Here is a 115013-nt window from a genome sequence, read left to right as displayed (position 1 = left end):
TAACACCACGCTCAACAACGTGACCGTCACGGACGCGCTAAGCGGGGTCGCCGCCGATCCGGCTGGGTCGTTCACCATCGGCACGATGGCACCGGGTGCGACGACGACCGTTTATGCCAATTATCCCGTAAAGCAGGGCGATATCGACGCCGGTTCGGTCAGTAACAGTGCGACGGCCGGCGCAGTGCATGGCCCCGGCAATACGCCGATCACCACGCCGCCCAGCTCGGTCAACGTGCCGCTGTATCGCGAGCCGGGCCTGACGGTGACCAAGTCGCTGACCAGCACCATTCCGGCCGTGCCACGGCAGGGGACGCCAATCACGTGGACCGTGAAGGCGACCAATACCGGCAACGTGACCCTGACCAACCTTGTCGTCACTGACCCCTATCCGGGTGCGGTCGTCACTCCGGCCTCGCATGCGAGCCTGGCGCCAGGTGCGAGCTATAGCTTCACCGTCAACGCGCCTCTGGATCAGGCGAGCATCAACAGCGGCTCGCTCGATAACACGGCGACGATCAACTTTTCCGATCCGGTGGGTCCGCAGCCGCCCAGGACGGCCAGCTACCACGAGCCGCTGCCGGCCCATAGTCCGGCCATCGCGCTGAAGAAGACCGGTAACGTCTCTGGCCTGTCGAACCCACCGAAGGTCGGCGACACGATCGCTTATACAATCGTGATCCGGAACACCGGCAACGTCGCCCTGAATTCGATCACGCTGGTCGACCTTTTGGCAGGCGTGGTGCTCGATTCGGCTGACGTTATTGCGATGCAGGCCGCTGTGCTCAAGCCGCAGAACGCGGCAGGCACCGTGCCGGCCAGCGAGAACGAGATCACGGTTCGCGCCACCTATGCGCTCAAGGTCGCCGATATCGATCGCGGTTCGGTGATCAACACGGCTGTCACCACTGGCAAGTCGGTTCCCGTTCCGGGCACCACGGTCACCGATCGTGGCGGCACGACTTTTGAAACCGATGACCCGACGGATACGCCGCTGGCTCAGTCGCCTTCCATCGGCCTGGTCAAATCCATCACGTCGGCTGCGCTCAGCACGCCGCCAAAGGTTGGCGATGTCATTACCTATGGTTTTGTCGTCACCAATACCGGCAACGTGACGCTCAATAATATTGCCTTGACCGATGCGGTCGCGGGAGTGGTCATCAGCAACCCAACCAACTGGACGGGTCCGCTGGTTCCAGCCGCTACCAATTCGACGGCCTTCACTGCAACCTATGCGCTGACGCAGGCCGACATCAACGCTGGCACGTTTGTGAATACTGCACGGGTAGAAGGCACTGGCCCGGGTGTCGGCGGCGTGCCCACCACGGTGAACGCCACCTCGACCGCCACCCAGCCCGTAGCCCGCACGTCGTCGTTGACGGTGGTCAAGTCGGCGACCCCGACCCTGACCACGCCACCGGCGGCCGGGGACGTGATCGACTACACGTTTGTCGTGACCAATACGGGCAATACGACGCTGACCAATGTCGTGCTGACCGATCCGCTGGTTGATCTGGTGATGAACTCGCCGACCACGATCGCGACCCTGCTGCCGGGCGCCGCCAATGCGGTGACAATCGACGCGACCTACGTGGTGAAGCAATCCGACATCCACACCGGCAAAGTTACCAACCAGGCATCGGTTAGCTTCAACGACCCGGTTGGTCCGCAGCCGATCGTTCCATCCAACCGTGTCGACGTGCCGCTGACGCAGTCCCCTTCAATCGCCATCGTCAAGTCGTCGGCGTCGGGGCTCAGCGATCCGGCAGTTGTGGGCCAGGTGATCACCTATAGCTTCACCGTCACCAATACCGGCAACATGGATCTTACCGGCGTTGTCATCAACGATCCGCTGGCGCGCCTGACGCCAGGCTCCTTCACGGTGCCGGGCACACTTGCCCCCGGCCAGACCTCGTCTGTCTTCACCGCCACCTATGCCATTGATGCCAATGACATCGCGGCGGGCGAGGTGCGCAACCAGGCCACTGCCACGGGCACCTATGACGACGGCTCCGGCCCCAAGACGGTCACCGACCTGTCGGGCCCGACCATCACCACCGACGCGCCGGAGATCGTTCCGGTGCTGCCCGAAGCCCCGAGCATGACGATCGTCAAGACTGGCAGCTTCGCCAGGACCGGTGCCTATGTCTATGTCGGCGACGTCATCGACTACCAGTTCGTCGTGACCAATACCGGCAACGTGCCGCTCAGCAATGTGCTGCCGCGCGAACTCGGCATCACCTTCGGTGGCCGCCCGGCAACGGGTGTGGTCGAGCCGATCCTGCCCGGTCCGCAGACGATCGCGGTGGGTGGCAATGCCACCTACACGACGCGCTACGTGCTGACGCAGGACGACATCAACAACGCTGCGGGCCTTGCCAACGGTGTTGCCAACCGGGCCGATGCCACGGGCGACTACAATGGCACGCCGGTCACGGCGACGCCGGACGATGCGATATTGAGCATTCCGACGCAGGAACCGGCCGATATCACCATCGTCAAGCGCGCTCTGGTCTCGTCCATCCGCCGGGGTGAAACTGCTGGTTTCGTCATCAGCGTCACCAACAATTCGCTCGCCGATGTTGGTCTGGTGACGATCACCGATCGCCTGCCGAACGGGTTCACCTTCGTCGAGGGTAGCGCCACGGTAAACGCCGTTGCAGTGACGCCTGTCGTGGTGGGTCCGGTCGTGACCTTCCCGCCCACGCGCCTGGGTCCGAAGGGGAGCATCGAGATTCGTCTCGTGCTCCGCGCGCTGCCGACAACGCCGCCCGGCACCTATCGCAACATCGCCGAGGGTACCGATGCCATCGGCACGCCGCTGGCCCCGCCAGCCCATGCTGATATCCGCATCGATGCCGAGGCGGTGTTCGATTGCAGTGACGTGATTGGCACGGTCTATGACGACCGCAATCGCAACGGCTATCAGGACCAGGACGAGCCGGGCATTCCGGGCGTGCGTCTCAGCACCGTGCGCGGCACGCTGATCACCACCGATGCCTATGGGCGCTATTCGGTGCCCTGCGCGGCGCTGCCGAATGGCAATACCGGCTCGAACTTCGTGCTCAAGATCGACGAGCGCACGCTGCCGACCGGCTTCTCGCTGACCACTGAAAACCCGGGCATGGTTCGCCTGACCCCGGGCAAGATGGTCGAGCTGAACTTCGGGGCCTCGATTGGCCGCGAAATCCGCCTCAAGCTCGATGCCTCCGCCTTTGTCGGCGGCAGCACGGCTCCCGTGGCGGCGCTCGATGGCGGGCTCGATCAGGTGATTACCCTGCTCGAACCGGAGCGCTCGACGCTGTTCATCTCCTACCAGCCCAGCACCGACGGTGCGCTGGCGCGCCAGCGTGTCGATCACATTGTGACGCTGATCCGTGAGCGGTGGGACCGCGCGGGCGAGCCCTATCGCCTCGTCATCAACACCGCCATCGGGGAGAACTGATCATGAAGGGCATTTTCAGGACCCTCCGCCATTCCGCACTCGCGGCCACCTCGATGTTGACGCTGGGGCTGGCGACGCCGGCCCTGGCCCAGGTGGGCTTTTCGATCTCGGTCGACGGCACCCATGTTGCCGGCGATCCCGTGCCGCGCGATACCAAGCGCGAGACCGACCGCGCGCTGGCCCTGACCGACATTCAGGTGACCTTTGATGGCCTGGGCGCCAAGCCCAGCCTCAATGTGCTGCCGGTCAATCGGCGCAGCGTCTATCGCGTCGGCGAGGTGGTGAACTTCGTCATCGACACCAATTACGCGCCATGGATCGCGCGTTCGGAAGTGCGCATCTATGAAGCGGGCACCGACAAGTCGGTTGCCGTGCTACCAGCCCAGGCGGGCAAGCCGGTCGACTGGCAGGTGCCGGCCGATCGCAGCGGCGAATTCTACTATGTCGCCCGCGTCTACGACCGGAATGGACGGTTCGACGAAACGCTGGCGCTCAAGCTGACCCGTAGCGAGGAGATCGCCACCGAGGCGACCGACCTGCCGGTCTGGGGCGATGACCGCACCGGCGTGCGCAACATCACCGTCGAAGGTGGCATGGTCACGGTGCACGGCACCAACCTACCGGCAGGCGGCACCGCCCATATCCTGGGCGAAAGCGTTCCGGTGGATGCCACCGGCGCCTTCGTCACCCAGCGCATCCTGCCGAGCGGCGACCACAGCATTGAAGTGGCCGTCGATGCGCCCAATGGCGCGGGCATGGTGTTCACCCGCGACATCAACATCCCGACGCAGGACTGGTTCTATGTCGGCATGGCCGACCTGACCTTGGGCAAGCGCTGGGGCGACGGGAAGATCATCGACGCCAATCCCGGCGAGTTTGACGGCGTCTATGCCAAGGGCAGGGCGGCGTTCTATCTCAAGGGCAAGATCAAGGGTGAATACCTGCTGACCGCGTCGGCCGATACCGGGGAGGGCCCGCTGTCGGAGATGTTCAACGGCGTGTTGTCCAGCGATCCGCAGGCCGTGCTGCGCCGCATCGATCCCAACCAGTACTATCCGGTCTATGGCGATGACTCGGTGATGGTCGATGACGCCCCGACGCGCGGCAAGTTCTATGTCCGGCTCGAGCGTGGCCCGAGCAGCGTGATGTGGGGCAATTTCCGCACCGTGGTGGGCAACAGCCAGCTGCTGCGCAGCGAGCGCGTGCTCTATGGCGCCGCCGCCCGCGTCGAATCCGATGCCGTGACCGCCAATGGCAAGCCGGTCTTCGAGGCCAATGGCTATGCCGCCCAGCCGGGCACCTTGCCGGCGCGCGACGTGCTGCGGGGCACGGGCGGCTCGGCCTATGTGCTGCGCCGTCAGGACGTGGTGGCCGGTTCGGAAACCATCAGCATCGAGCGCCGCAACGCCACGACCGGCATGGTCGTCTCCACCACGCGCCTGCGCGCCGGTGTCGACTACACCATTAATTACATGCAGGGCCTCGTTATCCTGGCGCGTCCGCTGGCCTCCACCGAACGCGCAACGGGCGCCGTACAATCGAGCAGCGACGACGTCGTCAATCTCGTGGCCCAGTATGAGTTCAGCCCGCCCAATGCCGATATTGGCGAATATGCCTTTGGCGGCGCCGGCACGGTGCGTTTCGGCGATGTCGTCAGCGTCGGCGTGGTCGGCATGAGCGAGACGGTCGAGAGCAATCGCGACGTCCGCGTCTATGGCGCCAATGTCAAAGTCGCACCGACCGAGCGCTCGTTCCTTGAAGCCGAAATCCTGCGCAGCGAGGGGTCGTCCCTCTCCAACTGGCTCTCCACCGATGGCGGCATGACCTATGTGCAGCAGCCGGTGTCGGGCACGGTCGCACCCGCCCATGCCTATCGCCTGCATGGCCAGGTCGCGCTCGACGATTTCATGGAAGGCACGTTCGATGCCGTCGCCGGCTTCACGCTGGAAGGCCGCCAGGCCGGGTTCTCCACCATCGACCAGCAGGCCGCCCATGACACGCTGGCCTTCAACGGCTTCATCGACGCGCAGATCACCGCTGATCTGGCGCTGGCGCTGAATTATGACCACATCGACAATGCCACGGGCGCGCGCCGCGACGAGTTGGGTGCCGAGGTCCGCTATCGCCTGAGCGAAGCCTGGGCGGTCAGCCTTGGCCTGCTGCATCGGGACGAAGTGCGCCCCGGCGGCGCGGCAAGCGCCAATGGTTCGCGCACCGATCTAGGCCTGCGGCTGGCCTATAACCCCGATGACGATCTGACACTCTATGGCTTCGGCCAGGCGACGCTGGCGCATAGCGAAGGCTTTGGCCGCAATGATCGCGTCGGGTTTGGTGCTGATATCCGCATCGCCGAAGACTGGACGCTGTCGGGCGAAGGCTCGGTCGGCACCACCGGTCCGCAGGCCATGGCCACGGTCAGCCACGAATCCGAGCCGGGCAAGCGCACCTATGCCGGTGTCCGCGTCAGTCCTTCGGCTCAGGACGACTTCTTCGTCCAGAACAAGGCGCTGAGCGGTGTCGTACTGGGCTCCGAACAGCGCATCAACGAAGCGGTTTCCGTTCGTGCCGAAAATACCTTCGGCCTGTTCTCCGATGCCGGTTCGGCCACGGCGCTCTATGGCGTCGACTTCACCCATGACGCGCACTGGACCAGCTGGGGTCTCTACGAAACCGGTCGCATCGTTGACCAGAGTGCAAGCGACTTCGATCGCCATGCTCTCTCGCTGGGCTTCGGCTACAAGGACGATGCCATCGACTGGACCAACCGTGGCGAGCTGCGCTTCGAGAACTCCGCCGACCACAAGCGCGACCGGACCACGGCCCTGCTGCAGTCGGGCCTGTCGGTCAAGACCGACGAGAGCTGGCGCGTGCTGGCCGGGTTCAACAGCCTGCTCAGCCGCTCCGACCAGAGCGCCATTCTCGATGGAGATTATGTCGAAGCCAGTGTCGGCGCGGCCTATCGCCCGATCGACAATGACCGGCTCAATGCCCTGTTCCGCTACACCTATCTCTATGACCTGCCGGGTCCCGATCAGGTGTCACGCGGCACCGCGACGGTACTGGGTCCGGCGCAGCGCAGCCACATCCTCAGCGTCGACGCCAATTACGACATCACGCCCTACCTGACCGTTGGCGCCAAATATGGCCTGCGCGTGGGCGAGGTCTCGGCCAGCCGTGACCCCAAGGACTTCGCCAAGTCGACGGTCCATCTGGGCGTACTGCGTGCCGATATTGCCGTGCTCGAAGACTGGAGCGTCCTGCTCGAAGCGCGGGCGCTCTACAATCCGCAGACCACCATCGCCGATTTCGGCGCCCTGGCGGCCATCTCCTATGACTTCACGGACCAGTTCCGCGTGGGCGTGGGCTACAACTTCGGCAAGTTCTCCGACGACCTGCGTGATCTCACCTATGACGATCACGGCGTGTTCCTCAACATGACGGCCAAGTTCTAGCGCCAGCCGGTTTTGACCTCAAAAGAAGCCCTCCGGGGCTTCTTTTTTTTGGGCGCGCCCCGGATTTTAGATTGAACGTGCCGCGTGCGCGCCTCTGGCCAGTGGATGGCCTGCTTTCCTCACTTGCCAAGGCCCCCCCATTCCCGCCTAGATGGGCGGCAGGGAAGCTTGGCGTTTTTTGGACAAAACGAGGTCGCAAATGACTGACAAAACTAAGATTGCACGTCGTACAGTAGTGGCTGGCCTCGCGCTGGGCGCGGCGCTGGTCATGGGTGTTCCGGCCTGGGCGCAGGACCTCACCAAGGTCGCAGCGGTCTGGACCGTTCCGGTCGAGCAGCAGTGGGCGAGCCGCCTGCACAATGCGCTCATCGCTGCCAAGGATCGCGGCGAGATCGAATATGTCTATTCCGAGAACGTGTCGAACACCGACTACGAGCGCGTGATGCGCGAATATGCCGAGCAGGGCGTCGCCCTGATGGTCGGCGAGGCGTTTGGCGTCGAGCAGCCGGCGCGTGCCGTTGGCGCCGAATATCCCGAAATCAAGTTCCTGATGGGCTCGTCGCTCGCACCGGTTGAGCCGAACTTCGCCACCTTCGACAATTTCATCCATGAGCCGAGCTACCTCACGGGCATGATTGCCGGTGCCAAGACCGCAACCGACAAGATCGGCATGGTCGGCGGCTACGCCATTCCCGAAGTGAACCGCCTGATGAACGCGTTCATGGCCGGTGCGCTGTCGGTCAATCCCGACGTGAAGTTCTCGGTCAGCTTCATCAACTCCTGGTACGATCCCCCGAAGGCCAAGGAAGCCGCTTTCGCCATGATCGATGCCGGCGCCGATATCCTCTATGCCGAGCGCTTCGGCGTTTCGGACGCGGCCAAGGAACGCGGTGTTCTGGCCATCGGCAACGTGATCGATACCGCCGCCGATTATCCCGGCACCATCCTCGCCAGCGCGCTTTGGCATGGTGAGCCGATGATCGACAAGGCCATTGCCGATGTGAAGGCCGGTACCTTCACCGCGTCGGATTACGGCATCTACGCCTTCATGGCCCATGGTGGTTCGAGCATGGTTGTCGATGAGGCGCTGGCCGGTCCGGAAGCGGTTGCTGCGGCAAAGGCCAAGGAAGCCGAAATCCTCGCAGGCACGTTCACCGTCGAAATCAACGACGCCGAGCCGACCTCGAGCATGTAATTCTTCCAGCCGGGCGCCGCTTCAGGGTGCCCGGCGCATCTTGCCGGGGCACACATGCAGGATAAGCAAGGCGATGTCGTGCTCTCGCTGGAGGGCATTACCAAGCGTTTCGGCGCACTCGTAGCCAATGACGGATTGGATCTCACCCTGCATCGGGGCGAGATCCTGGCGCTGTTGGGCGAAAACGGTGCCGGCAAGACGACGCTGATGAATATCCTCTTCGGCCATTACGTGCAGGACGAGGGTGTTGTCCGCGTCGCTGGCGACAATGGCCTCGTCGTGCTGCCGCCGGGCTCGCCTGGCGCTGCCCTGGCCGCCGGCATCGGCATGGTGCACCAGCACTTTGCCCTCGCCGAAAATCTCTCCGGCCTCGACAATATCAGGCTCGGCACCGAGCCCCTGCTGCGCCCCGCCAGCGGCCGCGCCGCCCGGCGCCGCGTCGAGCAGATCATCGCCGAAAGCGGGCTCGAGGTGGACCTCGACCGCAAGGTGGCCGCGCTGACCGTTGGCGAAAAGCAGCGGGTCGAAATTCTCAAGGCACTCTATCGCGACGTGCGGGTGCTGATCCTCGACGAACCCACGGCCGTTTTGACGCCGCAGGAATCCGAAGGCCTGTTCGGCGTGCTGCGCCGTCTCGCGGCGCGCGGGCTGGGCGTCATCTTCATTTCCCACAAGCTGGGCGAAGTGCTCTCGGTCTCCCATCGCATCGCCGTGCTGCGCGCCGGTCGCAAGGCCGGTGAGCTGGTGACCGCGCAGGCCGACCGCCGCGCCATCGCCGACCTGATGGTCGGCAAGGCCGTGGCCGAGGTGCATCGCACCCAGCCCGCCCCCGGCGCGGCGCTGGTCGAGTTCAAAAACGTGACGCTCAAGCGCGCACCGGCCCGCTCGCCGCTCACCGATGCGAGTTTCTCGCTCCGTGCCGGCGAGATTGTCGGCGTCGCCGGGGTGTCGGGCAATGGGCAGGCGGCGATCGCCGCCTTGCTCTCCGGTCTGGCCGTTCCCGATGGGGGCGAGGTGCTGCTTTATGGCAAGGCGATCAAATCTGCTGATCCGCGCGCGCTAGTCGCGGCCGGAGTCGCAAGAATGCCAGAAGATCGTCAGCATGATGGAAGCATTGGCGTGATGTCGGTGGCCGACAATATCGCCATCGAGGACGTCAGAAGCCCGGATTTCCAGCGGTTTGGCCTGCTCAATCGCAAAGCGATGCAGCAACGGGCAGTTGCAGCCATTGCTGCATACGATATTCGCTGCCCGGGACCCGATGCAGAGGCGCGGCTGCTGTCGGGCGGCAATGTGCAAAAACTCATCCTCGCGCGGGTTCTTGAGCGTTCTCCGAGGGTTATCCTGGCCAACCAGCCGACGCGTGGCCTCGATGTCGGCGCGCAGGCCGAGGTGCACCGCCGCATTATCGCCGCCCGCGACGGCGGCGCCGCCGTCATGGTGATTTCAGAGGATCTTGACGAATTGTTCGCCCTTGCTGACCGTTTTCTTGTGGTTCACGCCGGGGAAGTCACCGACGCCGGAGCCTCGGACGTGCTCGATCGCAGCACTGTTGGCCTGCTGATGGCCGGGCAAGTGGTCACGGCAGCTGAGGTAACGCCATGAGTTTCCGTATAGAACCGCGCGCCGAAGCCTCGGTTGGCCTGCGCATCGGCGTCTCGCTGCTGGCGGCCCTGGCGGCGCTATTGCTGGTCGCCATCCCCGTGCTATTTGCCGGCGGGTCACCGCTGACGGCCTATGAACTGATCTTCAAGGGCGCCTTCGGGTCGATGTTCGCCCTGTCCGAAACGCTCAACCGCGCCACTCCGCTGATCCTCACTGGTCTGGCGGCCGTCGTGGCATTCCGGGCCAAGCTCTGGAATATCGGTGCCGAAGGCCAGCTTTATATCGGTGCGCTCGCCGCCGTCGTGGTGGGCAGCGGTATAGTGCAATTGCCGCCAGCCCTGATGATCCCGGCCATCATGCTGGCCGGTTTCCTGGCCGGTGGCCTGATGATGGTGGTCCCCGCCGTGTTGAAGCAGCGCTTCGGTGCTGACGAAGTGGTCATCACCCTGCTGCTCAACTTCGTGGTCATCCTGTTCATCCAGATGCTGGTGGAAGGCGTGCTGAAGGACCCGATGGCGCTCGGCTGGCCGCAGTCGGTGCCGCTCATCGACGCCGCGGATTATCCCAAGCTGATGCCGCGCATGCGCATGCATTTCGGGCTGATCGTGGGTGTCGTCGCGGCGCTGGTGCTGTGGGTGCTGGTGCGCAAGACGGTTCTGGGCTTCGAAATCCGCGCTGTGGGTGAGAACAAGGCGGCAGCGCGCTTTGCCGGTATTCCGGTTGACGCCACCATGCTCAAGGTCGCGTTGATTTCGGGTGGCCTGGCTGGTCTCGCCGGCGTTGGCGAAGTGGCTGGCGTCAAAGGATATTTGTCGGCCGACCTGTCACCGGGCTTTGGCTATACCGGCATCGTGGTTGCGATGCTGGCGGGACTATCGCCCATCGGCGCCGTGATCGCGGCGGTGTTCGTGGCCGCGGTCTTTGTAGGCGCGGATTCGATGAGCCGGGCGACCGGGATTTCAAGCTATCTGGCGGATCTGGTGGTGGCGCTGTCGCTGCTATGCGTGCTGGTTGGCAGCTTCTTCCTGCGTTGCCGCGTGCGCTACGAGCGCCCGGTGCAGAAGCTGGCGGGAGAGTAACATGGAAGTTATCGATATCCTCCTCTCGGCCAATTTCTGGGCGGCTGCCTTGCGCATCGCCACGCCGCTGATTTTCGGCGTGCTGGGCGCGCTGATCTGCGAGCGGGCAGGGGTGCTCAATCTGGGCATTGAAGGCATTTTCGTCGCCGGAGCCATGGCCGGCTGGCTGGCCGTCTATCTCGGGGCTGGTCTGTGGACAGGTGTGCTCGTCGCGGCGCTCGCCGGGGGGCTGTTCGGCCTGCTGCATGCCGTGCTGACGGTGATCCTTGGCCTGTCCCAGCACGTCTCGGGCATCGGCATAACGCTGCTGGCGACCAGCGCCAGCTACTTCACCTATCGCACCGCGCTGCCGAACGTGTCGTCGCCGCCGCGCATTACGCCATTCCAGCCGATTTCGATCCCCGGCCTCAGCGATCTGCCGTTTATCGGTCCCGCGCTGTTCCAGCAGACGCCGATGACCATGCTGGCGCTGCTGCTGGTGGCGGTGGTGGCTTTCGTGCTCTACCGCACCCCGCTTGGCCTCGCCATCCGGGCTGTGGGCGACAACCCCGCCTCGGTCGAGGCGCAGGGGCTTTCGGTGCGCGGGCTGCGTATCGGCGCGGTGGTTGCAGGTTCGGCGCTGATGGCGCTGGGCGGGGCCTTCCTCACCATGTCGGCCTTCGATGCGTTCTTCTTCGGCATGGTCAATGGCCGTGGCTGGATCTGCATCGCGCTGGTGGTGTTTGCCTCCTGGCAGCCGGGCAAGGCTCTGCTGGGGGCGCTGCTTTTCGGAGCGTTCGATGCGTTCCAGATCCGCCTGCAGGCGCAGATCGGACAGGTGGTGCCCGGCCAGGTGTTCCTGATGCTGCCCTATCTGTTGTCCATTGTGGCGTTGGTCATAGTGGCGCGTCGCGCCGACTATCCGCGCGCCCTGCTGCAGCCGTGGTTCAAAGGCCAGCGGCACTAGTTTTCCAAGGAGTATCCCCGTGTTCGACCTCAAGATTACCAATGCAACTCTCCCCGATGGCCGCACCGGCGTCGATATCGGGGTGCGCGAAGGGCGTATTGCAGCGGTCGAAACCAACCTTGCGGGTGAAACCGGCGAAACGATCGACGCGGACGGGCAGCTGGTGTCGCCGCCCTTCGTGGATTGCCACTTCCACATGGATGCCACCCTGTCGCTCGGCCTGCCGCGCCATAATGAAAGCGGGCGGCTGCTTGAGGGCATCCAGATCTGGGGCGAGCTCAAGCCACTGCTGACCCATGAAGCGGTGATCGAGCGTGCGCTGCGTTATTGCGACCTTGCTGTTTCGCAGGGGCTACTGGCCATCCGCACCCATGTCGACGTCTGCGATGACCGCCTGCTCGGGGTCGAGGCGCTGCTCGAGGTCAAGCGCCTCGTTGCGCCCTATATCGACCTGCAGCTCGTGGCCTTCCCGCAGGATGGCTATTACCGCTATCCCGGTGCGGTCGACCTGCTGAACCGCGCCCTCGACATGGGCGTTGACGTGGTCGGCGGCATTCCCCACTTCGAACGCACGATGAGCGACGGCGCGGCCAGCGTGACCGCGCTGTGCGAGATCGCGGCCGAGCGCGGGCTGCTGGTGGACATCCATTGCGACGAGACCGACGATCCGCTGAGCCGCCACATCGAGACGCTGACCTATGAGACCCATCGCCTGGGTCTGGGCGGGCGCGTTGCGGGATCGCACCTCACTTCGATGCATTCGATGGATAACTATTACGTGAGCAAGCTGCTGCCGATGATGGCTGAAGCGGGCGTTGCGGCCATCGCCAATCCCAATATCAACATTGTCATCCAGGGCCGCCACGACACCTATCCCAAGCGCCGCGGCATGAACCGGTTCCCCGAAATGCTGGCTTATGACATCACCTGCGCCTTCGGCCAGGACTGCATGATGGACCCCTGGTATTCGCTGGGTCAGGCCGACATGCTCGAAGTGGCCAATATGGGCCTGCACGTCGCGCAGATGACCAGCCGTGACGCGATGCGCCAGTGTTTTGCGGCGGTTACCAGCGGTCCCGCGCGGATTCTCAACCTTGAAGGCTACGGGCTCGATGTCGGTTGCAAGGCCGATATGGTGCTGCTGCAGGCGGCCGATCCGATCGAGGCGATCCGCCTCAAGGCCACCCGCCTTGCCGTCATCAAGGGGGGCAAGGTGATCGCCCGCACGGCACCACGGCAGGCGCAACTCGCCCTGGCTGGCCGGCCCGCGACGCTCGACCCCTCACGCGTTCGCGCTCAGTAAGCATTCGATTCAAGTTCATGCGGCAAGCTTAGGCTTGTCGCATGGCGGATCTGCGAACCTCGCAGCCGTCACAGGCCGCAGGCTAACCCGCTGTTAAGGTAAACCGACCGATAATGTCGCCCTGGGAACGATGTCCCTCTCAGGGTGAGTTTTAGGTCTTATGCGTCTGATTATCGGCATCGTCATTGTGGTGGGTAGCGTCGTCGGAGGCTATCTCGGGGTCGGCGGACACTTCCAGGTCCTTTGGCAGCCGTTTGAATTCGTGATCATCTTGGGCGCAGCCATCGGCGCGTTCGTCATCGGCAATACCGGCCCGATCATCAAGGGCACGCTGGGTGCGTTCGGCACGCTGTTCAAGGGCCCGAAATACAACAAGGCGGCCTATGTCGAGCTGCTGGGCATGCAGTTCAGCCTCTACAAACTGGTGCAGTCCAAGGGCATTCTGGCGCTGGAACAGCACATCGAAAACCCGCATGAATCGACCCTGTTCAACCGGTTTCCCACCTTCGCCAACAATCACCACGCCGTGGAATTCGTCTGCGACTATCTGCGCATGGTGACGCTGGGCTCCAACAACGTTCATGAGATGGAAGCGTTGATGGACGAGGAGCTGGAAACCCACCACCAGGAAAACGAGCGCATCGTGGGTGCCGTGCAGGCGCTGGCCGACGGCACGCCCGCACTGGGAATCGTGGCCGCCGTGCTTGGTGTTATTCACACCATGGGCGCCATCAGCGAGCCGCCGGAAGTGCTGGGCCACATGATCGGCGGCGCGCTTGTGGGTACGTTCTTCGGCGTGTTCGTGGCCTACGGGTTCTTCGCGCCCTTCGCGCAGGGCCTCAAGAACATCTACGAGGCGGAATCGAAGTACTTCCTGTCGCTCAAGGTGGGGTTGCTGGCGCACATTTCCGGCCAGGTTCCCGTCATGGCGATCGAGTTTGCCCGCAAGGCGCTGCTGTCGGAAGACCGCCCGACCTTTGCTGAAATCGACGAAGCCACCTCGAACCTGCCCGCTTCGACCTAAGACCAAAACGGAAAGCCAGAATGGCGGATTTCGACCGGCCGATCATCATCAAGAAGGTCAAGAAGAACAAGCACGCCCACCACGGTGGCGCGTGGAAGATCGCCTATGCCGACTTCGTGACCGCCATGATGGCCTTTTTCCTGCTGCTCTGGCTGATCAGCATGACGACGCCGGAACAGAAGGAAGGTCTGGCGACCTATTTCGCGCCACCCAATATCGCGCCGACCACCAGCGGTTCCGGCGGGCTGATGGGCGGCACGGCACTCGACGATTCCGCGTCGCTGATGGCGGGCTCGACGCCCGACGTGACCATCGACGCTTCGGTTACCCCCAAGGGCATGGAATTCGGCACCAAGGAAGGCGCCCTGTCCGGGCGCGCCGAGGGCGAGGGGAGCCTCTACGACCCGGCCAAGGCCTCCCAGTATGATCTGAAGGCCGAAGACGATCAGGCCTTCCACAGCGCCGCCGCCAGTATCCGGCAGGCCTGGCAGGCCATGCCTGATATTACCGAGATTGCCGACAACCTCTTGGTCGAGGAGACCAAGGAAGGGCTCAATATCCGCATTGTCGATCAGGAGGGCCGGCCGATGTTCCCTGAAGGCTCGAAGTACCCGACTGAGACGACGCGACGCGCCATCGCGGCTATTGCCCCCATCCTGCAAAAGCTGTCGGCTCCGGTGCGGATCGCGGGTCATACAGCGGCCGGTGGCACCTATGCCAATCCGCGCTACAGCTCGTGGGAATTGTCGTCGGACCGCGCCAATACGGTTCGCCAGATCCTGGGCGAGTTCGGGCTTAGAGATGACCGCATCTATTCGGTGGTTGGCCGTTCGACGGCAGATCCGTTCTTCCCCAATGACCCCTATATGGCGGCCAATGAGCGGATCGAGATCACGCTCCTGCACGAGATTCCGCCGGTTCCGGCTGGGCTCAAACCCTGATCTGAAACCGCCGCCCCGACCTCCGGGCGGTGGTTTTGTTTTGCTGTGACCAAACGGTCGGTGCGGCTGGCATGGCATGCAGAGGCGGTGCATGGTCGGGCACGACATGACCTGAGGAGACGTTCTGCCGTGCCCTTTCCCGACCTGATCCAACCCGAACTTGGCGCCTATCAGAGCGCGGTGCAGACGCCCGCAGACTTCAAGGCATTCTGGGAAGCCACGATTGCCGAGGCGCGCGCTATTGGCGGGACGGTCAGCATCGTGCCGGCCGCGACGACGCTCAAGGCCGTCGAGGTCTTCGATGTGACCTTCCCCGGCTTCGGCGGGCACCCGATCAAGGGTTGGCTGGTGCTGCCGGCGCAGCGCCGCGGGCGCCTGCCGCTGGTGGTGCAATATGTCGGCTATGGCGGCGGGCGCGGCTTTCCGCACGAACTGCTGCACTGGGCGGCATCGGGCTACGCCTATTTCCGCATGGATACGCGCGGGCAGGGCAGCGGCTGGAGCACGGGCGCTTCGCCGGACCCGGTGGGCACCACACCCTCGATCCCCGGCATGATGACTAAGGGCGTGCTCGACAAGCATGACTACTACTACCGCCGCGTCTTCACCGACGCCGTGCGGGCCATCGATATGCTGGTGGCGCAGGATTTTGTCGATGGCGAGCGTATCGCCGTTTGCGGCGGCAGTCAGGGGGGCGGCATTTCGCTGGCCGTGGCGGGCATCGACCCGCGCGTCAAGGCGGTGATGGCCGACGTGGCCTTTCTCTGCGACTACCCGCGTGCGCTGCAGAAGGCCGGGCGCGATCCCTATCTGGAACTCGTGCGGTTCCTGGCGCAGCACCGCGAGAAAAAGGCGGCGGTTTATGAGACGCTCAACTATTTCGACGGCGTCAACTTCGCCCGCCAGTCCAGCGCGGCTGCGCTGTTCTCGGTCGCGGTGATGGACGATGTCTGCCCGCCGTCAACGGTCTACGGCGCGTTCAACGCCTATGCCGGGGCGGACAAGGTGATGGTGGAATACGAGTTCAACAATCACGAGGGCGGGGGGCCATTCCAGGACCGCGAGCAGATGGCCTGGCTGGCCAAGCGCTTCCTCTAGCCGGTCACGTTTTCGCATGGCCGGAACCGGCGGGCGGGGCAGGCCGTTGGCCGTTGAGCGTCCAGTCACAAACCGTACCGGCGCGTGACACCCATTCCTGGTTAGGGCGATGCGAAAGAACTCAGAGGTGGCCGAGAGCATTCGGCAGACGGCGTATTTTTTGTGGGAGCAGGACGGGCGCCCGGAAGGGCGCGCGTTTGAATACTGGCTCAGGGCCAAGCAGATGCTGGTGCGCCAGATGGCCTATGACCGTTGGCTCGCTGAAGGCACGCCGGTCGATCGCGCCGAGGAGAACTGGCGCGATGCCACGCGCCAGATCGAGAACAAATAAAAACGGGCCCGCGAGGGCCCGTTTCATATCGTGGCGTCGGCCAAGCGATCAGTCCTTGGCGCGCTCGACGTAGGAATTGTCTTCGGTGAGAATCACGATGCGGGTGCCGACGCCGATATGGGGCGGGACCATGACCTTGAGGCCGTTGTTCAGCACGGCGGGCTTGTAGGACGAAGAGGCCGTCTGGCCCTTCACCACAGGCTCGGTCTCGACGATCTCGAAGGTGAGGCGCTGCGGCAGTTCCATCGAGATGGCGTTGCCTTCAAAGGTCTTGAGATAAACCTTCATGCCGTCGGTGAGATAGGCCTTCTGGTCGCCGATGACGTCATCGGGAACAGTGATCTGCTCGTAGCTGACGGGCTCCATGAAGTGGTGGCCTTCGCCGTCCGAGTAGAGGTAGTCGTATTCGCGCTCATCAACGTCGGCCTTCTCGACCATCTCGACAGTGCGCCAGCGGCCAACGACCTTCACGCCATCGGAGATGCGGCGCATGTTGACGTTGGTGATGGAGTTGCCCTTGCCGGGGTGAACGTTTTCGGCCGTCAGGATGACGTGCAGATTGCCGTCCTGCTCGACGACATTGCCCTTGCGCAGCGAGGAGGCGATGACCTTGACCATTAATTCTTCCTTGTTCGATCTGTGGGCGCGTCGTAGAGGCTTGACCACCGAGCGCCAAAATTTCGGTATCGGTGCGCCAACTACCCTATATCCACAAAAATCGCCAGCCCGGCCGTCACAAAGGTCACATGAGCAGACAAGACGCGCATGCCGCATCCCCATGGTGGACCCCTTCGGTCCATGCCGACCGGCGTCCCATCCTGTTGGGACGCAACCGGATCGAAGCCGCCGTGCGCAACTACCTGGCGGCCAATGACTTTCTGATGGTCGACCCGCCGGGCCTGCAGCGATCGCCGGGCAATGAGACGCACCTGCATGCCTTCGGCACGACGATGGTCGGCAATGACGGGGTAGGGCAGGCGATGTATCTGCACACCTCGCCCGAATTCACCATGAAGAAGCTCCTGAGCGCCGGTGAACAGCGGATCGCCAGTTTGCAGCATGTGTGGCGCAATCGTGAGCGCAGCGCACTGCACCACCCCGAGTTTACCATGCTGGAATGGTACCGGGCGGGTGAGCCCTATGACGCCATCATCGAGGATTGCCTGGCCATCCTGCGGGTTGCGGCCGAGGTGACGGGCGCCAAGACGCTCCGTTATCGCGACCGGGAGGCCGATCCGTTTGCGCCCGCAGAGCGGTTGGGCGTGGTCGAGGCCTTCAGGACCTATGCCGGCATCGACCTGCTGGCGACCATGAATGACGCTGGTAAAACCGATGGCGATGCGCTGGCCGCGCAAATGCTGGCCGCTGGGCTCGATGTGCCCGATGATCGCAGCTGGAGCTATCTGTTCAGCCGCATTCTCAATGAAAGGGTCGAGCCGCAGCTGGGCAATGGGCGGGTGACGGTGCTCGACCGCTACCCCGCCGCCGAAGCGGCGCTGGCACGGCGGTTGCCGGGCGACAGTCGGCTCAGCGAGCGGTTCGAGCTCTATGCCTGCGGCGTGGAACTGGCCAATGGCTTTGGTGAGCTGACCGACCCCGATGAACAGCGCCGCAGATTTGCCGCGGAGATGGACGAGAAGCAGCGTCTCTATGATGAGCGCTATCCCATCGACGAGGATTTTCTCGCTGCCCTTCGGTTGATGCCGGAGGCCAGCGGTGTGGCGATGGGGTTTGACCGGCTGGTGATGCTGGCGACCGGCGCGCCCCGGATCGAGGCGGTGCTGTGGGCACCGGTGGCCGAATGAGCAAGCAGCGAGCGATCAAGAGCGTCAGCGAGTTAAGCGCGGCAGGCCTGGCTACCGATACGGCCGGGCTTGAGGCGGTTGCCGCCAAATACGCCATTGCCATCACGCCGGCAGTTGCTGCGCTGATCGATCCGAATGATCCCAATGATCCGATGGCGCGCCAGTTCGTGCCGACGGCTGCCGAACTGGTGACGACGCCCGATGAGCGCGCCGATCCGATCGGAGATCTTAGCCACTCCCCAGTCGAGGGGATCGTGCACCGCTATCCCGACCGCGTGCTGCTCAAAGCCGTGCATGTGTGCCCGGTCTATTGCCGTTTCTGCTTCCGCCGCGAAATGGTGGGGCCGCAGGGGCTGGGTACGCTAACGCCGAGCGAGCTGGATGCCGCTATCGGCTACATAGCGGCACATGACGAAATCTGGGAAGTCATTCTCACCGGCGGGGACCCGCTCGTGCTGTCGCCGCGCCGGCTGCGTGAAATCATGGCGCGGCTCGCAGGCATCGCCCACGTCAAGGTGGTCCGCTTCCACACGCGCGTGCCGGTGGTGGAGCCGGAGCGGGTTGATGCTGAAATGGTTGCGGCGCTGAAGGCGAGCGGCAAGACGACCTATCTCGCCATCCACGCCAATCACCCGCGCGAATTCACCGATGGGGCTCGCGCGGCCATGCAGCGGCTGGCGGATGGCGGCATTGCGCTGATCAGCCAGTCAGTGCTGCTTCGTGGCGTCAATGACGACGTGAAGACGCTTGCGGCGCTGATGCGGGCTTTTGTCGAGAATCGCGTGAAGCCCTACTATCTGCATCACCCGGACCTGGCGCCGGGCACCAGCCATTTCCGACTCAGCATCGAAGAGGGACAAGCGCTGGTCACCGCCTTGCGCGGTCAGATCTCTGGGCTTTGTCAACCGACCTATGTGCTCGACATTCCCGGTGGTCACGGCAAGGCCGATATCGGGGCCAGCACGATCACTGGTGGCGATGGGTGCTTCACCGTGCGTGACTGGCAGGGCGGGGACCATCTCTATCCCCCGCGCTGATCAGCGGCGCTCGAACGTGCTGAACTGGAACTTCTGCACCGATCCCCATGGCGTCGTGTGCTCCTCGCGCTGTTCGGCGAGCAGCGCGAAACGTGGGCCTAGCACTGTGGCCAGCGTTGCCGCGTCATAGCGGGCCACCGGCAGGCCGCTGCACTTTTCCGGGCCATCGGGCGCGAAGGTCCCGATGACGGCCCTGCCGCCCGCCGAAAGGGCGCTGTGGAGGATATCGGCATAGGCCTGCTGGTCGGCAGGATCGGTCAGAAAATGGAAGGCCGCCCGGTCGTGCCAGAGGTCGTAGACCCGGTCCGGGGTCCATTTGGTAATGTCCGAGACAATCCAGGAGACATTGGCAGGGTCGTTGAGGCGGGTGCGTGCGGCCGAGAGCGCGGCCGACGACAGATCGAGCACCGAGACGTGTTGCTGGTCCTGCGCCAGCAGCGTATCGACCAGCCGCGAGGTGCCGCCACCGATATCGATGACGGCCATGTCTGGCGTGAGCCCTGCCGCGCGCAGCAGGGTCAGGGAGACCTCGGGCGTGTCCTCGAACCAGCTGACTTCGGTGTCCTGCTTGGTCGTGTAGACGCGTTCCCAGTGAGCTCTCCGGTCTTCGGTCATGGCGTCGTTTCTAGCGCCCGGCCGGCCGGGAAAATGCCGGACATGACCATGAAGCCGGGAACGCGGCGGACGCGGTCGGTCCAGCGGCGCAGGGCCGGATAGTCCTGCCGCGAAACGCCGCCTTCCTCGCTCAGCATCACATAGGGGAAGCAGGCGATATCGGCGGTGGTGGGATGGGCGGGTGAACAGAGCCAGTCGCGACCCTCACGCTCGCCGAACCACAGATGCTCGTCCATCAGGCGGAAGATGCGGTGGGCGCCCTGCTGGGACTTGGCGATATCGAAGTCATAGCCATAACCCAGCGCCAGGCGCGCGGCCGAGGAGGTCGAGGTGATGTCATCGGCGACCGAGTGCCAGCGCAGGATCTCGGCGGTGATGGCCGGATCATCGGGGAACCACAGGCCGCTCTCGTCATACTTCTTGGCGAGGTAGGCCAGGATCGCACCGGAATCGGAGAGGACCAGACCGTCGTCCTTGAGCACGGGCAGTTGGCCGAACGGATTGAGCCGCAGGAACCAGTCGGCCTTATGCTGGCGGCCGGGGAAGAAATCCACCGGCACGATGTCGTAGCGCACCTTCAGGATGTTCATCAGGAGGCGCAGCTTGTAGCAATTGCCGGAGAGTTCGAAGTCGTAAAGGGTGATGGCCATGGGTCAGATATCCAGCACGAGACGAGCGGACTTGGCGCGAGAAACACAGGTCATCATGCAGTTGTTGGAGCGCTTTTCGCTCTCGTTGAGGTAAACGTCCTGGTGGTCGACTTCGCCTTCCATGACGGTGGTGAGGCAGGTGCCGCAGGCGCCCTGTTCGCAGGAGCTCGGCACGGTCAGGCCAGCTTCACGCATGACTTCGAGAATGGTCTTGCCCGAGGGCACGTGCAGCGTCATGGCCGAACGGGCCAGCTCGATCTCGAAGGCCGAGCTGTCGTCGATCACCTTGTCGTTCTTGAAGTATTCGAAGTGGATCGCCTCGTCGGGCCAGCCCAGGGTGGCGGCCTCGCGGCGCACGGTTTCGAGCATGGGGCCGGGGCCGCAGACATAGACGTGCTGGGCCATGCTGTGCGGGCCCAGAAGACCGGCAATGGTCGGCGCCACATCGGGAACCGCAACGCCGGTGTGATAGATCACCTTGCCCTTGAGGGCGCCCAACTGGTCGCGGAAGGCCACCTGCTGGTCGTCACGAATGAAATAGTGCAGCTCGTAGTTGAGGCTCGACTTGTCGAGGAAGCGGGCCATCGACAGCAGCGGCGTGATGCCGATGCCGCCGGCAATCAACACGGTACGGGTGGCGTCGCGGCGTAGTGGGAAGTTGTTGCGCGGCTCGGAAATGGTGAGCAGGTCGCCCTCGCGGACGGTTTCGACCAGCACCTTGGAGCCGCCCTTGGACGCGGATTCCTGCTTGACGCCGATGACGTAGCTCATCAGCTCGCCCGGGCCATTGGTGATCGAATATTGCCGGATCAGGCCATTGGGCAGGTGCACGTCGATATGCGCGCCGGGCTGGAAGGTGGGCAGATGCCCATCGCGCGCGGCCAGTTCGAAGCCAACGACGCCGTCGGCGGTCTGCCACTTGCGCTTGACCACGACGGTGAGGGTGTTGCCGCGCGGAATGGCGATATCGGGCATGGTGGCCAGATCCACCGACACTTTGTCGAAGGCGGGTTGCTGCGGCTCTGGGGCCGGCTTCTTTGCCGCGGCGCGCTCAAGGCGATTGCGCAGCTTGCTCAGCGTTTCGTTGTAGGTGCGCAGCGTTGCGACCGGGTCTTCCGGCTGGCCGGACAGCAGGCCGCGGATCACGGCGCGGCCGGCATCGATCGGCTGGACGAAGAAGATCGCCTGGTCGAGACGCACGGCAAGGCCGGGCAGCACGTCGGCGGGCTGGTCGTCGGGCGCAAGGCTGGCGAGCCCTGCGACCACGTCTTCTGGCGCGGCATTGAGCGGGATCGGGCGCAGCGCGAACCAGTCGCCATTGTCGGCGCCGGGGAAGGGCACGAAGGGCTGGTCCTCATTGGCGGCGGACCAGATCAGCCCATAGGCCTCGCGGACCGGATAGGTCTTGTTCTGGATGCGGCGGGCCGGAGCGTCGGCGGGGTGCGCCGGAATATAGGTGCAGCCGGCCGAGCGGTTGGCATAGCGCCAGCCATGATACTGGCACTTGAGCTCGCCACCTTCATTGATGCCGATCGAAAGGCGGACGCCGCGGTGCAGGCAGCGGTTTTCCCAGACGTTGACGTTGCCGTCATCAGCGCGCCAGACGGCAAATTCACGGCCCAGGAGCTGGCCCTGATAGACGTGGCGGAATGGCAGGTCGTCGCTTGAGGCGATCGGATACCAGGTGGGATCGGAGAGAGTGAGGGTCATTCGGTCATCCGAGGAACTGATCGCGCCACGATCGGATGAGGTCTGCATAGGCCGCCCTGGCGTACGGGGCAGCATGGTGTCGTGCGTTGCGGCTAGGAAGCCATCGGGATCACGCCATAGGTGATGCCCTTCTGGCCGAGCCAGCGACGGTAAGCGATGGCCGACTTGTCAGCGCGGATGGGGGTTTCGGCGCGCGGATCAAGCGGCAGGCGCTTGGGGAACTGGTTTTCGAGGATCGGCTTGTCCTGACCGAAAATGGTCTGCTGGAAGCGGCGCAGATCGGTGATGGTCGAGGTGGAATCGATCATCGACTGCAGTAGGTGGGCGCGGCAGCGCTCTTCGGTCATGGGCTGGAGGAAGATGGCGATGACGTCCTGGCGCGTTTCGTCCTCAGGGCACGACTTGTAGAGCACCGAGCAGAACGGGTGCGGCACGCGGTAGACATATTCCACTTCCATCGCGCCAACCGCCGACTTGGCAGCCATGGGCTGGATGAACTTGCAGCGGGTAGCCAGAACCTCGTCGCGCTCCTCAGAGACCTCGACGTCGTATTCCTTGACCTCGGTATGGGGCTCGGCGCCCAGGATATCGGTGTGCACATAGGGGAAGTGCCCCATGTCGAGGAAGTTCTCGACGGCGCGCGGTGCCGAAACGTGCAGGCCGATCGAGCCGCAGCTCATGTTCTTGCGGTCATGCTCGGCATATTCCGGAATCGGGAACAGCTCCTTGGGCGGGTTGCCCAGGCTGGTCCAGATGAAGCCATAGGCCGTGATGGCGGGCAGGCGATCAAGAATGGCCTCGGCATCGACCTCGTCGCCCTGCTCTTCATCGCTACGGCGCCACACAACGGGATTGCCGTCGCGGTCGCGCGTCATGGCGATGGGTGTGTCGAGCAGAAGCGTGGTTTCAACCAGGCCGGCGGGGATTTCATCGGTCGCTGCGATGACGTGCCAAAGGTCGGCGGTGATAGGATCAATGGAAGACATGGGCGGCCTCAAAGTTTGGCTCAAGCATAATCTGGTGCGCCGGGAGTGGAAGCGGAAAGTTGCTGTGGAGGTTATCTGCCGCATGTTAGCTTGTATGGTAGGGCGTTACCCATGTGGGAGGAGGATCCCGTGAAAACCGATAAAGCCCAGGTGTTTGCTCCTGCAGTCCTCGAACAGAAGGTCGCCGCGGCCCTGCGTTCTGCCGGGGCGAGCGAGGCGTCATTGCAGGCGGCGACCCGCGCCATGCTGCATGCGTCCCTGGTGGGCGTGGATAGTCACGGGGTGCGCCTAACCGGGCATTATTGCGCCATGCTGACGAGCGGGCGGCTCAACAAGAACCCGCAACTCACGGTGGATATTCGGGCGGCCTCCAGCGCGATGGTCAATGCCGATGACGGGCTAGGGCACTATGCGGCATATCGGGCCGTGGAAATGGGGATCGAGCTGGCCCGGCAGACCGGCGTCGGCGCGGTAGGGGTGAGCCACTCTTCCCACCATGGCGCAGCGGGAGCCTATGCCGTGGCGGGCGCCGAGCAGGGCTATGTGACCTTTGCGACTACCAACACCGATTCCCTGGTCGCGCTGTTCGATGGTGCCGCCCCATTCCATGGCACCAATCCGCTGGCCTTTGCCGCGCCGGTGCCAAACAGCCGGCCGTGGCTGCTCGACATGGCAACCTCGTCCATCCCGATGAACCGGGTAATGCTGCACCGCTCCCTTGGGCTGGAACTGCCACCGGGTGTGGCTGCCGATGGGGAAGGTCACGCGACCACCGATCCCAATGCCGTTGAAATGCTGCTGCCGTTGGGAGGGGCGGAATATGGCTACAAGGGAGCGGCGCTGGCGGGGGTTGCCACGCTGTTTTCATCGCTGCTGACCGGCACGACGCTCGATACCGATTTGATTCCGATGTATGGCGGCACGGATCAAACGACGCCCCGCAATCTGGGGCATTTCGTGCTGGTGATCGATCCTGCGAAATTTGTTGGGCGGGACATGTTCGGGGCGATGATTACCGCCTATCTGACGAGCTTGCGCGCCGCGCCGGTGCGCCCAGGCGCCGAACGGGTGATGGCGCCGGGCGATCGCGAATGGGAGGAAGCGGCACGCCGCCAGGCTGAGGGCGTGCCGGTCGATCCCGATACCGTGCGCTTTCTGGGCCTCTAGCCTATTTGGCCTTTTCTGGCGGGGTATAATCTACCTTGGTCGCGACCAGGGCGTTGTCGACGATTTCGAGGGTGATCACGGCGCTGCCGCCGGTTGGGCAGCAATTGGCGTCGTCCTCGCTCCACAGCGAGGTGCTGGCCGCGTATCCTGACCAGGCAGCGGCGAAGTCGTAGCGGACGCCTTTCCAGATTTCGAGGCCCGCAGGAAGCATGTCGGAGATGTTGCTCAGCCAGGTGTCCATGTCGATCTGCTGCCAGCCGCCATCGGTGGTTTGGAACAGCAGGTCGGCGTTGAACGAGCCGGTGCCGCTGGAATAGCCCGCCACATGCAGAACGCCCTCTTCGTTCAGCGTTGGCAGTTCGTAGCGATAGGCCTCGAAACCGCTACCAAAGCTGGTCCAGCCGACGTCCGCATGCTGGAACAGGACCACGCCACCTACCGTACCCGCCTCGACGCTGACGCCGGCCTGAGTTTGCCAGGCGAGCAGGGGGCTACCCGTGCGCGCCTCGTCGTTCATGTCGTCGACATTGAGGTAGCCGGCGCTCAACACCTTGCAGTCGGAGAGCGAGGTATCGAGGCAGGTGACGCCGAAATCGTCGAGCGCAACAGGGCCGGCAGCAGTTGCGCCGATGGGTGCAAACAGGGTCAGTGCGGTCAGGGCGAGAATGGGTCGGATGATCATGGCAGCTCCATTGCGGTGTCCGCAGCGTGGCAGGAGTGCTCGAATTTATACATGACTGGTGGGGCGCGCCAGTCGGCACGCCCCGCAGGAAACGGTTTCAGGGCTCGCGGAAGATGTCGAAGGGGCCCCAGGCCTGGGTGGTGGCCATCATCTGGATGCGGTTGATATTGACGTGAGCCGGCAGGGAGGTGGCCCAGAAGATCGACTCCGCGATGTCATCGGCGTTCATCGGCGTGGTGCCTTCGTAAGGCTTGGCGGCCTTGCTGTCGTCGCCCTTGAAGCGGACCAGCGAGAACTCGGTTTCGGCCAGGCCCGGCTCTATATTGGTGACGCGGACATTCTTGCCCTGGACGTCCGAGCGGATATTGAGCGCGAACTGCTTCACGAAGGCCTTGGTCGCGCCATAGACGGACGCACCGGGATAGGAATAGTCGCCGGCCACCGAGCCGAGCGTCACCACATGCCCGCCGCCGCGCTCGATCAGCCCCGGCAGCAGCGCCCGCACGGTATAGGCGAGACCAGTGACGTTGGTCGCGATCATGGTTTCCCAGTCGGTGATGTCGGTTTCGGCCGCTGGCTGCAGGCCAAGCGCCAGCCCGGCATTGGCGAGCACGATATTGATGCCGGCAAAGGCAGGCGGCAGGGCGGCAATCGCGGCGTCGATTGCAGCGCGGTCGCGCACGTCCAGCTCGACGATGTGGCAGTTTTCGGCGCCCAGCTCGGCCTGCAGCTCTTCCAGCCGATCCTTGCGGCGGCCGGTCGCGATCACCTTGCCACCCGCGGCGACATAGCGGCGTGCGGCCGCGGCGCCGAAGCCCGAAGTGGCGCCGGTGATGAAAACGATGAAGCGGCTGGGGTCGAGCAACTGATACATGGCAGATGTCCTGAAGCGTGTAGTCTGAGGCGGTGGCAGGGTGGACCGGACGAGGGCGGCCGGTCAAATCCATTTGATTGGCGGTACTCTTGCCAACCTTACCAAGTGCTAACGTGAATAGTGGCGGCAGCCGTACTATTCAAAAGCGGATGAGGAATCGGAGACGTTCAGCTTGAAGACGTTGGCAAAGGTGTTGGTCGCGCTGGTGGTGCTTGTTGGCGCCGGAGCTGGTGCGTGGTGGTATTTTCTCGCTGCGCCCAAGGCGGCGACAATTCCCACCACGGTTGCGGCAGGCCGAGGGACCATCGAGCAGACCGTGCTCGCCTCGGGCGTGCTGCAGGCCAATTCGCTGGTCAGTGTCGGCGCCGAGGTCTCGGGCCGCATCGACGCCGTGCATGTCGTGCTCGGCCAGGACGTCAAGAAGGGCGATCTGATCGCCGAGATCGATAGCCTCGACCAGGAAAACGCCGTGAAGGCCGCGCAGGCGGCCCTAGCCGGGATTGAGGCCCAGAAGCGCAACCAGCAGGCCATGCTGGCAAAATCGGAAGCCGCATTCGAGCGGAGCCGCCAGCTCAGCGCCAATAGCCTTGTGTCGCAGACCGACCTGGAGACGGCGCAGGCTGCGGTGGATTCGGCAAAGGCGCAGATCGATCAGCTCGATGCCCAGATCGCCCAGAGCCAGCTGAGTGTGGAAGCGGCCGAACTCAATCTGGCCCGGACCAAGATCGTGGCGCCCAGCGATGGGACCATCGTGGCGCTGCTGGTCGATGAAGGGCAGACCGTCAATGCCAACTCAACGATCCCTACCATCGTCAAGATCGCCGATCTCGATACGATGGTGATCAAGGCCGAGATTTCTGAGGCCGACGTGGTCAAGGTCAAGCCGGGGCAGCGGGTCTATTTCACCATTCTCGGCGCGCCGACCAAGCGTATCAACGCCACCTTGCGCGAAATCGAGCCCGCGCCGACGTCGATCGCCTCCGACACCGCCTCGACCGACAGCGCCGTCTATTACAACGGCCTGTTTGACGTGCCGAATGACGACCACATGCTGCGCATCTCGATGACGGCGCAGGTCACGATCGTACTGGCAGAGGCCCAGGATGCGGTGACCCTGTCGTCGGGGCTGCTGACGCGCCCAGGTCCGGATGGCGAATATACGCTGCAGGTCTATGATCCAAACACCCAGCAGATCACGCCGCGCCGGGTGCGCGTGGGCCTCAACAACAATATCGACGCCCAGATCACCGAAGGCCTCAATGCCGGCGAGCTGGTGGTGAGCGGTGGTTTTGCGCCTGGCGGTGGCCAGCCTGGCGGGCAGGGCGCCCGAGGCGGCGCCGGTGGCCTCGCCGGCGGTGGCCCAGGCGCGTTTGGCGGCGTCCGGCGATGATCGACCCCATCATTTCGGTCCGTAATCTCGTCCGCCAGTTTCAGGCGGGCGGAGAGGCGGTGAGCGTCCTCAAGGGGATCGACCTCGATATCCATGCCGGTGAACTGGTGGCCATTATCGGCCAGTCGGGCTCGGGCAAGTCGACGCTGATGAACATTCTGGGCTGCCTTGACCGGGCGACCTCGGGCACGTTCAAATTCAACGGGCGCGATGTCAGCGGGCTAGCGCCCGACGAATTGGCCGAGCTGCGCCGCGAGCATTTCGGCTTTATTTTCCAGCGCTATCAGCTGCTGCCCGACCTCGATGCCGTGGGCAATGTGGAAGTGCCAGCCATCTATGCGGGCGCCGATGCCGGTGCGCGCCGGCAGCGCGCCAAGGACTTGTTGACCCGCCTGGGGCTGGGCGACCGGCTGGACCATCGGCCCAACGCGCTTTCAGGCGGCCAGCAGCAGCGCGTCAGCGTGGCGCGGGCACTGATGAATGGCGGCGAGGTCATCCTTGCCGACGAACCCACAGGCGCGCTCGACAGCCGCAGCGGCAAGGAATTGCTGGCGCTGCTGCATGAATTGCATGGCGAAGGCCACACCATCATCATTGTGACGCACGATCCGGCAATTGCCGCCCAGGCCGAGCGCGTGATCGAGATCTCCGACGGCGAGATTATCGCCGACCGGCGCAATGACGACGCCAGGACCGGCGCCACCAGCAAGCAGACGATGAAGAAGACCGCGCGCTGGCGCGAAGGTTTCGATCGTGGGGCCGAGGCGCTCAAGATCGCGCTCAAGGCCATGGTGGCGCACAAGCTGCGCACGTTCCTGACCATGCTCGGCATCATCATTGGTATCGCATCGGTGGTGGCGGTTGTTGCGCTGGGGCAGGGCAGCCAGCAGCAGGTGCTCGACAATATCGCCTCGATCGGCACCAACACGATCAACATCAATCCCGGCACCGGGTTTGGCGACAGGCGGGCGGCGCGGGTGCAATCGCTCAAGGCAACCGATGTCGAAGCGCTGTCCACCCAGCCCTATGCAGATAGCGTCACCCCGCAGGTCAGCGCCAATGCGACGGTGCTCTACGGCAATATCTCAGCCAATGCTTCGGTTACCGGGGTGGGGGAGAGCTATTTTCGCGTCAATGGCCGCAACTTCATGTCCGGCAATGGCTTCAATACTACCAGTATGGACGAGCGGGCGCAGGAGGCGGTGATCGACGCCAACGCGGTCACGGCCTTCTTCCCGAACGGGGGAAATCCGATCGGCGAAGTGATCATGCTAGGCAAGGTTCCGGCCCGCATCATCGGCGTGGTGGCCAACCAGCAGAGCTTCGGGCCCGGTGGCAGCAATGCCAATGTCTACATGCCCTATACGACCGTGATGGATCGCATCCTGGGCACATCCTATCTCGGCTCGATCTCGGTTCGCATTGCCGACGATTACGACATTGCCCAGGCCGAGGACGAAATCACCGCGCTGATGACGCGGCTGCACGGTAAGGTCGACTTCTTCCTGATGAATACCGACACGATCCGTGAGACCATTCAGAGCACCAGCCAGACCCTGACGCTGTTGATCTCGACCATTGCCATCATCTCGCTGGTGGTGGGCGGCATCGGGGTGATGAACATCATGCTGGTCTCGGTCAGCGAGCGCACCAAGGAGATCGGCATTCGTATGGCCGTGGGTGCCCGGCGAGGCGATATTCTCCAGCAATTCCTCATCGAGGCGGTGCTGGTGTGCCTGGTGGGCGGGATTGCGGGCATCGCCTTGTCGTTCGGGTTTGGGGCCATGCTGACGACGCTAGTGAATGGAGCGACGCTCAAATACTCGCCCGAAACGATCCTGCTGGCATTCCTGTCATCGAGTCTGATCGGCGTGGTGTTCGGGTTCATGCCGGCGCGCTCGGCCGCCCAGCTCGATCCGGTGGAAGCGCTGGCGCGGGAATAGTCCCGCGCCGCGTTGCGCATCGGCCACGCTGCGCCGCGGAATCTCATCCCATTTCTGCAGCGCAGTTGTTCGCGTCTGGTTGCCGCCCTAAACTAGCCATGAAATCGACGCCTGTTGGACGGGCGTACAATTTCGGCACTCAGGGGCGAACGGTGCTTAACGGAATCTTTTCGTCCCGCGGGCAATTATCGGCTTCTGCCTATCTGGTTGAAGCGTAACGGGCGGGAATTAGTCCACTGCATATCGCGCGCATAGTATCGAGTTTTGGCGCATTGTGCGTTGCCGCAGCCGGTTTCGGCATTGCGGCCGCTCCTGTTGCTGCATTTGAATTGTTCGGCATCAAATTCTTCGAAGATCAAAGTGAGATCGACGCAGAATCGGTGATCCTGGACCCACAGCCCTATTCGGTGACCCTTGTGGTCAATACGACGGCCCCGGTGGAGAACGTGGTGCGCAACGCATCCGCGCTCGTTGCCGATCAGGGCGAGCCCGCCTCTGGCGCCGCCGGCCTGCTCGCCATGGCGCGGGGCGACTACAGGCGCATCGTCGCCGCCCTCTATAATGAAGGCTATTACGGTGGCGTCGCGAGCATTCGCGTCGGCGGCGTCGAGGCGGCCAATATGGCGCCGGATGTCAACCTGCCCGATCCGGTGGATGTGGCGATTGTCGTCGATCCCGGCCCGCTTTTCCGTTTCAACAGCGTCAACCTCATCAACCAGGCCCTGCCGACCTCCGATCCCGATGATCAGGTCGAATTGCCGTCCCATATCGGTTTCGGCACCGGTGAGATCGCCAAGTCGTCCGTCATCCTGCGGGCCGAGCAATTGGCGCTGGAAGCCTGGCGGCAGCAGGGGCATCCCAAGGCCGTGGTGGTCAGCCGCGATGTTGTGGCCGACCATGCGACCAACACGGTCGACGTGACCGTTACCGTCAATCCGGGCCCGCTTGCAGCGTTCGGCGAGGTGACCGTCACCGGCACCGAGGCGATGGATCCTGAATTCGTGCGGCGCCAGACCGGCCTCGTCGTTGGCGAAGAGTATGACCCGGACGATCTGACCTTGGCGCAAAAGCGCCTCGACCGGCTTGAGGTGTTCCGTGCGGCGCGGCTCGAGGCGGCCGAGGCCGTCGGGGCTGATGGTCTTTTGCCCTACAACCTGATGGTTCAGGAGCTTCCTGGCCGGCGCTTTGGCGTTGGTGCGACCTATTCCACGGTCGACGGGCTGGGGCTCGAGGCCTATCACCTGTGGCGCAACCTGTTTGGCCAGGCCGAGCGCCTGCGGCTCGATGCGCGCGTTGCCAGCATTGCCTGGCCGATCGATACGGCCAATTTCGATTACATGTTCGGTGGCACCTTCACCAAGCCGGGCATTTTCACGCCCGACACCGACCTTGTCGCCGCCATCTCGGCCGAGCGCACGATCTATCCCAAGTTCACCCAGACTTCGGCAAATGGGCGGGTGGGGCTGAGCCACATCCTCTCCGATGAGATCACCCTTGAGGGTGGCGCCAAATTCTCGATCAGCCGGTTTGACGACACGTTCGGCACGCGCGACTTCAAGACGGTCGGCCTTTACGGCACGGCGACGCTCGATTTCCGCAACGACAAGGTGAACCCCACGGGCGGCTGGTATGCCCAGGCCAATGTGGAGCCCTTCTACGAGCTCAACTACGGCAATCTGGGTGGCCGCATCGAGGTCGAGGGCCGCACCTATTTCGGCTTCGGTGAAGATGATCCCTTCGTGCTTGCCGGCCGGGTCAAGGCCGGTGTTCTCGTTGGGCCGGAGCTGTCGGAGATTTCGCCGGACAAGCTGTTCTTTGCCGGCGGCGGTGGATCGGTGCGCGGTTATGCGTTCAAATCCATCGGCGTTGATGACGGCAGCGGCAATATCACCGGCGGACGCTACCTGCTCGAAGGCTCGGTCGAGGCGCGCGCCAAGGTCACCAACGACATTGGCGTGGTGGGCTTCGTCGACGGTGGCTACGTGGCCGCCGACGTGTTCCCGGCGCTTAGCGACATGCGGATCGGGGCGGGCATCGGCGTCCGCTACTTCACCCCGCTGGGGCCGTTGCGGCTTGATGCGGCCATGCCGCTCAACAAGAAGGCGGGCGACCCCGACTATGCAATCTATATCGGTATAGGGCAGGCATTCTGATGGCCGCGCGTATCCTGTCGATGCCGCGCCGCATGCTGGCGCTGATCGTTCTGCTTTTCACGCTTGGTATGGGCGTGCCGGCATTCCTCGTCGCGCAGGACGTGCTGACGATGAGCGACAACGAGCAGAAGGACTGGCTCACCACCTTTGTCGAAGACCGTCTCTCGACCCCAGAGCGGCAGATCCGGCTGTCCAATATCGACGGCATTCTGGGGTCCGACGTGTCGGTGCGCCAGATCACCATTTCCGATGCCGAAGGCGTCTGGCTGGCGGTCAACAATGCGACGCTGAACTGGAACCAGGCAGCCTTGTTCATGGGACGCCTTGAAGTGCGCTCGCTCAAGGCCGACTCCATCCAGTATCTGCGCAATGCCGTGCCGGCCGAAGGCGCGGTCGACCTGCCATCGGCTGAGGCGGGTGGCTTCCAGGTTCCGCAGTTCCCGGTCGCGATCATCCTCGACGAACTGACGGTCCCGTCGGTGACCTTTGGTCAAAGCGTATTCGGGCTCAGCTCCGAGGTCTCGCTGGCAGGCTCGATGCGCCTCGATGGCGGCAATCTCGATACCAGCCTTGATATCGTGCGTCTCGACGGCCCCGGTGGCACGCTGGACCTCGACGTAAAGTACCAGAACGCCAGCAATACCATTGATCTGGGCCTTGCGCTGGTGGAGCCGGAGAACGGTGTCATCGCCAACCTGCTCAATATCGAAAACCGTCCGGCGGTGACGCTGACGCTCAAGGGCAGCGGCCCGGTGACCGAGTTGCGCACCGATCTCGTGCTGCAGGCTAATGGGCAGACGGCGCTTTCCGGCGTCGCGACGGTCAACCAGCAGGCTGAGGGTATTGCCGTGGCCGCAGATCTGCGCGGGCCGCTGGCGGTGCTGATTGCTGAACCCTATCGCCCCTTCTTTGGCGCTGAAACGGCGCTTACCACCAACGCGATGATCCATAGCGGCGGCGGCGTATCCATCGATGGCCTACGCCTCACCGGCGGACAGCTCTCGCTTGAGGCCTCCGCGGAAACGGCTCCGGACAATTTCCTCAAGGCTCTCAATGTCGACGCCGTCATCGCCGATGCCACTGGTGGGCAGGTCATCTTGCCCGTTCCCGGCAGCGCCACCCGCGTGGGTAGTGCGCAGGTGAAGGTGGATTTCGGCCGCGATGGCTCGGAAAACTGGTCGTCCTCGGTCGTGGTCTCGGGCTTTGAAAGTCCCGGCTTTGCCGCCCAGTCGCTCGATTTCGACATTGGCGGCGTGGCGGTAAATCTCTCGGACCCGGTCAATCGCCGGTTGACCTTCAATGGCGATGGCGTGCTTTCGGGCATCAGCGCAAGCGATGAAGTCGAAGCGGCTTTGGGCGATAGCATAGGACTCGGCGTTGCCGGGCTGTGGAATGCGGGTGCGCCCATTGAGCTGGCGCAGTTCCGTGTTGCCGGTGGCGTACTCTCGGCCGCCCTGAGCGGGCAGATCGACGGTCTCGATTTCAACGGCGATATCGACGTGCAGACCGCCAGCATTGCGCCATTCTCGGCGCTGGCTGGTCGCGACCTGGAAGGTCAGCTGGCGCTCAAGGCCAGCGGACGCATCATGCCGCTGAGCGGTGGGTTCGACCTGACGCTCGATGGCACCGGCACCGACCTGGCGATCGACGACGAGGTGGTTGATCGCCTGCTGACCGGTGTGGTGGACCTGTCGGGCCGCCTCGCGCGGACCGAAGAGGGGCTGACCGCCGATGCCTTCCGCATCGCCAACGATCAGGTTCAGCTCAACGCCAACGGCACCTATTCCAACGCGCTGGCCGATTTCGCCTTCAACGTCGATCTCGCCGATCTTGCGCTGCTCTCCGATGCTGCCACCGGCAAGCTGTCGGTGGCGGGTACGGCCAAAGGGGCGGAAAACGTCATTGACCTCAAGCTCGACGCGACTGTTCCGTCCGGCAAGCTCGCCGAACGCAATCTGCGCAATGCAAATGTCGGTTTTGCCGGTCGATACAATGTGGATCGCCTGGATGGCCGCATTATCGGCGGCGCTGAACTCGACGGCCATCGCGCCACGCTTAGCGGCGATGTGACCGCGGATGCGGCCCTGCAGGCGTTGACCAATCTCGATTTTGCCGTGGCGGGAACCCGTATCAGCGGTGGCGTCAGCCGCACTGCGGAAACGGGCCTTTTCGACGGCGGGCTGAGCGTTGTTTCTCCTGACGTTGCCGTGGCCGCCTCGCTTGCGCTGCTCGAGGCGCGTGGTGCGATCAATGCCGAGGTCGTGCTGACCGGTGCCGATGGGAAACAGGGTGCGACCGTCCGGGCCGATGTGTCCGGGCTCGTCGTCAACAACGACATTCGCGTCGGTTCGGCCGATATCAATGCTGTCGTGGGTGACCTGTTTGGCGTTCCGGTCGTCGATGGTACCGCCAATGCCCGCAATGTTGCGGCGGCGGGCGTAGAAATCTCGACCCTTGCAGCCAAGGCGAACCAGAGCGGCGCTACGACGTCGTTTGACGCCCAGGCTGCGCTTACGGCAGGAACCAATGTTGATCTGGCCGGCTCGCTGACGCCGATCGCCGATGGCTATCAGCTCGCCCTTGATCGGGCCCAGTTGCAGCAGGGCCAGCTCTCCGCGCGTCTGGCGCAGCCGACCGTGCTGCAGGTTGCCGGCGACAATGTCGCCATCGACAACGTGCGCTTTGACGTGGGGTCGGGTTCGATCACTGCATCTGGTTCGGCTGGCGAGGCGCTCAACATCGCGCTCGATATTCGCGCGCTGCCGCTCAATATCGCCAACACGATCATGCCCGAGCTTGGTCTGGCCGGTACACTCAGTGGCAGCGCCACGGTCACCGGCACGGGCAGCGATCCGCGCGTGGCCTTTGAAACCAGCGCATCCGGCGTCAATGCGGCGGCGATTGGCGAGTTCGGCATTGCACCGATTTCCGCGACGGCCAGCGGTTCCTTCCGCAATAATGCCGTGACGCTCTCGGCCCTGAGTGCCAATGGTGCGGGCGGCCTGACCTTGAGCGGGTCCGGCACGGTGCCGCTCAGCGGCGGCGGGCTCAATGTTGCGGTCAAGGGTTCGGCGCCTCTGGTGCTGGCCAACCGCTTTGTTGCAGATCGTGGCGGCCAGTTCAGCGGTGTTGCCAATCTCGACGCGCGGGTGACGGGCAGCATTGCCAGCCCACAATTTGCGGGCAGTGTTTCGACCAGCGGCTCGGGTTACGCCGATCCGGAACTCAATCTGCGTCTGCAGAACATCAATGGGTCGGCAAGCCTGAATGGCACCAACCTGGTGATCAACAATCTGACGGCAGGTCTCTCGACCGGCGGCAGCGTCTCGGCCTCGGGCAGCGTTGGCCTGCAGGGTGGTTTCCCGGCCAATGTGCGCGTGGACCTCAATTCCGCCCGCTATGCTGATGGCACGATGTTCGTGGCAACCATATCGGGTGGCCTCGCGCTGACCGGCAATCTCACCGGCACGCCGCTGCTTGCCGGCACGCTCAATGTCGAAAAGGCCGATATCACCATCCCCGACAGTCTGGGTGGCGGTGCGGAACTGGTCGACGTGCGCCACAAGAACACCCCGCCGGCCGTGAACCAGACCCTGGCACGCGCCAAGGTCAACGAGGTCACCAAGGCCCCCAATCCGCAAACGCGGCCCGCAGGCCTGCTGCTCGATGTGACGGTCAATGCGCCCAACCAGATCTTCATCCGCGGCAAGGGTCTTGATGCGGAAGTGGGCGGGTCGGTCGTGCTCAAGGGCCCGATCAACAACATCCAGCCGGTCGGCGGGTTCTCGTTGAACCGTGGCCGCCTGTCGATCCTTGGACAGCGCATCAACTTCCAGTCGGGCACGGTGACGTTGGTGGGTGACCTCGATCCGTTCCTCGATTTCCTGGCCACCACCGAGGGGCAGGACATAACGGTCAACGTGGCCGTGAAGGGGCGCGTGTCGGATCTCAGCATCGATTTCAGCTCGAGCCCGCAACTGCCGCAGGACGAAGTTCTGGCGCGGCTGCTGTTCAATCGCTCGATGGGCGAACTGTCGCCGCTGCAGCTGGCCAAGCTGGCCGGCGCTGCCGCCGAGCTCGTTGGCGGCGGGGGCAATTCATCGCTGATGGATAGCCTGCGTGGCGCAGCCGGTCTTGCCGATCTGGATCTCGTCACCGACGAGCAGGGCAATGCGGCCGTGCGCGCCGGAGCGTATCTGGATGACAATCTCTATCTGGGTGTCACGGCCGGGGCCAACGGGCAGAGCAAGGTCACCATCAATCTCGACGTGACCAACGATCTCAAGGTGACCGGCTCGGCGGCGCAGGATGGCAATTCCAGCCTCGGCGTCTTCTACGAGCGCGACTACTAAGTCAGAACCGTCGAAGAATTAGACAGATGCCCCGCCCGGAATGGACGGGGCATCTGCGTTTCTATTGGGCCGCGCCGCCTGTCTTGGCGGCCTTTTCGGCATCCCACCACCAGATGGTTGGGAAGCCCGACGAGAAGTCCGGCAGCGTTTCAGGATGGCTGAAGCGGTCCCAACGCGCGATGCGGGAATTGCGCAGGGAGTAGGATGGCACCATGTAGTGATTGGCCAGCAGCACGCGGTCGAGCGCCTTGGTGACGGCGATTTGGGTGTCGCGGTCATCGGCAACAACCAGCTTGTCGATCAGCGTGTCGATGGCAGGGTTGGCGATGCCGGCATAGTTCTGCGAGCCTTCCTTGTCGGCGGTCGATGAACCGAAGAAGAAGCGCTGTTCATTGCCGGGCGAGTAGGACTGCGCCCAGCCGCTGTAGATCATGTCATAGTCGAATGAGCGGGCGCGGTTGATGAATTGCGGGCTGTCGACGGTGCGGATGGTGGCGGCAACGCCGATCTGGGCGAGATTGGTGACAAGGTTGGACGCGACCGGCTCGATGGTGGGACCGTTGAGCAGGATTTCGAAGCCGAACTGATTGCCGTTGGCGTCGACCAGCCGGTTGCCATCAAGCGTGTATCCTGCAGCGTTGAACAGCTGGAGCGCCGTACGCAGATTGGCGCGCAGCTTGGCCGGATCGCCGCTGACCGGGTTGGTATAGGGTTTGGTGAAGACGGTTTCGGGCACCTGATCCTTGATGGTGTTGAGGATTTCCAGCTCCTCGCCTTCCGGCAGGCCGCTCGACTTGAACGGCAGGCCAAAGAAGTAGCTGTCGACGCGCTCATACTGACCATAGAACAGCGTCTTGCTGAGTTCCTCGAAGTCGAAGGCGTAGTTCAGCGCCTCGCGGACGCGTTCGTCCTGGAACTTCTCGCGGCGCAGATTGGTAATGAAGCCGATCCCGATGCCAGAACCGGCATAGTCCTGCGGGAAGGTCTCCTTGATGATGCGGCCGTCGGTGACGGCGGGGAAGTCATAGGCCGTTGCCCAGCGCCGGGCCTGGTTCTCGGTCCACCAGTCGAACTGGTCGCCCTTGAAGGCTTCAAATTCCACAGTCAGGTCGAGGAAATACTCGATGCGATACTCGTCGAAATTGTCCTGCCCGACCTGGGTTGGATGGTTGATGCCCCAGTAATCGGGAACGCGCTTGTAGGTGATCGTCCGTCCGGCGTCGAAGCTGGCCAGCTCGTAGGGCCCCGAGCCCATCGGGGGCTCCAGCGTGGATTCGGCGATGTTGCGCGTCTTGCCGGAGGCATCCTTGCCCTCCCACCAATGCTGCGGCAGCACCAGCAGCTGCCCCAGAATGAGCGGCAATTCGCGATTGCCGGTCTGGTTGAAGGTGAAGGTCACCTCGCCCGGTGCGGTCACCTCGGCCTTAGTGATGTTGACGTAGTATTGCTGCCGGTCGGGATTGACCTCGATGAGCTTGTTGAAAGTCCAGACCACATCCTCGGCGGTCACCGGCTCACCGTCGCGCCAGCGGGCGTCGGGATCCATGCGGAAGGTCACGGCGCCATAGTCGGGCGCGATCTTGAGGGCCTCGGCGAGATGCCCGTAATAGACGCTTTGCTCATCCAGCGAGGGCGTCATCAGCGTCTCATAGAGCAATCCGCTGCCGCCCGCCGCTTCGCCCTTGGGAAGGATTGGATTGAAGGTGTCGAACCCGCCCAGGTCGCCCATCCGCACAGTGCCGCCCTTGGGGGCGTCGGGATTGACGTAGTCGAAATGGGTGAAGTCCGGCCCGTATTTGGGTTCGCCCTCCATGGCGAAGGCGTGGACCCACACGTCAGTCTGGGTCTGGGCCACGGCTGGAATGGCGAAGCCGGTCAGCGCGAGGCCGGCGGCGAGCAGGGGTGCGAATTTCATCGGAGGGCTCCGGAATTGCATCGGGCTGGAACAACACTAGGCGGAATGATCACGGCGTTACAGGGGGCGCGGCTGTGCCGAAGGCGGCGGCCATCAGTGTTCGGGTGTAATCGGACTGCGGCGCGGCAAAGATATCTTCGGCCCGCCCGTGTTCGACAATCTTGCCATCGCGCATGACGATGAGCTGATTGGCCAGCGCCCGCACCACTTTCAGGTCATGAGAGATGAACATGTAGGTCAGCCCGTGCCGCTGCTGGAGTTCACGCAGCAGGTCGACGACCTGCGCCTGGATGGAAACGTCGAGCGCCGAGGTCGGCTCATCGAGCACGACGAATTTGGGCTCGAGCACCATGGCCCGGGCAATGGCGATACGCTGGCGCTGGCCGCCCGAGAACTCGTGCGGATAACGGAAGCGGGTTTCGGGCGCGAGGCCGACTTCGGCAAGGGCTTTCACCACCCGCGCGTCGCGTTCTTCGGCACTGAGCCGGGGCGCATGAACGGCCAGCCCCTCGCCAATGATCTGATCGACCGAAAGGCGCGGGCTCAGCGAGCCATAAGGATCTTGGAACACGATCTGCATGTCGGCGCGCAGGGGCCGCATGGCCTTCCACGAGCGGCCATCGAGCGCATTGCCCAACACCACGATACGTCCGGATGAAGGGAGCAGGCGCAGCAGGGCATAGCCCAGGGTCGACTTGCCGGAGCCGCTTTCGCCGACGACGCCCAGCGTTTCGCCGCGCCGGATGGAGAGATCCACCCCGTCGACGGCCTTGATGTGCCCCACCACCTTGCGGAACACGCCGCGCTTGATCGGGAACCACACCTTGAGCGAACTGACGTCGACGATGGTGGGGGCGTCAGAGTCCGATTTTGGTGGGGTGCCGGCCGGCTCTGCCGCCAGCAGGTGCTTTGTGTAGGCATGCTGCGGGTTGGCGAAGAGCGGTGCGACGGGGCCGGTTTCCACGATCTGGCCATCGGTCATCACGCAGACGCGGTCCGCGATGGTTTTGACGATGTTCAGGTCGTGGGTGATGAACAGCATAGCCATGCCCAGGCGCTGCTGAAGGTCCTTGAGCAGGGCGAGGATCTGCGCCTGCACCGTTACGTCGAGGGCCGTTGTCGGCTCGTCTGCGATCAGAAGGTCCGGCTCGTTTGCGAGTGCCATGGCGATCATCACGCGCTGGCGCTGGCCGCCCGAAAGCTGGTGCGGATAAGAGCCGAGGCGCGAGACAGGATCGGGAATACCGACGGCGTCGAGCAGTTCGATCGTGCGGGCGCGGGCGGCGTTGGGGCGCAGACCGCGATGGATGGCCAGCACCTCGCCAATCTGCCGTTCCACCGTGTGAACCGGATTGAGCGAGCTCATCGGCTCCTGAAAAATCATCGAAATGTCGTTGCCCCGCACCGCGCGCAATTCGGCCGGCGGGGCCGATACCAGATCCTTGCCTTTGAACAGGATCTGCCCGGTGAGCGTCGCGCTGGGTGGCAGCAGCTTGAGCACGGATAGGGCCGTCACCGATTTCCCGGAGCCGCTTTCGCCGACCAGGGCGACGGTCTCTCCCGGTGCGATATCGAAGGATATGCCGCGTGTCGCCTCGTGGGCCCCAAAGGTTACCGTCAGGTCGCGGACGGACAGCAGGGGCGCGCTCATGTCATGGACTTTCGCGGGTCAAAGGCATCGCGCACGGCTTCGCCGACAAACACCAGCAGGGTCATCATGATGGCGATGGTGAAAAAGCCGGTTAGGCCGAGCCAGGGCGCCTGAGGGTTGTTCTTGCCCTGCGCCAGCAGCTCACCCAGTGACGGCGAGCCGGGCGGCAAGCCGAAGCCCAGCAGGTCGAGCGATGTCAGGGTGACCACCGATCCGGAGAGGATGAAGGGCATGAAGGTGAGCGTCGCCACCATGGCGTTGGGCAGCAGGTGGCGGAACATGATGGTAAGGTTGGAGACGCCCAGCGCCCGCGCGGCGGCGATGTACTCAAAATTGCGGCCGCGCAGAAATTCGGCCCGGACGATACCCACCAGCGAGACCCAGGAGAACAGCAGCAAAATGCCCAGCAATACCCAGAAATTGGGTGCGATCACCGACGAGATGATCAGCAGCAGATAGAGCGCTGGAATGGAGGTCCAGATTTCGATGAAACGCTGGAAGATCAGGTCCACCCAGCCGCCGAAATAGCCCTGGACGGCACCGGCGACGACCCCGATTACCGATGAGAAGATCGTGAGGGTCAGCCCGAACAGAATGGAAATGCGGAAGCCGTAAAGCAGCCGGGCCAACACGTCGCGGCCGCGATCATCGGTGCCCAGCCAGTGATAGTTCCCCCAGTGGCAATCGGGGTCGGCTTCCTGCTGGGGATAGCCCGCGCAGTTCTCGGCCCTGGTCATGGTCCAGCTCGGGGCGACGGCGCCCGAATAGGGCAGGAAGCCGTCGACCGTCTGGTAGTTGAAGCGGATGGGCGGCCAGATCGTCCAGCCATTGGCAGCGATCTCGTCGGCGATGAAATCGTCGCGATAATTGGTGATGGCAAAGAAGCCGCCGAATTTCGATTCGGGATAATCGACAAAGGCCGGGAATAGCAGCTCGCCCTTGTAGGATGCGATGATCGGACGGTCGTTGGCGATGAATTCCGAACCCAGCGTGGCCACGAACAGCACGAGGAAAATCCACAGTGACCAGTAGCCGCGACCGTTCTTGCGGAAATTGGCCAGTCGGCGCTGGTTGAGGGGAGACAGCCGGCGTCTGGCGGGGAGGGTTGAGGCAATCTCGTTCATACTTCGCGGCTTTCAAAGTCCAGCCGCGGGTCGACCCACATATAGGCTAGGTCAGAGATCAGGGCGACGACCAGTCCGAGCAGCGAGAAGATGTAGAGCGTGGCGAAGACGACCGGGTAGTCGCGATTGGACACAGACTGGAAACCGAGCAGGCCCAGCCCGTCGAGCGAGAAGATGGTTTCAATCAGCAGCGAGCCGCCGAAAAAGGCGCCGATAAAGGCGGCGGGGAAGCTGGCGATGATCAGCATCATGGCGTTGCGGAACACGTGGCGGTAGAGCACCTGGTTTTCCGTCAGCCCCTTGGCGCGGGCGGTTGTCACATATTGCTTGCCGATTTCGTCGATAAACGAGTTCTTGGTCAGCAGCGTCGTCGTGGCAAAGGCGCCAAGGCCCATCGAAATGATGGGCAGCACCAGATGCCAGAAATAGTCGAGTACCTGTTGATACCAGGGGAAGTTGGCAAAGCCCGGTGAGGTCAGTCCACGCAGCGGGAAGATCGACCAGAAACTGCCTCCCGCAAACAGGATGATCAGCACGATGGCGATCAGGAAGCCGGGAATGGCGTAGCCGATGATGACGATGGTCGAGGTCCAGACGTCAAAGCGCGAGCCGTCGGAAACGGCCTTCTTGATGCCGAGCGGTATCGAAACCCCATAGGCGATCAGTGTCATCCAGAGTCCCAGGGAGATGGAAACCGGCATCTTTTCGAGGATCAGATCGATCACCGAGATGTCGCGGTAGTAGCTGTCGCCAAAATCGAACCGCAAGTAGTTCCAGAGCATCTGCCCAAAACGCTCGAGTGGCGGCTTGTCGAAGCCGAACTGCTTTTCGATGCGGCTGACCAGCTCGGGCGAAAGGCCCTGGCTGCCGCGATAACCGCTGCCGCCGTCTTGCGGTCGCGCGCCGGGCTGGGCGGCAAAGTCGCCGCCTGCGCTGCCGGAAATGCGTTCCGCCATCGACACATTCTGCCCGGAGAGGTTGGCAAGCGCCTGCTCGACAGGGCCGCCGGGGGCGAATTGGGTGATGATGAACGAAATCGCCATGATCCCGAAAACCGTGGGGATCATCAAAAGTAGCCGGCGGATGATGTACGCGCCCATCGGGTCTCCGGGCAGGTTATGCGTAGAGCCAGCGCCGGACCAATTCCGACCGCAAATCACCATATGGCAAAACGGCTTACGGGTCAGTGCATCATTTTGATGAAGGCTTGGCAAGCCGATCGCTCTCGCGGTGGGCGCGCTGCGTTTTTGCTTGCCCGTCTTCCAGAGGACGTTCAGGATCGGGCTTTGTTGCGGAGTTCCTCATGGCCTACCAGATCATTGCCGAAGTGAAGGATCCCTCACAGGCGCGGGCGCTCGTTGTGGCGTTGCGCGGCTACGGTTTTCACCCGCTCGAGCAGGGCGATGGTGGGCTGCCGGGCGTGCCAAACCTGTTTGCGTCTTCGGGCGTGCCGGTTCAGGTGCCCGAGGAGGAAGCCGGCGATGCAACGCTGTTGGCCGAGGAACTATTGCGCGAGATGGCGGCTTCCAACACCTAATACCGCCACATTAATGCGCCCAAGTTCTGTTGCGGACGGGCGTTGAACGCAGCGCGGCCTTTGTTTATAAGCCAGCCAAGCTGTTAACTTTCATTAAGTCTTTGGGCAGGAGCGAACCATATGACGGTTTGGATACGCGGGTCGTTTTCCGCGGTGGGCGTGGCGGCAATTGCCGTTGTTCTGGCTGCGTGCCAGTCCACCGGGTCCAATACGGCCAATCTCAATACCATCGGCGCCCCACAGCAATTGCAGCCGGTTCAGAGCTCGACCGTGCAGCAGGGCAGCCTTCCGGCCATCGGCGCCGCCGGTACGCCGGCTCCCGGCCTGTCGGGCCAGCCGGTTCTCGGTGGCGTTCCCACGCAGACGGCAGCCAACACCATGCCCGGCTCGTCGCCCTCCATCGTCTCGCTCGATCCGCTGGCCCAGCCCGTTGCAGGCGGCATGAGCGCCGGCCCCGAAGGGGTGTGGAATGTGGCGGCTGGCGCGGCAACCTGCCGGATCAACCTGCCGATGACCACCAAGACTGGCACCACCTATTATCGCGCTTCGGCCCCCGGTTGCACCGTGCCACAGATCGCGTCGGTGACGGGCTGGCAGCAGGTCGGCAGCCAGCTGCAGCTCTATGATGAGAACGGCAATATCGCCGCATTCCTCGCACCGAGCGGCGGTCGCTATATCGGCACCATCAGCGGTGGCCAGGCGATCTCGATGTCGCGCTAAATCCCGGTGCAGCTGGCCTTGGCCAGCTGACCACGATTGTTCGGGCATGACCTGGCGGCCATGCCCGTTTTCTTGTCCATATGCAAAAAGCGAGCGCCCCGTGACGTCTGCCCTAGCTCCATCCGGTGGCCCGGTCAGCGCCGCTTATGCTGAGCTCGCGGCGCGCGGCGTGCTGCAGGCCGATCCCGCCCAGCGCGAGGCGGCGACTCTGCTTGACGAGGTGCTGGCCGGTATCGTGGCTGAGCGCCCGCGAGGACTGCTCGGCAAGTTCTTCGACAAATCTGCGCCCGCCAAGGGGCTCTACCTCTTCGGCGAGGTAGGCCGCGGCAAGACGATGCTGATGGACCTGTTTTTCACCGCGGTGCCGATCCGGCAGAAGCGGCGCGTCCATTTCCACGAATTCATGGATGAAGTGCATGCCGGCATGGCAGCATTCCGCAAGAGCGCCAAGGGCCGGGATGCCGACCCCGTCGAGGCGGTAGTCAAGCCAATGCTGCGATCCGGCCTGCGCCTGTTGTGCCTCGATGAATTCCATGTGCATGACATAACCAATGCCATGCTGCTGACCCGCCTGTTCGAAAAGCTGTTTGCGGGTGGCGTGACGCTGGTGGCGACGTCCAACGTGCTGCCGGACGACCTCTATAAAGATGGGCTTAACCGCCAGCTCTTCCTGCCCTTCATCGCCTTGCTCAAGGCCCATGTGACCGTGGCCTCCCTGCCGGCGGCGCAGGACTATCGCCGCATGAAGTTTGCCGGTCAGCATGTCTACGCCTTCGGCACCGGTCCCGAGGTCAAGGCCGAGATGGACCGGCTCTGGCTGCGCATCACTGGCGGTGAGCCTGGCGTGCCGGGCACCATCGAAAGCATGGGGCGCAAGATTGCGGTGCCGCTGATGGCCATGGGGGCAGGGCGGTTCGGTTTCTCCGATCTCTGCGACAAGCCGCTGGGCTCCCGCGACTTCGTGCGCATCGCCCACGCCTTCGATTCCATCCTGCTCGAGGACGTGCCGCAGATGGATCGCACCCGCTCGGACGCCGCCAGGCGCTTCATCCTGCTGATCGACAATCTATACGATCGTGGCGTCAAACTGGGCGCTAGTTTTGCCGTTCCGCTTGAGCAGCTGGGCAAGGACGACAAGACGGCGTTCGAATTCCAGCGTACCGTGTCCCGGCTGATCGAGATGCAGTCCGAGGACTATCTGGCGCAGGGCCTGCGCGAAGTGGGCGAGCCGGTCTAGCCGGACGCTGGAAAGCCGGTTGACGTTGCTTGCCCGGCATGCCCCCCTCACCCATCAGCAAGGGCCAAACGGCCGTTTAGACGAAGGGTTCACTTGCCCCAAAAGGCGCGTGGGGCTAAGAGGTGCGCCAATTCAACGCAGTCTGGGATGACGACTTATGGCGCGCAAAAAGATCGCTCTTATCGGCTCTGGTCAGATCGGCGGGACACTCGCCCACCTGGCAGCTCTCAAAGACCTCGGCGACATCGTTCTGTTCGATATCGTCGATGGCGTGCCGCAGGGCAAAGCGCTCGACATCTCGCAGTCGGCCCCGGTTGATGGCTTCGATGCCAAGATCTCCGGTACCTCCAAGTATGAAGACCTTCAGGGCGCTGATGTGGTGATCGTCACTGCAGGCGTGCCCCGCAAGCCTGGCATGAGCCGCGACGACCTGCTCGAAATCAACCTCAAGGTGATGGAGCAGGTGGGTGCAGGCATTGCCAAGTATGCCAAGGACGCTTTCGTCATCTGCATCACCAACCCGCTCGACGCGATGGTCTGGGCGCTGCAGAAGTTCTCCGGCCTGCCCACCAACAAGGTGATCGGCATGGCTGGCGTGCTCGACAGCTCGCGCTTCGTGCATTTCATCGCCGATGAACTCAATGTGTCGGTCGAAGACGTCAACGCCTTCGTGCTGGGCGGCCACGGCGACACCATGGTGCCGCTGGCCCGCTACTCCACCGTTGCCGGCATTCCGCTGACCGACATCGTCAAGATGGGCTGGATGAGCAAGGAACGCCTGGAAGAGATCATCCAGCGCACCCGCGATGGCGGCGCCGAGATCGTCGGCCTGCTCAAGACCGGTTCGGCTTTCTACGCTCCGGCTGCTTCCGCCATCACGATGGCCGAGAGCTACCTCAAGGACAAGAAGCGCGTGCTGCCTGCCGCTGCCTACCTGCAGGGCCAGTATGGCGTGAAGGACACCTATGTGGGTGTGCCCGTCGTCATCGGCGCCGGTGGCGCGGAAAAGATCGTCGAGATCTCGCTGAACTCTGCCGAGCAAAAGGCGTTCGACAAGTCGGTCGCATCGGTCGAAGGGCTGATCGAGGCCTGCAAGAAGATCGCGCCCAAGCTGGCGTAACCGAGCCTGGCGTTATCCCCGCGTAAGCGGGGATTTCCCTATTGGGGACGCCGAAGTGAGATTTCCGCTCATGCGGGAATGACGCGGTGGGGGTTGAGGCCCCGTGATCGCCACGAGATTCGCCCATTCAAGGGGACTTACACATGAACATCCATGAACATCAGGCCAAAGAGCTGCTGAAGTCGTACGGCGCCCCGGTTGCCGCCGGCGTGGCGATCTTCTCGGCCGATGAGGCCGAAGCCGCCGCGAAGTCGCTCCCCGGTCCGCTCTATGTGGTCAAGAGCCAGATTCATGCCGGCGGGCGTGGCAAGGGCAAGTTCAAGGAACTCGGCCCCGACGCCAAGGGCGGCGTGCGCCTGGCCAAGACCATTGACGAAGTGGTTGCCTTCTCCAAGGAGATGCTGGGCAACACACTCGTGACCAAGCAGACCGGCGATGCCGGCAAGCAGGTCAATCGCCTCTATATCGAAGACGGCGCCGACATTGCCCGTGAGCTGTATTGCTCGCTGCTGGTCAATCGCGAAAGCGGCCGTGTGTCCTTCGTGGTTTCCACCGAAGGCGGTATGGACATTGAGGCCGTCGCCGAACACACCCCCGAAAAGATCATCACCGTCGACATCGACCCGACCACGGGTGTCACCGATGCTGACGTAGCAACCATCGTTGCCGCGCTCAAGCTCGAAGGCGATGCCAAGGCCGATGCCGCTTCGCTGTTCCCGATCCTCTATAAGGCCTTTGTCGAAACCGACATGAGCCTGCTGGAAGTCAATCCGCTGATCGTGATGACCGATGGCCACCTGCGCGTGCTCGACGCCAAGGTGAGCTTCGACAACAACGCTGCGTTCCGCCACGAAGAGCTCAAGGCCCTTCGCGACATGACCGAGGAAGACGCCAAGGAAATCGAGGCGTCCAAGTATGACCTCGCCTATGTGGCGCTCGAGGGCAATATCGGCTGCATGGTCAACGGCGCAGGCCTGGCCATGTCGACCATGGACATCATCAAGCTCTATGGCGCCGAGCCGGCGAACTTCCTCGACGTTGGTGGCGGCGCCACCAAGGAAAAGGTCACCGCGGCATTCAAGATCATCACGGCCGATCCGGCTGTTGAAGGCATCCTGGTCAACATCTTCGGCGGCATCATGCGCTGCGACGTGATCGCCGAAGGCGTGATCGCTGCGGTCAAGGAAGTCGGCCTCAAGGTGCCGCTGGTGGTTCGCCTTGAAGGCACCCGCGTCAAGGAAGGCAAGGAAATCCTCGAGAATTCCGGCCTCAACGTGATTTCGGCCGATGATCTCGACGATGCCGCACAGAAGATCGTGGCGGCGGTCAAGGGGCAGTAGGCCTTGGCCCCCCGCAAGATCAGCCTGTTAGAGGCGGCGGACGCGCGCATCAATGCCGTGTTCACGCCCTACATCGCCGGCGACATCAATCAGTCGCAGGTGAAGATCGCCAAGTTTGGTCCGATGTTCGATTGGCATGCCCATGAGAACGAGGACGAGGGCTTTCTGGTGCTGCGGGGGCGCATTGCCATCGATTTTCGCGATGGCACGGTCGAACTGGCCGAGAACGACTTCCTCGTGGTGCCGCGGTCGGTGGAACATCGCCCGCGCGCCCTGACGACCGAGCCGGTGGTGTTGATGTTCGAACCGAGCACCACACTCAATACCGGTAACGCAAAGAGCGACTTGACGGTCGCAGAACTCGAACGGCTCTAGGAACACCCATGTCCATTCTCGTCAATAAAGACACCAAGGTTCTCGTGCAGGGTCTGACCGGCAAGACCGGCACATTCCATACCGAACAGGCGCTGGCCTATTGCGGCACCAAGATGGTGGGCGGCGTGAACCCGAAGAAGGCCGGGGAAACCTGGACCAGCGGGCTCGACGCCTCGGCATCGCTGCCGGTGTTCGCATCGGTTGCCGAAGGCAAGGAGCGCACTGGCGCCACGGCCTCGGTGGTCTATGTGCCGCCTCCGGGCGCTGCCGAAGCCATCATCGAAGCCATCGACGCGGAAATCCCGCTGATCGTGTGCATCACCGAAGGCATTCCCGTGCTCGACATGGTGCGGGTCAAGGCGCGCCTCGAAAAGAGCAAGTCGCGCCTGCTGGGCCCCAACTGCCCGGGCGTGCTGACGCCGGAAGAATGCAAGATCGGCATCATGCCAGGCTCGATCTTCTCGAAGGGTTCGGTGGGCATTGTTTCGCGCTCGGGCACGCTTACCTATGAAGCCGTGTTCCAGACCACCAATGAAGGCCTCGGCCAGACCACTGCAGTCGGTATCGGCGGCGACCCGGTCAAGGGTACCGAATTCATCGACATGCTCGAAATGTTCCTCGCCGACGAGGCCACTAAGTCGATCATCATGATCGGCGAAATCGGCGGCTCGGCTGAAGAAGATGCAGCACAGTTCCTGATCGACGAAGCCAAGCGCGGCCGCAAGAAGCCGATGGCCGGCTTCATCGCCGGGCTGACCGCACCCAAGGGTCGCACCATGGGTCATGCTGGCGCCGTAATTTCAGGCGGTAAGGGCGGTGCGGAAGACAAGATCGCCGCGATGGAAGCTGCGGGCATCCGCATGTCCAAGTCGCCGGCCCGTATCGGCCACACCCTGAGCGAAGTGCTCAAGGGCTAAGTCGAAGAATTTCCGTCGGCCCGCCGCCATTTCATCTGATGGCAGGGCCGGCGGTCCAGACCACTTTCATCCGGTGACTGGCCGGGGATGGAAGAGACGGTAGTGTCGACTGGCCGGTCGCACGGAACTATGCGCCACGACGCTGCTCAGGGGTCGTTCACTTAACAGGATACTAAGGATAAGCGGTCAGTATCCGATCGAAACTTAAGGACCGCGTGACGCCGGCCTGGCCGGTTTGTTTAGAAGGATGGCGGGGCGTGGGCCTCGCGACAAAAAGCGATGACACGACAGGAAAAGAACGACACGTTCTTGCTGACTTCGTTCCTCTATGGTGGGAACGCCGACTATATCGAGCAGCTCTATTCTCGCTTCAAAACTGACCCTTCCAGTGTCGATGACACATGGAAGAGCTTCTTCTCCAAGCTCGACGACGGCGAAGGTGTTGCCCAGCAAAACGCCGACGGCCCGAGCTGGGGCCGCAAGGACTGGCCGCAGAGCGCCACCAGCGAACTGGTCAGCGCGCTTGACGGCAACTGGGGCGAAATCGCGGTAAAGACCGAGAAGGCCATCGCCAAGAAGGCAGAGGCGCTTGGCGTCGCCAAGAGCAGCGTCGCCGACGTGCTCCAGGCCACCCGCGACTCCATCCGCGCCATCATGATGATCCGCGCCTATCGCATGCGTGGGCATCTGCATGCCGATCTCGACCCGCTCAAGATGATGGCAGAAGAGCCGGCGCCGGAACTCGATCCCGCAAGCTACGGCTTCACCGAGGCCGACTTCGGCCGCAAGATCTTCATCGATAACTATCTCGGGCTCGAATACGCGACCATTCCCGAGATGCTGGCCATCCTGCGCCGCACCTATTGCGGCACGATGGGCATCGAGTTCATGCACATCTCCGATCCCGAAGCCAAGCAGTGGCTGCAGGAGCGGATCGAAGGCCCGGACAAGGAAATCACCTTCACCCCCGAGGGCAAGAAGGCAATCCTGGCCAAGTTGATCGAGGCCGAGGGCTTCGAGAAGTTCATCGACGTCAAGTATACCGGCACCAAGCGCTTCGGCCTTGATGGCGGCGAAGCCACCATTCCGGCGCTTGAACAGATCATCAAGCGCGGCGGCGCGCTGGGCATCAAGGACATCGTGCTGGGCATGGCTCACCGCGGTCGCCTCAACGTGCTGACCCAGGTGATGCAGAAGCCGCATCGCGCCCTGTTCCACGAATTTAAGGGCGGCGCCTTCTACCCCGACGACGTCGAGGGTTCGGGCGACGTGAAGTACCACCTGGGTGCTTCGTCCGACCGCGATTTCGACGGCAACAAGGTGCACCTGTCGCTGACGGCCAACCCGTCGCACCTGGAAATCGTTGATCCCGTCGTGCTCGGCAAGTCGCGCGCCAAGCAGGATCAGCACATCTCGCCCGATGGCAAGCTGGTGAATATGGAACTCGACGGTCGTCCCGACCGCTCGATGGTCCTGCCGCTGCTCATCCATGGCGATGCCGCGTTTGCCGGCCAGGGTGTGATCGCCGAGTGCCTTGGCCTGTCGGGCCTCAAGGGGCACCGGACCGGTGGTTCGATCCACTTCGTGATCAACAACCAGATCGGCTTCACCACGAGCCCGATGTATTCGCGCTCCTCCCCCTATCCGACCGACGTCGCCAAGATGATCGAAGCGCCGGTGTTCCATGTGAATGGTGACGATCCGGAAGCTGTGGTTTTCGCGGCCAAGGTGGCGGTCGAGTATCGCCAGAAGTTCGGCAAGCCTGTCGTCATCGACATGTTCTGCTATCGCCGCTTCGGTCACAACGAAGGCGATGAGCCAAGCTTCACCCAGCCGCTCATGTACTCCAAGATCCGCTCGCACAAGTCGACGCTGGAGCTCTATTCGGAAAAGCTGGTGGCCGAAGGCCTGCTGACGGCTGCCGAAGTCGACAAGCTCAAGGCCGACTGGCGCGCACAGCTCGAACGCGAGTTCGAGGCTGGTCAGGACTATCGCCCCAACAAGGCTGACTGGCTCGATGGCGCCTGGAAGGATCTTCGTCAGGCCGACCAGGAAGGCCCGCGTCGTGGCCAGACCGGCGTCGAGCTGGAGCGTCTCGCCCAGATCGGCACGGCGCTGACCAATGTTCCGGAAGGCTTCAACGTCCACAAGACGGTCAAGCGCTTCATGGACAATCGCCTGTCGGCGATCCAGTCCGGTGAGGGCATTGACTGGGCGACGGCCGAGGCCCTGGCCTTTGGCACGCTGGTGACCGAAGGCCACCCGGTGCGCCTTAGCGGCCAGGATTGCGAACGCGGTACGTTCAGCCAGCGCCACTCGGTGCTCAACGATCAGCAGGTCGACAACAAGACCTATACCCCGCTCAACAACCTCACCGCGGACCAGAGCCGCTACGAAGTCATCAACTCGATGCTCTCGGAAGAGGCTGTGCTGGGCTTTGAGTATGGCTACTCGCTGGCCGAGCCGAAGGCACTGACGATCTGGGAAGCCCAGTTCGGTGACTTCGTGAACGGCGCACAGGTGGTGATCGACCAGTTCATCTCCTCGGGCGAGCGCAAGTGGTTCCGCATGTCGGGCCTCGTGATGCTGCTGCCGCATGGCTATGAAGGGCAGGGCCCGGAGCACTCCTCCGCGCGTCCCGAGCGCTTCCTGCAGCTGTGCGCTGAAGACAATATGCAGGTTGCCAACTGCACGACCCCGGCCAACTACTTCCACATCCTGCGCCGGCAGCTGACCCGCGACTTCCGCAAGCCGCTGATCCTGATGACGCCCAAGAGCCTGCTCCGCCACAAGCGGGCAACCTCCGGGCTGGTCGAGCTTGGTCCGGATTCCTGCTTCCATCGCCTGCTGTGGGACGATGCCGAGGCACCGGGCCTGCCCAAGACCACGATCCGTCTTGTGCCGGACCAGAAGATCCGCCGCGTCGTGCTCTGCACCGGCAAGGTCTATTACGACCTGCTCGAAGAGCGCGAAAAGAAGGGCATCGACGATGTCTACCTGCTGCGCATCGAACAGCTCTATCCGTTCCCGGCCAAGGCGCTGCTGGACGAGTTGAGCCGTTTCCAGAATGCCGAGATCATCTGGTGCCAGGAAGAGCCCAAGAATATGGGTGCCTGGGCCTTCATTCAGCCATATGTTGAATGGGTATTTGACCAGATGGGACGCAATAACCAGCGCGTTCGCTACGTTGGCCGTCCGGCTTCCGCCTCGACCGCAACCGGTCTGATGCGGACCCACCTCGCTCAATTGCAGGCCTTCCTCGACGAAGCCTTCGCTCAATAAAGGACAAGCAAATGTCGACTGAAATCCGCGTCCCGACCCTTGGCGAGAGCGTCTCCGAGGCCACCATTGGCCAGTGGTTCAAGAAGGTGGGTGACACCGTTTCCGCCGATGAGCCCATCGTGGAACTGGAAACCGACAAGGTGACCATCGAAGTGCCGGCGCCAGCCGCTGGCGTGCTCGAAGCCATCGCCGCTCAGCCGGGCGAGACGGTGGACGTCGGCGCGCTGCTGGGTGCCATCGGCGGGGCAGGGGCGGTTGTTACGCCCAAGCCCGTCGAGGCTCCGGCCGCAGCACCTGTTGCGCCTGCTGCGGCACCCGCCGCCACCAAGCCTGCTGCTGCCACCAGCATGCCGCCGGCTCCCGCTGCCCAGAAGCTGATCAACGAGACCGGCATTGACGCCGGCGCCGTGGACGGTTCGGGCAAGCGTGGCCAGGTGCTCAAGGAAGATGTTCTGGCCGCGCTCAAGCAGCCAGCCGCCCCCGCCTCGGCTCCTGTCGCTGAGGCTCCAAAGGCTCCGGCCGCGCCGCGCTCGCCAGTTTCGGCTGACGATGCCAGCCGCGAAGAGCGGGTCAAGATGACCCGTCTGCGCCAGACCATTGCCCGTCGCCTCAAGGACGCACAGAATACCGCCGCCATGCTGACCACCTTCAACGAGGTGGACATGAAGCCGGTGATGGACCTGCGCGCTTCGTACAAGGAGCTGTTCGAGAAGAAGCACGGCGTGAAGCTGGGCTTCATGGGCTTCTTCACCAAGGCCGTCGTGCACGCGCTCAAGGAGATCCCGGCGGTCAATGCCGAGATCGACGGCGATGAGCTGATCTACAAGCAGTACGCCCATATTGGCGTGGCAGTCGGCACCGACAAAGGCCTCGTCGTTCCGGTCGTTCGCAATGCCGATCAGATGTCGATCGCCGAGATCGAGAAGTCGATCAATGGCTTGGGCAAGAAGGCCCGTGACGGCGCGCTGTCGATGGCCGACATGCAGGGCGGTACCTTCACCATCTCCAACGGTGGTGTCTATGGCTCGCTGATGTCGACGCCGATCCTCAATGCGCCGCAGTCGGGCATTCTGGGCATGCACAAGATCCAGGAGCGTCCTGTGGTTGTTGGCGGCCAGATCGTCATCCGCCCGATGATGTATCTCGCGCTCAGCTACGATCACCGCATCGTCGACGGCAAGGAAGCCGTGACCTTCCTCGTCCGCGTCAAGGAAAGCCTTGAGGCACCGGAGCGTCTGGTGCTCGATCTCTAGTTTGTTCGGCGGGAAGTCGGTCTTGTCCTTCATCCCGCCCATTAGCTTTACGAAAGGCCGGGGCAGGTGCTCCGGTCTTTTTTTGTGGGCGGCAGCTTGGAAGAGGCCGACCTAGCAGTTTCGTGATGGGCGGCAGGCCGGAATTCTAACAGTCTGTTAACGTCAAAGCCCCAGATGTCTTCGTCGATTTTTAGTGTTTTTTTTCGGAGTGGCCTGCCCTTTGCGTTCCCTGGTTTTGTCGGCCCTCGTTTGGCTCGCTGCATTCGCCCCAGCCACGGCTCAGGACGCATCTGATGCCGAGTTGATCGGCGAGTTGATGGCCTTTCACGGCTCGCGCGCCATCGTCGCGGCCATGACCACCCATTGCTACGAAACGACCGGGCTCGACCCCGCCTACAAGTTGGCCAATGACAACTGGTACCTGCGCAATATCGGGTTTCTCGACCTGGCCGACCGGGTCATCACCCGGCTTGGCGGCGCGGACGAAGGTCAGCAGCTGGCCGCAGAAACCTATGGCGGCACCCAGATCATGAGCGCCTACAACCAGGCCTCCGACAAGGTGTCGTTCTGCCGTCAGTTCCTCGCCCAGGTTGACGACGGCACCCTCGATATCGACCGCCAGCTGCCAACGGCTCTCGCCAAGGCGCAGGAAATCGCTGCGCAATAGTCGCCGTCGGTTTCCGCAACGCTCACCGCGCGCCGGGCATTGCTGCTTTGGCGGTGGGGGCTTGAGCTTTCGGCAATGGACGGCATGGCGCGATCATGCTTGTTGCCCCGAAAGCGGCTTTTTCCGCTGCGGACGGTGGTCTATTGGACGCACCGGCATTACATTCCCTGCGCGCGCCGCTCAGCTGGCGATGCCGCAGAAACGCAAAACAGTTTTGGGGCTATAAATGGCAGACGCTTTCGACCTCACGATCATCGGTTCGGGACCCGGCGGCTATGTCGCGGCAATCCGCGCTGCGCAGCTGGGGATGAAGGTGGCGGTTGTTGAGAAGTGGGCTACCCATGGCGGCACTTGCCTCAATATCGGCTGCATCCCCTCCAAGGCCCTGCTGCACGCGTCGGAGCTGTTTGAAGAGGCTGGCCACGGTTTCAAGGCGCTGGGCATCGACATTCCGGCGCCCAAGCTCAACCTGGCCCAGATGCTCAACCACAAGACCGAAACGGTCGCCGCCAACGTTGGTGGCGTGGATTACCTGTTCAAGAAGAACAAGATCACGGCCCTGCGCGGCATCGGCACCATCGTGTCGCCCGGCAAGGTGCTGGTGACGCCGCAGACCGGCCCCGCCACCGAAATCGAAACCAAGAACATCGTCATCGCAACCGGCTCGGTATCGGCCGGCCTGCCGGGCATCGACGTTGATGAGAAGACCATCGTGACCTCCACCGGCGCGCTGAGCCTCGACAAGGTTCCGGGTAAGCTGCTGGTCATCGGTGCCGGTGTCATCGGGCTCGAACTGGGTTCGGTCTGGGCGCGGCTTGGTGCGCAGGTCACCGTCGTCGAATATCTCGACCGCATCCTGCCGGGCATGGATAGCGAAGTGGCACGCCAGTTCCAGCGCATGCTGCAGAAGCAGGGCATGGAGTTCAAACTGTCGAGCAAGGTCGCCGGTATCGACCGGCAGGACGACGGCTCGCTCAAGGTGCGCATCGAGCCAGCCAAGGGCGGCGACGTCGAACTGCTCGATGCCGATGTGGCGTTGGTCGCTATCGGCCGCAAGCCTTTCACTGAAGGGCTGGGTCTCGACATCGTCGGCGTTGCCCTGGACGAGCGGGGCCGCGTGCGCGTTGACCACAATTACAAGACCTCGGTCGACGGCATCTATGCCATTGGCGACGTGATTGCCGGCCCAATGCTGGCGCACAAGGCCGAGGACGAGGGCATTGCCGTTGCCGAAATCCTCAATGGCCAGGCCGGTCACGTGAACTATGCCGCGATCCCGGCTGTGGTTTACACCAATCCCGAGATCGCTTCGGTCGGCAAGACCGAGGATGAACTCAAGGCCGAAGGCATCGACTACAAGATTGGCAAGTTTCCCTTCACTGCCAATGGCCGCGCCAAGGCAATGCTGGCGACGCAGGGTTTTGTGAAGATCCTGGCAGATGTCGAAACCGACCGCGTGCTCGGCGCCCATATCATCGGCAAGAATGCCGGCGAAATGATCCACGAGCTGGTGGTGCTGATGGAATTCTCGGGATCGGCCGAAGATCTCGCCCGCTCGACCCATGCGCATCCGACATTGTCGGAAGCGGTGCGCGAGGCGGCCCTGTCGCTGGGCGACGGCGCCATCCACATTTAGGCTCGCCACAACGACATGTTTCTAAACGCCGCTGGTTCGATCCGGCGGCGTTTTTGTTTGTTCTAACCAATTGTGGTGTCGAGGAAATTTCTGGAACTGCGTCGACGAGTGCCCTGGTTTCGGCGCCAGGAGAGGCGTCCGCACCTTGAAAAGTTATCATACAATTGATGTGTTTTTTGTATGTTGACTCTTGTTTTTCGCTTCCATACCAGTTTGTGCAGCAAGATCGCCGCGAGTCCAGAGGGATGCGGGCGGGCTTGTGCAGCGGAGGAGGAATTCTGCTGCGCATCACTGGCAGCGGTTGGAGGATGGCGCGGATGTCGTGCTGGACCGTTGTCCCCTATGGGAGGACCTTTATGTTTCATCTGCCAAAACTGGCAGCGACCGCGCTGGTCGCTGCAGCCCTGATGGTCTCGACGGCCAGCGCCCAGACCGTGTTGCGGTCTTCCGATACCCATCCTGATGGGTATCCGACGGTCGAAGCGGTCAAGCACTTCGGCGAACTGCTGAGCGCAAAGACCGGCGGCCGTTATTCGGTTGAAGTGTTCCACTCCGCCCAGCTCGGCGAAGAAAAGGATACGATCGAACAGACCCAGTTCGGCGTTATCGACATGAACCGCATTTCGATCGGCGCCTTCGGTACCCAGGTGCCAGAAGCCACCGTGACCCAGCTGCCCTATATCTTCCGTTCGGCCGACCATATGCACCACGTGCTCGATGGCCCGATCGGCGCGGAAATCCTGGCCGCCTTTGATGCCGTGGATGTGGTGGCGCTGGCCTATTACGATGGCGGCGCGCGCTCGTTCTACAACAGCAAGCAGCCGATCAATTCGCCCGCCGACATGGCCGGCATGAAGCTGCGCGTGATGCAGTCGGACATCTTCGTCGACATGGTCGCGGCCTTTGGCGGCAACGCCACGCCGATGCCGTATGGCGAAGTGTATGGCGGCATCCAGACCGGCGTTATCGATGGCGCCGAAAACAACTACCCCAGCTATGACACCGCCGGCCACGCCGAAGTCGCCAAGTATTACTCGCTGGACGAGCACCTGATGGTGCCGGAAGTCCTGGTGATCTCCAAGGTCGTCTGGGATGGCCTGGCTCCTGAAGACCAGGCCCTGTTCCGCGAAGCCGCCAAGGAATCCGTTGCCAAGCAGCGCGAGCTCTGGGCTGCAAAGGAAGTCGAGTCCAAGGCCGCCGTGGAAGCGCTTGGCGCCACCATCAACGAAGTCGACAAGCAGCCCTTCATCGACGCGATGAAGCCCGTCTACGAAAAGTACGTCACCGATCCGGCCCTCAAGGACCTCGTGGCCCGCATTCAGGCCACCGAATAATCGATCGAGCTGGGCCGGCGCCTCATCGCCGGCCCAGTCCATTGACGTCGCGGCCAACGCCGTACGGAGGAAATTCGTGAGAGACAGGCTCCTGCCGATCAGCCGCGCGCTGGGACGGCTTTCAAACATCGTGCTCTGGATTGCCGGCATCGGAATGGTCGCCATGACCGCCATTGTCGCCTACCAGGTGTTCATGCGCTTCGTGATCAACTCGTCTCCGGCCTGGACCGAGGCAGGTTCGATCATGATCATGACGTGGTTCATTTTCCTCGGCGCCGCCGTGGGCGTGCGCGAGAACTTCCATATGGGGTTCGACGTGCTGCTCTATGTCCTGCCGCCCGGCGCCAAGCCGTGGCTGCGCGGGATCAGCGACGTCTGCATTTTCGCCTTTGCATTCGGCATGGTGTTCTATGGCGGGGAGCTGGCCATTCGCTTCTGGTCGACCCGGATTCCCGTGCTCGGGCTGCCGACTTCCTTCACCTATTTCCCGATCGTGCTGTCAGGCCTTTTGATGTGCCTGTTCGCCCTCGAACGCTTCGTGCTGCGCCTGGCTGGCGAGCCGGTGGACGATGTCGTTGCCGATCACACCGTTAGCGAGGCGTAAGCCCCATGGAATATTGGATTCTCTTTGGCGTGTTCACCCTGCTCATGGTGATCGGTACGCCAATCGCCTACTGCCTGGGCATTGCCAGCTTTGCCACCATTGTCTATCTCGGCCGCCCGCCGGTCGTTGTCTTCCAGCAGCTCAATTCGGGCGTCTCGGCCTTCAGCCTGATGGCCATTCCTTTCTTCATTTTCGCCGGCGACCTCATGATGCGCGGCGGCATTGCTGCGCGGATCATTTCGTTTGCCGGATCGCTGATCGGCCATGTTCGCGGCGGGCTGGGGCAGGTCAACATCGCGGCGTCGACGCTGTTCGGCGGCATTTCCGGTTCGGCAGTGGCCGAAGCGGCGGCCGTTGGCGGCATCATGATCCCGCAGATGAAAGCGCGCGGCTATGGCGCCGACTATGCGGTGAACGTTACGTCGATGGCGGCGCTGATCGCACTGCTGCTTCCGCCCAGCCACAACATGATCATCTATTCGCTGTCGGGCGGCGGAAATATCTCGATTGCCGACCTGTTTACCGCGGGCATCATTCCCGGCCTGCTGCTGGCCCTGGCGCTTTCGGTCACGGCTTATTTCGTCGCCGTCAAACGCGGCTATCCCACCGAGCCATTCCAGGGCTTCCGCAAGGCCGGTTACTTCTTCGTCGCCTCCATCCCCGGCCTGATGCTGATTGCCATCATCTTTGGCGGGGTGCGGTCCGGCATCTTCACCGCCACGGAAAGCTCCTGCATCGCGGTGATCTATGCCCTGCTGGTGACGTTGCTGGTCTATCGTTCGCTGGACTGGAAAGAGTTCGTGCACTCCGTGCTTGGCGCAGTGCGCACCACTGCGATGGTGCTGTTCATCATCGGCGCCGCAGCCTCCTTCGGCTGGCTGATGGCCTATCTCAAGGTCGCAGTCTATCTCACCGAAGCCATGACCATGATCTCGTCGGATCCCCTGATGGTTCTGCTGATGATCAACGTGCTGCTGCTGCTGCTCGGCACGTTCATGGATATGGGGCCACTGATCATCATCACCACGCCGATCTTCCTGCCCATGGTGAAGGCCTTCGGCATTGACCCCGTGCATTTTGGCGTCATCATGATCCTCAATCTGGGGATTGGCCTCAACACGCCGCCACTCGGGCCCGTGCAGTTTGTTGCGGCCGCGGTGGGCAAGATAACGGTGTGGGAAGCCATGCGCAGCATCTGGCCGTTCTATACGGCTGGGCTCGTCGTGCTGGGTCTGGTGACCTATATCCCCGCCCTGTCTCTGTGGCTTCCAGCCCTGTTCCGAGGATAGTGACGTGAGCTTGTCTGACATTGGTGCGGTCCCTGCTGGGCGGAAGCCCAAATTGGCCGACCTGGTGGTGGAAACTCTGCGCAGGCGTATTGCTGCCGGTGAATATGACATCGGCGGCAAACTGCCCACGGAGAGCCAGATGACCGGGATATTCGGTGTCAGCAGAACCGTCGTGCGCGAGGCTATCGCGGCCCTGGCGGCCGATGGCCTGGTGCAGGCACGCCAGGGGGCAGGGGTGTTTGTGCTCGCCCATGCCCTCAGCCCGTTTCATGCCATTGGAGCGGGAAGCTCCAACAAGATTTCTGTGGCTCTCAACGTGCTCGAAGTGCGCATGGGTATCGAGATCGAGTCAGCCGGCCTCGCCGCCATGCGCCGCAGTGCCAGCCAGGACGCGGCGATCCAGGAGGCCTGGCACGAGTTCGAGCGGCTGCTCAAGCTCGGTACGCCAACGGGCAAGACCGATTTCGCCTTTCACCGGGCCATCGCGGCGGCGACCAACAATCCCTTCTACATCGAGGTGCTCGATGGTCTGGGCAGCCGGACTATTCCCTGCGACGTGGCCTCACCTTGGGGCACCGACAGCGTGGTGACCTATGAGTACCAGGTTGGCCTGCAGCGCGAGCATCTCACCATTCTCCGTGCCATTTCGGCCCAGGACCCTTGTGCGGCCCGGGAAGCGATGCGGCACCACCTTTCACTGAGCCAGGAGCGCTACCGCGCACGGCTCCACGAGCAATCCCAATAGGACAGAGTATGACCACCGAATTCGATATCCGCTTCGCCATAGACCCCGTCAGCACATCGGCCATGAACACGGCTGAACTGCGTGAGCATTTCCTCATCGAAGAGCTGTTCGTGCCGGGCGTGATCAACTGGACCTACAGCCACTATGACCGCATGGCAGTGGGCGGCGCGACGCCGACGACGCCGCTAACGCTGGAAGCGATCAAGCCGACCGGCACGGCAGGTTTCCTCGATCGGCGTGAGCTGATCGCCGCCAATATCGGCGAGCCCGGTACGATCACGGTCGATGGCGTCGATTATGCCGTCGGTTCCCGCGACATGCTCTATGTGGGCATGGGAGCCAAGAATGTGCAGTTCGCCGGCAAGGGCGCCAAGTATTATCTGCTGAGCGCACCGGCTCATGCCACCCATCCGACCACCCTGATCCGCCAGAGCGATGCCAAGCGCCTCGATCTGGGCAGCCAGGAAACCGCCAACGAGCGGTCGATCTTCCAGTTCGTCAATGCTGACAGCGTCAAGACCTGCCAGCTCGTGGTTGGTCTCACCAGCTTCGCGCCGGGGTCGGTTTGGAACACTATGCCCGCCCACGTGCATGACCGCCGCATGGAGGCCTATCTCTATTTTGACCTCAAGCCCGATGCTTTCGTGATGCACCTGATGGGTGAGCCCGAGGAGACCCGGCACCTGATCGTTCGCAACGAGGAAGCGGTGATTTCGCCCCCTTGGTCGATCCACTCGGGTGCGGGCACCGGCGCCTATACCTTCATCTGGGCCATGGCTGGCGACAATGTCGATTACACCGACGTTGAAAAGGTAGAGATGGACGAGCTGCTGTGATCGATCTCAGCGCATTCAGCCTAGCCGGCAAGACGGTGATGGTGACTGGCGCCAATACCGGCATCGGGCAGGGCATTGCCGTGAGCATTGCCCGCGCCGGTGGCCGCGTTATTGGCGTGGGCCGCTCGGGCATGGACGAGACCGCGGCCCTCCTGGCCAAGGCGGGCGGCGAGTTCGTGGCGGTCAGGGCCGACCTTTCCTCGACCTCTGCTGCCCAGGCCATGTTCGACGCGGCCTGGGATCAGCACGGGCCCATTGATGGCCTCGTCAACAATGCCGGGATCATCAAGCGCGTCGATGCGGTGGACTTCACCGAAGACGATTGGGATCAGGTGATGGACATCAACCTCAAGACGATGTTCTTCCTCTGCCAGTCGCTCGGCAAGCGCGCTCTGTCTCAGGGGCGCCAGGGCAAGATCGTCAACATTTCCTCGATGCTCAGCTTCCAGGGCGGCATTCGTGTTGCCAGCTACACGGCCTCCAAGAGCGGCGTGCTCGGGATCACGCGCCTGCTCGCCAATGAGTGGGCGGCCAAGGGTATCAACGTCAATTCGATCGCTCCGGGCTATATCGAAACCAACAATACCGAAGCGCTGCGGGCTGACCCCGATCGGTCCGCTTCGATCCTGGGACGCATCCCGGCCGCCCGCTGGGGCGTGCCGTCCGACATCGGCGACGCAGCGGTGTTTCTGCTGTCGCAGGCTTCCAACTACATGCATGGCGCCGTCATCCCCGTGGATGGTGGCTGGCTGGCGAGGTAATTCATGACTGAACAGAAGTTGTTTGCGCAGGCAGACGAGGGCGAAACCATCGTGCTAGCTCCCGGCAATACTCGCCGGGTGCTGATCCACACGCCCGAAATGATGCAGGTGGAGTTCGGCTTCGAAAAGGGTGGCGTTGGCGCACTGCACTCGCACCCCCATGTCCAGGTCAGCTACGTCGCCGAGGGGGCGTTCGAAGTGACGATCGATGGCAAGACCGAAGTGGTTGGCACTGGCGGCAGCTTTATCGTGCCGAGCGGGCTGGTGCATGGCGTCGTCGCCCTCGAAAAGGGCCGGTTGATCGACGTATTCACCCCGCTCCGCGCGGATTTCCTTTGATCGCCGCCAGCATTGCGGCATAGGCCTCATCGTGCCGGCCCGACCAGTTGGGCCGGTCCGGTGCGATCAGCCGCCCCCGACGCGGCGGAATATAGCTTGAAATCCGGCGTACCGGCTCCTGCCGCCACTGCAGGTTGAACGCCGCGTAGTGGGGAAAGAACTCCATATCATGGTAGGGCAGGTGATCATGCACCCACCAGGCCATCGCCTCCCAGTCGCCGGTGCGCTCGTAATAGGGCACGAAGCGGTTGACCACGATGCAGGCCGTTGCGCCCATCCGCCCTTCACCGTCCAGCCGATCCCAGATATGGCCCGCATAGTTTGAGGCATTGCTGCCGCAGTTGAGGCCATTGGCATTGCCAAATCCGTTGACCTCGGGTGAGCGATAGGCCGAGCGGATCGAGATTTTCCCGAAGCGCGCCTGCAGCGGCTCGAGCAGGTTTTCGCAAAGCGCCGTTCCTGCGGCGATTGCCAGATCGGGGTTGTCGGGGATATTGGCAAATCCGTGCATCACCGCGATTTCCGAATACAGGAAATCGCGCAGGAAGAAGTTCTCCGAGAGCCTGACGCGACCCAGGTTTTCGAGACTCCTGACGGATTTGGGTGCGCGCATCTCAATCCCCGCGTGAAAGCCGCAGGCTCCTGCGATAGCCTGCGCGGCGCAACCCGGTTTCCACAGGACCCGCCATGCTGGACCTCATTTTTTATGTCGCCATCGGTGCTGAGGCGATGACGGCCGCGCTCGCGGCGGGCCGCCGCAACATGGACTGGTTCGGCGTTTGCCTGCTGGCCTGCGTGACCGCGCTGGGCGGCGGAACCACGCGCGACATTTTCCTTGGCCACTACCCGCTCTACTGGGTGGAGAACCCCTATATCCTGGTACTGGTCTGCGGCGCGGCGCTGATGACCATCGTCATCGCCCGCATGATGCACCGCTTGCGCTGGACCTTCCTGCTGCTCGACGCCCTGGGGCTGGTGGTGTTCACCATTATCGGTTGCGGGGTGGCCATGGAGATGGATGTGAGCCCGATCATCGTGCTGGTCTCCGGCATGGTCACCGGGATCGTCGGCGGCATCCTGCGCGACGTGCTCTGCAACGACGTGCCGCTGGTGTTCCGCAGCGAACTCTATGCCACGGTCTCGATCGTCACCGGCGTCGTGTACTATTTCGGGCTGATGTACGGCCTGCCGCTGAACGTGGTTGTCATCGGTTCGATCGCCATCGGTTTCACGCTGCGCGTCGCCGCCCTGATCTGGAAATGGGAAATGCCCAAATTCGTTTATGACAGGGAGATGTAATGCAACCTCAGAGGATCGTGCTGTCGCGCAGGGCCGGCTTTGACCTGCAGGCGATTTCTCGCGCGCTCAACGGGCTGCCCGCGCATTCGGTGGCTCGGCCTGGCCCCTGGGGCAATCCCTTCACCATTGCCGAGGTTGCAGCTGAACTTGGCCTCGGCAAGGACGCCGCCCAGGCCGAGGCCGTGGCGCGGCACGGCCGCTGGATCCGGGGAGAAATCGAAGGCCCAAAAGCGCCTCCGGACCGCGCGACTATTCGGGCTGAACTGGCAGGATTGAACCTTGCTTGCTGGTGCCGAGAAGGCACGCCTTGTCATGTCGACACTTTACTGAAACTCGCCAACGAATAGTACTTTAGTTCAGGTAAAGCTTGTGGCATGGGTCTACCATACAAGGTGAGGATTTACTGTGCGACAGACTTGGCGTTGGTTTGGACCCCATGACCAGACGAGTATTGATGATATTACCCAGGTAGGGGCGGTGGGTGTGGTTAGTGCGCTGCATCACGTGCCTAACGGGAGCGTTTGGACACCTGAGGAGATTGCCAAACGTCAACGTGAGATTGCCACCCGCAAGGACGGCACGCCATCGGGCCTGACATGGGATGTGGTGGAGAGCCTCCCGGTCAGCGAAGACATTAAGAAGCAGAAGAACGCCTGGCGCGAGCATATCGAAAACTACAAGATCTCGCTGCAGCATCTGGCGGATGCCGGTATCGAGGTGATCTGCTACAATTTCATGCCGGTGCTGGACTGGACGCGGACCGACGTGCGCTGGACGGTGGCGAACGGCGCCTCCTGCATGCGCTTCGACATCAACGACTTCGCCGCTTTCGACATCCACGTGCTGGAGCGCCAGGGCGCCGCGGCAGACTATACCAATCTCATTGCCCACGAGGCCGAGCGCCGCTTTGCCGAAATGGATGACGGCGCGCGCAAGCAGCTGGCGCGCAACGTCACCATGGGCCTGCCGGGCTCGACGGAGTCGATGACGCTCGATGACGTGCGGGCGCATCTGGACGAATATGGTGCGATCAGTCGCGAGCGGCTGCGCGCCAATTTCGTGGATTTCCTCGATGCCGTCGTGCCCACCGCCGAAGATCTCGGCCTGCGCATGTGCTGCCATCCCGACGATCCACCGTTCGCGCTGCTCGGCCTCCCGCGCGTCATGTCGACCGAAGAAGACTACAAGTATATCCTCGACGCGGTGGATAGCCCTGCAAGCGGCATGACGCTGTGCTCGGGCTCGCTCGGTGCGCGGCCGGACAATGATCTGCCGGGCATGATGGAGCGCCTCGGCGACCGGGTGCATTTCCTGCATCTGCGCAACGTCAAGCGCGACACTGACGACGTGGTTGGCTCGTTCTACGAGGCCGAACACCTAGCGGGCGACACCGACATGGTGGCGCTGATTGCTGCCATCGTCCGGGAGGAGCGCCGTCGCAAGGCGGCCGGCCGCAAGGACCACATCATCCCGATGCGCCCCGATCACGGCCAGGACATCCTGGACGATCTCAACCGCCGTTCGCAGCCGGGCTACCCGACCATCGGGCGAATGAAGGGGCTGGCGGAACTGCGTGGCGTTATGACGGCGCTTGAGCACGCGACGTTCGGGCTATAGACTCGTTTTGCCGGACGGTCTTGTGGCCGTCCGGTATTGCTTTCAGGCAATAATTTACGACTTTTCAAAGTGTTGAGCCCACTCTCGATCTCCAACGTGGCGCGAGGCGGCTTCGTGAATTTTCTGTCTTCTTTCCAGAAACTGGTGAACTGGTTCGTTCCGGACCATCTCAGCGGCGACTTGCACACGCGCAAACGCGTGCAGATGTTTATCATCAGCCACATGTTCGGGCCGATCATCGCGACGCCGATCCCAGTCTTCCTGTGGTTCGCCGATCCCGCGCCCGTGCCGCAGGTCCCGATCCTGGCCGCCTCGATCTATGGGTTCTGGCCGTTCCTGGCGCTGGTGAAGCTGTTCCCGCGCGGCTACACGCCGCTGGCCATGCTGTCAGTGCTGAACCTGACCTTCTGCATCCTGTGGGGCACCTACAATTACGGCGGCACCAGTTCGCCATTCCTGGTCTGGCTCGTGCTCGTGCCGCTGCTGGCCTTCATGTATCTCGGCTCGACCTGGACGGCGCGTATCTTCGTGTTCAGCCAGATTACGCTGGGCATTGCCGCGCTCTACGGCGTCTATCTCTACAGCAACTTTCCGGAGAATATCCCGGTCGAGAACATGGCGGTCGCCGGTGTGCTCTCGGCGCTCGGCTCGAACATCTACGTGTTCATGATGGCCGCGTATTACTCCAGCGTGGTCGATAGCCAGTCCGAGCTGATCAAGGAAATTGACCGCCATCAGTATACGCTCCGGGAGCTGACCCAGGCCAAGGACGAGGCCGAGCGCGCCAACGGCGCCAAGTCGGAATTCCTGGCCAAGATGAGCCACGAACTCCGCACGCCGCTCAATGCCGTACTGGGCTATTCGGAAATCCTGCTTGAGGATGCCGAGCTCGACGGGCGCGGCGAGCAGATCTCGGACCTGCAAAAGATCAGCGCTGCGGGCAAGCATTTGCTGGCCATGGTCAATGACATCCTCGACATCTCCAAGATCGAAGCGGGCAAGATGGCCCTGCATCTGGAAGATCTCGATCTCGCCAGCCTCGTCAACGAAGTCGAGGCGACGGCGCGGCCGCTGGCAGCCAAGAACACCAATACATTCGTCGTCGAGCGCGGCGCCAATCTCGGCGTGATCCGTACCGATGCGACCAAGCTGCGCCAGGCGATTTTCAACCTGCTCTCCAACGCTGCCAAATTCACCCAGAACGGGCAGATCACCCTTTCGGTGCACCGCGTCGGTGAATGGGTGGAGTTTGCCGTCTCCGATACGGGTATCGGGATTTCCCAGGAGCAGCAGAAGGCCCTGTTCTCCAATTTCACCCAGGCCAATTCCAAGATCGCCGCCGTCTATGGCGGCACGGGGCTTGGCCTGTCGCTCAGCCAGAACCTGTGTCGTCTGATGGGCGGCAAGATCGAGATCAGCAGCGAATTGGGCAAAGGTAGCCGCTTCACCATCCGGCTGCCGGCGCAGGTCGTGCATGGTCCGGATGATGCGGCACTGGTGCCTGTCGTCCACCACGCCACCAAGCGTAGCGACGACGCCGCCCCTGCTGATAGCGAGGGCGAGCAACGTGGTCACAGGGACAGTTTCTCTGGTATCGCGGGGCACCGGACCAACCATGAGAGGCGCCCGCATGTGCTGGTCGTCGATGACGATCGCCGTTTCCTCGAACTCGCGGAACGCCTCTTCATCAAGGAAGACTATGCGCCCATCTGCACAGATGCTCCGCAATCGGCCTTGCAGATCGCCCGCACGGTCAGGCCCAAGGCCATTTTCCTTGATATTGTGATGCCCGGCTTTGATGGCTGGGACGTCTTGGCGGCCCTCAAAGCCGACCCAATCACCGCCGGTATACCGGTATTCATGATTTCTATTCTCAGTGAGCGTAAAAAAGCCTTGGAAGCAGGTGCAGATGGGATCGTTATGAAGCCATTTGACGCTAGCAAGGTTAAAGCGGCCCTCGCTGGGCTGAAGGCCACACGTGGTCAGTCCCACGCCAAGGCCTCGAACGTATAAGACGGAGCATGCCCAAATGACTTTGGTTCTCATTGTAGAGGACAACCCGATCAATCGCGACGTGCTGGGCCGCCGTCTCGAACGTCGCGGCTTTTCAATCCGCTTTGCAGAGGATGGCCCCAGCGGCATAGCCGCTGCCAAAGCTCTGATGCCCGACGTGATTCTGATGGATATCGGGCTGGGCGAAATGGACGGCTGCGAAGCCACGCGCCGCATTCGTGCCGACCCGGAAACGGCTGCGCTGCCGATTATCGCGCTGACGGCCAGTGCCTTTGAAAGCGACCGGGCCAGGGCCCTTGCCGCTGGCTGCATCGACTTCGACACCAAACCTGTCGACCTGCCACGCCTTCTCGGCAAGATGCAGGCCGTACTCGGGCCCAAGACGCCCGAAGCCGCGATGAACTTCGGCTAACCGGCAATACACCTCGCCTTCAGGGGAGAGGTGTACTGGTTCAGCCTGCCATCTTCTCCCGGTTGAGATTTAGCGTCTCGCGTAGCCGCCCCATGTTGATCGGCTTCTGATGCACATGAGGCAGGTGCAGGCCCATTAGTTCGGCAGTCCGCTGCACCATGCTCAATGTCTGCTGGTCCTGCCCGCTGACGATGATGATTTCACCATCGTAGCGGGCTTCGGACAGCAGCTTGAACAATTCGATGGCGTCGACGTGGGGCATAGATATGTCCACTGCCATCACGTCGGGGCGCAGGGCGGCGACCAGGCTGATCACCCCCCGTGAGTCCGAGGTGGCGAAGGCCTCGTAGCCGCATCGCTCGGCTACGCGCACAACCAGCTCGGCTGACGGTGCATCATCGTCGACCGCCAGTAGTCTGGGGGTGTGGGCCATCGCCGCCTCCATTATGCCGCGGACGTGCCGCGGGCGCGTCCCGCATACGGTCGGCCCTCATGACCCACCCTATATTCCAGATCCGCATCGCGCATTGCCTGGGCCAGGATAGTCACCACCTGGTCGATATCCTCGAATGAGTGCGCGGCCATCACCTGGAAGCGGAAGCGGGCGCCGCCCTGTGGGACGGCGGGATATTCGACCAGATTGGCAATGCCGCCGAGTGCCATCAGGTGCCGCGAGGCAAACCGGCCGACGCCTTCAAGCCCGAGGCTTACCGGCACGATAGGCGAGGGATCGCCCAGAGTTTCCAGCCCGGCCTTGGTCATTTCGGCGCGCAGATAGAGGATGTTGTCCATCAGCTTGCGGCGCAGCGCGCGGCCTTCTTCCGAGCGGACGATACTGAGCGCGCTCAAAACCGTGGCTGCCTGTACCGGCGAGAGTGCGTTGGAGAAGGTGTGGGTAGCGCTGTAGTATTTGAGATATTCGGCGGCGGCCTTGGACTTCACGGCAATGAAGCCGCCATTGGAGCCGAAGGTCTTGGAGAAGCTGCCGATGATGATGTCGGCCGCGTCCATGGCATTCTGCAGGCCCAGATGGCCCAGCCCGTCTTCGCCGATCGAGCCCAGGTCGTGAGCGCAGTCGACCAAAAGGGTCGCATTGTACTGATCGCACAGCGCACGCATGGCCAACAGGTCAGGGGTGTCGGAGTGCATCGAGAACAGGCTCTCGGTGACCACCAGGATGCCGTTGGTCTGATCCTGGGCGCGGATGCGTTCGAGTTTGCGCGTCAGGGCATCGAGATTGAGGTGGCCATGATAGTGCACATTGTTAGTCGCGGCCTTTGCACCTTCCTGCAGGCAGGAATGGGCCAGGATATCCAACACCACGTGGTCGTTGCCGCGCACGAAGCCTTGCACCGAGCCATAGCCCGCGGCCCAGCCGGTGGGGTAAAGCACGACCTCGCGCCCGCCGAGGAAGTCGGAGAGTGCGCTTTCGAGCAGCAGTGAATTGGCAGTATTGCCCAGGAGGGCCGCCGAGCCGGCGCTGTGCACGCCATACTCGCCGATCGCCTCGATTGCCGCAGCCTTGACGGCCGGGTGGGAGGAGAGGCTGAGATAGTCCTGGCTGGCGAAGTTGATGCCGGAAAAGCTCTGCCCGGAATCGCTCTTGGCCTCGCAACGGGCCTGCGGCGCGGTGGAGGTGGAACGGGCATAGGGCCACAATTCATGCTCGCGACGCAGGTTCTGCCATTCGTAAAACCCCGCAACGCGGTTGATGAGATCGGCGCCTTCGGGCGCACGAAAGTCGCGCAAACTGCCTGCCAGCGCTGCTTCCGGAACGGAATTGACCGTTTTGCTCATGACGCTCTCCTAGTCGAGACTTTTTATATGCTTGATTGATCAAAATTAAGGATGGTGCTTGAAAATCAACTTAAGCGGAGCGGTTTATTTTGGGTAACCGGGCGCGGTGAGGAATTGCGCTTAACAAAGCGTGTTCAGCTCGACCGTCTATTTGCCTGCGGAAAGGCACATACATAATATTAATCGCTGCTGCGGCATGTTATCCGCATGAGCTTACTTCCCGGTGCGAGTTTATTTTCGCTGGTCCACGGCTTTGTCGATCGCGCCATTGGCGCGGACGGCCTGCCACCGGCTGTCCGGGATAAACTACTACGCCAGCAGCTGGGTTCGGTAGGCCAGCTCGCCCCGGCAATGCTTGCAGCATGCTTGATGGTTTCTGGCATGTTTCTTGTACTTTGCTGGCAAACGCCGCATTTCGGACCGGTGCTGGCCAGCTCCTGCGCGATCGCGCTGATCGGACTGCACAATGCCTATCTCTTCGTCCGCTCATCACAGGATGCCAGCGCCGGGTCGCCACGCATGTCGGCGACGCGGGTGGTGCTCTATGCGCTGCTGCTCGGCCTGCTCTGGGGCGTGATGCTCAATGTGCTGCCGATGGATGGCAATGGTACGCTGCGCAGCGCAGCGGCGGTCGGGGTCGGTGGCTTGCTGTGCATCGCCATGGTCTCGCTGATCAACTATCCGCAGGCGCTGGCGGCCTTCGCCATTCCGCTGATCGTGGGGGCCTTCGGCACGATACTGAGCCTCAAATCTACCCCGGACTTCTGGGTGCACAGCGCGTTGCTGATGGGTTTTGTGCTGATCATGGTGGTGATCACCCTCAAGCATGCTGCGGCCTTCGTGGCGCATCGGGCCTCCGAGAGCCAGGTCAAGGAGAAGCGCGAGATCATCGCCCTGCTGCTGCGCGAATTCGAGCAGAGCAGTTCGGACTGGATTTGGGGCTTTGATGCTGATGGCGCGATCAACCGCATGTCGGCCGGGTTCACGGCCGCGACGGGCGTCGATGAGCAGGAATTGCTGGGCGCCGATTTCGTGCATTTCCTGCGCTGCATCACCCCGCCCAATGATCCGCTGATGGCCCATGTCGAGGAAGATGTTGCGGCGGGGCGGACCATTCATGACGTCGTGCTCTGCGTCACGGCTGATGGCCGGGAGTGCTGGTGGAGCCTGACCGGTAAGCCGGCCTTCGACGAAGCCGGGAAATATCTGGGCTACATCGGCACCGGATCGGACATCACAGAGCGCAAGATTGCCGAGCGACGCATCACCATGCTGGCCCATCATGATCCGATGACGGGCCTACTGAACCGCACCAAGTTCACCGAACATCTCAATAGCTGCGTGGCCCGGCTGGAGCGCTATGGCGCGCCGTTCTCGCTGATGTTCCTCGATCTCGACCAGTTCAAGTCGGTCAATGATGGCCGGGGCCATCTGGTAGGCGACAAGCTGCTGGTGCAGGTAGCCAAGCGCATCCATGCTATGGTGCGCGACACCGATCTGGCGGCGCGGCTGGGCGGGGACGAATTCGCCATCATCTTGCCCAATGACAGCAATGCCGACAAGGTCGGCGCTCTGGCGGCGCGGGTGATCGAGGAAATCAAGCGGCCCTGCGCGATCGATGGCGAACAGATCCATATTGGGGTGAGCATCGGCATCGCCATCGCCCCGATGAACGGCACGAGGCCCGACCAGATCCTGCGCAATGCGGACCTGGCGCTTTATCGCGCCAAGGCCGATGGGCGTTCGGTGTTCCGGTTCTTTGAAAGCCAGATGGATTCGGAGGCGCGCGAGCGCCGCCTGCTTGAGGTAGAGCTAGGTGAAGCGATCAGCAATCAGGAACTGGTGCTCTATTATCAGCCGCTGGTTTCATCGATCGATGCGCAGCCGCTCGGGTTTGAGGCACTGATCCGCTGGAACCACCCCATACGGGGATTGGTGGCGCCTGCGGAGTTCATTCCCATTGCCGAGCAGTCCAACCTGATCGTCGATATCGGGGACTGGACCATCATCGAGGCCTGTACCGCCGCCGCCAACTGGCCCGACCATCTTACGGTAGCAGTGAACCTGTCCGCCAAGCATTTCCGGCGCTCCGACATTGCCACGGTGGTGCGGCGGGCGCTGGCCGTATCGGGGTTGGAGGCGCATCGGCTGGAGATCGAGATCACTGAGGGCCTGCTGATGGAGACTCCGGAGGAGGTGGTCGAAAAGCTCGGCGAAATTCGAGCTTTGGGCGTCACCATCGCCATGGATGATTTCGGCACCGGCTATTCGAGCCTGAGCTATCTGCTGAAGTTCCCCTTCGACAAGATCAAGATCGATCGTTCCTTCATCGATGCCTCCAGCGGCGATGAAGTGGCGCGCGACATTCTCAAGGCCATTGCCTCGCTGGGCAAAACGCTCAAGCTCAAGATCACCGCCGAGGGCGTCGAAACACAGGCACAGGCCGAGTTCCTGTCCGAGATTGCCTGCCACCAGCTGCAAGGGTTCTACTTCTCCCGGCCGCTCGACAATATCGACCTGCCGCATTACCTGCTGACGCAGGTGCTGCCGAAAGCCCCGGCGGTCAAGGCCGAAGCCGAGGCTAGGCTGTCCGGGACGCTGGCGGCCAGCTAGCGGCCGACGTCGCGCGGGCTGATGTCGAAGCGCCGCCGGAATGCCTGGCTGAATGTCGATAGATCAGAGAACCCGAACCGCGCCGCCACCGCCGAGACCCGGCTGCCGGGCTGGGCGGCGAGCGCCGCCATCGCCCCCTGCAAGCGCAGTTCCCTGATATAGCCGGCAATGGGCAACTCCCGCTCGGCGAACAGGCGATACAGCGTGGCACGCGAACAGCCAACGGCCGCCGCGATGCGATCGGGTGAGAGGTCTTCTTCGTCGAGATGGCTGCGGATGAAGCGGCAGGCCGCAGCAAAGCGTCCCGGTTCCATGGCGGCGCTGTCGGGCGTATCGGGTGAGGCCATGGTTGCCTGCGCCAGCGCCGTGAGACCCGGAAACAGCGGACCGATGCTGCTGTCAGCCAGCCCGCGTCCGCGCTGCCAGAGCACGGTGAACTGCGCCGCCAGAAACGGCGCGAGCGGGGAGGCGGCGATCTGGCGGGCCAGCATGTTGGGCGTCAGGTCTGGCGAGAAGCCGCTGCGCAGGGCCACGTCGCGCGGCAGGGCCAGATAAACACCGCCGCCGCGGGTCCAGCCGACCTCTGCGGCGCGAGCGGCGTCGTAGACATAGAAGCCGCCAGCTCGGACGCTATGCTCGCCGGAATCGTCGACCTGCCAGCGGCAGCCTTCCATCACATAGCCGATGGTGATGTCATCGAGCCCATCGACGCGATACTGCGCGAGGTGCCGACTGCCCCGGATCGCCTCGCTCGTGCCGATGCCAATGGAGGCGTTTGGCGCGAAGAAGCCGGTGCCGGTAGCGTGGAAACGCTGGCGCTGGTCGTCGTCGGGCCGCTGCGCGCTGAAATTGTAGAAAACAACGCTGCGCCAGAAGTCATAGGCCTCGCGCGGTGCGACGCCGGCCGTGCTGACATCGATGCGGGCGGGTTCGACTGGGGCGCCATGCTCGGACCGCCACGGCCCCAATGCCGGGTCCCATGCCCAGCCGGATGCCGACCAGTTCCATCGCAGTCCATCATGCGTAGCTGTCATGGTCCGCCCCCACGACAAATAGGAACATGCCAAGCCCAAAATGCGCAAGTGGGTGCAATGAGACAGATCTCAGAAAATGAGACGCTTTGCAAAGCGGCGGCATTAACGCTGACCTAGCTTGCCAATGCTGTGAGGAGCCATCGAGCCCATGACTAAAGCCACTTCAGTGCTGTCCCTGCGCCTTGGGGGCGCCGTCTTGGCGTCGGCCGCCTTCGGGCTGATTGCGGTGGCGATACTGCCCAATGGGTCGCTGCTGGCGGCCATAGGCCTGGGCTTCCTGTTCGGCACCAGTTTCATCGGGGGCACGGGCTATCGCATCGTGCTGGCGTCGCTCTCAGGTGAACGGCAGGCGGCGCCGGCCTCCTGGTCGGGCGCCACGACCGGGGCGGCACTGTTTGCGCTGGTGCTTTGGGCGATTGCCCTGCTGTTCGGCCGCGACGGCCTGCCGGTGCTGATGGGGTTCGGCGTCGGGATCAATATTGCCTACCTGCTCGCCAAGACGGCCTGCGTGTCGGCCCACTGCTGTCATGCGGCGCCTGAGCACCGCCTGCCGGTGGATCTGCGGACCATCGAGATTGCCGGGACCATCGTGACGCTGGTTGCGGCCGTGGCGCTGGCCATGGTCAGCCTGCGCCTTGGTGCGATCATCGGGATCGGCGGGCACCTGGCCATACGGCTGCTGTCGCGCCGGACGCGCAATCGCTGGTCCTGGGGCTGGCCGCCGCTGCGCCAGCCCGGCGCTGAACTGGCGCCGCTGATTGCGGTGCTGGTTGCGGCCATGCTGTCGGTTTGACCGCAGAAAGTGCGGATGGCGATACGCCTGAACGGGTGATGAGACGCAGACTAAAATCGGCGGGAGCCGGCCGCGTTATGCTTCATGCATTCATCGGAATCGAGGAGGCAAGTTTTGACCACGAATAAAGACGCAAAGCCGGGTCGTCGGGTTGGGTTTCTCGGCATCCTGCTGGCATTGACCGCGGCGGCCGCCGTTGGCGGGTGCTTCCAGGCGCCAATGGGTCCTGGCTATTCGGGCGGTTCGAGCCCGGGCATGTCCGGTCCGGTCTAAGACTGCAGGGCGGCGCTCACCAGCGTCGCCCTTCTTGTTTCGGGCGTCAGTCTTCCAGCAGATAGGCGCCAGCGCGGGTGGGCAGGATGTCCGTGCCGACGATCTTGGCAATGCCTGAGCCGCTCCGCACGTATTTTGCCGAAATCCGCGACAGCACGAAGCCGTCGGTGCCCGACAGGATCGGACGGCGTGCCAGGAAGGCTTCGGGGCCATCCATGGCGATCAGGTCGGCAATCGGCTGGCCCTTGGTGACGCGATCACCCAATTCGACACGATAGGCGATGATCCCGGGCGCATCGACGCGCAGCACTTCGGTGGCTTCAAACGGCACCGGGGCAGGGGCGGAGGCGGGCCTGGCCCCCGTAGCGGCGGTGATGAGTCCGCGGCCAGCGAAAAAGCCGAAGAGGCCATTGGCGTCATCCTTGCCGATAGCGTCGAACACGTCGGCCTGGCCGCGATATTCCAGCGTTGCCGTTTCGGCGCCCGTCGGGATCGGGTGATCGGGATTGGCGAGCCGCGCCTTGCGGTAGAGACTGGGCAGCACCTCGTCGAACGAGCCTCCGCCGCTATCCTCGGCGGTCAGCGTTGCGGCGACGCCCATCCAGTCTGCAAGGTCCTGCAGCTGCAGTTCTGGGGAAGTGAAGATGTGCTTGAGGCTGTCGTCGTCGCAATGCAGGTCGAGCACGATATCGGAGGCGGCGGCAGACTTGAGCACCAGCAGGCGCAGCTTCTGGATGGCGGTGGCCGGCCGCTGGCTATCGATCCATGCGGCGACAGCGGAACGGATGGTGGCGATATTGGCGGCGGGATCGCTGGTCAGCTTGCCGGCGATGGCATCGGCGATCTGGGGGTAGAGGTCGGGCCAGCGGCGATTGTAGTTGACCCCGGTTTCGATGTCATAGCGGCCGATATGGTGGCGCAGCGAAATATTGCCCAGCCCCAGCGGATTGACCGAGGGGAAGATCGTGAAATGCGCCTTGAGCTGGCCTGACGCATCGGCGTCGCGCAGCATGGGCAGCAGGTGATGCAGCGCCATGGTGCCGGGCTGTTCGTCGGCATGAAGCGCAGCCTGCAGGTGCACGCGGGTCGCGGCGTCGGCGTGGCCAACCGTGTACCAGGACAGGGTCGTGCTGGTGCCGGGGGTGTCGCCGGCAAGGTCGGTCTGGTGGAGCTGGAAGGTCATCGAAACATCTCTCAGGCGAGGCTGGCGAGTTTGTCAGCCATGGTTTGGGCTTTGTCATTCCGCGTCGAGAACGACATGGTGCAGAAAATGCGGGCGACACCAAGCGCGTGCAGGCGCTCGCAGCAGGCTTCGACCGTGGCGGTGACGTCGGCCATCTCGCCCTCGATATTGGTTCCGTTGGCATGCATCTCATAGCTGAGGCCCGAGGCATCGATGATGTCGCGCACCTCGCGGATATAGGCCGAGACCGACGGGCCGACGCCCATCGGGACAATGCACAGGTCGGCGATGATCTTCATGATGGTCCTAGCGTAGCCATTTGGGACGGAAGCGCATGCGCGGCGGGGCCGGCATGTGCCGCATCAGGCGCTGATAGATCAGTCCGAACACGTAGAACACCACCAGCGACACCGCCAGGAAGTAAAGCGCGGCGACCGAGAAATGCAGGAATGCGTTGAAGTCGCGCTCGAACAGGTCCTTTGCCGTGACCATCAGGTCTTTCTGCTGACCGATCACCGGCAGCGCGAAATAGACGATGGCCGTGGCGTGGAACAGGAATACCACTTCGTTGGTATAGGCGGGCCAGGCCAGCCGGATCAGGTTGGGCCACACGATACGGCGGAACTGCTGCACCCGGCTCATGCCATAGGCGCGCGCCGCTTCGACCTCGCCGCGCGGCACGGCGCGCAGGGCGCCGTAGAAAATTTCGGCAGTATAGGCGGCGGTATTCAGCGTCAGCACCAGCGGGCCGATGAACAGCGGATGCAGCACGAACCAGGAAATGCCCATCGGCTTCCAGAGGCTCACGTTGAACGAGAGCGCCAGCGAGTAGATCATGAAGAACTGGATGAACAGCGGCGAGCCGCGGAAGGCGTAGATATAGCCCCGGCTCAGCCGGGAAATGATCGGGTTGGACGAGGCCTTGCCCAGCGCCAGGAACACCGCGCAGACGAAGCCGATCGGGATCGAGGCCACGGCAAAGTAGATATTGAACCACACCGCCGGGGCGAAGATGGCGATCTCGTTGAGCAGGGTTTCCATCAGCGGGCCTCGCTCAGAATGCCGCGGCCAGCGCGCCGCATGATGGCTTCGAAGGCCTTTTCGGAGAGCAGGGTCACCAGGATGTAGAACACGAAGAGCACGAGATAATAGCGCCAGCGCCAGTCCTCATGGACGAGGCCGACGGCGGGCAGGAAATTGGGGGCGCCGAGGCGGTCGGCCCACAGCACGATATCGGCGATCTGCAGCAGCGAGAGCAGCGAGGTCGCCTTGACGATCAGCATCCAGACGTTGGAGAGGCCCGGCAGCGCATAGACCCACATCTGGCGGATATGGACGCGCCAGAGCACCTGGCGGGCCGACATGCCATAGGCGCGCGCGGCTTCAAGCTGCCCCGGGGGCACTGAGCGCAGGGCGCCGTGGATGACATTGGTGGCAAAGGCGCCATAGACCAGGCCCAGCGAAACCGAGGCCAGCAACAGGTATTCGGTGGTGCCCAGGAACCAGTTGGCTTCCTTGCAGGGCGGCCAGGCGGCAGTCTGGGCGGCGATGGCCTCGGGCGAGCAGACCTGGGTGGCGATCAGCCATTCCACGCCCTGCTCGAAGGCGAGCGGGAAGAACAGGAAGAACAGCACGTCGGGCACGCCGCGCACGATGGACGAATAGATCGTGCCGATCAGCCGGAGCGGGAAGAAACGGGAATTCTTGAGGGTGGCGCCGATCAGCCCGAAGACGACGGCGAGCGTGCCGCCGACCACGGCTGCGAACACCGTGAACTGAAAGCTTGCGTACCAGGTCAGGTGCTTGCCGTTGGTGAGATAGCTCAACCAGAAGGCGATATCGTCGGTCATGGAGCGGCTTTCAAAAGCATGGACGCTGGCATGGCAGACCTTTCAGCAAATGGCCGGGGTGAGCGAACCCACCCCGACCAGTCAGATTATTCAGCGAAATACGGGCCGTGGCCTTCGAACCACTGCGCGATCAGCTTGTCGACGGTGCCATCCTTCTTGAGGGCGGTCAGGGCGTCGTTGAGCGTGGCCTTGAGGGCCGGGTCGTCCTTGCGGACGCCAGCGCCAACGCCGTCGCCGATCATCACGTCGTCGCCGTAGAATTCGAGGCCGCCGCCCGAAGCGGTGACGATGGGCTCAAGGTAGGCGCCGTCGGCCAGGATGGTGTCGAGGTTACCGGCAGCCAGGTCGGCCATGGCCTGATCGGCGGTGGCGAAGGCGATGACGGTGTTGTTTGCGCTGAGGTTTTCGTCAGCATAGCCGGCCTGCATGGTGCCGCCCTGGACGCCGATGCGGGCGCCCGACAGCGCTGCAAAGTCAAGGGTCGAACCAGCGGGCGCCACATACTTGGACGGATCGGGCGGGAAGTAGTTCTGGGTGAAGTCGATGGTGGCGAGGCGCTCTTCAGTGATCGACATGCCGGCCATGATCACGTCGTAGTTGCCAGCGAGCAGGTTCGGAATGATCGAATCCCAGTCGTTGATGATCCACTCGCAGGTCAGGTTGGCCTGAACGCAGATGGCGTTGCCCAGGTCGATCTCAAAACCGGCAGGCTGGCCTGCGTCATTGAGGAAGTTCCAGGGGGCATAGGCGCCTTCGGTGGCGATGCGCACGGTTTCCTGGGCCTGAACCGCCGACCCGAGGGCCAGCACGGCTGCCGCCGCGAGAATGACTTTCTTCATAGGTTTCTCCTTGGATTGCTCTTGTCGTCCGCCCGTTATCGACCGGGCTTGTCATCAGCGCCGCTAGTCGTGGCTCGCGGCGTTGAGGAATTGTCTCAGGCGTGCCGATTTGGTCGCCCCGAACACCTCTTCGGGAGAGCCTTCCTCTTCGATCTGGCCTTGATGGAGAAAGATGACCCGGTCACTGACCGAGCGGGCGAATTCCATGTCGTGGGTCACCAGGATCATCGTGCGGCCTTCATCGGCCAGCACCTTGATGACGCGCAGTACCTCGACTTCGAGTTCGGGATCGAGCGCCGAAGTGGGCTCGTCGAACAGCATGACGCGGGGATTGATGCAGAGTGCGCGCGCGATGGCGGCGCGCTGCTGCTGGCCGCCGGACAGCTGATTGGGATAGGCATCGGCCTTTTCGCGGATGCCGACCTTGGCCAGCATGGCGAGCGCTTCGGCCTCGACTTCGGCCCGGGCCCGGCGCTGCACGACAAGGGGCGCTTCCATGACGTTTTCGAGCACGGTCAGGTGTGCCCACAGGTTGAAGCTCTGGAACACCATGCCCAGTTCGGACCGGATGTGGCGGATCTGTTCTTCGTCGGCAATGTGGCGGTGGGGGGCGGTGCCGCGCAGGCGGATTTCCTCACCATCGATCGCCACCGTGCCGCTATCGGGCACTTCGAGCATGTTGATGCAGCGCAGCAGGGTCGATTTGCCGGAGCCGGACGAACCAATCAGCGAAACCACTTCGCCATCGGTGGCCGAGAACGAAATTCCCTTCAGCACCTCATTGGCGCCGAATGATTTGTGCAAGTCGCGGATCGATACGACCGGCGTTCTTTCCGCAGCGGCTGCTTGCGCCATATTCACCTAGCCTGCAAAAAGCAGGGCCTTCCCGTACCGGCGATTGCCTTATTATGAGGCTGGCAACCTTGACCGCCGCCAAGAAAAGCAAAAGCGGCGGATATAGCAAGGGAAATGATGCTTTCCCCCGCCATGGCTGGGGATGAGACCTCGCCGATGCACGGCGAAGCGGTCTAATACTGTTGGATTCAAATAGGCGGGCGATGTTCTATATATTCTCCAAAGTGTTCTGGGTGCTGGCACAACCGTTGAGCATCGCCTTCCTCTTCGGACTGTGCGGGATCGCGCTGGCCATGTGGGGACGTCGGCGGCTGGGCATCGTCGCGGCAAGCCTGGGCCTGCTGGTGCTTGGGCTCGTTACCTTCACCAATCTGGGCGCGGTGCTGATCGCGCCGCTGGAAGCGCGCTTCGAGCGCCCGGCCGAGATGCCGGCCGATGTCGGGGCTATTCTGGTGCTGGGCGGCTCGACGGCGGCGCGGGTCAGCACGGCGCGCGGCATTGCCGAACTCAACGCGGCCGGCGATCGCTTCACCGACGCGGTCCGGCTGGCACGGCTCTATCCCGAGGCCAAGATCGTGTTCACCGGCGGCGTGGGCATTCTCGATCAGGGCACCGAGAGCGAAGCGGTCACGGCGGAGCGGTTCTTCCTCTCCATGGGCATCGAGCCGGAGCGGCTGGTGCTGGAGAGCCTGTCGCGCAATACCGATGAAAATGCCGATTTCAGCGCCGAATTGCTGGCCGATGTCGACGGCTCGATCATGCTGGTGACGTCCGCTTTCCATATGCCGCGCTCGGTGGGGCTGTTCCGGCGCGTTGGCGTGGATGTCGTGCCTTGGCCGACCGATTATCGCGGCCCCGGCAATGACAGCTTTGGCATCGACCTGGCCAATCTGGTGTTCAATGTCGAGGTGGCCAGCATCGCCATCAAGGAATGGATCGGGCTGGCGGCTTATTACTGGACCGGACGGATCGACAGCATGCTGCCCGATCAGGCCTCGAACTGATCGGCCGGCACGACCAGCCGATAGTGGACTGCGTCGCGATCGACGCTGAAGTCAGCAGATCCGCCGACAGATAGCGGCACGATGCGTTCCAGCACCAGCGTGCCGAAGCGCGGTTCGTGGGGGATACGGTTGGGATCAAGGCCCGTTTCGCGCCAGTCGATGACCAAGTCGGTGGGCTGATTGGGTTCAGTTCGCAGGCTCGCATCAAGGCGAACCTCGCCCGACCGTCCATCGGCCAGCGCGCCATGCAGCACGGCATTGGCGCCAAGCTCGTGAATGGCCAGCCCGATATGCAGTGAGGCATTGGGGCCGAGCAGCGGATTGGCGCCGGTGACGCTGACATTGGCCAGTCCCGAGGCGCCGACACGGGTCAGCTGGGAATCCACGAGCGAGCGCAGATAGGTCCCCCGCCAGTCGCTTTCGGTGACCAGGTCCTGCGTGCTCGACAGGGCATGCAGCCGGCCCCGGAACTTGTCGAGGAAGTCGCGGATATCGCCGCTGTGATGGGCGGTCTGCATAGCGACCGACTGCACGATGGCGAGCAGGTTCTTGGAGCGGTGGCTGACTTCGCGCAGCAATTGCGCCACGGCCATGTCGCGGGCGCGGTCGTCGGTGGTGTCGGTGACGATGGCGATCACGCCGGTTTCGTCGGGCTGCAGGCGCGCCTCGAAATGGCGGCGGTTGAGACCGTCGCTCATCTCGAATTCGATCACCTGTTCGGACCCGGTCGCCCGGCACCGCTCGTGCGCCTGCGCGAACTGGGTGGCGATGGGCTCGGGGAGGACATCGCTTTCCCGCAACCCGAGCAGGTCCTGCCGCGGCCAGCTCGGGGGCGGATTTTCAACCACGTCGAAGCGGTGGTTGGCTTCCTGATGCAGCACACAGACACCTCGGCCATGCAAAGCCGCAGACAAGGCGCGAAGCCTTGTCGACGTATGGCGGTCAGGTGTGGAAGCGGCCATAACATACTCGTGTGGGTAGTGGGTGGCGGAATCCTGCTCCGCCGCGGCAGGACCGCGCTCAGCGGCGCGGCCAGACCACAGAGTTATGTGCGCCGGAAGAACCCGACGACCAGCGAGATGACAAGGAAGACCAGGAACAGGAAGAACAGGATCTGCGCAATTCCCGAGGACGCGCCCGCAATGCCGCCGAAGCCGAGAACGCCGGCGATGAGTGCGATTACAAAAAAGACGAGTGCATAGTAGAGCATCTGGCTCTCCATTATTAAGCTACTGATCTTACAACGGTGTTTGCTGTTCGACGGTTCCTGCCCGCAAACAAAAAGGCCGGGGAAATCCCCGGCCTCTTGTTAAGCGGCGGCCCGTGAGCCCTCGTCGAAGAAGAGCGCCTGACTGATCAGGGCCTTCACCATGTCCGGATTGAACGGTTTGGTGACGAGGAAGGTGGGTTCGGGACGTTCACCAGTCAGCAGGCGTTCGGGGAAGGCGGTGATGAAGATCACCGGCACCGAATGGCTGTTGAGGATGTCGTTGACGGCGTCGATGCCGGAGCTGCCATCGGCGAGCTGGATATCGGCGAGGATCATGCGGGGCTTGGTCTGGGCGAACAGGTTGACGGCCTCGCGATGGGTGCGGGCGACGCTCACCACCTTGTGGCCGAGGCTTTCAACCAGCTGCTCGATATCCATTGCGATCAGCGGCTCATCCTCGATGATCATGATCTCGGTCGCGACCTGGCGCGAAATCTCGATCGAGGCTTCCTCAAGCAGCGAGGCGAAGTCGCCTTCCGACACGCCCAGGATTTCCGCCGCCTGGCTATGGGTGAAGCCTTCAACGGCCACCAGCAGGAAGGCCTGGCGCGGGCGGGGGGAGAGGTTGGCGAGGTTGGTCGCGGCGCGCTGTTCCCAGGCATAGCTGGAGGCGGGCTCGGGGATCGTCACGGCGGAGTTGGAGAACAGTGCCGAGAAGAGCTTATAGAGTGCAATACGGTCGTTCGACGCTTCGGGAAACAGGGAGATGTCTGCGATCAGGGCTTCCAGAGTGGCTGCAACATAGGCATCGCCGGAGGTCTGCGACCCGGTAACTGCGCGAGAAAACCTGCGCAGATACGGCAGGTGCGGAGCAATCCGCGTGGACAAAGTCATGTATTGAACTCCCAGTGACGCTTTTAAGGCCGTGGTTTGCACGAACAAGTGAAACGACGCGCATCCAATCAAAGTTCCCGATACTGGCGGAACTTTTTTCGGTGCTGCACATTATGACGATGAACCGCGGGCAATCTCAAACACTATATGACGGTCTAGACACGGCATGATGAAGGACAAACTTGTGACCCAGCAACGAATGCGGACGCAGGCGGGGCGGGCAGATGATGGGCTGGGTCCGAATACGGATATCGGCGCGCGTCTGCGTGCGCTGTACGGTGCCGTACAAGACGAAGGCGTGCCTGACCAACTTCTTGACCTGCTGGAAAAGCTCGACAGCGCCGAGCAGGCGCAAAAGGCGAAAAATGCTGCTCGTGGCGGAGAGTGATGCCATGACGGCCGAACCGACCTCCTTCAAGCGAGAAATGCTGGCCACTTTGCCGAGCCTGCGCGCCTTCGCGGTGTCGCTGTCGGGCAAGCACGACAAGGCCGACGACCTGGTGCAGGACACCGTCATGAAGGCCTGGGCCAAGCAGTCCAGCTTCGAGATGGGCACCAACATCAAGGCGTGGCTGTTCACCATCCTGCGCAACGAATTCTACAGCCAGATGCGCAAGCGCGGCCGCGAGGTGCAGGACACCGACGGCGCCTTCACCGAACGGCTCTCCGTACATCCCTCGCAATATGGCTCGATGGACATGCAGGACTTCAAGAAAGCCCTGGCGCAGCTGCCGGACGACCAGCGCGAGGCGGTGATCCTGATCGGGGCGTCGGGCTTTTCCTATGAGGAAGCGGCCGAGATCTGCTCCTGTGCCGTCGGCACCATGAAGAGCCGCGTCAGCCGGGCCCGCACCAGGCTGCAGGACATCCTGAGCATTACCGGCGAGGCCGATTACGGTCCCGACGCGGTCTCCACCCAGGTGACGACCAACAATCACTCGTTCTAGCTGCGCTTGGCGAGCACCTGCCTGATGGCGCTCGCCAGGTCCTCCTCGGGCACGGGCTTGAGCACCAGCGGCACGTTGGGCTGCTCGTCATAGCCATGATGCAGCGCCAGGTCGGCGGTGGTCAGCACCACCCCGATTCCCGCCGCCATCAGCGCATCGGCAAGATCCATCACCGCATCGGCGCCGAGGTCAGTCTCCACGACCGCCAGGGCGATTTCGGGCCAGCGGTGGCGCAATTGCTCGGCCTCGATGGGCGTGCGCACCACCAGCGTCTGGCCCGCGCCAAGCTCTTCGAGAATGCGCTGGATATCGAGCGCGATCAGGAACTCTTTCTCAAGGATGAGCGTCGTCCGTCCGTTGAGCATGATGTTTCCATAGGTGATCCTACCCACCAATGCGACAGGTGTCTGATCATGTCATTTAACTATGACATGTCGGGGAACGGGATCGGTTCGGAGGCGTTGCCCTCCCGACCCTCCAGTCAGCCATAAGCGTCAGTGGTGCCGATGAGTCTTGATCTTCCAGCGTCCGGGCGGCGTGTCGCCTGCGAGCAATGTCCGCTTCGCGCCCTGCCGAGCTTTCGTGCCTTCGAGCCTGCCGAACTGCGCTTTGTTTCCTCCTTCAAGACGGGCGAACTGGTCGCCGAGACGGGCACGACGCTGCTGCTCGAGGGCAGTCACAGCGCCCACCTCTATACCGTACTTTCGGGCTGGGCCTTCCGCTATAAGACGCTTCCCGATGGGCGGCGGCAAATCCTAAATTACTCCGTGCCGGGCGATCTGGTGGGCCTGCAGGGCTCGGTCATTGGCGACATGCAGCATTCGGTCGAGGCGCTGACGCCGCTGGTGCTGTGCGTGTTCCAGCGCAACCGCCTCGACGAGCTGTTCCGCAATCACCCCGGCCTCGGCTTCGACATGACCTGGCTCGCCGCTCAGGAAGAGCGCATGCTCGACGACCATCTGCTCAGCCTAGGCCGGCGCACCGCCATCGAGCGAGCGGCCTATCTGCTGGCCTTTCTCCATCATCGGGCGGCGGCGGTGGGGCTGGGCGGGAAGGCACTGCATCTGCCCATTTCGCAGTTGCATGTGGCCGATACGCTGGGCCTTTCCATCGTTCATACCAACAAGACCTTGCGACGGCTGGCGGCGCGCGAGCTGATCCGGTGGGGCGACCGGTTCTGCGAGGTGCTCGATATCGAAGGATTGATGCAGGTGGCCGACTGGACCGGCCCGTCAGAACGCAAGAGGCCATTGATATGAAACGAAGATCGGCCTCAAATATGCCATCGCCTTTGGCCATCACCCCATGGCACGATACACATTGATCGTCGGAGGGGGACGGACGGATGAGACAATGGGGATCGCAGTCGGCATGAGCAGTCCGGGGCAAAAAACAACGACGAGGCGGCGCGTCGCCCAACGTTTGGTCGTGCTCGTATCCCTGACGCTGGTACTGCTGGCGGCTGGCGCTGCACTGGTGCTGGTGCAGGGCATCGACCGGCAGATCAATGACGTCGTCTATACTTATGAAGTGCGCAACAAGGCGCGCGAGCTGACGATCTCGCTCAGCGAAGCGGAAAGCAGCCAGCGCGGCTATACGCTGACGCAAGACCAAAGCTATCTCGACGCCTATGAACGCTCCGTCGCGGCGATCGATACGCGCATGGCGGCGCTGATCGAGGCGACCCAGCCCGATCCGGGCCGCAGCGAGCGGGTGCGTGTCATCGCCAATGAGGTCGCCAGCAAGGTCGCCGAAATGGCGCGATCGGTGCAGCTGGCCGAGGCGCCGCGCACCTCTGAAGCGCAGATCGTGCTGCAGACCGGCATGGGCGAGCGCCTGATGGATAATCTACGCGGCATGCTCGAGAAGTTCATCGCCGAAGAAAATGCCAAGCTCCTGGAGCGCAACGCGCAGATCGATCAGTCGCGGCGCTGGCTGGTCGGGGCCATCATCCTGGCGCTCGCAAGCGCCGTGTTGATGGCTTACGCGCTATTTGCCCGCACCCAGCGGCAGGTCAGCGCGCTGGCGCGCAACCAGGACCTGCTGATGACCGAGAATGAAGAGCTCGAGGCGCATGTGCAGGAACGCACCCAGGCCCTCGAGGAAGCGCGCCTCTATGCCGACCAGGAGCGCAAGCGCGTCGAAACCCTGCTGCAGGACACCAATCACCGCATCGGTAATTCGCTGGCCACCGTGTCATCGCTGCTCGGCCTGCAGCTGATGCGCAGCCAGTCGCCGGAAGTGCGGGCGGCGCTTGAAGCGGCGCGGTCGCGCGTGCATGCCATCGCCTCATCGCATCGCCGCCTGCGGCTTGGCGATGACCTCGAAACGGCGAGCGCCGACGAATTTCTGGATGCCGTTCTCGATGACATTGCCGAAACGGCCGGGGACGGGAAATCGATCAAGCTGGTCGGCAAGTTCGATCCTATCGTCATCGGCGCGCGCGATGCCACCACCGTTGGCATTCTGGTCGGCGAGCTGGTGACCAATGCGGTCAAGCACGCCTTCCCCGATCGTAGCGACGGCTCCATTACCGTTACGCTCAATCGCGACAGCGAAGGCGTGCCCATGCTCAGCGTCATCGATGACGGGGTGGGCATTGATGGCGACATCGAGCCGGGCGGTGGCGGGCTGGGGTCGGTGATCGTCAAGCAGCTGGCCGCCCAGTTCGGCGGGGCGCCGCAATATGAGCGCATGAGCGGTGGTGGGCTCAGCGTGAAGGTGCCGCTGCCGGGCCTCGAAAACAACCGTCCGCCTGCCGTCAACTGATCCCGACGAATCCGGAGTTCCGCGCTTGCGTCTAGTTGCCGTGTTCAACCGCGATGGCGGAACCCTGAGGACGATGGATCTCAACGAGTTCTCGGCCAATGCCGCTGAGATCTTTGCCGCGCGCGGACACCGGCTCGACTGCAAGGTGGTGGCCGGAAGGGACGTGGAAAAGACCCTGCGCGCCGCCGCCATGGATGGGGCTGTCGATGCCATCCTGGCCGGGGGTGGGGATGGCACCATTTCCACGGCGGCGGGGATTGCCTTTGAAACCGGCAAACCCCTGGCCGTGCTGCCGGCCGGGACGATGAACCTCTTCGCCCGTGCACTGCGCGTGCCGCTGGATTTGACTGCAGCCCTGGAAGCGATCGCAGCAGGAACGATCGGCACGGTCGATATCGCCACCGCCAATGGGCGCCCATTCGTGCATCAGTTCGGGGTTGGCATTCATGCGCGGCTGGTGCGCATTCGCGAGAGTATGAGCTACCGCAGCCGGGTGGGCAAAATGCTGGCCAGCCTGCGCGCCATCGGCGCGGCGGCCCTCAACCCGCCGCAGTTCGACGCCGAATTCCAGACTCCAGACGGCACCGACCGACGCCGCGTCTCCGGGATAGCCGTCTCCAATAACCCACTGGGCGACCGGCAGATCCATGCCGACCGGCTGGATACCGGCATGCTGGGCGTCTATGTGGCGGCGCCGGTGTCGACATCGGAGCTGCTCAGGCTGGCGGTCGACCTGTTCCTGGGCAGCTGGCGGGAAAGCCCGATGGTCTCCGAGGAAGAGGTCGCCGAGGTGACTTTGCAATTTCCCCGCCGCAAACGGGGCGCGCATGCAGTGGTCGATGGCGAACTGATCAAGCTCGAACGCTCGGTAACCATCAGGGCACATCCGGGCGCTTTGCGGGTGGTTTTGCCCGGGACGGCCGATAACGCATAAATTGCATATTTCTTTGGAACCAAACCCGGCGCGGCGACGTTTCCGGGCCAATGTTTGCAAAAACAGAAGCACGTAGCTCAGGACGGCAAGTGACAGAGACAGGGGGACACCTTCCCAAACCGGTGCGGAAGGTTGTCGAAGACACAGCAAGACTAGAAGCCCTGGCAAACCTGGCCATGCTCGACGCTCCGTCCGATGCCGATTTCAACCGGCTCAGCCGGTCGGCAGCGCATCTGTTCGGCAGCGAAATCGCTCTCGTTACCCTGCTCGACAAGACGCGGCAGTGGTTCAGCGGCTGCTTTGGCGTCGACACCATCAATGAAGCCCTGACCGACACCTCGTTCTGCGCCCATGCCATTGCGCTGCCCGGCGACGAAGACACGCTGGTGGTTCTGGACGCGTCCAAAGACGAGCGCTTCCGCGACAATCCCCTGGTGACCGGCTGGCCCGGTATCCGCTTTTATGCCGGCGCAGCCATCACGGTGGCCGGGCAGAAGGTCGGTTCGCTCTGCGTTATCGACACCAAGCCGCGCGACGCCGTATCCGATGGGCTCCGCCAGCAACTGGTCGATCTCGCCGCCATCGCTTCCTCGATGTTCGCCCTCAAGGACGAGGCGCGGACGCGAGCTCGCACGGCCGCGGCGCTGGTGCGCGAAGAGTGGCGCCATGCCCTGACGCTGGAAGCCGGCAAGGTCGGCAGCTGGGTGTGGGACATCCGCACCGGCGAGATCTCGTGCAACGACATGTTCCGCCGCATGTATGGCCTGCCCGATACCGCGGTGATCCACACTGACGATGTTCTGGAGGCACTGCACCCGACGGGCCGCGTGCTTATGCAGGATGGGATCGATGCCAGCTTCAAGACCGGCGTCGACCTCGATGTCGAGGCGCGGGTCGGCAATTCGGGGCGCTGGGTGACCACGCGCGGACGCGTCTATCAGCGCGATGCCGAAGGCAAGGCCATGGTGATGATGGGCGCCAGCATCGATATTTCCGAAAGCAAGCAAAGCGCCGAGCATACGCGCGTGCTGCTGCGCGAGCTGAACCACCGGGTCAAGAATACCCTCGCCATGATCCAGTCGGTGGCGCGCCAGACCATCCGGCAAAATCCCGATCCCCAGGATTTCATCGAGGCGTTCTCCGGCCGGTTGCGCACCATTTCCGATGCCCATGTGCTGTTGGCCGACCGCGACTGGTCGGGGGTGCAGCTCTATGAAGTCATCGCCTCACAGCTGGGGCCGGGTTTCCGAACCGGGCCGGACCGCGCCGAGGTGACGGGGGCCGATGTGACCCTGCCGGCCGATCATGCGCTGGGGCTGGGGCTGATCCTCCACGAACTCACCACCAATGCGCATCGCTATGGCGCCTGGTCGGGCGAGCACGGCACGGTGAGCATCGACTGGGATATTCAGCGCGAGCCGGTCCGGGGCCTGTCGCTGACCTGGCGGGAGACCGGCGGGCCGAAAGTGCAACGGCCAGAAGAGGTTGGGCTGGGCACCAAGCTCATCGAACGGAGCCTGGCCAAGGTGCTCGACAGCGAAGTGAAGCTGTCATTCGACCCGCGCGGCGTCACTGCCAATATCTGGATGCCGCTGCCCGCCGAGGGCTGAGGTCGCCGTAGCGGCCTCGTTCACTTGTCTGATTTGTCGCCTTTGCGGGCCAGCATGAAAGCGCCGACCACGGCGGCGGGAATGCCGACAGCACGCACCAGCGGCGATTGCAGCAGTACCGGTAGCGCGGTCAGCGCGGCGGTGGTGACGAAGGCGCTGGTTTCGGTGGAGCGGCGCTTGGCCGCCAGTTCCCGCCGGCGGCGGTTTTCGCCAACGCGGGCAATGACATAGACCACCAGGGCCAGCACCAGGAAAATGGCGGCGATGATCAGCGCCGCATAGATGCCGCCCACCTGGTCGGCCAGCGCCATGAATCCGGCGGCCACGAGGAAACCCAGCGCCGCCACGCCCAACACCGCCATGATCGCGTTGAGAATCAAGGTGTTACGGACGCGCTCGGTAACGGATTCGATCTCGAGGCCAAGCAGGCTGGCCAGCGGGGTCAGGTAGTTCATGGCTTAGTGCCGCGACAGCAGGGCGAGCACAAAGCCGATGCCAACAGCGCTGGCGACGGCGGTCAGGGGCTTTTCGCGGATGGTGTCCTTGAGCTGCTTTTCGATGTCGCTGGCTTTTTCCTGAACATCTTCAACGACCTGCTGACCCTGGCGCTGCAGGTTCAATGCTTCGCTCTTGGCGGCGTCGCGGGCTTCGTTGACCTTCTCGTTGCTCATCCGGGCCAGCGTCGAGGCGATCGACTTGATATCGGCCTGCAGCTGGGCGACCTGTTCCTCCAATTGCGCTTCGCGGGCCTTGTTGCTGGCGCGACGGGCGGCGCCCGATGGTTTGGGGCGGGCGGGGGCAAGATCGGATGTGGTAGCCATGTGATGCTCCTGTGATTGCGATGGGATAACGCCCGGAAATCCTTGGGGTTCCCTCGGAAATCCCCATGGTTTCCAGGGTCTTTCCAGGTCCCATAAAGAAAGTCACCCCGACACGCGCGGGGCGTATCGGGGTGGCAGGAGGCGGGTGAAAGGGGGGCGTCTTTCGACCCGCAGGCGCCTTTCGCGAAGCGAAAACCAGGGGGGCTGGCTGCGCCTTTTTTCGTGCTGGTGCCGCTAGATACGTCCCATCAAAACCAGGATGAGAATGACGATCAGGACGACGCCCAGGATGCCTGAGGGGAAGTAACCGAAGCCGCGCGAATAGCCCCAATTGGGCAGCGCGCCGATCAGCAACAGGATCAGGATGATGATGAGGATGGTACCTAAACCCATGGTCTCTAGCCTTCTTGTTATTGGGCCCTTGGGGGGACTTAGAGCACGGCAACCAGGAGTGCGGTTGCGGCCACCAGGATGAACAAAGCGGGAGTCAAAGCCTTGAGAACGTTGGCGTAATGGGTGCGGTCATCATAGCCTTCCGTCCACAACATGCGGGTGTCATGCGCGGTCTCGCTTGCCTTGATATCCATGCTCGTCATGTCGTCCTCCACGTCACTGCGCGCGGTTGAGGCGCGTGACCAAGGAACGGGTCGGCATCGGTTTTGGTTCCGTGGCGAAGATTCAGCGTGCAAGATTTCGCAAGAAAAACGGCATAGTGCTGCAAGCATGCTGGCGGTTTTCTTGCGGATTTCTTGATGAGTTCTGGCGCGGACTAGGCCATCGCGTCGATTGCCTGCCGCTGGCGCAGCATTTCGAGAAAAATACGATAGTCCCTGTCGAACTGCTGGCGTGCCGCCGGGTCGGGCGCGCGCTCGCGCCCTCCCTGCTGCATGGCCACGCAGGCGGCATCGAGACTGGGGTAAATCCCGGCGGCGGTGGCCGCGACCATGGCCATGCCGAGCAGGGTCGCGTCGGGGGCCGAGGACTCCACCACCGTGCAGCCAGTGGCGTCGGCATAGAGTTCCATCAGCACGGCATTCTTGGTGTGGCCGCCGGCGATGTGCAGCGTGTCGATGGCATAGCCGCGGGTGTTGAGCGTTTCGAGAATGTGCCGGACGCCGAGCGCGATGGAGACGGCGCCGCGCCAATAGAGGCGGCAAAGGGAATCAAAATCGCTGTCGAGCGTCAGGCCCGAAATGACGCCGAGCGCAAAGGGATCGCCGAGCGGCGAGCGGTTGCCGTGGAAATCGGGCAGGACATGGAGGCGGTCGGCCAGGGCCAGCCCTTCGCGCAGGCGCAGTTCCATGATGCGGCGGGCGATGGCGCGGTGCTTTTCCGGACCGGGTTCGCCGCCGGCGCCGTGCCAGCGAATGATGTGGTCGAGCAGGGCTCCGGTGGCCGACTGGCCGCCTTCGTTGAGCCAGACGCCAGGCAGCACCGCGCCGTAATAGGGGCCCCAGACGCCATTGGTGGGACGGTCTTCGGCGGAGAGCGCCATGACGCAGCTCGATGTGCCGGCAATCAGCGCCAGGTGATGGTCGATGGTGGTGACATCGGTGGCGAAGGCCCCGAGTACGCCCAGCGCACCGGCATGGGCATCGATGAGCCCGGCGCCCACCCGGCAAGCGGTGGTGAGGCCCAGATCGGCAGCGGCCGCCGGCGTCAGGGGACCAAGATCGGTGCCGACGGGACTGGCCTCGTGCGGGAGGGCGGCTTTCTCGATGAGGTCTTCAAGCCCGACCGTGGCGAGGAAATCAGGCTGCCAGCCATCGGCATGGGCCAGATAGGTCCATTTGCAGGTGAGGGTGGACTGGCTGCGGGCGAGCGAGCCGGTTGCCTTCCACGACAGGAAATCGGCCAGGTCGAACATCATGGCGGCGCGGGCCCAGCTTTTGGGCATATTGCGCTTGAGCCACATCAGCTTGGGCGCTTCCATCTCGGGCGACATGACCCCGCCGGCATAGGCGAGCACGAGATGGCCGGTTTGGGTGCATTCCTCGGCTTCGGCCAAAGCGCGGTGATCGAGCCAGACAATGGTGTCCCAGCGGTCTTCGCCGCTGGTCGAGACGGTGACCGGCAGGCCGTCGGCATCGCGGACGACGAGCGAGCAGGTGGCGTCGAAACTGATGCCGACCACATTGGCGGGATTGGCCCCGGCCAGAGCCATGGCCTCGCCGACGGCTGCGCAGACGGCGCTCCAGATCTGGTCGCTATCGTGTTCGGCGTGATTGGCGTCGTGCCGGTTCATGACGATGGGATGCTCGGCGCGGGCGACGAGTCCGCCAAGCGTCGTCAGCACGCCTGCCCGGGCACTTCCCGTGCCCACATCCACAGCGACCAGCAGGCTTTGCGTCAATGCTATCGGGCCTTCTTCTCGGAGCTGAGCGAGCTTAATAGATCGGGCAGTGCCTGCATATCATCGAAAACTGCATCCGGCTGCAAGGCCGCGATCTCAGGGGCCAGCCCGCCCGGCGTAATGTGGCTGCCCCCCAGATAGGCGAATACCGCCATGCCCGCCCTCCGGGCCGCCGTAATGCCCGCCGGGCTGTCTTCGATGACGACGCAGTTTTCCGGGGAAACGCCCATGGCGCGGGCGGCGAGGAGGAAGAGGTCGGGCGCGGGCTTGCCATTCTCGACCATGCTGGCGGAGAAAATGCGCGGCTCGAACCAGGGCAGCAGGCCCGTGAGGTCGAGGCTGAGGCGGATACGCTCGGGCGTGCTGGAGGAGGCGACACAGAAGGGAATGTCGAGCTGCCTCAGCGTGGCGGCGACGCCGGGATTGGGGCGGAGTTCATTGCGGTAGAGGGCGTAGAGGTCCCCCCGCATGGCCGCGAGCGCCTCCGGGCCGAGCGGGGCGCCGTGGCTATCGAGCAGGCTGGCGGAGATCGAGGCGAGCGAGCGGCCGAGAAAGTCGCGGAAGGCGGTGGCGGGGGCGATGTGAATGTCCTGCGCGGCGAGGGCATTGAGCAGGACCCGCATGGCGAGGGGTTCGCTATCGACGAGCACGCCATCGCAATCGAAGATGATGAGAGCGGGCGTCATGGGGGAAAGGACTCATGCCCCTTGAAGGAGGGGGTGGGGGAAACGCACCGGCGCTGCCCGCGGACTTGATCCGCGGGCCTGTTCGAGAACTGGCGTGGGTGGGTAAGGGCCCCCGGATCAAGTCCGGGGGCAGCGATTGCGGGTGTGGTAGACGCGGGTTTGCACGTTGATGGGCGGACGCATCTGGGCCAGCCGTCCCCCCACCCTTGATCCAGCCATTCGAGCTTAGCTCTCATGGCCTTGCTCGCTCAAATCGCTCCACTGGAGCGGTCTGTCCCGGCGGGCCGCTCTCAAGCCCCACGGAGGGGGAGGGAGACGACTGGGGGATCGCGGCAGGGTGTTGAAGCCAGCGCTGGACGGGCTTCCCTCCCCCTTGTGGGGAGGGAGTGAGGGTGGGGAGTATGGGGCGTTGTGTCCGCGGGCCTGTGCGTGTGGGGAGAGGCCCCCGGATCAAGTCCGGGGTCAGCGATCGTCGGTGGGGGAGAGGCGTGTTTGCCCGGCGTGGGGGAGGCATTAGAGGCCGTCGCCGAGATAGCGCTCCAGGGTCGCCTTGGTGCCGTGGGCCCAGAGGCTGTTGAGGGCGTGGGTGAAGGCGGTGGCGAAGGTGTGGTTGTGGGCGAGATCGCCGTAGATGTCGGCCATGGCGAGCCAGGCGGCCGGGTTGTCGCGGGCGAGGCGGGACTGGGCGGTGAGGCGGGACCAGCTGGGGTCGTTGGGTTCGATCACCGCGCCGCTGTCGGTGGTGCCATGGCAGTAGCGGCACCAGAGGGCGGAGACGAGGGCGAGCCCGATGACCGAGTGGCCGGACCGGACGCGGTCGAGCGCCGAGGGGATGATGAATTTGGGCTGGCGGTTGGAGCCGTCGAGCGCCAGGCGGCGGATGGTGTCGCCGATCTTGGGATTGGCGAAGCGCCGTTCGCACAGCGAGAAATAGTCATCGAGATTGGTATCGGGAACCGGCGGCACGACGGGAATGATCTCGTCGCGCTCGACCTTGGCCAGGAAAGCCGAGACCAGCGGGTGCGCCATGGCCTCGTGCACGAAGTGAATATCCATCAGCCCGGCCGGATAGGCGATGGTGGCGTGGCCGCCATTGAGGATGCGGATCTTCATGTGCTCGTAGGGCGCGACATCGGCAACGAACTGCACGCCGACCTTTTCCAGCGCCGGACGCCCGGCGGGGAAATGATCTTCGAGCACCCATTGACGAAAACTCTCGCAGAAGACCGGCCAATTGTCCTCGATGCCGAACTCGGTGGCGAGCAGCGTCTTCTCGCGGTCCGAGGTGGCGGGGGTGATGCGGTCGACCATGCCATTGGGAAAGGCGACATCGGTTTTGACCCACTGGGCGATGGCGGGGTCGATCAATTCGGCCAGGCCCACCACGGCATTCTGCGTGACGTGGCCATTGCCCGGAATGTTGTCGCAGCTCATGACGGTGAAGGGCGGGATACCCGCCGCGCGGCGATCAATGAGACCGGCGAGGATCAGCCCGAAGGCGGTCTTGGGGGCGTCGATATGGGCGGCGTCAAAGGCGATGTCGGGGTGGGCGGGATCGAATTTCTGGCTCGCCGGATCGATGTAATAGCCGCCTTCGGTGATGGTCAGCGAAACGATGCGAATGGCCGGATCGGCCAGCTGGGCGATGATGGCGGCGCTGGCGCCGGGGCGCAGGTAATCGATCATGGCGCCGGTGATGCGGGCGCGGCTGCTGTCGGCTTCCTGCTCGACGACGGTGGTCAGCCAATCCTGCGCCAGCAGCTGGTGGCGCATGGCATCGTCGGCCTCGCGCACGCCAGCTCCAACAATGGCCCAATCGTGATCGGTGCCGGTGGCAAACAGATCATCGAGATAGACCGCCTGATGGGCGCGGTGAAAGTTGCCGACGCCGAAATGCACGATGCCCGGCGTCAGGCTCGCCCGATCATATCCAGGCACGGACGCGGTGGTGATAGCGGGCAGGGCGGCGGCGGATAGTTTGGTGGTCATGGTGTAAGTCCTTCACGCGCCTCCATGAGACCTCATGGTGAGCCTGTTTTTGGTCCGCCGCGTTCCCAAGAGTGGATTCCTGCCTTCGCGGGAATGACGTGGCGGCTATTCGATCGCCTTTCCGTCCGCGTTGAAGCGGTAGATGCGGGCCGGGTCGGGGGTGAGGTAGACGTCGTCGCCGTGGTTGAAGGTCTGGTCGCCATCGGTGCGGATGGTCATGAGGCCGAGGCCATCGACCTGAACGTGGAGGAAGGTGTCGCTGCCGAGCAGTTCGGCGACGCTCACCTTGCCCTTCCAGGTGCCGGGAGCGCTTTCGCGGCTCAGCTTGAAGTGCTCGGGGCGCACGCCGATGGAATGGGCATTGTGCTTGGCCGCTTCCGGCCCATCGACGAAGTTCATCTTGGGTGAGCCGATGAAGCCGGCCACGAAGCGGTTGGCGGGTTTCTTGTAGAGATCGAGCGGGGAGCCGAACTGTTCGACATTGCCGGCATTGAGCACGACGATGCGGTCGGCCATGGTCATGGCCTCGACCTGGTCATGGGTGACGTAGATCATCGTGGTCTTGAGCTGCTGGTGCAGTTCGGTGATCTCGAGCCGCATATTGACGCGCAGGGCGGCGTCGAGATTGCTGAGCGGCTCATCGAACAGGAAGGCCTTGGGCTCGCGCACGATGGCGCGGCCGATGGCGACGCGCTGGCGCTGGCCGCCCGACAGGGCCCGCGGGCGCCGGTCGAGATAGGAGCTGAGGTTGAGCGTGCGGGCGGCATACTCGACCTTGCGGTCGATCTCCTCGCGCGGGGCCTTGGCCATCTTGAGCGGGAAGGCGATGTTGTCGCGCACGCTCATATGCGGATAGAGGGCGTAGGACTGGAACACCATGGCGAGACCGCGGCGGGCGGGCGGGGCCTTGGTCATGTCCTCGCCATCGAGCAGGATGGTGCCGGCAGTGGTGTCTTCGAGCCCGGCGATCAGGCGCAGCAGGGTGGACTTGCCGCAGCCCGAGGGGCCGACAAAGACCACGAATTCGCCGTCCTCGATATCGAGCGAGATATCGGGAATGATCTGGACCTCGCCGAAGGACTTCTTGACGTGTTGCAGGGAGATGGAGCCCATTTTTTGGTCCTTATTTCACAGCGCCGAAGGTGAGGCCGCGGACGAGTTGTTTCTGGCTGAACCAGCCCATCAGCAGGATGGGCGCGATGGCGAGCAGGGAGGCGGCGGAGAGCTTGGCGAGGAACAGGCCTTGCGGGCTCGAGAAGGATGAGATGAAGGCCGTCAGCGTGCCGGCGCGGCCCGAGGTCAGCGTGATGGTCCAGAAGCTCTCGTTCCAGGCCAGGATCACGTTGAGCAGCAGGGTCGAGGCGATGCCGGGCACGGCCATGGGGACCAGGACGTGGACGATCTCGTTCCACAATTCGGCCCCGTCCATGCGGGCGGCCTCCAGGATATCGACCGGGATTTCCTTGAAGTAGGTGTAGAGCATCCAGATGATGATCGGCAGGTTGATCAGCGTCATGATCATGGTCAGGCCGTGCACGGTATCGAGCAGGCGCAGGTCGCGGAAGATCAGGTAGATCGGGATCAGCACGCCGACGGCCGGCATCATCTTGGTCGAGAGCATCCACATCAGCACATCCTTGGTGCGCTTGGTGGGGGCAAAGGCCATGGCCCAGGCCGCCGGGATGCCGATGACGAGGCCGATCAGGGTCGAGCCGACCGAGACCAGGATCGAATTGGTGGCGTGCTTGATATAGTCGGAGCGCTCCTGCACGGCGCCGAAATTTTCCAGCGTGAAGTTCTGCGGGAAGAAGGTCGGGTTGGCGGCGATGGCCTCGGCCTCGGTCTTGAAGGCGGTGAGCACCACCCACAGGATCGGCGAGAACAGCAATAGCGCAATGGCCCAGGCAAGCAGGGAAAAGCCGAGACGGGTGCGGGTGGGGACGTTGCGGGCCATGGGGTTAGCTCCTGACGCCGGTGATAATGGACTCACGCATCGAGGTTTTTCCCCACAGCCCTCATCAGGAAGAAGGCGACGATGTTGGCGATGATGACGGCGATGACGCCGCCGGCGGAACCGGCCCCGATGTCGTTGGAAAGGATACCGGTGCGGAAGACCAGGAAGGTGATGTTGGTCGAGGCATAGCCCGGGCCGCCCCCGGTGGTGACGCGGATCTCGGCGAAAATGCCGAGCAGGAAAATGGTCTGGATCAGGATCACGATGGTGATCGAGCGGGCCATATGGGGCAGGATGATATAGTAGAAGCGGTTGAGGGCATTGGCGCCGTCCATCTCGGCGGCCTCGCGCTGCTCCTCGGAGAGCGACTGCAGGGCCGTCAGCAGGATCAGCGTGGCGAAGGGCAGCCACTGCCAGGCGACGATGACGATGACCGAGAACAGCGGATACTGGTTGAACCAGTCGACCGGCTGCAGGCCGAAGAATTTCCACAAATGCCCCAGCATGCCGTAGCCGGGATGCATGAAGCCGTTCTTCCAGATCAGCGCCGCGACCGGCGGCATGACGAAGAAGGGCGAGATGACCACGATGCGCAGCAAGCCTTGGCCCCAGACCGGCTGATCGAGCAGCAGCGCCAGCAGGATGCCCCCGGTGACGGTGATGAGCAGCACGCCGCCGACCAGGATGAGGGTGTTGATCAGCGACTGGGTGAAGCTGGGATCGCCGATGACATAGAGATAGTTCGCCCAGCCGGCAAAGCCGGTCATCATGGGGTTGATGAGGTTGTAGTTCTGGAAGGAGAACCACAGGGTCATCACCAGCGGCACGATCATCCAGATCAGCAGGACGATGACGGCCGGAGCCATCATGACACGGGAGAGCGTACGGGTCTGTGCGGTGGCCATCGGTTACCCCGGAAGTTGCGGTGGGCAAGCCCCCACCCTCGATCCCTCCCCACAAGGGGGCGGGAGGCAGATCGCGTGCCCGCTGGACGGAGCGGGCAGCGCTGGCGTGGTTCGCATGTAGGCTTGGGTTTGCCGCCCGGATGATAGAGGGGACCGTCATCCGGGCGGCACGTCTTCGGGAGAAGACTACTTGATGTAGCCGGCGCGGGTCATGTCGCGCAGGGTCGACTCCTGGGCCTGCGCCAGGGCGTCGTCAGCCGACATCTGGCCCGCAAGGGCGGCAGAGAAGAGCTGGCCTACATTGGTGGCAATGCCGGCAAATTCGGGAATGGCCACGAACTGCACCCCCGTATAGGGCACCGGCTTGACGGTGGGCTTGGTGGGATCGGCCGAATTGATCGAGTCCAGAGTCATCTTGGCGAAGGGCGCGGCGGCCTGGTATTCGGGGTTCGCATAGAGCGAGGCTCGGGTGCCCGGAGGCACGCTGGCCCAGCCATCCTTGGCGGCGACGGTGGCGAGGTAGTCCTTGTTGGTTGCCCAATTGAGGAATTTCTCGGCCGCTTCCTTGTTCTGCGAGCTGGCAGGGATCGCCAGCGCCCAGGCCCAGAGCCAGTTGCCGCGCTTGCCCAGGCCATTGTCGGGCGCCAGGGCGAAGCCGACCTGGTCGGCGACGGTCGAATTGGGACCGATCAGGGCGCTGGCAGCCACGGTGGCGTCGATCCACATGCCGCATTTGCCCTGCTGGAACAGCGTCATGTTCTCGTTATAGCCGTTGGACGAAGCGCCCGGAGGGCCGGCATCGGCCATCAGCGAGAGATAGGTATCGAGGGTGTTCTTCCATTCGGGCGTATTGAACTGGGGCTGCCAGTTTTCATCGAACCAGCGGGCGCCGAAGGAGTTCGACATGGCGGTAATGAAGGCCATGTTCTCGCCCCAGCCTGCCTTGCCGCGCAGGCAGATGCCGCTGACATCGGCGGCGCGGTCGGTCATGGCGCGGGCGGCCTGGCCGATAAACTCCCAGGTGGGGGCATCGGGCATGGTGAGGCCGGCCTTCTCCATCAGGTCCTTGCGGTAATAGACCATGGAGCTTTCGCCGTAGAACGGGGCTGCATAGAGCTTGCCATCGAGCGAGAGGCCGCCGCGGATGGGTGGGAGCAGGTCATCGACGTCATAGGCAGGGTCGGCGCTGAGGCCATCGAGCGGCACGAGCCAGTTCTGCTTGGCCCAGGTCGGCGCTTCATAGGTGCCGATGGTCATCACGTCATATTGCCCGCCATTGGTGGCAATGTCGGTGGTGACGTTCTGGCGCAGGGTGTTTTCCTCGAGCACGACCCAGTTGAGCGCGATGCCGGTGGCTTCGGTGAAAGCCGGCGACAGGCCCTGCATGCGGATCATGTCGTCATTATTGACGGTAGCGATGGTGAGCGTCTGCGCCGAGGCGGAGACCGCCAGCGCAAGGCTAAAGGCGCCCACGAGAATGGGTGTCAGTTTCATTGCATTCCTCCCAGATACCGAAACGGGCATTTGTTCCAGTCGTGGGCAAATGTTCACCTGTTATGCGCCGAAGTCAAGGGTGTCATGCACAGCCCGAATGGCCTGCATGCGCGCCGCATGCAGGGGTATTGCCGATATTGAAGGCGTTTCAGGGCGTTAGGAGAGCTTCAGCAGGCCTTCGGCGGTGCGCTCGTCGGTGATGAGGCCGTTGATCAGGCGCCGGTTCAGCGTGGCGCGAATGCCGGGCAATTTGCGCTCGCCCATGGCAATTGCCACGACAAGGGAGCGTTCGCGCGACGGCATCGGGGCCGAGGCGACGCGATCATTGGTCAGCCCTTCGATGAGTTTGCCATTGGCGTCAAAGCTCCAGCCGCAGATTTCGCCGACGGCGCCGGCCTTCTGCAGGGCCTTGAGTTCGGCATCGGTGATGAAGCCGTCGAGATAGAGCGGGGCCTCGGGGCCGATATCGCCAATGCCGACAAAGGTCACGTCGGCCTTAGCCGCCAGGGCCAGGGTTTCGCGGATCATCGGCTGGGCATGCAGCAATTCGCGCTCGCGGGCGGATGAGGCAATGACCGGCAGTGGCATGGGAAAGCTGCGCGCCTTGACGATGTCCGCGACATTGAAAATGACGTTGTAGAAGGCGGCCGAGCCATCGGGCGCGATATTGCCGGTGAGCGAAACGACCTTGTGGTGCGGGCATTCCATCGGCGTCAGCTGCTCGATGGCGGCCTTGAGCGTGCGCCCGGTGCCGATCGCCATGACGATGGGGTCGGGCCGCTTGAGCCAGCGTTCGATCTCGGCGGCGGCGGCTTCGGCCACCCCGATCGTTGTGGATTGGCTGGCCGGATCGGAGGGCACGACTTCGGCGAGATCCAGCGCGAAGCGGGATTTGAGGCGCGCCGCCAGGTCCATGCAGCGGCCGATCGGGTGATCGAGCCGCACCTTGATCAGGCCCTCGCTGACCGACAGGGACACCAGCCGCTGGGCCGACTGTCGCGAAATGCCGAGTTTTGTGGCGATCTCTTCCTGAGTGTTTCCAGCGACATAATAGAGCCATCCGGCGCGTGCCGCGTCATCGAGACGGTTAATCGAATTATCCAGTCGCTGCGCCATAAGTCCGTCCCGTCACTATGGGGCGGATTATTCGGCCATGCGGGGCAGAGCCGCAAGGGCGTTTGTGCGATTGGGGCACGCCTCGCGGTTCAAAGCGGGTAGGAGGCGGGGCGCGTCCACGCACAGATGCTGCCCGCGGACTTGATCCGCGGGCCTGTGGTCAGCGCCGGTGGAAGGGAAAGGCAGCCAAGCCTTCCAGCGGCGCCTCAGGTCTCGATTTCGGCGTCGGGGCGGGAACCCCATTCGCTCCAGGCGCCGTCATAAAGGGCGACGTTGGTTGCGCCGGCGAGGCCGGCGGCGAGCGCCAGGGTGGCGGCGGTGACGCCGGACCCGCAGGAGGTGATCAGGGGTTGGGCCAGATCGATGCCGCGGTCGGCGAACAGCTGGGCGAGTTCGGCGGGCGCACGCATGCGGCCGTTTTCGGTGAGCAGGCCCACTGGAACGCTGTGGCTGTTGGGAATGTGGCCGCCGCGCACGCCGGGACGCGGCTCGGGCACTTCGGCGTGGAAGCGGTTGGCCGGGCGGGCATCGGCGATCTGCGCCGCGCCATCGGCACTGCGCGCGGCCACGGTTTCAAAGCTGGCGACGCGGGCCGCGTCAAAATCAGGCGTGAAGACCTGCGGCTTGCGCGAGACCAGACCCGCTTCGGTGGGGCGGTGATCGCTGCGCCATTGCGGGCCGCCACCTTCGAGAATGCGCACATCACGCGCGCCCATGGTGCGGAAGGTCCACCAGACGCGCGGGGCGGAAAACAGGCCGTGCTCGTCATAAACGACGATGGTCATGCTGTCGGAAATGCCCAATGCGCCGACCATATGCGCGAAATCGGCCGGGGTGGGCAGCATGTGGGGCAGGCTGGTTTCGGTATCGGCGATGCCGTCGATATCGAAGAAGACCGCGCCCGGAATGTGCCCGGCAAGGTATTCGGCCTGGGCGTTGCGGGCGGAATTGGGCATGTGCCAGCTGCCATCGACGACGACCACATTGGGGTCATTGAGGTGTTCGGCCAGCCAAGCTGTGGTGACGAAGGGGGATTCCATCATTGTCGACTCCGTCGGGTGTTGGCCAGTCGTACCGCCCCGGCGACCCGCGCCGCAAGGCTGGTGTTGGGGGGAAGGCCCGACTTCGTGGTTCGAGGCGCCAAAAGGCGCACCGCATCATGAGGTCTCAGGGGGCGCCTAGAGCACCAGCAGGTCCTTGCTGGCGAGGCTGATGGTGACGGGTTCGCCGCGGCTGGGTGGGGCGGTGCGCTGGTCGTTGAAGGTGTCGAGGCTGAGGATATTCTTGCCCAGCGCCACGCGCAGGCGGATGACCGAGCCGAGGAAGGTGACGTCGGCAATTGTGCCTGTAAGGGTGATGTCATTGTCGCTGCGGGTGCCGACGCTGACCACTTCGGGGCGCAGGGTGAGCGTGGTCGCCGCACCGGCTACGGCATCGGCGGGCAGGTGGGAAACGACCACAGTCTGGCCATCGATGGTGACGGTCTTGCTGGCGGGATCGAGCACTGTGGCTTCGATGCTGTTGAGCTGACCGACGAAGGTGGCAACGAACCGGGTTGCCGGCTGGTTGTAGATATCGTGCGGCGCGCCGAGCTGTTCGATCGCCCCGGCATTCATCACCACGATGCGGTCCGAGATCGACAGGGCCTCTTCCTGGTCGTGGGTTACGAAGACCGTGGTGATGCCCAGATCGAGCTGAATGGCGCGGATTTCCTCGCGCAGGGAGACGCGGATCTTGGCATCGAGGGCCGACAGCGGCTCATCGAGCAGCAGCATGCGCGGGCGGGGCGCAATGGCGCGGGCGAGGGCGACGCGCTGCTGCTGGCCGCCCGAGAGTTCGTAGGGGAAGCGCTTTTCAAAGCCGGCGAGGCCGATCAGCTTGAGCATTTCCTCGACGCGGGCGCGGCGCTGTTCGGCCGGCATGCCAGCGATCTTGAGCCCGAAGCCGATATTGTCGCCGACATTGAGATTGGGAAACAGGGCATAGGCCTGGAACACCATGCCGAGCTGGCGCTGATTGGGCTTGAGGTGGGTGATGTCCTCCCCATCGACGGTGATGGCGCCCGAGGTGGGATTCTCAAAGCCGGCGATCATGCGCAGGATGGTGGTCTTGCCGCAGCCGGAGGGCCCGAGCAGCGAGATGAACTCCCCCTTGGCGAAGGCAAAGCTGACGCCCTTGACCACGGTATTGCTGCCGAAGGTCTTGGTGAGGTTCTGAACGCGAAGAAAATCGGCCATGGTCAGTCGGTTCTCTCTCAGTCTGTTCTGGCGGAGGTGCGGGGGGCGAAGCGTCCGAGAACGCTGATCATGCCCATGGCACCCCAGGTGATGATGAAGGAAATGATCGCCAGCGCCGCCGGCTCATAGGCGCGGTTGGTGCCGATATTGACCAGATAGGGGCCAAAGGCCGGCCGGTTGAGCAGGCTGGCAATGGTGAACTCGCCGATCACGATGGCAAAGGTCAGGAAGGCGCCCGACAGGATCGCCACCAGGATATTGGGCAGGATGATCCGCCAGATGATCTGGGCCTGGTTGGCGCCCATGATCTGGGCGGCCTCGGTCAATGTGCCGATATCGATGGTGCGCATGCCGGTGTCGATGGCGCGGTAGAGGTAGGGCAGGGCCAGCGTCACATAGGCCCCGGTCAGCAGGATATCGGTGCCCAGCGCGCTGCCGGTGAAGGGAATGATCGAGCTGGAATTGTAGAGCCGGATATAGCCGTAGACCAGGATCAGCGCCGGGATGACCAGCGGCAGCAGCGTCACGAATTCCATGAAGGGCCGCAGCCAGGGCATGCGCAGGCGCACGAAATATACCGCCGGGACCACGACCAGAACGCCCACCACGATGGTGAACAGCCCGATCACTACCGAGTAGCCGAAACTGGCGTGGAAGCGCGGGTCGGAAAACACCGAGGCATAGGCATCGAAGCTGTATTCGCCGCGCCGCATGCGCAGCGAGAATTCGAACGTGGCGAGCAGGGGAATGATGAAATAGGCCGCGCCCAACGCGAAAACGACCCAGGCCCAGAAGCGGTTGGACTTCATTTCATCCACCTCTCGGCGCGATTGGCAATGACGAGGTAGATGATGTTGGCCACCGAGGTGATGACGATCATGCCCAGCGCCAGCGCGGCGCCGAGGCCGGGATTTTGCAAGGCATCGCCGCGGATCTGGTTGTAGAGCAGCACGGTCACGATGTTGAGGTTGGAGCCGGTGAGCGCCCAGGCAGTGGCGATGGCGCCGAAAGCATTGGCAAACAGCAGGCTGAGCGTGCCCAGGAAGCTCGGCCACAGAATGGGCAGGCCGATATAGCGCCAGAACTGCCAGGGGCTGGCGCCCAGCATTTGCGCGGCCTCGTTCCACTCTTTCTTGAGGCCATCTACGGCTGGCGCGATGATCAGGATCATCAGCGGAATCTGGAAGTAGAGATAGGTCAGGGTCAGGCCCCAGAAGCTCAGGAGGTTAAAGCCCGAGCGATAGAGGTCGAAGCCGAAGACGGTGCGCAGGACGATGGTGACGAGGCCCAGCCGGCCCAACGTGGCGATGAAGGCAAAGGCCAACGGCACGCCGGCAAAGTTGGAGGCGACCCCGGAAAAGGTCATGACCGCGGCGCGCAGGCCGGCGGGCAGGCGGCCGCGGATGATGGCCAGCGTGATGGCGAGGCCAATCACCGCGCCCAGAATGGCCGACGCGCCCGAAATGCGAATGGAAATCCAGTAGGCGGCAACGATCTGATCGGCGCCCAGGCCGATGATGTTGTCAAAGGTGAAATTGCCGGCCCGGTCGGTGAAGGCGGCCACCACCAGCGACAGGGTGGGCATGAACAGGAACATCACCGCGAAGATGACGAATGGCGCGACCGCCAGGGTGTCCCACGGCAGGCGGCGGCGTCGTGTCGGGGATGCGGTGTCGGTCATTTCGGTGCCTCAGCAGCCCTCATGGTGAGCCCGTCGAACCACGAGGGCGGGGCACGATCCAGCCACGACCTCGTCCTTCGACAGGCTCAGGATGAGGTCTGTTGAAGAGGTCGTGGCTGGCATAGTCATGTACTCAGCTTACTTCACGGCGGCGCCGACGGTGGTGTCCCAGCCGCTGGTGATGGTGGCCTTGTTGGCGTTCTGCTCGGCGATCGAGGGGAACACGGCCTTGGCGTAGTTGTCCGCGTCGGGCAGCTTGGCCATCAGGTCTTCAGGCAGCACGCCGGCATCGGCCATGGCGTTAAAGCGGATCGGGTGGCAATAGCCCGACAGCCAGCCCAGCTGGCCTTCGTCGGAATAGAGATATTCCATCCAGAGCTTGGCAGCGTTCGGGTGCGGGGCATGCGCCGAGATGGCCTGGACATAGACGCCGGCCACAACGCCGTCAGACGGCACGATGACGTCGATCGGCGGGTTGCCGTTGAGGTTGTCGCGGGCGGCCAGCAGGTTGTAGTCCCAGTTGATGGCGATCGGCGTGGTGCCCTGCGCGATGGCAGCAGCTTCTGCGTCGACCGGCACGAAATTGCCCTTGTCGTTGAGGGCCTTGAAGTATTCTAGGCCCGCCTGCGCGCCATTGGCGGCATCGGCACCGGTCGACAGGCCCGCGGCGTAGACCGACAGGATGGCGTTGTTGGCGGTGCGCGGATCACCGGCCAGGGCGACGGAATTGGCGTATTCGTCCTTCATCAGGTCAGCCCAGGACGTGGGATTGTCGCCGGTGATGATGTCCTTGTTGATGCCGAAAGCCAGCACGCCGTAATAGTCGCCATACCAGAAGCCGTCGGCATCCTTGGCGTCGGCCGGAATGTCTTCCCAGGTCGAAACCTTGTAGGCCTGCAGCAGGCCTTCATCCTTGGCCTGCGGGCCAAAGGCCAGGCCGATATCGAGCACGTCGGGGGCCTGCGGGCCGGTATTGCCGATATTGGCGCGGACGGCTTCGAGCTCGTCGGCCGAACCGGCATCGGGGTTGAGTTCGTTGATGGTGATGCCGGGATACTTGGTCTTGAAGCCCTCGATCACGCCGCCATAGTTGCACCAGGAGTGGGGCAGGGCGATGACGGTGAGCTGGCCCTCGGCCTTGGCAGCGTCATAGAGCGCGGTCATGTCGGTCTGGGCGAAAGCGGGTGCGGAAACGGCGAGCACGGCAAGCATCGACACGGATGCGCCGAGGGTATTCTTGATGGACATGTTCAGTCTCCCTGAAAAGTCGTTCGACGAGGCCCGTGCGGGGTCCCGCGGCGAACCGAGGAGCAAGTAGAGTGATGGCATGACAGCGCGATGACGGTGAAGGGAGCGGCCCTTTGCAGCCCGTCGCGGGCCGAAAACGCCCTCAGTTCAACCGATTACCCGCAGTCCCCTCCAAGACGCACCCTCCCAGTTGCGCTTGTGACAGTGCCCGTTTGTGACAGTTTCGTCCAGATGGTCAAAATTGGGGCGGGAGCCGGGGGAGCGGCGCGTCATGATCCTCACCAGCAACGCCCACGGATCAAGTCCGCGGGCAGCGGCGATGGGTGGGGTAGCGAGGTGAGCAGTAGCGACGCCTACGGCGCGGCCCCCGAGCTTTGGCGGAGGACGAGTTCGACGGGCCAAAGTTCGTGCACCTGTTCCACCGGCTTGCCGCTGCGGATCTGCAGGATCAGTTCGGCGATGCGCATGCCGGCCTGGCGGATCGAGGAGCGGGTGGTGGACATGGTGGGGTACATGTTGTCGGCGTTGAGATAGGGGAAGACGTCGTCATGGGCGATCATCGAGACGTCCTTGCCCAGAACCAGCCCGGCCTGGCGGATGGCGCGGAACACGCCCAGCGCGGTCATCATCGAGCCAGCGAGGAAGGCGGTGGGGCGGGGGCGCAGTTCGAGCATGGACTGCGCGAGGCGGAAGCCCACTTCGTCAGTGAAGGCCGAATTGCCCATCAGTGCAGGATCGAAGGGCACGCCGCGTGCCGACAGGGCTGCGAGATAGCCGATTTCACGATGCTCGGAAAAAGTACGGCCCTTGAGCCCGTTGAGCAGGGCAATGCGCTCGTGGCCGAGATCGAGCAGGTGGCTGGTGGCGCGCTCCACGGCGCCGGTATTGTCGATATCGAGCCAGGCGACGGGCTTGCCGATATTGGTGCGGCCGTGCAGCACGAAGGGAATGCCCAGATCCATCAGCATTTCTGCGCGCTCGTCGCGCAGGGTGGGCGAATGGAGCACGATGGCGTCAACCTTCTGGCTGGCGGCGATGCGCTTGTAAGCGGCGATTTCGTCCTGGTAATTGTCGACGGTGGTGACGAGGATATCGACTTCCTCGGTGCCAATGCGCCCGCCCATTCCGGCCAGGAACTCGCTCATATGCGGGCCCAGCTCGTCGGCGCCGCGCAGCACCAGGCCCACCGCGCCCGAGCGGCCGGTGGCCAGGCGCAAGGCACTGGCATTGGGGCGATAGCCAAGCCGCTTGGCGGTTTCGGCAACCCGCAGGCGCGTGGCCTCATTGACCTCTGGATAGCCATTGAGGGCGCGACTGACAGTGGTTTGCGACAGGCCGAGATGCTCGGCCAGATCCTTCAGTCTCATGGCTGTATACTGGCCCCGCACACCACATGACCTCGGCTGGTTCGTAACGCGCTCATGCGTGCGGATCCGCGGTCATGCTTGCCTTAGGGCACACAGGCCGCCTTGAACAGCGGTTCCTGCATCCTCCTCCAAAGTTCATTCAAAGCGATTTCAAATTTTGATGCAAGCCCCGTATTTGCAGTCGGTTTTCTGAGGTGCGTACGTCAATATTTATGACAGCGGCATTTACTTTTTCAGCAGGCCTTTGAGTTTAACTATCTGTAATTACAGTATTTTCCTTTGGTTTGCGGAGAAATCGTTAAAATTGCCAACAGGAGTCGCTTGACAGAAATTGCCTGCTCTGGTTCCTTTTCATTCAAAGCGCTTTGGAATGTCGGCGGAACAGCCGCTGAAACGAAGTGCTTTTGGGGAGGAGCTACTGATCGGGGCATGCGCAGGGAGCGCAGGCCCGACACGTGCGCCTTCCTGACAGTTGGTTCATTCGGGAGGAAATCTAATGAAAATCAACAAGCTGCTCGTCGGTCTCATGATGAGCGTCACGCTGGTAGCCGGTGCTGCCCAGGCGGCAGAACTGTCGGTCGTGTCGGGTGACACGGGCAACGGTCTGGCGTTCCTGCGCAGCCAGCTCGACAAATTCGAAGCCGATACCGGTCACAAGGTGACCGTGGTGCCAATGCCTTCCTCGACCACTGACCAGTTCGGCCAGTACAAGCTGTGGCTGGCAGCCGGCAATACCGACATCGACGTGTACCAGACCGACGTGATCTGGGCCCCGCAGCTCGCTGATCAGTTCCTCGACCTCACCGAGGCCGCCAAGGATGTCGTGGGCAGCCACTTCCCCTCGATCATCGAATCCCAGACGGTGAACGGCAAGCTTGTCGCGCTGCCGGCCTTCACCGACGCTCCGGCGCTCTATTACCGCAAGGACCTGCTGGAAAAGTACAGCAAGCCCGTGCCGACCACCTGGGCCGAAATGACGGCCACCGCCAAGGAAATCATGGATGCCGAGCGCGCTGCCGGTAACCCTGAAATGTGGGGCTTCGTGTTCCAGGGCAACGCCTATGAAGGCCTGACTTGCGACGCCCTGGAATGGGTGAAGTCGTTCGGCGGCGGCCAGATCGTGGAAGCCGATGGCACCATCTCGATCAACAACGAGCAGGCAGCCAAGGCCATCGACATGGCTGCCAGCTGGATCGGCACCATCTCTCCAGAAGGCAACCTGGCCTATATGGAAGAAGAAAGCCGTGGCGTCTGGCAGCTTGGCAATGCCGTGTTCCACCGCAACTGGCCTTATGCCTACTCGCTCGGCAACGGCTCGGACTCCCCGATTGCCGGCAAGTTCGACGTGGCACCGCTCCCCGCTGGTGACGGCCCTGATGCCCGCTCGGCCGCAACGCTGGGTGGCTGGAACGTCGCCGTTTCCAAGTACTCGCCCGATCCGGAAGCCGCCATCCAGCTCGCTCTATTCCTGAGCTCGGCCGAAGTGCAGAAGGAACGCGCGATCAACCAGTCCAACCTGCCCACGATCGAAGCGCTCTATGACGACGCCGACATTGCCAAGGCACAGCCGATCATCCCGGCCTGGAAGCCGATCTTCCAGAACGCAGTGCCGCGCCCGTCGGCACCGACCAAGGTCAAGTACAACGAAGTGTCCTCGCTGTTCTGGAGCGCCGTCCACAGCACCCTGTCGGGTAATGGTTCGGCTGCCGAGAACCTCGAAGGCCTCGAAGCTGACCTGACCGAACTCAAGGGCAGCGGCTGGTAAGTCCTCCCAGCGCTCTCAGACAAGGCGGACGGCCGGGACATTCCTGGCCGCCCGCCTTGCACCAGACTAACCCAAACAGGAGGAGGACCTGATGGCGACCGATATTCTGGCTCCCCCGGCCGCGGTGACCGGGCCCAAGATCAAATCGGAACTCATGCAGCAGCGCGTGCGCGCGGCGCGGTGGTTCCTGGTGCCGATGCTGATCGCATTGGCCGTGGTGGCCGGTTGGCCACTTTTGCGCTCTATCTACTTCTCCTTCACCGATGCTTCGCTGAGCAACCTGGAAGGCGCCCAGTGGATTGGTTTCGGCAATTATCTGCGCTGGACGACGCTGGAAAGCGGCGCCATCCGCTGGCGCGGGCTGCTGGTTGATCCGGCCTGGTGGAACGCGGTGTGGAACACCGTGCGCTTCGCCTTCGTCTCGGTGACCTTCGAGGCCGTGCTCGGCATGGTGGTCGCCCTGGTGCTCAATGCCAATTTCCCCGGACGCGGCATCGTGCGCGCCGCCATTCTCATTCCGTGGGCCATCCCGACCATCGTGTCGGCCCGCATGTGGAGCTGGATGCTGAACGACCAGTTCGGCATTCTCAACGACCTGGGCATGCGCCTGGGCCTGCTCAGCCAGAAAGTCGCCTGGACCGCCACGCCGGAAACCGCCATGCAGGCGGTGCTGGTGGTGGACATCTGGAAGACCACGCCCTTCATGGCGCTGCTGATCCTGGCCGGCCTGCAGATGGTGCCCAAGGACATCTATGAAGCCGCCGACATCGACGGCGTGCATCCGGTCAAGCAGTTCTTCAAGATCACGCTGCCCCTGGTGCGCCCGGCGCTGATGGTTGCGATCATCTTCCGCCTGCTCGACGCGCTGCGCATTTTCGACCTGATCTACGTGCTGACGCCCAATAGCTCGGCCACCAAGACCATGAGCGTCATGGCGCGCGAAAACCTCTTCGATTTCGACAAGTTCGCCTACGGCTCGGCCATGTCGACCATGCTGTTCATGATCATCGCCGTGCTGACCATCCTCTACATCTGGCTCGGCCAGGTGCGGTTTGACGGGGGAGACCGGTAATGACCGCGACATTCGATCTCTGGAAGTTCACCAAGTGGGTGCTGTTCTATGCCCTGGTGGTGTTCATCGTCGTGGTGAGCGTGTTCCCGTTCTATTACGCGATCCTGACCAGCTTCAAATCGGGCACGGACTTGTTCCGCATCAACTACTGGCCCACCTCGTTCAGCCTCGACAACTATATCAAGGTGCTCTCGACCGGCAGCTTCCCGCGTAACCTGCTCAACTCGATCTTCGTCGCCTCGGTGACAGTGATCCTGGCGCTGTTCCTGGCGGTCACCGCCTCGTTCGCGCTCAGCCGCGTGCGCTTCCGCGGGCGTGGGCTGTTGCTGATGACCATTCTCGGGGTCTCGATGTTCCCGCAGATGGCCGTGTTGGCGGGCCTGTTCGAAGTGATCCGGTTCCTGGGCATCTACAACACGCCCTGGGCGCTGATCTTCTCCTACACGATCTTCACGCTGCCCTTCACCGTCTGGGTGCTGACCACCTTCATGCGCGACCTGCCGGTGGAGATCGAGGAGGCGGCCATCGTCGATGGCGCAACGCCCTGGATCATCATCACCCGCGTGTTCATGCCGCTGATGTGGCCGGCGCTGGTGACCACGGGCCTTCTGGCCTTCATCGGCGCCTGGAACGAGTTCCTGTTCGCGCTGACCTTCACCGCTAACAACGACACCCGCACCGTGCCGGTGGCCATCGCGCTGCTTTCGGGCAGCACGCAATATGAAATCCCGTGGGGGAACATCATGGCGGCCTCGGTCATCGTGACGGTGCCGCTGGTGATCCTGGTGCTGATTTTCCAACGTAAGATTGTGTCCGGCCTGACTGCCGGTGGCGTGAAGGGCTAGGGAGTAAAGACAATGGCAAGCATTGAGCTTCGCAACATTCGCAAGGCCTTCGGCGCGGTCGAAGTCATCAAGGGGGTCGACCTCGAAGTCCGCAAGGGCGAGTTCATGGTGTTCGTCGGCCCATCGGGCTGCGGCAAGTCCACCCTGTTGCGGCTGATCTCGGGCCTCGAAGACATCACCTCGGGTGAGATGCTGTTCGATGGCAAGGTGGTCAACGCCCTGGCACCGTCTAAGCGCGGCATCGCCATGGTGTTCCAGAGCTACGCGCTCTATCCGCATATGACGGTCTACGACAACATGGCTTTCGGGCTGACGCTCGAAAAGGGCCACGACAAGGACGAGATCCGCCGGCGCGTCGAAAAGGCCGCCGACATGCTGCAGATCCGCCAGTATCTCGACCGGCTGCCCAAGCAGCTGTCGGGTGGGCAGCGCCAGCGCGTCGCCATCGGCCGCGCCATCACGCGCGACCCCAAGGTCTTCCTGTTCGACGAGCCGCTGAGCAACCTCGATGCCGCGCTGCGCGTGGCGACCCGCATCGAAATCGCCAAGCTGCATGAGAGCATGGACCATGTGACCATGATCTATGTGACCCACGACCAGGTTGAGGCCATGACGCTGGCCGACCGCATCTGCGTGCTGCGCGACGGGCTGGTCGAGCAGGTGGGCACGCCCATGGAGCTCTACGAAAAGCCCAATTCGGTGTTCGTGGCCGGGTTTATCGGCTCGCCCAAGATGAACTTCATCAGCGGCGACCGCGCCAAGCAGTATGACGCCCATACGGTGGGCATCCGTGGCGAGCACATCACCATCGTGCCCGACAATGGCGTGTGGAGCGGCACGGTGATCCACACCGAAAACCTGGGCGCCGACAGCTATGTCTATCTGGAAATGGGCACCGAGGAGCCGGTGGTGGTGCGCCTCGAAGGCGCCAATACCTACAAGAGCGGCGACACGGTCCACATCTCGCCGATGAGCGACAAGATCCACCGCTTCGACGGGTCGGGCAAGCCCGTCCTCTAACCATCCAACACGGGTGGCGGCCTGCATGGCCGCCGCCCCCATCAACCACACGCGTCATTCCCGCGGATGCGGGAATCCCCCTTCATGCTCAGCCGAGGGAGATTCCCGCATCCGCGGGAATGACGCCGAAAACAGCAAAGACCCGGCGCCTCCCCGCCGGAGAGACCAACAGGAGACTACCAATGCCGATCCGTACCCTGGTGTGGGGCGAAAACGTCCACGAGCAGAAAAACAAGATCGTGGCCGACAACTATCCCAACGGCATGCACAACCAGATCGCTGCCTTGCTCCGGCAGGACAGCAATATTTCGGTGAAGACCACGACGCTGCAGGAGCCCGAGCATGGCTGCACCGAGGAAGCGCTGGCCAATACCGACGTGCTGGTGTGGTGGGGCCATGCCGCCCATGACAAGGTCGACGATGCCGTCGTCAAGCGCGTCATGGAGCATGTGTGGCAGGGCATGGGCCTGATCGTGCTGCATTCGGGCCACCATTCGAAGGTCTTCAAGGGCCTGATGGGCTCGCCCGCTAACCTGCACTGGCGCGAAGCCGGTGAGCGCGAGCGCCTGTGGGTGGTCAATCCGGGTCACCCGATTGCCAAGGGTCTGCCGCCCTATTTCGAGCTCGAATATGAAGAGATGTATGGCGAGCCCTTCAGCGTGCCCGAGCCGCTGGAAACGGTGTTTGTCAGCTGGTTCCAGGGCGGCGAAGTGTTCCGCAGCGGGCTGACCTATCGCCGCGGCGCCGGCAACATCTTCTATTTCCGCCCCGGCCACGAAACCTATCCGACCTATCACGACGCCAATGTGGGCCAGGTGCTGCGCAATGCCGTCAACTGGGCGCATAACGGCGATCGCCACGCCCATCTGATGAAGGCGCCGAACACCCCGGTGGGCGAAGCCATCGAGAAGATAGAGGAGCGCGGCGGCAAGCTCAATTCCGCCGACCATGCAGGCGAAGTGAAGAAGTAATTCACCCGATGCCGTGATCCCGGCGATCACGGCATCCGCCCCTTGCATCGACAATATTGAAACATCGGGGCTCGCGGGCCCGACATAGGAAAAACGAATATGCGGCTGCTCATTCTGGGTACCGGTGGCATGGCTAACCAGCATGCCAAGCACTTTGCTGCCATCGAGGGCGTCACCCTGGCGGGTGGCGTCGATGTCGATCCGGCGCGCGTCGAGGCGTTTTGCGCCACCCATGGCATTGAGCGTGGTTTTGGCTCGCTCGACGCGGCCCTGGCCTGGGGCCAGTTCGATGCGGTGGCCAACGTGACCCCCGACAGCGTGCATCATCCGACTACCATGGCCGCACTTCGCGCCGGCAAGCACGTCTTCTGCGAAAAGCCGCTGGCCACCGACCATGCCAAGGCCATGGAGATGACCGAACTGGCCGAGGCGCAGGGCCTGGTCAACATGGTCAACCTCACCTACCGCAATGTCAGCCAGCTGCAGAAGATGCGCGAGCTGGTGCAGGCCGGGCAGGTGGGCAAGGTCAAGCACTTCGAGGCGAGCTACCTGCAGAGCTGGCTGGTCAGCAAGGCCTGGGGCGACTGGCGCACCGAGAGCCAGTGGCTGTGGCGCCTCAGCAAGAAGCACGGCTCAAATGGCGTGCTTGGCGATATCGGCGTGCATATCCTCGACTTTGCCGCTTTCGGCGCTGGCAGCGATTTCAGCAAGGTGTTCTGCCGCCTCGAAACCTTCGACAAGGCCGAAAACAACCGGATCGGGGAATATGACCTCGACGCCAATGACAGCTTCGCCATGACCGCGCAGCTGGAAAATGGCGCGCTGGGCGTCATCCATGCCACGCGCTGGGCCACCGGCCATTTCAACGAGCTGCGCCTGCGCGTCTATGGCGAGAAGGGATCCATCGAGGTCCAGCATCGCCATGACAGCTCCAAGCTTCTGACCTGCCTGGGCGCCGATATCGAAACCGGCACCTGGACCGATGTGGCGGTCGAGGCCGTGCCGACCAACTACATGCGTTTTGTTGATGCGGTGCGCGCCGGCAAGAACCAGGAGCCGAGCTTCCGCCACGCCACCAACATCCAGAAGGTGCTGGACCTTGCCACCGTCACCGACCGCGACCGCACCGAGCACAGCGTGTAAGCGATCTGATGCAAGGGCCCGCAGCGATGCGGGCCTTTTTTGTTGGGCGGTTCCTAGCGAATGCGGAGTGTGTTGAACCCCCATTCCGCGCCCACCCCACCGCTGCTGCCCGCGGACTTGATCCGCGGGCCCTTCGCCACCCGAGCGGCTGATGATGGCCCACGGATCAGGTCCGTGGGCAGCGCCGGTGGGAGCCATTGCTCAGTCGTCTCGCTCCCCTTGCGGGGAGGAATCAAGGGTGGAGCGGCTGGCCCGCATGTGCTGGCCCCTTGCAACCGGATCGGGGCTTTCCGACTTATCAGGGTGACTGAAATCGGAGCGTCGACATGAGTATCATCTGGGCCATTTTCATCGGGTTCCTGGCGGGCGTCATCGCCAAGTGGGTTACCCCCGGCAACAACAAGCCGAGCGGGTTTATCCTGACCACGGTGCTGGGCATTGTCGGCGCGGTGGTGGCCACCTGGCTGGGGCAGGCCATCGGCTGGTATGCGCCGGGCGACGGGGCCGGCTTTATCGCCTCGATCGTTGGCGCGGTGATCATCTTGCTGGCCTGGGGCCAGCTGGCGCGACGCACCTAAGCACAGGGCCCGCTTATCTTTTCACGCCGACGCAACCAAACCCGTCCGCCGGGAATTGATCGAGTCCCAACGGATGGAGCGTCAAATGGGCATTATCTGGAGTATCCTGATTGGTTTGGTCGCCGGGCTGATTGCCCGGTTTCTGGTCCCCGGTGATCGCGGGCCCAGCGGCTTCATCCTGACCGCGGTGCTGGGCATCGTCGGCGCAGTGGTGGCCACCTGGCTCGGCCAGGCCATCGGCTGGTATCAGGCCGGGGAAGGCGCAGGGTTCATCGGCTCGATCGTCGGCGCGGTGATCATCCTGCTGGTCTGGGGCATGGTCGCCAGGCGCGCATAGGATCCAGCGAACAGAACAAGCAAAAGGGGCACCCGGTGGGTGCCCCTTTCGCATTTGCGGGCCGGGATCTACTTGATCTCGGTGATGCGGCCATCGGTATAGGGCGTGTATTCGCCGCCCAGCTTGGCGATGTATTCGGCCACGACCTGCTCCAGCGGCGGGCCGAAGTCATAGGGGTTTTCGCCTTCGGCAAAGGTGCCATAGCCATCGCCGCCGCCACGCACATAGTTGTTGGTGACGATGGTGTAGGTGGCGTCCTCGTCGATCGGCACCCAGGCGTCGCCCTCACCCTTGACCAGCACGTCGCTGACGCGGCTGCCGGCGGGCTGCTTGAGATCGAACGAGTATTTGAGGCCGGCAACCTGGGCAAAGCGCCCGGCACCGTTCTCTACGTCGCTGACGCCATTTTCCAAGGCTTCGATCACGTCGGCACCGCTGATCTGCACGGTGGCCAGCGTGTTGGAGAAGGGCAGCACGGTCAGCACGTCGCCGACGGTGATTTCACCGGCGTCGATCGAGGCGCGGATGCCGCCGCCATTCTGGAAGGCGATGGTGGCGCCCTGGCTGGCCACGCGGTCGAGAATGGCATCGGCGAGCAGGTTGCCCATCGAGCATTCCATTGCGCGGCAAACCTCGCGGGCACCCTCGAGCTTTTCGGTAGTGCTGCCGATGACCTGACTGGTCAGTTCCTCGATCGGCCCGAGCAGGGCGGCCAGCTCGGTCTTGAAGCCCTCGTCGGCCTTGACCGAGGCATCGATCAGGAAGGGCTCGCCGACCGCCTTGGTGACGACGCCATTGTCATCCCAGGTGATGGCGATATCGCCGAGATACTTGCCATACTGGTTGGCCTGCACCACCGGAACCTCGATGCCATCGGGGTTCTTGACCATGGTGGGGTAGGGGCCGGCCGCACCTTCGGCCGTGTTGGACAGCAGCGTATGGCTGTGCCCGCCGACAATCACGTCGACCAGCGGCAGGGCAGCGGCGACACCCATGTCGACCGTGTAGCCGATATGGCTCAAGAGGATGATTTTGTTGACGCCGGCGGCGTCCAGCGCTTCGGAAGCGCCGCGCACATACTGGATGACATCGTAGAATTCGATGTCTTCGGTCGAGGCGATTTCCGGCGTGTCCTCGGCGGTTGCACCGATGATGCCGATCTTTTCCCCGCCCACGTCGATGACGATGGAACCCTTGATCTTGCCGGCAAGGCTGGGGTCGCGGGTGACGTCGAAATTGCCGCCGATAATGGGGAATTCGGCGGCGTCGATGAATTTCATGAACTCTTCGGGGCCGTCGTCGAATTCGTGGTTGCCGGTGGCAACAACGTCAAAGCCCATTTGGTTGAAGAAGTCCGAGACCACCTTGGATTTGTAGGTGGTGTAGTAGAGCGAGCCCTGGAAGTTGTCGCCGGCCGAGAGCAGCAGCGAATTGGCGCCGTCATATTTGGCGCGGGTATCGTCGATGATGGTCTTGAGGCGCGCGATGCCGCCAAAGCACTCGCCCTTGGCATCGGTTTCGGGGTCGCAGTTGGAATCCGAGCTGGTGATCGGATCGAAGCGGGAATGGAAGTCGTTGATGTGCAGGATGTTGAGCGTGAAATCGGCATAGGCCGCAGTCGAAATACCGGCGCAGAAGGTCAGCGCTGTCGCGCCGAGGAGTAGCTTTTTCATCCCTGTGTCCTTTTGTTTGCTTTTCGGCAGTCCAGACTCCGTGGCCAGCACTATCGGGGTGAGCCGTTCCCATCCCAAGCCACGGCTGGGGATGAGTTAACCAGTCTTTTGCGACAGAGAAAAGTGGACCTTCTGGTCAATTCTGGCCGGCTGCCTCAAAAGGGCTTCAGAATTCGTCAACCATGCCGGCGAAACACTGTGGCGCAGTCGCTGCGATAAACCCGATGGCAAGCGCGTCCGCGTAAATCCTATTGGTGGGCAGACATCGCCCGGACGCCTGGATATTCCATCGACGATGAGTGCAGCCCTTGAAAGCCTGATGATCCGCGATGTGCCCCGGCCGGCGCCGACAACGCCTGTGTTCAGCGGTGTCGTGGCTTTCGCCGGCATCGGGGTGGCGGCCGCGCTGACCTATGTCGTGCTCTCGACCCTGCTGCTCTGGCTGCACACCGGCATTGCCGACTGGGTGATCAATACCGCCTGCTATGGCGGGCTGATCGTGCCAGTCTATCTGCTGCACCGGCGCTATTCCTTCGATTCCGATGCCCCCCACATGCAGGCGCTGCCGCGCTACATGGCGGTGCAGGCCATGGCGCTGCTGCTGGCGGCGCTGTTCTCCTTCGTCGTGCATGGCGTGTTCGCCATGCCCCCGCTCTGGGCCTCGGTCGTGGTGATCGGGCTGACCTCGGGCGTCAATTTCATCGTGCTGCGCAGCTGGGCTTTCGCCCGCACGCAATGGGAAGCAAGTTTGGCCTGATGATCGCTGCGCCCGCCAAGACCCTGCTCAATCAGGTGCATAATACTGTCGTGTTCGGACGCCGTGTCCGCGTGCTGGCGCAGGCGCTGGCCGGGGCCATTCCGGGGGCGGGAAGCGTGCTCGATCTTGGATGCGGCGATGGCCAGATTGCCAGCGAACTGATGAAGCTGCGGCCCGATCTGGCGGTCGAGGGCGTCGACGTTCTGCTGCGTCCGGTGACCCATATTCCAGTGACGCTCTATGACGGCGCGGTGCTGCCGTTTGCCGATCAGAGCTTTGATTATGTGACGATAATCGACGTGCTGCACCACACCGACGACCCCGCCGCCGTGCTGGCGGAGGCCGCCCGCGTGGCGCGGCTGGGCGTGGTGGTCAAGGATCACCTGCGCGAGGGGTTCCTCGCGGGTCCGACCCTGCGCGCCATGGATTGGGTGGGCAATCGCGGCCACGATGTGCGGCTGCCCTATAACTATCTCGACAGTGCCCAGTGGGACGCGGCAATCGCGGCAGCAGGCCTTGTCAAAGCCAGCTGGCAGGAGCGTCTGGGGCTCTATGCGGCGCCTCTCAGCTGGGCCTTCGAACGGCGCCTG

The 115013-nt window shown here is 63.2% G+C and carries 105 protein-coding genes (2 of these 105 cut by a window edge); 61 read left to right on the top strand and 44 right to left on the bottom strand.

Annotation, left to right across the window (positions count from 1 at the left end; all coding sequences use genetic code 11):
- The 11 genes from ACZ5WT_RS02460 to ACZ5WT_RS02410 all read left to right on the top strand — a co-directional run.
- Positions 1 to 3445 carry the final stretch of a DUF7507 domain-containing protein gene (locus ACZ5WT_RS02460; RefSeq protein ID WP_464285808.1) on the top strand. The gene continues 4682 nt to the left of window position 1, outside the view, so 3445 of the gene's 8127 nt are visible here — the last part of the coding sequence; its start codon lies beyond the left edge, outside the window; the stop codon is at positions 3443 to 3445.
- A 2-nt stretch (positions 3446 to 3447) separates the two neighbouring features.
- The gene (locus ACZ5WT_RS02455) at positions 3448 to 6897 is read left to right on the top strand and encodes a TonB-dependent receptor (protein ID WP_464285807.1); all 3450 of its coding nucleotides are present in this window, start codon (positions 3448 to 3450) and stop codon (positions 6895 to 6897) included.
- A 199-nt stretch (positions 6898 to 7096) separates the two neighbouring features.
- Positions 7097 to 8092 carry a BMP family protein gene (locus ACZ5WT_RS02450; RefSeq protein ID WP_464285806.1) on the top strand — a complete coding sequence of 332 codons (996 nt, stop codon included), beginning with the start codon at positions 7097 to 7099 and terminating at the stop codon, positions 8090 to 8092.
- Between the two features lie 54 nt (positions 8093 to 8146).
- Positions 8147 to 9697 carry an ABC transporter ATP-binding protein gene (locus ACZ5WT_RS02445; RefSeq protein WP_464285805.1) on the top strand — a complete coding sequence of 517 codons (1551 nt, stop codon included), beginning with the start codon at positions 8147 to 8149 and terminating at the stop codon, positions 9695 to 9697.
- Positions 9694 to 10776, top strand: coding sequence for an ABC transporter permease (locus ACZ5WT_RS02440; RefSeq protein WP_464285804.1), 1083 nt, complete (start codon positions 9694 to 9696; stop codon positions 10774 to 10776). The genes ACZ5WT_RS02445 and ACZ5WT_RS02440 overlap by 4 nt, the downstream gene beginning before the upstream one ends.
- A gap of 1 nt (position 10777) precedes the next feature.
- A complete protein-coding gene (locus ACZ5WT_RS02435) occupies positions 10778 to 11722 on the top strand; it encodes an ABC transporter permease (RefSeq protein WP_464285803.1) in 945 nt (314 codons plus the stop codon).
- Between the two features lie 19 nt (positions 11723 to 11741).
- Positions 11742 to 13025: an amidohydrolase family protein gene (locus tag ACZ5WT_RS02430; protein WP_464285802.1), complete on the top strand. Its 1284-nt coding sequence runs from the start codon at positions 11742 to 11744 to the stop codon at positions 13023 to 13025.
- Between the two features lie 160 nt (positions 13026 to 13185).
- The gene (gene motA / locus ACZ5WT_RS02425; RefSeq protein WP_464285801.1) at positions 13186 to 14049 is read left to right on the top strand and encodes a flagellar motor stator protein MotA; all 864 of its coding nucleotides are present in this window, start codon (positions 13186 to 13188) and stop codon (positions 14047 to 14049) included.
- Positions 14050 to 14069: 20 nt separating this feature from the next.
- A complete protein-coding gene (locus tag ACZ5WT_RS02420; RefSeq protein WP_464285800.1) occupies positions 14070 to 14990 on the top strand; it encodes a flagellar motor protein MotB in 921 nt (306 codons plus the stop codon).
- 129 nt (positions 14991 to 15119) lie between these two features.
- Positions 15120 to 16088 (top strand): acetylxylan esterase, encoded by a 969-nt coding sequence (locus ACZ5WT_RS02415; RefSeq protein WP_464285799.1) that lies wholly within the window; start codon positions 15120 to 15122, stop codon positions 16086 to 16088.
- 109 nt (positions 16089 to 16197) lie between these two features.
- Positions 16198 to 16419, top strand: a complete 222-nt coding sequence (locus ACZ5WT_RS02410) for a DUF2934 domain-containing protein (RefSeq protein WP_464285798.1) — start codon at positions 16198 to 16200, stop codon at positions 16417 to 16419.
- A 48-nt stretch (positions 16420 to 16467) separates the two neighbouring features.
- Here the strand turns inward: ACZ5WT_RS02410 and efp are convergent, their stop codons facing one another.
- Positions 16468 to 17037 (bottom strand): elongation factor P, encoded by a 570-nt coding sequence (gene efp, locus ACZ5WT_RS02405; protein ID WP_464285797.1) that lies wholly within the window; start codon positions 17035 to 17037, stop codon positions 16468 to 16470.
- Between the two features lie 128 nt (positions 17038 to 17165).
- Between efp and epmA the strand changes: the two genes are divergently transcribed.
- Both epmA and ACZ5WT_RS02395 read left to right on the top strand, forming a co-directional pair.
- Positions 17166 to 18224, top strand: a complete 1059-nt coding sequence (gene epmA, locus ACZ5WT_RS02400) for an EF-P lysine aminoacylase EpmA (RefSeq protein ID WP_464285796.1) — start codon at positions 17166 to 17168, stop codon at positions 18222 to 18224.
- Complete coding sequence (locus tag ACZ5WT_RS02395) at positions 18221 to 19261, top strand: lysine-2,3-aminomutase-like protein (protein WP_464285795.1); 1041 nt, start codon at positions 18221 to 18223, stop codon at positions 19259 to 19261. Before epmA ends, ACZ5WT_RS02395 begins: the two co-directional genes overlap by 4 nt.
- Here the strand turns inward: ACZ5WT_RS02395 and ACZ5WT_RS02390 are convergent, their stop codons facing one another.
- The 4 genes from ACZ5WT_RS02390 to ACZ5WT_RS02375 all read right to left on the bottom strand — a co-directional run bounded on the left by ACZ5WT_RS02390 (position 19262) and on the right by ACZ5WT_RS02375 (position 23222).
- Positions 19262 to 19876, bottom strand: coding sequence for a class I SAM-dependent methyltransferase (locus ACZ5WT_RS02390; RefSeq protein ID WP_464285794.1), 615 nt, complete (start codon positions 19874 to 19876; stop codon positions 19262 to 19264).
- A complete protein-coding gene (locus tag ACZ5WT_RS02385) occupies positions 19873 to 20526 on the bottom strand; it encodes a glutathione S-transferase family protein (RefSeq protein ID WP_464285793.1) in 654 nt (217 codons plus the stop codon). The genes ACZ5WT_RS02390 and ACZ5WT_RS02385 overlap by 4 nt, the downstream gene beginning before the upstream one ends.
- A gap of 3 nt (positions 20527 to 20529) precedes the next feature.
- A complete protein-coding gene (locus ACZ5WT_RS02380) occupies positions 20530 to 22236 on the bottom strand; it encodes a Rieske 2Fe-2S domain-containing protein (RefSeq protein WP_464285792.1) in 1707 nt (568 codons plus the stop codon).
- Positions 22237 to 22328: 92 nt separating this feature from the next.
- Complete coding sequence (locus tag ACZ5WT_RS02375) at positions 22329 to 23222, bottom strand: aromatic ring-hydroxylating dioxygenase subunit alpha (protein ID WP_464285791.1); 894 nt, start codon at positions 23220 to 23222, stop codon at positions 22329 to 22331.
- A gap of 129 nt (positions 23223 to 23351) precedes the next feature.
- On the opposite strand from ACZ5WT_RS02375, the gene ACZ5WT_RS02370 reads away from it, so the two are divergent.
- The gene (locus ACZ5WT_RS02370; RefSeq protein ID WP_464285790.1) at positions 23352 to 24389 is read left to right on the top strand and encodes an Ldh family oxidoreductase; all 1038 of its coding nucleotides are present in this window, start codon (positions 23352 to 23354) and stop codon (positions 24387 to 24389) included.
- Between the two features lies 1 nt (position 24390).
- Here ACZ5WT_RS02370 and ACZ5WT_RS02365 read toward each other — a convergent pair whose 3' ends face one another.
- Together ACZ5WT_RS02365 and ACZ5WT_RS02360 are read right to left on the bottom strand one after the other, a co-directional pair.
- The gene (locus ACZ5WT_RS02365) at positions 24391 to 25071 is read right to left on the bottom strand and encodes a hypothetical protein (protein WP_464285789.1); all 681 of its coding nucleotides are present in this window, start codon (positions 25069 to 25071) and stop codon (positions 24391 to 24393) included.
- 97 nt (positions 25072 to 25168) lie between these two features.
- Positions 25169 to 25945 carry an SDR family NAD(P)-dependent oxidoreductase gene (locus tag ACZ5WT_RS02360; RefSeq protein WP_464285788.1) on the bottom strand — a complete coding sequence of 259 codons (777 nt, stop codon included), beginning with the start codon at positions 25943 to 25945 and terminating at the stop codon, positions 25169 to 25171.
- A gap of 172 nt (positions 25946 to 26117) precedes the next feature.
- Between ACZ5WT_RS02360 and ACZ5WT_RS02355 the strand changes: the two genes are divergently transcribed.
- From ACZ5WT_RS02355 to ACZ5WT_RS02340, 4 genes are all read left to right on the top strand, one after another.
- Entirely contained in the window at positions 26118 to 27335 is a 1218-nt protein-coding gene (locus tag ACZ5WT_RS02355) for an efflux RND transporter periplasmic adaptor subunit (protein WP_464285787.1), read from the top strand.
- Positions 27332 to 29278 carry a MacB family efflux pump subunit gene (locus ACZ5WT_RS02350; RefSeq protein ID WP_464285786.1) on the top strand — a complete coding sequence of 649 codons (1947 nt, stop codon included), beginning with the start codon at positions 27332 to 27334 and terminating at the stop codon, positions 29276 to 29278. Before ACZ5WT_RS02355 ends, ACZ5WT_RS02350 begins: the two co-directional genes overlap by 4 nt.
- 272 nt (positions 29279 to 29550) lie before the next feature.
- On the top strand, positions 29551 to 31431 hold the full coding sequence (locus ACZ5WT_RS02345; RefSeq protein WP_464285785.1) for an autotransporter assembly complex protein TamA: 1881 nt from the start codon (positions 29551 to 29553) through the stop codon (positions 31429 to 31431).
- Positions 31431 to 35783, top strand: a complete 4353-nt coding sequence (locus tag ACZ5WT_RS02340; RefSeq protein ID WP_464285784.1) for a translocation/assembly module TamB domain-containing protein — start codon at positions 31431 to 31433, stop codon at positions 35781 to 35783. The genes ACZ5WT_RS02345 and ACZ5WT_RS02340 overlap by 1 nt, the downstream gene beginning before the upstream one ends.
- A 61-nt stretch (positions 35784 to 35844) precedes the next feature.
- On the opposite strand, the gene ACZ5WT_RS02335 is transcribed toward ACZ5WT_RS02340, so the two are convergent.
- Genes ACZ5WT_RS02335 through ACZ5WT_RS02320 form a run of 4 tightly spaced genes read right to left on the bottom strand, consistent with a single transcriptional unit; the run spans position 35845 to position 41573 of the window.
- Positions 35845 to 37698, bottom strand: coding sequence for an extracellular solute-binding protein (locus ACZ5WT_RS02335; protein WP_464285783.1), 1854 nt, complete (start codon positions 37696 to 37698; stop codon positions 35845 to 35847).
- Between the two features lie 49 nt (positions 37699 to 37747).
- Entirely contained in the window at positions 37748 to 39349 is a 1602-nt protein-coding gene (locus ACZ5WT_RS02330) for an ABC transporter ATP-binding protein (protein WP_464285782.1), read from the bottom strand.
- Positions 39346 to 40473, bottom strand: coding sequence for an ABC transporter permease (locus tag ACZ5WT_RS02325; protein WP_464285781.1), 1128 nt, complete (start codon positions 40471 to 40473; stop codon positions 39346 to 39348). Before ACZ5WT_RS02325 ends, ACZ5WT_RS02330 begins: the two co-directional genes overlap by 4 nt.
- Positions 40470 to 41573, bottom strand: a complete 1104-nt coding sequence (locus ACZ5WT_RS02320) for a microcin C ABC transporter permease YejB (protein ID WP_464285780.1) — start codon at positions 41571 to 41573, stop codon at positions 40470 to 40472. Before ACZ5WT_RS02320 ends, ACZ5WT_RS02325 begins: the two co-directional genes overlap by 4 nt.
- Before the next feature lie 203 nt (positions 41574 to 41776).
- Here ACZ5WT_RS02320 and ACZ5WT_RS02315 point away from each other — a divergent pair, with 203 nt between their 5' ends.
- The 18 genes from ACZ5WT_RS02315 (at position 41777) to ACZ5WT_RS02230 (ending at position 60465) form a co-directional block, all read left to right on the top strand.
- On the top strand, positions 41777 to 42010 hold the full coding sequence (locus ACZ5WT_RS02315; protein WP_464285779.1) for a hypothetical protein: 234 nt from the start codon (positions 41777 to 41779) through the stop codon (positions 42008 to 42010).
- 120 nt (positions 42011 to 42130) lie between these two features.
- Positions 42131 to 42730 carry an AprI/Inh family metalloprotease inhibitor gene (locus ACZ5WT_RS02310; RefSeq protein ID WP_464285778.1) on the top strand — a complete coding sequence of 200 codons (600 nt, stop codon included), beginning with the start codon at positions 42131 to 42133 and terminating at the stop codon, positions 42728 to 42730.
- A 100-nt stretch (positions 42731 to 42830) separates the two neighbouring features.
- Positions 42831 to 43967 (top strand): cell division protein ZapE, encoded by a 1137-nt coding sequence (gene zapE, locus ACZ5WT_RS02305; protein ID WP_464285777.1) that lies wholly within the window; start codon positions 42831 to 42833, stop codon positions 43965 to 43967.
- Between the two features lie 157 nt (positions 43968 to 44124).
- Entirely contained in the window at positions 44125 to 45087 is a 963-nt protein-coding gene (gene mdh, locus ACZ5WT_RS02300) for a malate dehydrogenase (RefSeq protein WP_464285776.1), read from the top strand.
- A gap of 143 nt (positions 45088 to 45230) precedes the next feature.
- The gene (sucC, locus tag ACZ5WT_RS02295; RefSeq protein ID WP_464285775.1) at positions 45231 to 46427 is read left to right on the top strand and encodes an ADP-forming succinate--CoA ligase subunit beta; all 1197 of its coding nucleotides are present in this window, start codon (positions 45231 to 45233) and stop codon (positions 46425 to 46427) included.
- Between the two features lie 3 nt (positions 46428 to 46430).
- Positions 46431 to 46802, top strand: coding sequence for a cupin domain-containing protein (locus ACZ5WT_RS02290; RefSeq protein ID WP_464285774.1), 372 nt, complete (start codon positions 46431 to 46433; stop codon positions 46800 to 46802).
- An 8-nt stretch (positions 46803 to 46810) separates the two neighbouring features.
- Positions 46811 to 47719, top strand: coding sequence for a succinate--CoA ligase subunit alpha (sucD, locus tag ACZ5WT_RS02285; RefSeq protein WP_464285773.1), 909 nt, complete (start codon positions 46811 to 46813; stop codon positions 47717 to 47719).
- Positions 47720 to 47998: 279 nt separating this feature from the next.
- On the top strand, positions 47999 to 51001 hold the full coding sequence (locus ACZ5WT_RS02280; protein WP_464285772.1) for a 2-oxoglutarate dehydrogenase E1 component: 3003 nt from the start codon (positions 47999 to 48001) through the stop codon (positions 50999 to 51001).
- 11 nt (positions 51002 to 51012) lie between these two features.
- Positions 51013 to 52254: a 2-oxoglutarate dehydrogenase complex dihydrolipoyllysine-residue succinyltransferase gene (odhB, locus tag ACZ5WT_RS02275; RefSeq protein WP_464285771.1), complete on the top strand. Its 1242-nt coding sequence runs from the start codon at positions 51013 to 51015 to the stop codon at positions 52252 to 52254.
- A 220-nt stretch (positions 52255 to 52474) separates the two neighbouring features.
- Positions 52475 to 52921: a hypothetical protein gene (locus ACZ5WT_RS02270; RefSeq protein WP_464285770.1), complete on the top strand. Its 447-nt coding sequence runs from the start codon at positions 52475 to 52477 to the stop codon at positions 52919 to 52921.
- Between the two features lie 226 nt (positions 52922 to 53147).
- Positions 53148 to 54557 carry a dihydrolipoyl dehydrogenase gene (lpdA, locus tag ACZ5WT_RS02265; protein ID WP_464285769.1) on the top strand — a complete coding sequence of 470 codons (1410 nt, stop codon included), beginning with the start codon at positions 53148 to 53150 and terminating at the stop codon, positions 54555 to 54557.
- A gap of 356 nt (positions 54558 to 54913) precedes the next feature.
- On the top strand, positions 54914 to 55891 hold the full coding sequence (locus tag ACZ5WT_RS02260; protein WP_464285768.1) for a TRAP transporter substrate-binding protein: 978 nt from the start codon (positions 54914 to 54916) through the stop codon (positions 55889 to 55891).
- 76 nt (positions 55892 to 55967) lie between these two features.
- A complete protein-coding gene (locus ACZ5WT_RS02255; RefSeq protein ID WP_464285767.1) occupies positions 55968 to 56495 on the top strand; it encodes a TRAP transporter small permease in 528 nt (175 codons plus the stop codon).
- 5 nt (positions 56496 to 56500) lie between these two features.
- Positions 56501 to 57784 (top strand): TRAP transporter large permease, encoded by a 1284-nt coding sequence (locus tag ACZ5WT_RS02250; RefSeq protein WP_464285766.1) that lies wholly within the window; start codon positions 56501 to 56503, stop codon positions 57782 to 57784.
- A 4-nt stretch (positions 57785 to 57788) separates the two neighbouring features.
- Positions 57789 to 58529 (top strand): FadR/GntR family transcriptional regulator, encoded by a 741-nt coding sequence (locus ACZ5WT_RS02245; protein ID WP_464285765.1) that lies wholly within the window; start codon positions 57789 to 57791, stop codon positions 58527 to 58529.
- Positions 58530 to 58537: 8 nt separating this feature from the next.
- Positions 58538 to 59365, top strand: coding sequence for a 5-dehydro-4-deoxy-D-glucuronate isomerase (gene kduI, locus ACZ5WT_RS02240; RefSeq protein WP_464285764.1), 828 nt, complete (start codon positions 58538 to 58540; stop codon positions 59363 to 59365).
- A gap of 38 nt (positions 59366 to 59403) precedes the next feature.
- Complete coding sequence (kduD, locus tag ACZ5WT_RS02235) at positions 59404 to 60126, top strand: 2-dehydro-3-deoxy-D-gluconate 5-dehydrogenase KduD (RefSeq protein WP_464287139.1); 723 nt, start codon at positions 59404 to 59406, stop codon at positions 60124 to 60126.
- A 3-nt stretch (positions 60127 to 60129) separates the two neighbouring features.
- A complete protein-coding gene (locus ACZ5WT_RS02230) occupies positions 60130 to 60465 on the top strand; it encodes a cupin domain-containing protein (RefSeq protein WP_464285763.1) in 336 nt (111 codons plus the stop codon).
- On the opposite strand, the gene ACZ5WT_RS02225 is transcribed toward ACZ5WT_RS02230, so the two are convergent.
- Positions 60437 to 61078: a hypothetical protein gene (locus ACZ5WT_RS02225; RefSeq protein WP_464285762.1), complete on the bottom strand. Its 642-nt coding sequence runs from the start codon at positions 61076 to 61078 to the stop codon at positions 60437 to 60439. The two genes, ACZ5WT_RS02230 and ACZ5WT_RS02225, sit on opposite strands and share 29 nt — an antisense overlap.
- A 74-nt stretch (positions 61079 to 61152) precedes the next feature.
- Here ACZ5WT_RS02225 and ACZ5WT_RS02220 point away from each other — a divergent pair, with 74 nt between their 5' ends.
- The 5 genes from ACZ5WT_RS02220 to ACZ5WT_RS02200 all read left to right on the top strand — a co-directional run bounded on the left by ACZ5WT_RS02220 (position 61153) and on the right by ACZ5WT_RS02200 (position 65806).
- Positions 61153 to 61764 (top strand): trimeric intracellular cation channel family protein, encoded by a 612-nt coding sequence (locus tag ACZ5WT_RS02220; protein ID WP_464285761.1) that lies wholly within the window; start codon positions 61153 to 61155, stop codon positions 61762 to 61764.
- A complete protein-coding gene (locus ACZ5WT_RS02215) occupies positions 61764 to 62111 on the top strand; it encodes a DUF4326 domain-containing protein (protein WP_464285760.1) in 348 nt (115 codons plus the stop codon). Before ACZ5WT_RS02220 ends, ACZ5WT_RS02215 begins: the two co-directional genes overlap by 1 nt.
- 58 nt (positions 62112 to 62169) lie before the next feature.
- Complete coding sequence (gene uxuA, locus ACZ5WT_RS02210) at positions 62170 to 63381, top strand: mannonate dehydratase (protein ID WP_464285759.1); 1212 nt, start codon at positions 62170 to 62172, stop codon at positions 63379 to 63381.
- Positions 63382 to 63495: 114 nt separating this feature from the next.
- A complete protein-coding gene (locus tag ACZ5WT_RS02205; RefSeq protein ID WP_464285758.1) occupies positions 63496 to 65394 on the top strand; it encodes an ATP-binding response regulator in 1899 nt (632 codons plus the stop codon).
- A gap of 16 nt (positions 65395 to 65410) precedes the next feature.
- Positions 65411 to 65806 (top strand): response regulator, encoded by a 396-nt coding sequence (locus ACZ5WT_RS02200; protein WP_464285757.1) that lies wholly within the window; start codon positions 65411 to 65413, stop codon positions 65804 to 65806.
- A gap of 40 nt (positions 65807 to 65846) precedes the next feature.
- Here the strand turns inward: ACZ5WT_RS02200 and ACZ5WT_RS02195 are convergent, their stop codons facing one another.
- Positions 65847 to 66239 (bottom strand): response regulator, encoded by a 393-nt coding sequence (locus ACZ5WT_RS02195; RefSeq protein WP_464285756.1) that lies wholly within the window; start codon positions 66237 to 66239, stop codon positions 65847 to 65849.
- An 11-nt stretch (positions 66240 to 66250) separates the two neighbouring features.
- Complete coding sequence (locus tag ACZ5WT_RS02190) at positions 66251 to 67603, bottom strand: aminotransferase class I/II-fold pyridoxal phosphate-dependent enzyme (RefSeq protein WP_464285755.1); 1353 nt, start codon at positions 67601 to 67603, stop codon at positions 66251 to 66253.
- A gap of 381 nt (positions 67604 to 67984) precedes the next feature.
- Between ACZ5WT_RS02190 and ACZ5WT_RS02185 the strand changes: the two genes are divergently transcribed.
- On the top strand, positions 67985 to 70216 hold the full coding sequence (locus ACZ5WT_RS02185; protein ID WP_464285754.1) for a putative bifunctional diguanylate cyclase/phosphodiesterase: 2232 nt from the start codon (positions 67985 to 67987) through the stop codon (positions 70214 to 70216).
- Here ACZ5WT_RS02185 and ACZ5WT_RS02180 read toward each other — a convergent pair.
- The gene (locus ACZ5WT_RS02180; protein WP_464285753.1) at positions 70213 to 71250 is read right to left on the bottom strand and encodes a helix-turn-helix domain-containing protein; all 1038 of its coding nucleotides are present in this window, start codon (positions 71248 to 71250) and stop codon (positions 70213 to 70215) included. The genes ACZ5WT_RS02185 and ACZ5WT_RS02180 overlap by 4 nt on opposite strands.
- 148 nt (positions 71251 to 71398) lie before the next feature.
- On the opposite strand from ACZ5WT_RS02180, the gene ACZ5WT_RS02175 reads away from it, so the two are divergent.
- Positions 71399 to 72043 carry a hypothetical protein gene (locus ACZ5WT_RS02175; protein ID WP_464285752.1) on the top strand — a complete coding sequence of 215 codons (645 nt, stop codon included), beginning with the start codon at positions 71399 to 71401 and terminating at the stop codon, positions 72041 to 72043.
- A gap of 114 nt (positions 72044 to 72157) precedes the next feature.
- Positions 72158 to 72316, top strand: a complete 159-nt coding sequence (locus ACZ5WT_RS02170; RefSeq protein WP_464285751.1) for a hypothetical protein — start codon at positions 72158 to 72160, stop codon at positions 72314 to 72316.
- 46 nt (positions 72317 to 72362) lie between these two features.
- Here ACZ5WT_RS02170 and ACZ5WT_RS02165 read toward each other — a convergent pair whose 3' ends face one another.
- The 6 genes from ACZ5WT_RS02165 to ACZ5WT_RS02140 all read right to left on the bottom strand — a co-directional run bounded on the left by ACZ5WT_RS02165 (position 72363) and on the right by ACZ5WT_RS02140 (position 77043).
- Complete coding sequence (locus tag ACZ5WT_RS02165) at positions 72363 to 73499, bottom strand: succinylglutamate desuccinylase/aspartoacylase family protein (protein WP_464285750.1); 1137 nt, start codon at positions 73497 to 73499, stop codon at positions 72363 to 72365.
- Between the two features lie 11 nt (positions 73500 to 73510).
- Positions 73511 to 73798 carry an MTH1187 family thiamine-binding protein gene (locus ACZ5WT_RS02160; protein ID WP_464285749.1) on the bottom strand — a complete coding sequence of 96 codons (288 nt, stop codon included), beginning with the start codon at positions 73796 to 73798 and terminating at the stop codon, positions 73511 to 73513.
- A gap of 7 nt (positions 73799 to 73805) precedes the next feature.
- A complete protein-coding gene (locus ACZ5WT_RS02155; RefSeq protein WP_464285748.1) occupies positions 73806 to 74540 on the bottom strand; it encodes an ABC transporter permease in 735 nt (244 codons plus the stop codon).
- On the bottom strand, positions 74540 to 75349 hold the full coding sequence (locus tag ACZ5WT_RS02150) for an ABC transporter permease subunit (RefSeq protein ID WP_464285747.1): 810 nt from the start codon (positions 75347 to 75349) through the stop codon (positions 74540 to 74542). Before ACZ5WT_RS02150 ends, ACZ5WT_RS02155 begins: the two co-directional genes overlap by 1 nt.
- 86 nt (positions 75350 to 75435) lie before the next feature.
- Positions 75436 to 76188: a transporter substrate-binding domain-containing protein gene (locus ACZ5WT_RS02145; protein ID WP_464285746.1), complete on the bottom strand. Its 753-nt coding sequence runs from the start codon at positions 76186 to 76188 to the stop codon at positions 75436 to 75438.
- Between the two features lie 63 nt (positions 76189 to 76251).
- Entirely contained in the window at positions 76252 to 77043 is a 792-nt protein-coding gene (locus ACZ5WT_RS02140) for an ABC transporter ATP-binding protein (RefSeq protein WP_464285745.1), read from the bottom strand.
- Between the two features lie 203 nt (positions 77044 to 77246).
- On the opposite strand from ACZ5WT_RS02140, the gene ACZ5WT_RS02135 reads away from it, so the two are divergent.
- Positions 77247 to 78047 carry a YdcF family protein gene (locus tag ACZ5WT_RS02135; RefSeq protein WP_464285744.1) on the top strand — a complete coding sequence of 267 codons (801 nt, stop codon included), beginning with the start codon at positions 77247 to 77249 and terminating at the stop codon, positions 78045 to 78047.
- Here ACZ5WT_RS02135 and ACZ5WT_RS02130 read toward each other — a convergent pair.
- The 3 genes from ACZ5WT_RS02130 to ACZ5WT_RS02120 form a co-directional block, all read right to left on the bottom strand.
- Entirely contained in the window at positions 78032 to 78928 is an 897-nt protein-coding gene (locus ACZ5WT_RS02130; protein ID WP_464285743.1) for a sensor histidine kinase, read from the bottom strand. The genes ACZ5WT_RS02135 and ACZ5WT_RS02130 overlap by 16 nt on opposite strands.
- A 164-nt stretch (positions 78929 to 79092) precedes the next feature.
- A complete protein-coding gene (locus tag ACZ5WT_RS02125; protein WP_464285742.1) occupies positions 79093 to 79257 on the bottom strand; it encodes a DUF1328 domain-containing protein in 165 nt (54 codons plus the stop codon).
- Between the two features lie 99 nt (positions 79258 to 79356).
- A complete protein-coding gene (locus ACZ5WT_RS02120; protein ID WP_464285741.1) occupies positions 79357 to 80151 on the bottom strand; it encodes a response regulator in 795 nt (264 codons plus the stop codon).
- A gap of 166 nt (positions 80152 to 80317) precedes the next feature.
- On the opposite strand from ACZ5WT_RS02120, the gene ACZ5WT_RS02115 reads away from it, so the two are divergent.
- Both ACZ5WT_RS02115 and ACZ5WT_RS02110 read left to right on the top strand, forming a co-directional pair.
- On the top strand, positions 80318 to 80539 hold the full coding sequence (locus tag ACZ5WT_RS02115; protein ID WP_464285740.1) for a NepR family anti-sigma factor: 222 nt from the start codon (positions 80318 to 80320) through the stop codon (positions 80537 to 80539).
- A 4-nt stretch (positions 80540 to 80543) separates the two neighbouring features.
- Positions 80544 to 81098, top strand: a complete 555-nt coding sequence (locus tag ACZ5WT_RS02110) for an RNA polymerase sigma factor (protein WP_464285739.1) — start codon at positions 80544 to 80546, stop codon at positions 81096 to 81098.
- Here the strand turns inward: ACZ5WT_RS02110 and ACZ5WT_RS02105 are convergent.
- The gene (locus ACZ5WT_RS02105) at positions 81095 to 81463 is read right to left on the bottom strand and encodes a response regulator (RefSeq protein WP_464285738.1); all 369 of its coding nucleotides are present in this window, start codon (positions 81461 to 81463) and stop codon (positions 81095 to 81097) included. The genes ACZ5WT_RS02110 and ACZ5WT_RS02105 overlap by 4 nt on opposite strands.
- A 141-nt stretch (positions 81464 to 81604) precedes the next feature.
- On the opposite strand from ACZ5WT_RS02105, the gene ACZ5WT_RS02100 reads away from it, so the two are divergent.
- The 4 genes from ACZ5WT_RS02100 to ACZ5WT_RS02085 all read left to right on the top strand — a co-directional run bounded on the left by ACZ5WT_RS02100 (position 81605) and on the right by ACZ5WT_RS02085 (position 86411).
- Positions 81605 to 82357 carry a Crp/Fnr family transcriptional regulator gene (locus ACZ5WT_RS02100; RefSeq protein WP_464285737.1) on the top strand — a complete coding sequence of 251 codons (753 nt, stop codon included), beginning with the start codon at positions 81605 to 81607 and terminating at the stop codon, positions 82355 to 82357.
- A gap of 169 nt (positions 82358 to 82526) precedes the next feature.
- Positions 82527 to 83867: a sensor histidine kinase gene (locus ACZ5WT_RS02095; protein WP_464285736.1), complete on the top strand. Its 1341-nt coding sequence runs from the start codon at positions 82527 to 82529 to the stop codon at positions 83865 to 83867.
- Between the two features lie 25 nt (positions 83868 to 83892).
- Positions 83893 to 84801 (top strand): diacylglycerol/lipid kinase family protein, encoded by a 909-nt coding sequence (locus tag ACZ5WT_RS02090; RefSeq protein WP_464285735.1) that lies wholly within the window; start codon positions 83893 to 83895, stop codon positions 84799 to 84801.
- Positions 84802 to 84977: 176 nt separating this feature from the next.
- Positions 84978 to 86411, top strand: coding sequence for a sensor histidine kinase (locus ACZ5WT_RS02085; RefSeq protein WP_464285734.1), 1434 nt, complete (start codon positions 84978 to 84980; stop codon positions 86409 to 86411).
- Between the two features lie 20 nt (positions 86412 to 86431).
- Here the strand turns inward: ACZ5WT_RS02085 and ACZ5WT_RS02080 are convergent, their stop codons facing one another.
- The 18 genes from ACZ5WT_RS02080 to ACZ5WT_RS01995 form a co-directional block, all read right to left on the bottom strand.
- Positions 86432 to 86866, bottom strand: a complete 435-nt coding sequence (locus ACZ5WT_RS02080; RefSeq protein WP_464285733.1) for a hypothetical protein — start codon at positions 86864 to 86866, stop codon at positions 86432 to 86434.
- Positions 86867 to 86869: 3 nt separating this feature from the next.
- Positions 86870 to 87232, bottom strand: a complete 363-nt coding sequence (locus ACZ5WT_RS02075) for an ElaB/YgaM/YqjD family protein (RefSeq protein WP_464285732.1) — start codon at positions 87230 to 87232, stop codon at positions 86870 to 86872.
- A 234-nt stretch (positions 87233 to 87466) separates the two neighbouring features.
- Positions 87467 to 87625, bottom strand: a complete 159-nt coding sequence (locus tag ACZ5WT_RS02070) for a DUF3309 family protein (RefSeq protein WP_146290020.1) — start codon at positions 87623 to 87625, stop codon at positions 87467 to 87469.
- Between the two features lie 38 nt (positions 87626 to 87663).
- Complete coding sequence (locus ACZ5WT_RS02065; RefSeq protein WP_464285731.1) at positions 87664 to 87828, bottom strand: hypothetical protein; 165 nt, start codon at positions 87826 to 87828, stop codon at positions 87664 to 87666.
- A 173-nt stretch (positions 87829 to 88001) separates the two neighbouring features.
- Positions 88002 to 89585 (bottom strand): FGGY-family carbohydrate kinase, encoded by a 1584-nt coding sequence (locus tag ACZ5WT_RS02060; protein ID WP_464285730.1) that lies wholly within the window; start codon positions 89583 to 89585, stop codon positions 88002 to 88004.
- Between the two features lie 2 nt (positions 89586 to 89587).
- On the bottom strand, positions 89588 to 90271 hold the full coding sequence (locus tag ACZ5WT_RS02055) for an HAD family hydrolase (RefSeq protein WP_464285729.1): 684 nt from the start codon (positions 90269 to 90271) through the stop codon (positions 89588 to 89590).
- 513 nt (positions 90272 to 90784) lie between these two features.
- Positions 90785 to 92260: a mannitol dehydrogenase family protein gene (locus ACZ5WT_RS02050; RefSeq protein WP_464285728.1), complete on the bottom strand. Its 1476-nt coding sequence runs from the start codon at positions 92258 to 92260 to the stop codon at positions 90785 to 90787.
- A 105-nt stretch (positions 92261 to 92365) separates the two neighbouring features.
- Complete coding sequence (locus tag ACZ5WT_RS02045) at positions 92366 to 93373, bottom strand: ABC transporter ATP-binding protein (RefSeq protein ID WP_464285727.1); 1008 nt, start codon at positions 93371 to 93373, stop codon at positions 92366 to 92368.
- A gap of 10 nt (positions 93374 to 93383) precedes the next feature.
- Entirely contained in the window at positions 93384 to 94214 is an 831-nt protein-coding gene (locus tag ACZ5WT_RS02040) for a carbohydrate ABC transporter permease (RefSeq protein ID WP_464285726.1), read from the bottom strand.
- Between the two features lie 32 nt (positions 94215 to 94246).
- On the bottom strand, positions 94247 to 95119 hold the full coding sequence (locus tag ACZ5WT_RS02035) for a carbohydrate ABC transporter permease (protein ID WP_464285725.1): 873 nt from the start codon (positions 95117 to 95119) through the stop codon (positions 94247 to 94249).
- A 186-nt stretch (positions 95120 to 95305) separates the two neighbouring features.
- A complete protein-coding gene (locus ACZ5WT_RS02030) occupies positions 95306 to 96613 on the bottom strand; it encodes an ABC transporter substrate-binding protein (RefSeq protein ID WP_464285724.1) in 1308 nt (435 codons plus the stop codon).
- Between the two features lie 156 nt (positions 96614 to 96769).
- Complete coding sequence (locus ACZ5WT_RS02025) at positions 96770 to 97729, bottom strand: sugar-binding transcriptional regulator (RefSeq protein ID WP_464285723.1); 960 nt, start codon at positions 97727 to 97729, stop codon at positions 96770 to 96772.
- A gap of 206 nt (positions 97730 to 97935) precedes the next feature.
- Positions 97936 to 98772 carry a 3-mercaptopyruvate sulfurtransferase gene (gene sseA / locus ACZ5WT_RS02020; RefSeq protein ID WP_464285722.1) on the bottom strand — a complete coding sequence of 279 codons (837 nt, stop codon included), beginning with the start codon at positions 98770 to 98772 and terminating at the stop codon, positions 97936 to 97938.
- A gap of 135 nt (positions 98773 to 98907) precedes the next feature.
- Positions 98908 to 99966, bottom strand: a complete 1059-nt coding sequence (locus tag ACZ5WT_RS02015) for an ABC transporter ATP-binding protein (protein ID WP_464285721.1) — start codon at positions 99964 to 99966, stop codon at positions 98908 to 98910.
- A gap of 17 nt (positions 99967 to 99983) precedes the next feature.
- Positions 99984 to 100775 carry an ABC transporter permease gene (locus ACZ5WT_RS02010; RefSeq protein ID WP_464285720.1) on the bottom strand — a complete coding sequence of 264 codons (792 nt, stop codon included), beginning with the start codon at positions 100773 to 100775 and terminating at the stop codon, positions 99984 to 99986.
- Entirely contained in the window at positions 100772 to 101647 is an 876-nt protein-coding gene (locus ACZ5WT_RS02005; RefSeq protein ID WP_464285719.1) for an ABC transporter permease, read from the bottom strand. Before ACZ5WT_RS02005 ends, ACZ5WT_RS02010 begins: the two co-directional genes overlap by 4 nt.
- A 138-nt stretch (positions 101648 to 101785) precedes the next feature.
- The gene (locus ACZ5WT_RS02000) at positions 101786 to 102895 is read right to left on the bottom strand and encodes an ABC transporter substrate-binding protein (RefSeq protein WP_464285718.1); all 1110 of its coding nucleotides are present in this window, start codon (positions 102893 to 102895) and stop codon (positions 101786 to 101788) included.
- Between the two features lie 353 nt (positions 102896 to 103248).
- A complete protein-coding gene (locus tag ACZ5WT_RS01995; RefSeq protein WP_464285717.1) occupies positions 103249 to 104262 on the bottom strand; it encodes a substrate-binding domain-containing protein in 1014 nt (337 codons plus the stop codon).
- A gap of 529 nt (positions 104263 to 104791) precedes the next feature.
- On the opposite strand from ACZ5WT_RS01995, the gene ACZ5WT_RS01990 reads away from it, so the two are divergent.
- From ACZ5WT_RS01990 to ACZ5WT_RS01955, 8 genes are all read left to right on the top strand, one after another.
- Complete coding sequence (locus ACZ5WT_RS01990) at positions 104792 to 106027, top strand: ABC transporter substrate-binding protein (RefSeq protein WP_464287138.1); 1236 nt, start codon at positions 104792 to 104794, stop codon at positions 106025 to 106027.
- Between the two features lie 91 nt (positions 106028 to 106118).
- On the top strand, positions 106119 to 107099 hold the full coding sequence (locus tag ACZ5WT_RS01985; RefSeq protein WP_464285716.1) for a carbohydrate ABC transporter permease: 981 nt from the start codon (positions 106119 to 106121) through the stop codon (positions 107097 to 107099).
- Positions 107099 to 107944, top strand: a complete 846-nt coding sequence (locus tag ACZ5WT_RS01980; protein ID WP_464285715.1) for a carbohydrate ABC transporter permease — start codon at positions 107099 to 107101, stop codon at positions 107942 to 107944. Before ACZ5WT_RS01985 ends, ACZ5WT_RS01980 begins: the two co-directional genes overlap by 1 nt.
- A gap of 12 nt (positions 107945 to 107956) precedes the next feature.
- Positions 107957 to 108964: an ABC transporter ATP-binding protein gene (locus ACZ5WT_RS01975; protein ID WP_464285714.1), complete on the top strand. Its 1008-nt coding sequence runs from the start codon at positions 107957 to 107959 to the stop codon at positions 108962 to 108964.
- A gap of 182 nt (positions 108965 to 109146) precedes the next feature.
- Positions 109147 to 109935 (top strand): ThuA domain-containing protein, encoded by a 789-nt coding sequence (locus tag ACZ5WT_RS01970; RefSeq protein ID WP_464285713.1) that lies wholly within the window; start codon positions 109147 to 109149, stop codon positions 109933 to 109935.
- Positions 109936 to 110034: 99 nt separating this feature from the next.
- Complete coding sequence (locus tag ACZ5WT_RS01965) at positions 110035 to 111078, top strand: Gfo/Idh/MocA family protein (RefSeq protein ID WP_464285712.1); 1044 nt, start codon at positions 110035 to 110037, stop codon at positions 111076 to 111078.
- Between the two features lie 326 nt (positions 111079 to 111404).
- Positions 111405 to 111656: a GlsB/YeaQ/YmgE family stress response membrane protein gene (locus ACZ5WT_RS01960; RefSeq protein ID WP_464285711.1), complete on the top strand. Its 252-nt coding sequence runs from the start codon at positions 111405 to 111407 to the stop codon at positions 111654 to 111656.
- Positions 111657 to 111741: 85 nt separating this feature from the next.
- The gene (locus tag ACZ5WT_RS01955) at positions 111742 to 111993 is read left to right on the top strand and encodes a GlsB/YeaQ/YmgE family stress response membrane protein (protein WP_464285710.1); all 252 of its coding nucleotides are present in this window, start codon (positions 111742 to 111744) and stop codon (positions 111991 to 111993) included.
- 68 nt (positions 111994 to 112061) lie between these two features.
- Here the strand turns inward: ACZ5WT_RS01955 and ACZ5WT_RS01950 are convergent, their stop codons facing one another.
- Positions 112062 to 113666 (bottom strand): bifunctional metallophosphatase/5'-nucleotidase, encoded by a 1605-nt coding sequence (locus ACZ5WT_RS01950; protein WP_464285709.1) that lies wholly within the window; start codon positions 113664 to 113666, stop codon positions 112062 to 112064.
- Between the two features lie 295 nt (positions 113667 to 113961).
- Here ACZ5WT_RS01950 and ACZ5WT_RS01945 point away from each other — a divergent pair, with 295 nt between their 5' ends.
- Positions 113962 to 114423, top strand: coding sequence for a GtrA family protein (locus ACZ5WT_RS01945; protein ID WP_464285708.1), 462 nt, complete (start codon positions 113962 to 113964; stop codon positions 114421 to 114423).
- Positions 114423 to 115013, top strand: partial view of a class I SAM-dependent methyltransferase gene (locus ACZ5WT_RS01940; RefSeq protein ID WP_464285707.1) — the 5' portion only. 30 nt of this gene lie beyond the right edge of the window; the window shows 591 of its 621 coding nt (coding positions 1–591); its start codon is at positions 114423 to 114425; the stop codon falls past the right edge of the window. Before ACZ5WT_RS01945 ends, ACZ5WT_RS01940 begins: the two co-directional genes overlap by 1 nt.

Source organism: Devosia sp. T2-14 (assembly GCF_055397495.1).
Note: the sequence above shows the minus strand (reverse complement) of the source record. Positions and strands in the feature narration are given on the sequence as shown.

Coding starts and splice junctions, on each gene's coding strand:
- ACZ5WT_RS02455 (WP_464285807.1), top strand. CDS start 3,448: ATGAAGGGCATTTTCAGGACCCTCCGCCATTCCGCACTCGCGGCCACC.
- ACZ5WT_RS02450 (WP_464285806.1), top strand. CDS start 7,097: ATGACTGACAAAACTAAGATTGCACGTCGTACAGTAGTGGCTGGCCTC.
- ACZ5WT_RS02445 (WP_464285805.1), top strand. CDS start 8,147: ATGCAGGATAAGCAAGGCGATGTCGTGCTCTCGCTGGAGGGCATTACC.
- ACZ5WT_RS02440 (WP_464285804.1), top strand. CDS start 9,694: ATGAGTTTCCGTATAGAACCGCGCGCCGAAGCCTCGGTTGGCCTGCGC.
- ACZ5WT_RS02435 (WP_464285803.1), top strand. CDS start 10,778: ATGGAAGTTATCGATATCCTCCTCTCGGCCAATTTCTGGGCGGCTGCC.
- motA (WP_464285801.1), top strand. CDS start 13,186: ATGCGTCTGATTATCGGCATCGTCATTGTGGTGGGTAGCGTCGTCGGA.
- ACZ5WT_RS02420 (WP_464285800.1), top strand. CDS start 14,070: ATGGCGGATTTCGACCGGCCGATCATCATCAAGAAGGTCAAGAAGAAC.
- ACZ5WT_RS02410 (WP_464285798.1), top strand. CDS start 16,198: ATGCGAAAGAACTCAGAGGTGGCCGAGAGCATTCGGCAGACGGCGTAT.
- efp (WP_464285797.1), bottom strand. CDS start 17,037: ATGGTCAAGGTCATCGCCTCCTCGCTGCGCAAGGGCAATGTCGTCGAG.
- epmA (WP_464285796.1), top strand. CDS start 17,166: ATGAGCAGACAAGACGCGCATGCCGCATCCCCATGGTGGACCCCTTCG.
- ACZ5WT_RS02395 (WP_464285795.1), top strand. CDS start 18,221: ATGAGCAAGCAGCGAGCGATCAAGAGCGTCAGCGAGTTAAGCGCGGCA.
- ACZ5WT_RS02390 (WP_464285794.1), bottom strand. CDS start 19,876: ATGACCGAAGACCGGAGAGCTCACTGGGAACGCGTCTACACGACCAAG.
- ACZ5WT_RS02385 (WP_464285793.1), bottom strand. CDS start 20,526: ATGGCCATCACCCTTTACGACTTCGAACTCTCCGGCAATTGCTACAAG.
- ACZ5WT_RS02380 (WP_464285792.1), bottom strand. CDS start 22,236: ATGACCCTCACTCTCTCCGATCCCACCTGGTATCCGATCGCCTCAAGC.
- ACZ5WT_RS02375 (WP_464285791.1), bottom strand. CDS start 23,222: ATGTCTTCCATTGATCCTATCACCGCCGACCTTTGGCACGTCATCGCA.
- ACZ5WT_RS02365 (WP_464285789.1), bottom strand. CDS start 25,071: ATGATCATCCGACCCATTCTCGCCCTGACCGCACTGACCCTGTTTGCA.
- ACZ5WT_RS02360 (WP_464285788.1), bottom strand. CDS start 25,945: ATGTATCAGTTGCTCGACCCCAGCCGCTTCATCGTTTTCATCACCGGC.
- ACZ5WT_RS02350 (WP_464285786.1), top strand. CDS start 27,332: ATGATCGACCCCATCATTTCGGTCCGTAATCTCGTCCGCCAGTTTCAG.
- ACZ5WT_RS02340 (WP_464285784.1), top strand. CDS start 31,431: ATGGCCGCGCGTATCCTGTCGATGCCGCGCCGCATGCTGGCGCTGATC.
- ACZ5WT_RS02335 (WP_464285783.1), bottom strand. CDS start 37,698: ATGAAATTCGCACCCCTGCTCGCCGCCGGCCTCGCGCTGACCGGCTTC.
- ACZ5WT_RS02330 (WP_464285782.1), bottom strand. CDS start 39,349: ATGAGCGCGCCCCTGCTGTCCGTCCGCGACCTGACGGTAACCTTTGGG.
- ACZ5WT_RS02325 (WP_464285781.1), bottom strand. CDS start 40,473: ATGAACGAGATTGCCTCAACCCTCCCCGCCAGACGCCGGCTGTCTCCC.
- ACZ5WT_RS02320 (WP_464285780.1), bottom strand. CDS start 41,573: ATGGGCGCGTACATCATCCGCCGGCTACTTTTGATGATCCCCACGGTT.
- ACZ5WT_RS02315 (WP_464285779.1), top strand. CDS start 41,777: ATGGCCTACCAGATCATTGCCGAAGTGAAGGATCCCTCACAGGCGCGG.
- ACZ5WT_RS02310 (WP_464285778.1), top strand. CDS start 42,131: ATGACGGTTTGGATACGCGGGTCGTTTTCCGCGGTGGGCGTGGCGGCA.
- mdh (WP_464285776.1), top strand. CDS start 44,125: ATGGCGCGCAAAAAGATCGCTCTTATCGGCTCTGGTCAGATCGGCGGG.
- sucC (WP_464285775.1), top strand. CDS start 45,231: ATGAACATCCATGAACATCAGGCCAAAGAGCTGCTGAAGTCGTACGGC.
- sucD (WP_464285773.1), top strand. CDS start 46,811: ATGTCCATTCTCGTCAATAAAGACACCAAGGTTCTCGTGCAGGGTCTG.
- ACZ5WT_RS02280 (WP_464285772.1), top strand. CDS start 47,999: ATGACACGACAGGAAAAGAACGACACGTTCTTGCTGACTTCGTTCCTC.
- odhB (WP_464285771.1), top strand. CDS start 51,013: ATGTCGACTGAAATCCGCGTCCCGACCCTTGGCGAGAGCGTCTCCGAG.
- lpdA (WP_464285769.1), top strand. CDS start 53,148: ATGGCAGACGCTTTCGACCTCACGATCATCGGTTCGGGACCCGGCGGC.
- ACZ5WT_RS02260 (WP_464285768.1), top strand. CDS start 54,914: ATGTTTCATCTGCCAAAACTGGCAGCGACCGCGCTGGTCGCTGCAGCC.
- ACZ5WT_RS02250 (WP_464285766.1), top strand. CDS start 56,501: ATGGAATATTGGATTCTCTTTGGCGTGTTCACCCTGCTCATGGTGATC.
- kduI (WP_464285764.1), top strand. CDS start 58,538: ATGACCACCGAATTCGATATCCGCTTCGCCATAGACCCCGTCAGCACA.
- kduD (WP_464287139.1), top strand. CDS start 59,404: ATGGTGACTGGCGCCAATACCGGCATCGGGCAGGGCATTGCCGTGAGC.
- ACZ5WT_RS02230 (WP_464285763.1), top strand. CDS start 60,130: ATGACTGAACAGAAGTTGTTTGCGCAGGCAGACGAGGGCGAAACCATC.
- ACZ5WT_RS02225 (WP_464285762.1), bottom strand. CDS start 61,078: ATGCGCGCACCCAAATCCGTCAGGAGTCTCGAAAACCTGGGTCGCGTC.
- ACZ5WT_RS02220 (WP_464285761.1), top strand. CDS start 61,153: ATGCTGGACCTCATTTTTTATGTCGCCATCGGTGCTGAGGCGATGACG.
- ACZ5WT_RS02215 (WP_464285760.1), top strand. CDS start 61,764: ATGCAACCTCAGAGGATCGTGCTGTCGCGCAGGGCCGGCTTTGACCTG.
- ACZ5WT_RS02200 (WP_464285757.1), top strand. CDS start 65,411: ATGACTTTGGTTCTCATTGTAGAGGACAACCCGATCAATCGCGACGTG.
- ACZ5WT_RS02195 (WP_464285756.1), bottom strand. CDS start 66,239: ATGGCCCACACCCCCAGACTACTGGCGGTCGACGATGATGCACCGTCA.
- ACZ5WT_RS02190 (WP_464285755.1), bottom strand. CDS start 67,603: ATGAGCAAAACGGTCAATTCCGTTCCGGAAGCAGCGCTGGCAGGCAGT.
- ACZ5WT_RS02185 (WP_464285754.1), top strand. CDS start 67,985: ATGTTTCTTGTACTTTGCTGGCAAACGCCGCATTTCGGACCGGTGCTG.
- ACZ5WT_RS02180 (WP_464285753.1), bottom strand. CDS start 71,250: ATGACAGCTACGCATGATGGACTGCGATGGAACTGGTCGGCATCCGGC.
- ACZ5WT_RS02175 (WP_464285752.1), top strand. CDS start 71,399: ATGACTAAAGCCACTTCAGTGCTGTCCCTGCGCCTTGGGGGCGCCGTC.
- ACZ5WT_RS02165 (WP_464285750.1), bottom strand. CDS start 73,499: ATGACCTTCCAGCTCCACCAGACCGACCTTGCCGGCGACACCCCCGGC.
- ACZ5WT_RS02160 (WP_464285749.1), bottom strand. CDS start 73,798: ATGAAGATCATCGCCGACCTGTGCATTGTCCCGATGGGCGTCGGCCCG.
- ACZ5WT_RS02155 (WP_464285748.1), bottom strand. CDS start 74,540: ATGGAAACCCTGCTCAACGAGATCGCCATCTTCGCCCCGGCGGTGTGG.
- ACZ5WT_RS02150 (WP_464285747.1), bottom strand. CDS start 75,349: ATGACCGACGATATCGCCTTCTGGTTGAGCTATCTCACCAACGGCAAG.
- ACZ5WT_RS02145 (WP_464285746.1), bottom strand. CDS start 76,188: ATGAAGAAAGTCATTCTCGCGGCGGCAGCCGTGCTGGCCCTCGGGTCG.
- ACZ5WT_RS02140 (WP_464285745.1), bottom strand. CDS start 77,043: ATGGCGCAAGCAGCCGCTGCGGAAAGAACGCCGGTCGTATCGATCCGC.
- ACZ5WT_RS02135 (WP_464285744.1), top strand. CDS start 77,247: ATGTTCTATATATTCTCCAAAGTGTTCTGGGTGCTGGCACAACCGTTG.
- ACZ5WT_RS02125 (WP_464285742.1), bottom strand. CDS start 79,257: ATGCTCTACTATGCACTCGTCTTTTTTGTAATCGCACTCATCGCCGGC.
- ACZ5WT_RS02120 (WP_464285741.1), bottom strand. CDS start 80,151: ATGACTTTGTCCACGCGGATTGCTCCGCACCTGCCGTATCTGCGCAGG.
- ACZ5WT_RS02115 (WP_464285740.1), top strand. CDS start 80,318: ATGATGAAGGACAAACTTGTGACCCAGCAACGAATGCGGACGCAGGCG.
- ACZ5WT_RS02110 (WP_464285739.1), top strand. CDS start 80,544: ATGACGGCCGAACCGACCTCCTTCAAGCGAGAAATGCTGGCCACTTTG.
- ACZ5WT_RS02105 (WP_464285738.1), bottom strand. CDS start 81,463: ATGCTCAACGGACGGACGACGCTCATCCTTGAGAAAGAGTTCCTGATC.
- ACZ5WT_RS02100 (WP_464285737.1), top strand. CDS start 81,605: ATGAGTCTTGATCTTCCAGCGTCCGGGCGGCGTGTCGCCTGCGAGCAA.
- ACZ5WT_RS02085 (WP_464285734.1), top strand. CDS start 84,978: ATGCTCGACGCTCCGTCCGATGCCGATTTCAACCGGCTCAGCCGGTCG.
- ACZ5WT_RS02080 (WP_464285733.1), bottom strand. CDS start 86,866: ATGAACTACCTGACCCCGCTGGCCAGCCTGCTTGGCCTCGAGATCGAA.
- ACZ5WT_RS02075 (WP_464285732.1), bottom strand. CDS start 87,232: ATGGCTACCACATCCGATCTTGCCCCCGCCCGCCCCAAACCATCGGGC.
- ACZ5WT_RS02070 (WP_146290020.1), bottom strand. CDS start 87,625: ATGGGTTTAGGTACCATCCTCATCATCATCCTGATCCTGTTGCTGATC.
- ACZ5WT_RS02065 (WP_464285731.1), bottom strand. CDS start 87,828: ATGACGAGCATGGATATCAAGGCAAGCGAGACCGCGCATGACACCCGC.
- ACZ5WT_RS02055 (WP_464285729.1), bottom strand. CDS start 90,271: ATGACGCCCGCTCTCATCATCTTCGATTGCGATGGCGTGCTCGTCGAT.
- ACZ5WT_RS02050 (WP_464285728.1), bottom strand. CDS start 92,260: ATGACCACCAAACTATCCGCCGCCGCCCTGCCCGCTATCACCACCGCG.
- ACZ5WT_RS02045 (WP_464285727.1), bottom strand. CDS start 93,373: ATGGGCTCCATCTCCCTGCAACACGTCAAGAAGTCCTTCGGCGAGGTC.
- ACZ5WT_RS02040 (WP_464285726.1), bottom strand. CDS start 94,214: ATGGCCCGCAACGTCCCCACCCGCACCCGTCTCGGCTTTTCCCTGCTT.
- ACZ5WT_RS02035 (WP_464285725.1), bottom strand. CDS start 95,119: ATGGCCACCGCACAGACCCGTACGCTCTCCCGTGTCATGATGGCTCCG.
- ACZ5WT_RS02030 (WP_464285724.1), bottom strand. CDS start 96,613: ATGAAACTGACACCCATTCTCGTGGGCGCCTTTAGCCTTGCGCTGGCG.
- ACZ5WT_RS02025 (WP_464285723.1), bottom strand. CDS start 97,729: ATGGCGCAGCGACTGGATAATTCGATTAACCGTCTCGATGACGCGGCA.
- sseA (WP_464285722.1), bottom strand. CDS start 98,772: ATGATGGAATCCCCCTTCGTCACCACAGCTTGGCTGGCCGAACACCTC.
- ACZ5WT_RS02015 (WP_464285721.1), bottom strand. CDS start 99,966: ATGGCCGATTTTCTTCGCGTTCAGAACCTCACCAAGACCTTCGGCAGC.
- ACZ5WT_RS02010 (WP_464285720.1), bottom strand. CDS start 100,775: ATGAAGTCCAACCGCTTCTGGGCCTGGGTCGTTTTCGCGTTGGGCGCG.
- ACZ5WT_RS02005 (WP_464285719.1), bottom strand. CDS start 101,647: ATGACCGACACCGCATCCCCGACACGACGCCGCCGCCTGCCGTGGGAC.
- ACZ5WT_RS02000 (WP_464285718.1), bottom strand. CDS start 102,895: ATGTCCATCAAGAATACCCTCGGCGCATCCGTGTCGATGCTTGCCGTG.
- ACZ5WT_RS01995 (WP_464285717.1), bottom strand. CDS start 104,262: ATGAGACTGAAGGATCTGGCCGAGCATCTCGGCCTGTCGCAAACCACT.
- ACZ5WT_RS01990 (WP_464287138.1), top strand. CDS start 104,792: ATGAGCGTCACGCTGGTAGCCGGTGCTGCCCAGGCGGCAGAACTGTCG.
- ACZ5WT_RS01985 (WP_464285716.1), top strand. CDS start 106,119: ATGGCGACCGATATTCTGGCTCCCCCGGCCGCGGTGACCGGGCCCAAG.
- ACZ5WT_RS01980 (WP_464285715.1), top strand. CDS start 107,099: ATGACCGCGACATTCGATCTCTGGAAGTTCACCAAGTGGGTGCTGTTC.
- ACZ5WT_RS01975 (WP_464285714.1), top strand. CDS start 107,957: ATGGCAAGCATTGAGCTTCGCAACATTCGCAAGGCCTTCGGCGCGGTC.
- ACZ5WT_RS01970 (WP_464285713.1), top strand. CDS start 109,147: ATGCCGATCCGTACCCTGGTGTGGGGCGAAAACGTCCACGAGCAGAAA.
- ACZ5WT_RS01965 (WP_464285712.1), top strand. CDS start 110,035: ATGCGGCTGCTCATTCTGGGTACCGGTGGCATGGCTAACCAGCATGCC.
- ACZ5WT_RS01960 (WP_464285711.1), top strand. CDS start 111,405: ATGAGTATCATCTGGGCCATTTTCATCGGGTTCCTGGCGGGCGTCATC.
- ACZ5WT_RS01955 (WP_464285710.1), top strand. CDS start 111,742: ATGGGCATTATCTGGAGTATCCTGATTGGTTTGGTCGCCGGGCTGATT.
- ACZ5WT_RS01950 (WP_464285709.1), bottom strand. CDS start 113,666: ATGAAAAAGCTACTCCTCGGCGCGACAGCGCTGACCTTCTGCGCCGGT.
- ACZ5WT_RS01945 (WP_464285708.1), top strand. CDS start 113,962: ATGAGTGCAGCCCTTGAAAGCCTGATGATCCGCGATGTGCCCCGGCCG.